Origin of the sequence: Actinomyces vulturis (assembly GCF_001687305.1) — a bacterium.
GTDB classification, from domain to species: Bacteria; Actinomycetota; Actinomycetes; order Actinomycetales; family Actinomycetaceae; genus Actinomyces; species Actinomyces vulturis.
Genome location: NZ_LZRK01000003.1, coordinates 403,701 through 489,560, shown reverse-complemented (window position 1 = coordinate 489,560; position 85,860 = coordinate 403,701). Strand labels below are relative to the sequence as shown.

Sequence of the window (85,860 nt, the reverse complement as noted above, 5' to 3'; positions counted from 1 at the left end):
GGGTGTGGGAGAGTAGGACGCCGCCGTACATATACTTGTGAGGGTTGAGCCCCGCTGCCATGTTTGTGTGGTTGGCGGGGCTCCCCCACACCCACCACCACTTGCGCCTACATTTGTGTGTGGCATTGTCGGATATTCTCAGTGCGCCGTCTCTTACGCCTCATGGCTCTTTTCGGCAAGTTGTTCTACTTGTCTTGCTTCGTCGTTGGGCTCCATATTTATGTGCCGATCAAGGTAGATCGTGTCTGTCATTTCTCCCATGAAGTAAACGATTCTCCGGCGCTCATGTGCCGATCAAAATAGATCGTGTTTCTCATAGCTTCTTTCCCTCCTTGGCAAAAGGAGACGTGATGGTTGCTAGTAGGTTTTTGTTTGAGCGAATGGTGTTGATTTGAGACAAAGGGCCTAAGTTCATGTTTATTTCGGTCATCTGCTGTGGTACAGCCCCTAAAGTCAGACTATTTTCAGCAAACTATCGGCTATCACACACTGTTTGTATTAGGCATTTAATGTGGTAGCGCATTAGTATTCTCGGCACGTGTATTTTTCTGTTACGTCTCGAGGAGCTCATTATGCTTGAGTCATATCCCTTTCTAGCGATTGCTCCACCTTTGGTGGCAATCATCCTGGCCATCATGACCCGTAGGGTCCTGCTGAGCCTGGGGCTAGGCATCGTTGCTGCAGCATTTCTGATCAACGATTTCTCCCCCCTTGGAACGATTAAAGACATTTGGGGCGCATTCTTCGGAATCGTCTACGCCGACGGAGAGTTGAATACTGGAAAGATTTATATCCTCCTATTCCTCCTCATGCTCGGCATCATTACCGCCCTCATCCTCATGTCCGGAGGATCGGCTGCCCTCTCGCAATGGGCAGCAGGCAAAATCAAGAGTCGCAAGAGTGCTCAGTACCTAGCTGCGTTCCTCGGCATTGCAATCTTCATCGACGATTACTTCAACGCGTTGGCCGTTGGGCAGATTGCTAAGCCCGTAACAGATAAATACAACGTTTCTCGCGCTAAGCTGGCCTACATCATCGACTCCACTTCGGCACCTGTGGCAGTGTTGGCACCGTTTTCATCATGGGGTGCATCCATCATTGGTCTTTTGGCGCCGGTCGTTGCGATGTCCTCCATACAGCACAGTGAAGTAGGGGCTTTCCTCGGAGCAGCGGGAACCAATTTTTACGCAATCAGCGCTATCCTCATGGTTCTGCTGATGATTGCACTTCAGGTGGACCTCGGTCCTATGCGTACCGAAGAGCGTCGCGCTATTCGTGAAGGTGAAACTTACCAAAGCGGTGAAGACATTCCTGGTGAACTTTCTGATGACCTTCCCGTTCACAGCGAAGGTAAAGTTCGCAGTCTCATCGTGCCGTTTATCGCTCTGATTGTTGGTGTGATTGGCTCGATGTTCATCACCGGTGGCCTGTCTGGCGGATCGTGGACCATGCTTGACATGCTCGCTAATACGATGGTGAATGAATCCCTCATCATTGGTGGCGCTTGCGGTCTGGTGGCAGCTCTCGTCTTCTATTTCATTGAAACGCGCGACAACAATACTTTTGACTCCAAGGTTCTTGGGCAGGGCGTGGGACAAGGCGCTCGCTCTATGCTGCCCGCCATTGCAATTCTTCTGATGGCGTGGGCACTTGGCTCCCTCATTTCGGAACTGGGAACCGGTACTTACCTTGGTCATCTCGTTGAGACTGCTAATGTGGCACCTCAGTGGCTCATCCCTATGATGTTCTTGGTCGCCTGCCTCATGTCTTTCTCAACTGGTACTTCCTGGGGTTCCTTCGGTCTGCTTATTCCGATCGCAGGTGACATCATGAATCATCTTGACGCACCGGAATTCCTCATTCCTGCGCTTGGAGCCGTTCTCGCCGGTTCTGTCATGGGTGACCACTGTTCCCCAATCTCCGATACGACAATTTTGTCTGCTACCGGCGCGTCGTCGTCCATCATTACTCACGTGCGTACTCAGTTGCCTTATGCGGTGACCTGTATGATCGCCTCCTTGGTTGGCTATCTGGTCCTTGCTGCAACAGGTAACTCGTGGGCAGGCTTCGTTGCTCTTATCGTCACCTTGTTGGCCATGGTGCTCGTCTCTCAGCGCATGATCACTGCACTTGATGAAGAGATCCCCGACTCGGAGCGGGCTCCGATTCTCATTTGACATTCATGGTGCTGGCGCACGAGGGCTAGATCCATGAATCAAGCCACATGTGCCAGTACCACCAGTCATAACTAATGGTTCGGCCTGTCCAAAGTGGAAGCCACAGAATCGTAAAGATAACAACGCTGGCAACAACACCGCTACTGAGGATAAGTCCCCATTTGTTGAGCCCAGTATGATCAGCCTGTAGGCCGCCTTGGCGGCCTACAGGCTGATTGTCATCAGGGCACATAAGCGCAGTCTCGGTGTACCCGCCGTTGTGCTCATCGTCGAGAGCAACAGTGGTCTGGGTGGAAGCCTCCGAAGAAGAACCCATAGCAGAAGTAACGAGTGGGCGTTTGACGATCCCCATGGCCCAGCCCAGTGCCCAGGCCAAAGCCATTGCTACGAACGGCATGAAGGCCACAGTGTAGAAAGTAAAGATTGTGCGATCCATGTAGAACAGCCAGGGTACGTAGAAGCCCAGGTACCCAGACAAAATTACCCACGCGCGCCAGTCTTCCCAACGGATCGCAAGAACAATCACGACAACCAAAGCGACTAGAGCAGCCCACCACATAGGGATATTGCCAATGGAAGTGATGGCTTGAACGCAGCGATCCGCACCGCAAGCATGGGCTTGATTGCCCATCTCAGCTTCACTTGGCCAGAAGAATGACGTGGGACGAGACTGCACCAGCCATCCGAGGGGATTGGACGCATAAGGGTGTTCGGATTCCAGATTGACGTGGAAGGTGTACATCAACTCGTGGTAATGCAGGAGATCTCTCAATGAATCAGGCAGCCACCCCCAACTGACGGGTAAGCCCTGCTGACGCTGAGAAGCAGCCCAACCATGCCCATAAGCCAGTGGGTGGGTAAACCATGAGAACCATGAGGCCATATACACAACGAATGCCGTTGGAACGAGACGAACAAAGTCACCAATGCCACTAGCAACAACGCCCTCGATAAGCCAGGACTTCATTCCTGTGCGCTTAAGTGCCATCGTGTCCCAGACAACCACCATGATGCCAACAACAGCCAGCATATAAAGGGCTGACCATTTCACTGAGCAAGCCAACCCCAACATAACACCAGCACCAATGAGCCACCAGCGTGCACCCGCATGAGGAGCACGAGTCAGCGGTTGCCTTGAGGCTGTAGCAGCATTGTTAATGATGGCGGCATGTTCTTCACGATCACGCAGGAGCATGAGTAATGCCCCTAAAGCAAAGGGGGCTAAGAATACATCGAGCAAGGCAATACGGGATTCAGAGATACCCACTCCGTCAAGGGCAACAAAGAGCCCAGCCAAACCAGCAAGAAGTGGCGAGGAAATGAGGCGCCACATCAAGCGCACTACCAGAGTGATCGTGACGATACCTGCCAACGCAGGCATCAATCGCCAACCAAATGAACTGTTGGCACCAAAGAGCGTCATTCCCATACTGATAAGCCATTTACCCAGATGTGGGTGAACGATAAATGCGGGATCGCTGCTTAGCGCGCTCATATCGTTATGAACAAATAAGGGGTTCGCACCCTGCCCCCATGTCCCCTCATACCCTAGGTGGCTGAGTGCGTAAGCATCCTTGACGTAATACGTCTCGTCAAACATCAAGACATGTGGATGAGATAGGTCTGGAAGGCGCAACAGTGCGCCCAGCAAACTCATCACGCCAGCAACAATCCAACACTGTGCCGATGACGACGCTGCGTTCCATTTTTCACGCCATTTCATCAACCACGCCGGGCCTTGACAAGAGCGATGCTTCCCTCCTGCCCGAGACATGATGCGGCTACGGGTAAGACCTTGGGGATGACGCGTATGGCTACTGGCGGGGGAGAGAGGTGAAGGAACGGATAATGATGGCTGCGTCCCTGCGGCGTCGGCATGAAGGTGCTGCGCACGGTGAGATGGACTGGTAGACCGATGCGTTGTAGACGGCTCTGTGTGTGCGGCACTGGGAGCCGGTGGTGTGGGGAGGGTGAGAACATCACCAGTTTCGCATTCATCAGGGGTTGAGGCAGTTGGGGGAGTCGAGGCAGACGATGGCGTAGTCACACCGAGAGTCTACGTGGACTCACAGCATGCGAGATACTGATATCTATGACCAACGCACCAGAGGCAAACACTGACGCCGCATGGCCCCAACCCGCTGATGTCATTGCACCGGGAACCATTCTCTTGGCCGCTACCCCAATCGGTAATGTTCTTGATGCCTCTGCACGACTTGTCTTCGCCCTTGCTCAAGCAGACATTGTGGCCGCAGAAGATACCCGCCGTGCACTTAACCTCGCTGGTCGACTGGGGATACGTATCGCTGGCAAACTCGTGGCCTACCATGAACATAACGAAGCAGCCCAAACGCCCTGGCTCATTGAGCAAGCACAAGCAGGGCAGCGCATACTCATGATTTCCGATGCAGGAATGCCATGTGTCTCTGACCCTGGATATCGACTCATCGAAGCTGCACACCAGAGCGGAGTTCCAGCAAGTATCGCACCCGGCCCCTCAGCAGTTCTCACCGCACTAGCGCTCAGTGGTATGCCCACAGATCGATGGATCTTTGAGGGTTTTATGCCTCGCAAACGCGGAGAACAAGAGCGTTTCTTCTCAACATTGGCTACTCAAAGTGCCACCACCATCGTTTTCGACTCGCCACGCCGTCTTCAGGCGACTCTGTCCCATATGGCCGAAATCCTTCCGGAGCGTCAGGTAGCGGTGTGTCGAGAACTGACAAAAACCTACGAAGATGTGTGGGTCGGAACGCCTAGTCAATTGGCGGAACGTGCTGAAAATGCTCGCGGGGAAATTGTTATCGTCATTCGTGGTGCTGGAGAAATGATGGTTGATGATGACCAAGCCATTGTTGAAGTACTTGCTCTCGTTGATCAAGGCATGAAACTCAAAGCAGCAGCCCGACACGTAGCCCATCAGTATGGGTTACGTTCGCGGGCGCTGTATCAAGGCGCTCTTGACGCACGACAAGGCTGACAACTCGCTTTTGTCGGAAAACAGCGTGTTGAGAGTTTGTGGTACTTCTGTATCACGCTGAGGGTGAAGAGAATTATTAATCATGGCGTAGGACACACTAAAGTGACTCGTATGAAGTCTCTCGCGCATGGTGCTGTACGCGCACTACTCGTCGTTGATGTTCAGCCGACCTTCTGTGAGGGGGGTGCTCTTGCCGTTGATGGAGGCAATGCTTGCGCAGAAAAGATCGCCGACTATCTTCGTGAACACGGCGAAGATTACGACATAGTCATTACCAGCCAAGACTGGCATATCGACCCAGGTGAACATTTCAGCGATACCCCTGACTACGTGGATACCTGGCCGGTTCATGGAGTGGCTCATACTGATGAAGCGGCGCTTCACCCGGCTATTAAACCTGTTATTGACGATCTTATTCAGTCACCTAAACTCAGCGTTGTCCACATTAAAAAAGGCGAATATAGTGCGGCATACTCGGCATTCGATGGAACCGGTAATGTCGGAGAGAAACTTCAGGCAGTCCTGGGGCGTCACGGAGTCGAAAAAGTTGACGTCATAGGACTAGCTTTGTCGCACTGCGTCAAGCAGACTGCCCTCGACTCGGCAGCCAACGGTTTTACCACATGGTGCTTCACTGACCTCAGCGAACCGGTGAGTCCAGAACAAGGCAAACAGGCTGTTGAAGAAATGACTGCTGCAGGCATTATTGTCACCACCAGCGATCAAGCCTGGGCTGAATGTGAGAATTGAGCCGTCTTCACCTCACGATCCCGCCTTACTTCTTAGGAAAATGGTTTCGTGGTGCATTAATACAATGTGAGCGCTTGGTCATTGCGTGAAAGTTCTCATGAAACGCGCAAACCGATAGGCTAGAGCCATGACGCATATTCTTTCTGCTGTGGCCTGGCCTTACGCCAACGGTCCACGCCACATTGGTCACGTTGCCGGCTTCGGTGTTCCCTCTGACGTTTTCTCCCGCTACATGCGTATGGCGGGGCACGACGTTCTCATGGTCTCAGGCACTGATGAACACGGAACTCCCATCCTTGTGGCTGCAGACGAAGAAGGCATCAGCGCTCGCGAACTTGCCGACCGTAACAATCGACTCATCGTTGAAGATCTTGTTGCTCTTGGCTTGAGTTACGACCTGTTCACCCGTACTACAACTGGTAACCACTACGCCACAGTACGTGCAATGTTCGAAGCCGTTCGAGATAACGGTTACATGATCGAACAGGTCACCTCCGCAGCCATCTCCCCCTCTACCGGCCGTACCCTGCCTGACCGTTACATCGAAGGTACTTGCCCCATGTGCGGTGAAGGTGGTGCTCGTGGTGATCAGTGTGATTCCTGCGGTAATCAACTTGACCCCACAGACCTCATCAATCCCGTCAGCCGTATCAATGGCGAGACTCCCCAGTTCGTGGAATCCACGCACTGGTTCCTCGATCTGCCTGCGTTGGCCGAAGCGCTAGGTGAATGGCTTGATGAGCGTGAAGAATCCGGAACCTGGCGCCCCAACGTTATCAAGTTCAGTCAGAACATCCTCGCCGAAATTCGCCCTCGCGCCATGAGTCGTGACATTGACTGGGGTATCCCGATTCCCGGCTGGGATGATCAACCCTCCAAGCGTCTTTATGTATGGTTCGATGCTGTGATCGGTTACTTGTCCGCTTCGATCGAATGGGCACGTCGCATTGGCGAACCGGAAAAGTGGCGTGAATGGTGGAACAACCCTGAAGCCCTCACTTACTATTTCATGGGCAAAGACAATATTGTTTTCCACTCCCAGATCTGGCCTGCAGAAATGCTAGCCCACAACGGTCAAGGAAACCGGGGTGGCGAGCCTGGTCCGTTTGGCATCCTTAACCTGCCTACTGAAGTCGTCTCCAGTGAATTCCTCACCATGGAGGGGAAGAAGTTTTCTTCCTCCAAAGGAATCGTTATTTATGTGCGTGACATGCTTTCGCGTTACCAGGCAGACGCACTGCGCTACTTCATTTGTGCTGCAGGCCCCGAAAGTTCTGATGCCGATTTCACGTGGGCAGAATTCGTCCGCCGTACCAATTCTGAACTTGTTGCCGCTTGGGGCAACCTGGTTAACCGTACGGCATCCATGATTGCTAAGCGCTTTGGTTATATCCCTGCTCCCGCTTCTCTCGAGCCTATCGATGAAGAACTGCTTCGCTCCATTAAGGCAGGCTTCGATACTGTTGGCCCTCTCATTGCCTCGCACCGTCAGAAGGCTGCGCTGTCAGAAGCAATGCGTCTGGTGGGTGAAGCTAATAAGTATGTGGCTGATACCCAACCTTTCAAACTCAAGGGTGAAGATGAAGAAACTCGGCAGCGTCTAGCCACCATCCTCCATACTTTGGCTCAGGCCGTGGCTGACCTGAACCTTATGCTCTCCCCGTTCCTTCCTCACGCAGCAAACGATGTGGATCGTGTCATGGGTGGTGAAGGAAATATTGCACCCATGCCCGTTATTGAAGAAGTTGAAGAACTGGATCCTGAAGTTCTCACCGCCGACTTCGACGGACGCACCACTTATCCGATCATCACTGGTGACTACTCCAACGCTCCTACATGGGGACGTCACGAGGTGAAAGTGGGACGCGAAATTACAAAGCCAACACCCGTGTTCACCAAGCTTGATGAAGCCATCGTTGAAGAAGAACTCGCGCGCTACGCTGACGCAGTTCCCGATGACGTGACAGGCGCCTAAGCGCCTCGACTCAACGGACAAGGGCGCTTGTGGCTGATGAGGAAACACACTCATCACACAAGCGCCCTTTGACGATGACGACGCCCGAAGATGAAAGAAGAACCATGGGAAAAACAAAGAAGCAACGTAGTTGGCCTGACCTTGAGGTAGTCCAGCCGCTTCCTGTGCCCGTGATGGACAACCACACTCACTTGCCTATTGATGGAGAAGAATTCGCCTTCGCCTCCCAAGCGCCCAGCCGTGATGCGCTCACTCTTGTTGAACTTGCTCATGAGGTGGGGGTCAACCGCATTATTACCAGTGCATGCGAAGCCCCCTCCTGGCTGCCTACCCTCCAGATGGCTCGTGAATTAATGGGGGTGCGCGTAGCAGTTGCTATTCATCCCAACGAAGCAGCAATGCATGCTGGTGTGCGCGCTGTAGCAGCCGATGGACTCCAGCCACATGTCCTTCCGCATCACGAAGTAGAACTTGATGTCGCTATGGTGCGTATGACTGAACTCGTGCGTTCTCATAGCGATGTTGTGGTAGCCATTGGCGAAACAGGCATGGATCTATTCCGCACCAATGAGCAAGGCTTGGATGCCCAACGAGAAAGTATGCGCGCCCACATCGCCCTGGCGAAAGAATTGAATCTTCCTCTCCAGATTCATGATCGTGATGCTCACGAGCAGTGTATTGAGGTGTTAGAGAAAGACGGCGCACCTGAACGTACCATCTTCCACTGTTTTTCTGGTGATACGCAGATGGCTGATCACCTTACCTCGCGCGGGTGGTATGCCTCCGTGGCTGGTCCTGTGACCTATAAGGCGAATGGTTCGCTGAGGGAAGCTATTGCTCGTATACCTGGCAACCTTCTTTTATGTGAGACGGATGCTCCCTACCTTTCGCCAGTACCTTGGCGTGGGCGTCCTAACGGCTCATACATGATGCCTGCCACCGTTCGTTTTCTTGCAGAACAACGAGGTCTAAGTCTTGAAACTATGTGCGAGCAACTCGATGCCAATTCCACAGCAGTCTATGGCGCATGGTGAATGAGTTCATGCTCATTTTTTCGTTAAGGAAGCGAACAGACGGTCACTAAAATGTGAGATGGCGGACCTTGTCTTGCTCCATGGTTACGATTCGGTTACGGTGAGTGCAGACTTAACCGGTACGCACGTACTTTTCCAAGGAGAACAACCTCGTGGGTCGTCATTCTCAAGGTGACCGCAGTTTAGCTGCTTTCATCCCCACTCGAACTCTCACGCATCTGATGCGCTCTCACTCATCGGCAGATGCACCTCAGCATGATTCCAAGACTGTCGTGTGCCGTGCGGGTGCTGTAGCCGCAGGCGTGTCTTTGATTATCTCTGGTGGTGCCTACGCCGCGGTGCAGATGCAAGGGCCTGACGTTGCTCCTCTCGTTCACAATGCGGCACTGTTGAGTACACAAGGACTTGAAGCGGCTGCGCACTCCCATCCCACTGCTTCTGCAGATCCGTCCGCGTCTACTTCCTACATCCTCGTGGTGGACGGAGTGAAGCGTGATGCCCGCACTGATGCAGATACCTGGGCTCAGGCGCTCAATCAGGCCGGCGTGCACGTCGATACCACTGCCGGAGATCAGGTCTCCGTCAGCCTAACGGAAGAACCTAAGGCAGGTGTGACTGTCACTGTTAATCACGCAACCGTCACTCAGGATGTTGTCAACACTCCTCTCAAACACGAGCGTGTTGAGAAGAAAACTGACGAACTCTACGAAGGTGAGAGCAAGACCGAACAAGAGGGATCTGACGGCGTGAGCCGCGAGATCTACACCGTCACCACTGTTGATGGAAAGGAAATCTCTCGTACTCTCGTCTCCTCTATGGTTGTCACCCCTAAGGTAGATGAAGTAGTTCTCGTTGGCACTAAGCCCAAGCCTGCACCTGGAGCAGTTTCACCTGCCCTCGCCGCTGCCTCTACCCCCTCCGGTGGTACCAATGCCGGGGATGCCCAAGCCATTGCTCACTCGATGATGGGGGCCTATGGCTGGGGTGAGGGCGAATTTCAGTGCCTCGTTAGCCTTTGGAACCGCGAATCGGGTTGGAACTATGCCGCATCCAATTCCTCATCTGGTGCATACGGCATCCCCCAGGCACTTCCTGGCAGCAAGATGGCTAGCGCAGGTGCTGACTGGGCAACAAACCCCGCCACACAAATCTCATGGGGACTGGGCTATATTGCCGGACGCTATGGCTCCCCTTGTGGGGCTTGGAGTCACTCTGAGTCGGTGGGCTGGTACTAAATAAGTGTTCAGGGGAATCTGAATACTCAAATCGTCACCTTATGGGGGTGTTGCCGGATGGCAACGCCCCCACTTTGTGTTTTCTTTTCGATTATTTCGACGTTAGGCCTCTGAGGTGGGATGAGGGGCAAGGTGGCGTCATGAAGACAATAGGAATATGCAAGCGAAATAGATTGGACCTGAGCCTTAGGTCACATTATTCTGGGCCATAGGTTACGCAACGAGGCGTAACACACATTTATCTACGGAAAGAGGCAAAGGATGCCCAAGTACGTTTACCGTTTCTGTGAAGGCGACAAAGACCAGAAAGATCTACTTGGCGGCAAAGGTGCCAACTTGGCCGAAATGACCAAACTCGGTCTGCCTGTACCTCCGGGATTCACTGTTACCACCGACGCATGTCGTGCTTACCTGCGTGACGGTGAAGTCCCCGACGAACTCGCTGTTCAGGTCACCCGCGCCCTTCGCGAAGTTGAAGAAGAACTCGGACGGCAACTGGGAGATCCTGACGATCCCCTTCTTGTGTCCGTACGAAGCGGTGCCAAGTTCTCCATGCCTGGCATGATGGAAACTGTCCTGAATATTGGGCTTAATGACTCCAGCGTTGAGGGTCTGGCAAAGGTTTCCGGAGACTCACGTTTTGCCTGGGACTCCTATCGTCGTCTCATCCAGATGTTTGGTAAGACCGTGCTTGACGTAGATGGAGACCTCTTCTCCTCTGCGCTTGACACTAAAAAGTCTGACCGTGGCGTTACCATGGATTACGAACTATCCGTCGGCGCCTTGCAGGAACTGGTCAGCGAGTTCAAGGAGATCGTCCGCAAGGAAACCGGAACTGCTTTCCCTCAGGACCCCCGTGAACAACTCGACCTAGCCACTGAAGCAGTCTTCCGCTCATGGAACACAGAACGTGCACATATCTACCGTCGCCGTGAAAAAATTCCGCACGACTTGGGTACGGCTGTCAACGTATGCACCATGGTTTTTGGCAATATGGGCGAGACTTCAGGAACTGGTGTGTGCTTTACTCGTGACCCCTCCACTGGCCGTGCAGGTGTTTACGGTGACTACCTTGTCAACGCCCAGGGTGAAGATGTGGTGGCGGGTATCCGTAACACTCTGTCCCTGGCAGACCTTGAAGAACTCGATAAAGTTTCCTACGACGAACTTCGTGCTGCCATGCGTCGCCTTGAGACACACTACCGGGATCTGTGCGACATCGAATTTACTATCGAGCGTGGCAAGTTGTGGCTTTTGCAGACTCGCGTCGGCAAGCGCACTGCTGGTGCCGCATTTCGTGTAGCGACCCAACTCGTTGATGAGCGCATGATCACCATTGATGAAGCACTTACCCGCGTCACCGGTGAACAACTCACCCAGTTGATGTTCCCTCAGTTCGCCACTGGTGCAGAGCGTGACCTGCTTACTCGTGCTATGCCTGCTTCTCCTGGTGCAGCGGTTGGCAAGATTGCTTTCAATAACGAAGAAGCGCAAGCCATGGCCGAAGCAGGAATCAGTTGCATCTTGGTTCGTCGTGAGACCAACCCTGATGATTTGCCCGGTATGGTCGCTGCCGCCGGCGTGCTTACCGCACGCGGTGGCAAGACCTCCCACGCAGCTGTCGTGGCCCGTGGCATGGGAAAGACCTGCGTCTGTGGTGCCGAATCACTCGACGTTGATGCCGCTTCCAAGACTTTGCGTGTGCGCGGTCATGATGGAGTCTTTACTTCCCAAGACACCATCGCCATTGATGGCACTACCGGTGAAGTCTTCCTTGGAGACGTCGCAGTTGTTGACTCACCCGTTATGACCTACATTCACTCCGGCCTGGAGAAAGCTCTCGAAGCGGCCCCTGATGAGGACACCCGTGAACTTGTTCTTGCCGTGGACCGTCTCATGCAGCATGCCGACTCCGTTCGTAGACTGAGTGTGCGTGCCAATGCTGATACTCCTGAGGATGCACGTAATGCCGTAGCTCGTGGTGCTCAGGGAGTGGGGCTATGCCGTACCGAGCATATGTTCCTTGGCGAACGCCGTCAGTTCGTTCAGGACCTCATTTTGGCTAGTACCGATGAAGAACGCGTAGCCGCCCTGGCCGCACTTCTCCCCCTCCAGAAGGGTGACTTCATCGAGATGATGGAAACTATGGACTCCAAGCCCATGACTGTCCGTCTCATTGATCCGCCACTTCACGAATTCTTACCCGATCTTACTGAGCTCAGCGTCAAGGTCGCTGTGGATAAGGCCAACGGGGTCCTTGACCCTGCAGATGAGGAATTACTTCATGTGGTTCGTGCTCACCATGAAGCCAACCCCATGTTGGGTCTTCGCGGTGTGCGATTGTTACTTACTATGCCCGGCCTGATTGAGCTTCAGGTCCGTGCTATCGCTGAAGCGGCAGTGGAGCGCTTGCGCGTCGGTGGCAACCCGCGCCCAGAGATCATGATTCCGCTGGTCGGTAGTGTCCGTGAACTCCAGATTGCTCGAGATCGCGCACAAAAGGTGCTTGACGAGGTCAGTGAAGAGTCCGGTATGGATTTGTCTTTCCCCATTGGTGCCATGATCGAGTTGCCCCGTGCGGCCCTTACTAGCGAACACATCGCCAGCGAGGCAGACTTCTTCTCCTTCGGTACCAACGACCTGACCCAGACCACGTGGGGCTTCTCGCGTGACGACGTTGAAGGGTCTTTCTTCGGTCACTACACCGACGAAGGAATCTTTGGAGTCTCACCCTTCGAGACCCTCGACCGTGACGGCGTGGGCCAGATGGTTCGCATTGGCGCTGAGGGTGCTCGCGCTACTAAGCCGGGCATTAAACTCGGCGTGTGTGGCGAGCACGGCGGTGATCCTGATTCCATCCAATTTTTCCATTCTGTGGGGCTGAATTATGTCTCCTGTTCGCCTTATCGTGTACCTGTAGCACGTCTGGAAGCAGGGCGAGCAGTGATTCTCGATGAAGTACAGGATGAGGCTCAGGCAACGGCCTAATGCCATCTGATTGACCATCCGGTGGGGCGGATATGCGACCGGCGTATCCGCCCCACCGCTAGGTTTCAAGTGGATGCGGGCGGACCTTGTCTTTGACCAGGTGGTTGAGCCTTTTTGTCAATAGCGTGGGTGTTCGTGTGTGATGAAAGCAAGGAATATCTAAAGAACGTGAAACTGTATATCTCACAGGAGCAATGGGACGAAGAGGTCTGGAAATGTTTTCCAGACGTGAGAGGATTGCTTTGGCTTTACCCCCCGTCGGCTAGGAACACATCATGGCGCTCTACGAACTTGCTGAGGCACAACTAGTTCCGGCCCAGTTTGGCCGCCCAGCCGAAGCGTCTGCTATCCGCGATGCTCTAGAGGCTGTACGTACCCAAATTCTTGATGTGCTCTCTCTGCCCATTTTTCCTATTTCTTGGCAGCCTCTTGGCTATGGAGATGCGCTGACAGCCCTTAACCCGGCTGGCGATGTGGTTGTTGTGATGGTCAGTGAGCACATGGATGCCGCTACATTAATTGGTGGCTTGGCCCACGTCTCGGCCATGTCTGCCATGGGAGTGCGTGGCGTGGGCGCCGCATATCCTGGAGGAATGGAAGCTTTCCGTCATGATTGGCAAGACTTCCGTGACGCTGTTCCCCTTCGCGCTTCGGTGACTGATCGTCTCATTGTGCTTACCGCACACCTTGCTGACGACGTGCGCACTAGCCTTCCTCTCGTGGCACCCTCTGGTGTTCAGGTCCATACCGTTGACGTTCGACGCTTGGCTAATGGTCGCCATTTTGTTCATGTTGAACTTCTCTCCGCTCAGCCCATGGATCAGGTTGGTAACACCTTGTTGGTTGCACGGCCTCGTCGCCAAGAAGTAGAAGCCGCATCTCCTGCTCTGACAGAAAGAGACACTCAGCAGCATGTAGCCCATCGCGGTACTCATAGCGCTGACCTGGTTGAATCCTCCGAGAATAGTGCGCACAGTGATCGTGCAACTCATGAGTTTGTGGCACCTGGGGAGCAGAGTGTTGGGACAAATGCCGTGCTTTCTCCTACGCAGACGATGAGTGTGCTCGCGCCAATGAGCGAATCTGGTGATTTCACTCCGGCGGAATCAATTGACCAGGTTGACCATGTTGCCACTGATGACGGTGGTGCTGAAGAGGCAGAGTCATGCCCTGTTACTGTCCTGACTAAGCAGAACAGTGATGAGGGAAGAGGAAATGGTGAACTGCCTAGCGGAGAGGCGCTATGGCCTGATCCTTGGGACCCCTCGATGAGTGAAGAAGCATTGGCAAAGGTTGCCCATGCGTTGGGAACCGTGACTGAAGTGGTTTGGCAATCACTGCGTCGCGGTATCTTCCATGTTGCCACTATTGACACCTACGGTGTCATGACACTGAGTGATGGTCGCACCTTTACTGACCCCACCGAGGCTGCCTGCCATGCGCAGGGAGTTGATGATATTGATGGATGGCACGTGTGGCGTTTTGGGCCCCACGGGCCGACACTGCGCCAGGCATGGGAAGAAGTGCGCGACGTTGACCCGCAGATGCCTATGAAACCTTCTGGCCGCCGCGCTCGTTCCTGACTTTTTTACTGGCAAGAGAGTGTTTTCGCTGATTGGATGAGTTGCACGACAAGCCTATGTTCGCTGCTGTGTTGCTCAACTTCTCTCCCTGTTAAGCAGACTCCTGCGTTCCTGGGAGGTAACACCACTTAATAAGGATTGTTTACTCCTTCTGCCCCAGGACGTAACTGCTCACCCAGCGGCGCATGGCTGACATAGCCTGTTCACGGACTGGCGGTTCAGATAAAGTTACGTCATGAAGGGCGCCTTCGAAGCGTGCAATTGTCACAAGGTTGCCTAATTGCACGGCGCGTTTGGCTGTGGCTGGAGCATCAATCACTGTGTCGGTATGGCGTGCTTGATCGTTCCAGCCAAAACCAAAATGGCTGTGAGCAGACAGCATGACAAACACGGGGCATGTAATCGATAATCCCTGAGCCACGCGAGCGTGGCCAGCCATAATTGCCTGCATCCACCCCGGGCGAATTGGGGGAGTAGGGCGCTGCTTGAAAGGCCAATACACATTCCAGCCCGTGACGTACGGATCGTCCTTCCAATCATCATGAGTCATGGGGCCGTCACGATCTTCATTCCACCCTAGATGAATATCAAAGAAGGCATCCACGTCTTGGCGCCTGGGCATGATAGGCATGGTGGGATCGCGTCGAGCTAAGGTGTTAACCACGGGCTCACCAAGCATGCGTAACAACGAAGAACCCTGAAGTTCAAGCCAGGGGGAGTTTAGGATGAGCGCATCTAAAGCGCCGGGATGACGGTCAGCCCAAATGGAGGCAATCAAGCCGCCCGTGGAGTGTCCCATCATGATTAACGATGAGTCCCAGGGACGTTCTTCGCGTAGGACAGCGAAAGCGGCGCTAATGTCCTCGTCATAAATCGTCAGATCATCACACCACCCGCGCATCTGCCCTTTTCGCAGGCTGCGACCATAACGGCGCAAATCCAGTGCATAGAAGGCTCCGCCTAAGCGGGCAATTTGACGAGCAAGGTGGGTTTGGAAGAAATAGTCATTCCACCCGTGGAGATAGAGAAGGGTAAATGTCGGAGTGGAGGGAGTGCCGGCTAGCGCCTTTGGGTCGTTGTGTGGCAGGTAACGTACCAGTGTGGCAACTGGGTCGTCTTCTGCATCATTGATGAGTAGGGGGAGGGTTTGCGCCTCAAAACCTGGACCGAGAAAGTCGGGTCCCCATGATCCTGTGGGTGGTGGATCAGGGAATGTCCATAACTCGTCGTCGCTCAAGAACGATTGTGCTTGAGATGGTGAGTTTGCCATCGATGAGGCGCGAGGAGTTTTCACTCTTTCATTGTGCCTCACTTTGGGAAGGGGTGGAGCGTCGGAGTGCCATGAAAAGTGAGAAATGGATCAAAACTATGACAGAAAATTGCTGATATTCATCATTTTCATGATTGTTGTTAGTGTTGCTAATGTGAAAACTGTTACTGGCGTTCCCTATTGTGAAAAAAGAGACTATGGTTGCACTAGTTCGTATCGCGTGTGTTACGCGCGATAAACAATGCCATCACCATTTGCTGGAGTTTTTGTGAAGCCATCGCCCCTCTCATCCACTATGCGCCGCATCGTTGCGCTTGGCGTAGTGTTCATGATGAGCATGACGCCCCTTGCTCTTGCTGACGATGTCACTCAAGAGGATATTGATCGCGCTAAAGCGGCAGAATCTGGAACCAGTGCCTCTATCGCTGACAATGAAGCTCGTCTGGCTCAACTCTCAAGTGAATCCGATGCAGCCACCATGGAAGCGCAGATTGCCAGTGAGGACTATCTTCAAGCTCTCGATGAACTAGACAAAGCCACCAAAGAAGCGGACGAAGCACAAAAGCAAGCAGACGATGCTGCTGCCGCTACCGTGCGAGCACGACAAGATCTCTCTAGTGTCGTTGTCCAGACCTATCAAGATCAAGGCAGTCCCCTAGCCGTCCTCGCTCCTTACCTCACCAGCGAATCTCTCGGTGACTTGGCTGACCACGATGCCACTCTCGAACGTGCTGGTGAAAGCACAGACGAAAAGGTCCAAAGTGTCGAAGCGCTCGAAGCAGTCGCTCAGACAATGCAGGACATTGCGGATAATAAGAAAACTGCAAAAAGTGAAGCAGCTGATGCAGCAGCAACTGCGAAAGACAACGCTGATGCTGTAGCAGCAAGCGCCGCACGGAAGGTTGCAGACGCAACCACTGAACGCGATACCCTCATCGCTACACTTGCTACCCAGCGTAATACCACTGTTGAACTGGAACGTCAGCATCAGGATCAGCTTGAGGCAGCACGTAAAGCGGCTGAGGAAAAAGCCGCACGCGAAGCAGCGCTGGCCGCAGCAGAAGCAGAGCGTCAAGCACAAGCTGAACGCGACGCGCAGGCAGCGCGTAACGCTGAAGCCGCACGTGCAGCGGAGCAAGCAAGTCAAGAAGAGGAAGATGACGGATACTGGACCCCTGCCCCTGCCCCTGCGCCTGCTCCCGACCCTGAACCTGTATATAACTACGGCGGCGCCTCGACCGCAGTAAATGCTGCTTATGGATTCCTCGGAGTGCCATACGTGTGGGGTGGCGAATCGTGGGGCGGTTTGGACTGTTCCGGCCTGGTCATGCTTGCTTGGGCACAAGCCGGTGTTTATCTTCCCCACTCCTCGCGTGCTCAGTACTGGTCTGGAACCCATGTTCCGCTGTCAGCTGCACAGCCTGGCGACCTTCTATTCTGGTCATCTAACGGCAGCGCCGGAAGTATCTATCATGTTGCTATCTACCTAGGTGGGGACCAGATGATCGAAGCGCCTGCACCTGGTGACGTTGTTAAGGTGACAGGAGTGCGTTGGGGTGGAATCATGCCCTATGCCGTAAGGCTTTAAAACGTTACTCACAAGCAATCAACGATGCGTAACCATACATTGGGGGGCCGCTGACCATAAGTCAGCGGCCCCCCAATGACGTTGTTAAGAACAATCTCAGTGTTCTCCGCGTTCGATTGCAGCCTTTTCTCGCTCGAAGGAACGGCGGATTTCTTCTTCAGCCTCTTCACGGCCAACCCAGTGAGCACCTTCAACGCTCTTGCCGGGTTCCAAATCCTTGTAGACCTCGAAGAAGTGCTGGATTTCTAGGCGATGGAACTCGCTGACGTCTTCGATATCAGTACGCCAAGAAGCGCGTTGGTCAGCGGAAGGGACGCACAGGACTTTATCGTCGCCCCCCTTCTCATCACGCATGCGGAACATCCCCAGCGCGCGGCAGCGAATCAGACAGCCAGGGAATGTGGGTTCTTCGAGAAGAACTAGTGCATCCAGAGGGTCGCCGTCTTCGCCCAGGGTGCCATCGATGTAGCCGTAATCATCGGGGTAACGAGTGGAGGTGAAGAGCATTCGGTCGAGACGAATGCGGCCGGATTCATGGTCCACCTCGTACTTATTACGATTGCCTTTAGGGATCTCAATCGTGACGTCGAACTCCATGTTCGGCTCCTTTCCATGGCGCACGGATCGTGGCGATTGGCTGGGGTGTGGCGGGTGGGCCACAGTGACATGCCTCTAGTGTGGACCATGAGGACCAACAATGTGGACATCTGGCCAAGAAACTTACCATGAGTGCGGTGTAGCACACAGTATGCTGCACCATTACTCACGACGAATATGCTTAAGCCGTATTCTTAACATGTCTTGCTGAATATGTCCTGCCAACGGTCCCTGACAGGAGAAACCGACACGAAGGAAATCGCGTGCGTCGAACCACTCTTGTTGCTCTGAGTTGTGCCACCCTGCTTGTCTGCGGTGGCTACTATGCGGTGGCTGACACGCTTGACCTAGTTCCCGGACCCCTGACAGCTGCGCATGATGACGTCGTTTCCGCGCCACTGCCTACTATCCAACCTCCTGACAGTGAACCTCTCGTTCCTGCCGTTACTGGACTCAATCCTCAGGCTCCTGTTCCCACCCAATCAGCGCTTGCAGCTATCACCGCAGGTCTGAAAAGCCACAGCGGCTTAGAGGGTGCAACGGTGGGAGTCAGTGTCATTGATGTGCTCACCGGCAAAGAGATCTTTTCTGACGGTGGAGATACTCCGCTTACCCCTGCTTCGTCAAACAAATTGCTCACCGCATGGGCTGCTCTGACGCTGATGGGCCCTGAACACACTCTTCAAACTACTGCCACGCTTTCTGGTAGTACAGTCACCCTCGTGGGTGGGGGAGACGTCCTTCTAGCGCCTGATGCAGGAAACCCTTTCACTACTGAAGGACATGCGGGTCTGGGGGACTTAGCGAAGCAAACATCTGTAGCTCTCAAAGACCAGGGCATCACTACCGTCACGCTGGCACTTGATGACACCCTTTTTTCTGGTCCCTCATGGAACTCAGCATGGATTGAGGACTACCACGCTTGGGAAGCTCCCGTGCAACCCATCATGCTCAACGTGACCGACTACCATCACGCGGGTGGCTATCCAACTGATCCAGCCATGGATGCAGCACAAACTTTCGCTGAGCGTTTGAGGGAAAACGGCATCACAGTCACAGGAAGCCCGGTGCGGAAGCGATCCCCTCAGGATGCGCAGACTGTCGGCACCATCACCAGTGCTCCGTTAGGGGACATCCTGGCCATTTCGCTCAAAACTTCAGATAACACCATGACTGAGGTGGAGGGGCGTCTCGTTGCTTTGGCTTCTGGACTGCCGGGCTCATTTGCCGGAGCAACCGAAGCAGTTCTGGCTCAACTAAGTAAGCAAGGATTTACCACCACTAACGTTACTATGCTCGATTGTTCGGGTCTTGCTGAAGGGAACAAAGTGCCACCGGCGCTTATGGCGCAAATCGTCTCTACGGCCGCTGGAGCCCCTCAAGTCGAGGGGAAAACAGCAGATCCGGCAATCGCTGAAGCGGGACGAACCCTCATCACCGACCTTCCTATCTCTGCACTCGACGGCACACTCTCCCAGCGTTACAACGACTCTTCTGCAGCAGGAATGATCCGAGCGAAAACCGGTTCACTGGATCAGGTTGCCTCACTCACGGGACTCACTATTACTGCCGATGGTCGTCAACTCGCATTCTCTGTGGTCGCTAACGGTTTTCCAGAGGGGGGACTGTGGGGAGCGCGAACTGCCATTGACTACGCCTTTATGGAACCCCTGACCGAATGTGGATGCTCATGATTCCCCGTCTGCCTGTCCATTCCGAACGCATTAACTGGTCCCTAGCCCGACGTATCGCGCAGACTCTTACTCCTGCAGGTCCACGTGTTGCTGCACCACAACGTCAAGCAACCGTTGATCTGTTGCGTCGTTCAGCGCACCAAGCCCCTCAGTGGGTTGGAGAAATCACCGGACTTAATGAAGCAGCTCAGCGTGCCCAACGATGCCTCGATGTCAAAATCGTGGATCGTGCCGGATGGATTGATATCAATACCACCTTCATCCGTTCCCTTCTTCCTGACTCCATCGCCTTAAGCGCCCAAGATATTCCAGGTATGTTGCCTGACCTAGCGGGCGTAGAAGTTGCCGCTCTCATGGGTGTGCTCTCTACGCGGGTCTTGGGACAAGTCCATCCCATCATCGACGAGCCAGCCCACGATTTTTCTGCCTCGGGTACTGATATTGCTGGAGGAAAGGTGTCCGGTGACGCTGAGCAGAACATCGGAGGATGCGTCGTCGGACAACAGGAGAATCATGGGGTGCAGACGTGTCGCTCTCACGCTCGCATGATTCTCGTTGCGCCCAATGTTTTGGCTACCCGCGATGAACTGGACCTCGACATGATGGACTTTCCTTCTTGGGTAGCTCTTCATGAAGCTACGCACGCCGTGCAATTAGCCCAAGCCCCATGGTTGGCCCAGTATCTGACTGGCATGACCACACGTCTTATCGCCAGTCTTGGCCCGCAGCCGTCCAAAGCTCCTCATAGTTTTGTGCGCCGTATGAATAGCGTTACTGATGCGGTGCGGAGTTTGGCCAGCGGGGAAAGCGATGTACTCTCCTTGACTCTCAATGAAGAACAGTGGGAACTGCTCGATAGTCTTATGAGTGCCATGGCTTTCCTCGAAGGTCAAGCCGAAGCAGTTATGGACGGGATCCATCCTGCTACTATGCCCTCGGTTCATCGTATTCGCGCCTCCGTGGCAAGCGCACGTCACACCGGCATCCCCATGGGACACTCCGATATTGAAACCTATATCCGTAAGATCGTCGGAATCGACACTAAGTACTCTCAGTATTCCCAAGGCACCATCTTTGCGCGCACTGTCATTTCCCATGTTGGTCATGAGGGGTTGGCTGCTGCTCTGGCCAGCCCAGATCAGTTGCCAACGATGAGAGAAATCAGTCATCCCAACGAATGGATTGAGCGAATTCACGGATGAAACCCTCCTAGGAATGACGCCGTACTGCCTAGCGTTATTCCTCCCGCGCTTTCTAGTGGGAAGCGTGGCATAGGGCGAATATGGCAGGCTATAGGAATAGTGGGACCACTCAACCCACCCCATACACTAACGGGAGAGGAAAACAGCATGGATGTCGAGCAGATGGGCTCCGACCTGGGGCAGGTACTTCTGACCAAGGAACAGATCGATGAACGCCTGGCAGAAATGGCCAAGCAGATCGACGAAGATTACGCCGGAAAAAACCTTTTGCTCGTAGGTGTCCTTAAGGGCGCCATTTACGTCATGGCAGATCTCTCCCGTCTTTTGTCTCAATCCGTCCCCATGGATTGGATGGCCGTGTCTTCCTACGGATCAGGCACCAAGAGCAGCGGTGTGGTCCGTATCCTTAAAGATCTCGACTCCGACCTCACCGGCCGTCACGTCCTCATCGTTGAAGACATCATTGACTCCGGTCTCACCTTATCCTGGCTCGTGGGTAACCTCTCCTCACGTGGTGCCGCAAGCGTCGAAATCGCTACTCTCCTGCGTAAGCCCGAAGCAGCCAAGGTAGAAGTTGATGTCCGTTATGTGGGCTTTGATATTCCCAATGAGTTCGTCATTGGCTACGGCCTGGACTACGCCGAGAAGTACCGCAACCTGCCCTTCGTGGGGACCCTTGCGCCTCACGTCTACGGTGGCTGATTTTCTCTTAGATCACACCACAACGCTAGGCGTGCTGAAAACCGCTTTTCAGCACGCCTAGCGCGAACAAACCCCCACCAATAGCAGGCGAAGGCCTGCAATGGGTTAGCGTCATGACACGTTAACTGTGCGAAAGGGAATCGACGCGATGGACAACTCCGGGCGCCCCACCAAAAAAAATAAAGGCGTCAAGCCACTGCTGTGGCTTCTCCCCCTCATTGTGCTGGGTGTAATCATTGCTACCAGTCTCTTCTCCATGGGGGGATATCGCACCATCGACACCTCCGATGGTCTTGCTTTGCTCAAAGAAGGAGACACTCTCACCTCAGCGACCGTCATTGACGGCCACCAAGTGGTGGAGATGGACCTGAACAAGGATTACGTCGCCAAGCCTAAGAAGCCCGGACAACGCGAAGTTAACCTCGGCAAGAAGGTCAAGTTCACCTATACCAGTGCCCAAGCCGAACAAGTTGACAACCTCATTCAAGAAGCAAAACCAACGGCAGGATTCAACGCGGTGGTTCCCACCACTACTTGGTGGATGTCCATGCTCCAGTTGATTTTGCCTACATTCCTATTTCTTCTTCTGCTGTGGTGGCTCATTGGTCGAATGCAAGGTGGAGCAAGAGGCGCCATGGGCTTCGGCAAGTCCAAAGCCAAGGTTGGCCAGAAAGAAATGCCTGACGTTACCTTCGATGACGTCGCAGGTGAAGATGAAGCCGTTGAAGAACTCCAAGAAATCCGAGAATTCCTCTCCGAACCTGAGAAATTCCGTGCTGTGGGGGCCAAGATCCCCAAGGGTGTTCTCCTCTACGGTCCTCCCGGAACTGGTAAAACCCTCCTTGCTAAAGCGGTCGCAGGTGAGGCGGGCGTGCCCTTCTTCTCCATGAGTGGTTCCGAATTCGTCGAAATGTTCGTCGGCGTGGGTGCTTCCCGCGTCCGCGACCTCTTCGAGCAAGCCAAAGCCAACTCCCCGGCTATCATCTTCGTTGATGAGATTGACGCGGTAGGCCGCCATCGTGGCTCCGGCATGGGGGGCGGACATGATGAACGTGAGCAGACCCTTAACCAGTTGCTCGTCGAAATGGACGGCTTCGACGCCACCACCAACGTCATCCTCATCGCCGCCACCAACCGCCCCGATGTGCTCGATCAGGCACTTCTGCGCCCTGGCCGCTTCGATCGCCAGATTGCCGTTGAAGCCCCTGACATGGCTGGACGCTATGCCATTCTTCAGGTGCACGCGAAGGGCAAGCCGATGACTAAGGACGTTGATCTACGTCTGGTAGCTAAACGCACTCCTGGCTTTACTGGTGCAGACTTGGCCAACGTCCTCAATGAAGCAGCACTGCTCACGGCGCGCTCCAACGCTGACCTCATCGATACCCGCGCACTCGATGAAGCCATCGACCGTGTGGTTGCTGGCCCGCAAAAGCGTACTCGCGTGATGAGCGACCATGAAAAGAAGGTCACCGCTTACCACGAAGCAGGCCATGCCCTGTGTGCCGCTGCAGGTGCCTATTCCTCACCGGTTACTAAGGTCACTATTCTTCCCCGCGGTAAGGCTTTGGGATACACCATGGTGATGCCTGCTGATGACAAGTACTCCACTACACGCAACGAACTCCTTGACCAACTGGTCTACTCCATGGGTGGACGCGTCGCAGAAGAACTGGTCTTCCGAGATCCCACCACTGGCGCGTCTAATGACATTGAGAAGGCCACCGCAACAGCCCGTAAGATGGTGACCGACTTCGGTATGAGTGCCACTGTGGGTGCGGTGAAACTGGGAAGTTCTGAACAGGATTCCATGATGGGCATGGGCCAATCCTCCCGTGAATACTCCGAAGCAGTAGCCGCACAGGTCGATGCCGAGGTTCGTGAACTCATGGACACCGCTCACCGCGAAGCATGGGACATCCTCACTCGTAACCGCGCAGTGCTCGATGAACTCTCTCTCCAACTCCTTGAGCGTGAAACTCTGCTTGAGAAGGACCTGGAGAAGATTTTTGCTCCCGTTATCAAGCAGCCTGAACGGCCTGTATGGCACAGTGCTGATGACCTTATCGCTCCTGATATTCCACCGGTGTTGACTGCTGGCGAACGCCAGGCTAAGGAAGACGCGGAAGTTGAGTCTTCACAATCTCAGAGCGATGGTCCTAGCGAGCAGATTCATGATATTGACGCAGATGCGATGTCTCCGTCTCATGTTCAGCCCTGCCAGGATTCTGAGCCTCGCAAGGCCTCTCCGCACGATGAAGGCGGCCATCAGTCATGACCTACGATGCGCAAGGGGTTGAACGAGCAATCCGCGACCTGCTCACCGCCATTGGTGAGGATCCAGACCGTGATGGCCTTAAAGACACCCCTGAGCGTATGGCTCGTGCCTACGCCGAAATGTTCTCAGGATTAGGCACAGATCCCTCCGAACATCTCAGTAAGGTCTTTGATGTAGGGCACAATGAAATGGTTCTCGTGCGAGACATTGCCTTGTACTCGGTATGTGAACATCATCTTCTTCCTTTCCATGGAGTGGCTCACGTGGGTTACATTCCAGGAAAAGATGGAAAAGTTACTGGCCTGAGTAAACTCGCTCGCCTTGTTGACGGCTACGCTCGCCGTCCCCAAGTGCAAGAGCGTTTGACTGCGCAGGTAGCAGATGCGGTGGTCAGCGGTCTTAACCCCCGTGGAGTAATAGTGGTGGTGGAAGCTGAGCATTTGTGCATGTCCATGCGCGGTGTGCGAAAACCCGGCTCTAACACTGTGACCAGTGCCGTGCGAGGCATCATGCGTAATGCAGCAACCCGCAGCGAAGCCATGAGCCTCATCCTGGGTAAACGCGCATAATCTCCTGCTATTTCACCCTCAAAAACCATGAGGGGTGTTACGGCGCGTCAATACAATGAAAACTCGTCCTACTGTCTAGAACAGATATCCTGATTACTGTGTGCACATCTTCCGTACCTCAACTTGCTGTGTCTGTGGTGCCCTCAGGACGAACCGCAGTCATGGGTATCGTCAATGTGACACCCGATTCCTTCTCTGATGGCGGCAACTGGGATAACCATGAAGCAGCCATTGCTCACGGAGAAGAACTCCTTGCTCAAGGGGCGGATATCCTCGATATCGGCGGTGAATCTACTCGCCCGGGTTCTGCTCGTGTCACTGCCGAGCAAGAAGCGGAGCGCGTGATCCCCGTGATCCGTGAATTAGCTGCACGTGGTGCAGTGATCAGCATTGACACTATGCACGCTACTACCGCCAAGGCAGCCATCGATGCAGGTGCATGTATCGTTAATGACGTATCTGGTGGCTTAACAGACCCAGAGATTTACAAGGTCATCGCTGATCATCCCGTGCTTTACATTTGCCAACATTGGCGTGGCACCCCGGAGACTATGGATACACTCACGGATTACAACGGTGACGTTGTGTCGGGAGTATGCGCCGAACTCTCTGAGCGCCTTGAGTCGGCTTACGCTGCAGGAGTCAGCGAAAACCAAGTCATTGTTGATCCAGGCCTTGGTTTCGCTAAGACCCACCCCCAGTCATGGACACTGCTTGCCCAGTGTTCAATTATCGAGCAGCGTTTAGGCAGACCTGTTCTTATCGGTGCTTCTCGGAAACGCTTTCTTGCGTTAGCACTGGATCCCCAGCGTGCATCAAATCCCCTCGAGCGTGACATGGTTACCGCAACAACCAGTGCTCTTGCAGCGCAGGCTGGGGTGTGGGCCGTGCGCGTTCATCACGTGAGCCTCACGTGTGACGCTATCAATACCGTTGCGCTCTGGAAGGAGCACCAATGACCCTCTTTGATTCCTCCACAGTGAGTTTGCTGGGGTTATCTGCCCGTGGTTACCACGGAGTACTACCCGTAGAACGTGAAGAGGGTCAACTCTTTACTGCTGACGTCATCCTCTCTGTTGATTCCAAACGTTTAGCCCACGCTGCTTCAACCGATGACCTCGCGCAGACCGTCGATTACTCTCAGGTAGCACGCGCCGTGGTTGCTGTTATTGAAGGCGAGCCGGTTAACCTTATTGAGACTCTCGCCGAGCGTATTGCTCAGGCTGTTTTAGTGTTTGACGGCGTGCGTGCCGTCCGCGTTTGTATCCATAAGCCTCAGGCTCCCCTTGATGTGGCATTTGACGATGTGGTTATCACTATTGATCGCGACGCTTCTGATCGTGTTCGCGAGTTCAACGGTGATCCCAATGTCTCCATGGAGGTCGGCCAGAATTGGCCGTCGCTGCGTTCTGGTGAACTAGCGAAGTCTGCCGTTTTCGCTGGCTTGGCTGATGCCCCTGACGTGCGTCTTCCTGAACCTGCTGATGAATCAGACGATCTTATGGCTCCGTCCTGGCCGTCATTGCGTTCTGGTGACGTAGCCAAATCTGTGGTGACTACTGGACTGGCTGAAGCTCCCGGCGTTGGCGTGGACACTAGCTTACTGGCTGCTAGCGCTGCCGCTGCTGCAGGTGCTCTGGCCTCGCGCCCAGAACCTGATGCATCTTTCGAAGGTGCCCCTTGCTGGCCTTCAGCACAATCTGCTGACGTTACCGGAGCATCCATGGATGATGTGATGACTCAGTACACTGACGAAAATCAGGCAAATGAGGCTGTTGATGAACTGGCTCAGGAATCTGTGATCACTGCACCCACTCTCGTGGACGATAAGCCTGTCACTTCTTCTCAGATTTCCGATCCTGACCAAGAGGTACAGCCTGCTGAGGAACCTGCGCAGGACTACTACGAAATGGCTCCCCACTGGCCTTCGGTTCGCTCTGGCGAACTGGCCAAGTCTGCAGTGTCCGCTGCTATGGCTGAAGCTCCTGACGTGCGTCTGCCTGAGCCTGCTGATGAAGACGATCCCTACGGTCCGATGGCTCCGTCCTGGCCGTCACTTCGTGACGGAGCTTTAGCGCAATCTGCAGTCAACTCTTCCATGGCGCCCGCTCCCGACTTGGGGGTGAGCGTAGGTGCTGGAGTAATGGCTGCAGGCTTGGCTTTCCGCCCCCAACCTGACGAATCTGTTGAGGCGGCTCCCTGTTGGCCTAGCCTGTCATCGGCTGCTGATCCAGCAGCAGCGAGTCGCATCGCTCACGGGGAAAACACTGACGAGTCTTGTGAATTCCATTCTTCTCAGGAAAATGACCCTGCTGACCAGGAGGACTCTCCCTCCGGATCTGAGGCGCACCCTTTTGATGAACAGCCGCAGGAGGAACAGGTAGTTTTCCCTCCCGCGGTCTCTACCGCCGTTGATGAGGTGCCTGTTTCCGTACTCGATGAGCGTCCTGCTCGTCCTACGCACGTGGTGTTGGCGCTGGGGGGCAATATTGGAGACGTCTTGGCCACCCTGCGTCACGCTGTCGACGAATTGTCTGATACCACAGGCATTGAAGTATTGTCTGTTGCGCCACTGGCTCGTACTCAGGCAGTCACTGCTCCTGGATCGCCAGAACAACCCGATTTTCTCAATACGGTTGTCGTCGCGTTGACTGCGTTGTCTCCTCGTGAAGTTCTTGACGTCTGTCACCGTCTTGAAGACGCCGCAGGACGCACACGAGAGGAAAAATGGGGTCCTCGCACTCTCGACATTGATCTCGTCACCTATGACGGTGTGACAAGCCAGGATCCTGAACTTATTCTTCCCCACCCCCAGGCTCAGCAACGTGCCTTCGTGCTTCTTCCTTGGTCACACGTCGACCCCTTTGCAGAACTCAACGGAAGTAGCGTTGCTGATCTGGCTGAAGAAGCTCCAGACCGTGACGGTATCCGCTGGCTTGCCCTGGAATGGAAGAACTCCGATGCTCTTCCGGCTAAGCCCGCGGGTCACTACGAAATAGGACACGAATCTGTATGAACCGAATTCGGCCACTGCATGTGCTGCTCTGTGCGCTGATCCCCGGGATCATCATCTGGGCATCACTCACACTGGTCGTCAGGCATCAAGGCTGGGTGCCGCCCCTCCAGGCTTGGGGGGCGGCCACCGCCTTAGTGATTGCCGTGTGTGTACTCATCGCTGGATATGGCGTCAAACGCATGCGTGAGCACCAAAGCACATGGATGAATCCCCATTCCGCTGCATTGACCGCTGTAGCAGGACAATCATCTATCCTTGCCGGTGCTGTATTTAGTGGCGTGTATGCCGGTGAGTTTTTCGTTGCTCTCCAGATGGCCTCATCGCCTGCCCGCACTGATCTGCTCATCTCCTGCCTCGCGTGCCTGACTCCATGCATCGCATGGGTAGTAGTGGGCTACGTAGTCCAATCGTGGTGCAGCATCGATGAATCTGACGATGAACCAGGATCAGGACAAACTTCTGGTCCTAACGTTTCCCAGCCCACCGTTTAAGATTTAGAGACGTTTTTCTACGGCATTGGTGATCTTTCCTGTCACCGCTAACGCATTGTTACGTGACGTGACTGAGTTTGATAGCCCTGAGGAACTCTCGTTGAGAACAACAAAATTCATTCTCAAGGATGAGAACAAAATCTAACGACACACTTTTTCCCTTTGTTACTGTGGAACAACTGAATTCTTAATAGATATCACCCGAGGTGAGGAGTGGCAGTATGAGTGAAGAATCCATGATTGGAGATCCGTTCAATCCTCTCGGCGTGACGTTTAATCCTGTGAGCCCTGCCCTCATCAAGGTCCGCCTCATCGCCACGGCACTCACCATCCTTCCCATCGCAATTGCCTTCGGATTTTTCGCCCACCTCTTTTCCGTGCCGTGGCTGTATGCAGGAACAGCAGTGTCTGTACTCATCGGGGTATGGCTTGGATGGCTGATTCCACGACAGGTTCGGGCTATGGGATACGCAAGAACCAGTGAGGATCTTCTATGGCGAAAAGGCGTCATGTTCCGGTCCGTCACTGTTGTTCCTTATGGACGTATGCAATACGTGGACGTTAACGAAGGACCCATCGCCCGCCACTATGGAATTGCCACTGTCACTCTTCATACGGCAAGTGCTTCAACTGATGCCACGATCCATGGGCTTCCTAAAGAAGAAGCCGCGCAACTGCGAGAACAACTCTCAGCACTCGGTGAAGCACGATTGGCTGGTCTGTAATGGTTGAGCACACCAGTTATCACGGTGAGGTGCAACAAGAACCAGAACTGCGCCGTCTATCTCGCTGGACTCCCATCTTGAGTAGTTGGAAATCACTGACTGCTCTCTTCGGTGTACTCCTCATCAACAGTGGCTCCGCCCTGGCCGAGGTCAGCCAAGCAGCCACGAGTCGTTGGGGATTTGCGGGAGTCATTGGTATCTTCCTCGGGACGCTTGCCATCGTCATGCTGGTTTTAGTTGCCTACTCCTTCCTTGCATGGAAGTTCATGAGCTACGAACTGGGCGAAGAGACCGTGAGTGTCCGCTCCGGCATCCTTATGCGCACCCACCGCAGTGCCCGCTACACCCGCATCCAAGCCGTTGATATCACGCGTCCCCTCATTGCACGGTTCCTCGGCATCGGACGCCTTCGAGTCGAAACTGCTGGTGGCAGCGACTCCAACCTCATCATTCAGTACCTCAGTGAACAGGATCTGGCTGCAGTTCGCGCGGAAATCCTTCTCAAAGCCTCAGGTCGCCAACGAGCCCTCAATCATGCGAAGAACTCGGACTCCCTAAACGGTGCGCACGCGTCTGTCCTTCTTCCTGACGAGCACCGTGGGGGAGCAGATGAACACGACGATGTGCCGCAGGCTCTTCATGGCGCACTGGGCATTGATAGTGCCGGCGTAGATCACGGAGTTGAGCAACGCGCACTGACAACAGACACTGGCGAACTCGATTACAGCGACTTTATTGATACCGAACAAGGCACCCGCCTCTATTCGGTCAAACCCCAAACTCTCATCGGTGCGACCCTGCGAAGTAGCACTGTAGTAATCAGCTTGTTCATCATCATTGCCGCCTTGCTCTTCGTTGCGGGAGTCATGCTCGGAGTGGGACCAGCCGCGGAAAAGAGCCCTTCCACGCGCTGGACAATTGCCAGCACATTCTTCGTTGGCGCTGCTCCCTCCCTCCTCATCATTGTCTCCATCGTATGGAAGCGAATCGTTGGAGACTTCAACTTCACCGCACACGCCAGCATCGATGGCATCCGTCTCAACCACGGACTCTTCGAAACCAAGTGGCAGACCATTCCTCCGCGCCGCGTCATTGCCGTGGAAATGAAACAGTCCTTGTTCTGGCGCACAAAAGACTGGTGGCGCGTGACCATGTGCGTGGCTGGATACGAAGGCGACAAAGAAGACTCTCTCTCAGAGAATGTTCTTCTTCCCGTAGGAAACCGCGATGAGGCCTGGCGCGCACTCTGGCTGGTGATTCCCGAACTCGGAACCAACGATCCGGACACCCTTCTCAACACCATGATGACGGGAACCGGACCAAGCCAAGGGCTCATCACCACCCCCACGCGAGCACGGTGGCTCCACCCACTTGAACAACCCCGTATCGCTGCCGCGGTCACTGACTCTGTCATGATGATTCGCACCGGATTCTTTAAGCGCAAACTCATCGTGATGAACCACGAACGCAGCCAATCACTCCGCGTCACTCAAAACCCGTTACAGCAACTTCTGAAATTGGCAACGGTTCATCTCGACATTCCGCACTCATTCATGACTCCGAGCATCTATGCTCTTCATGCACCGCAAGCGGCAAATCTCGCTCACGATCAAGCCCAGCGTGCAGTGCAACGACGAAAAACTGAACCACCTGAGCAATGGCTAGCGCGTGTGGAAGGACAATCATGAACAATCAGCCCGCCCGAATGGGCGTTGGCGTGATTAGTGCTGGACGAGTCGGAACCGTCCTGGCAAGCGCATTGCGTTCAGTAGGCCATCACATTATTGGTGTGCACGCCGTGAGTGAAGCATCAAAAGAACGAGCAGACTCCATGCTACCCGGCGTGCCCATCCTGGAGCCCCAAGAAATCATCCGTCGCAGTGAACTGGTCATCCTAGCCATCCCCGATGATCAACTGCCTTCATTGATGAGTGGCCTAGAACAAGTGGGCGCTTGGCAAATGGGACAGGTTGTTCTCCATACGTCAGGACGTTACGGCCTCGATGTGCTTGCGCCCGCAGCCCGAGCCGGAGCAATCACCCTGGCCCTGCACCCCGCAATGACCTTCTCCGGAACATCGATGGATATCCCGCGACTCGTAGGTTGCCCTATGGCTGTTGCTGGACAAGGCCCCATGCTCCCCATCGCCCAGGCACTTGCCGTGGAACTGGGCGGCGAACCCTACGTCATCGACGATGATAAGCGCCCCCTCTACCATGCAGCCCTCAGTCATGGAGCCAATCACATGGTTACGTTGGTTTCTGGCGCTATGAAAGCCCTCGCATTGGCAGGCGTGGACGAACCAGGAACGATGCTCGCCCCCCTCCTTCACGCAGCCCTCGACAGGGCTCTCCATGAAGGACAAGCGGCACTTACCGGCCCCATCAGCCGGGGAGACGTAGGTACCGTTCGTGCACACTGCCAAGCGCTCGCGGCAGAAACCACTGACGATGCCTCTCTCGATGACGTTCTGCGTGCCTACCGAGCCATGGGGCTGCTGACTGCACAACAATGTGTGGAACGCGGAGCCATCAGCGCACAGACCTACGAGCAGATCCTCCACGAGTTGCAAACCAACCACCACCTTGAGGTGGACAACCCTCCGGAACCCGAGTAACGGTGAGGTTTTTGACACCCGAGCAATCAGCACGGGTGGCACCAAGAGGACTACCGTGGAGACATGAGTGATCAGCACACCTCCACCGTGACCCTCGCCCGCAGCATTCCTGAACTCCACGCCACCCTGGACAAGGCCCCCGGCGAGCGCAGCGTTGTGATGACGATGGGTGCACTCCACCAAGGGCACGCTGACCTGGTTCGAGCCGCAGCAGACAAAGCCGGTACCGAAGGAACCGTTGTTGTCACCATCTTCGTCAACCCCCTTCAGTTCGCCCCCAATGAGGACCTCGATGCCTACCCCCGAGACCTCGAGGGTGATGTTGATCTGCTCACCCAGACGCTGACCACCGAAAGCGGAGAACTCCGCGTGGGCGCACTCGTCGTGTTCGCCCCCACCCCTGAGGTGATCTACCCCCACGGAGAACCCCAGATCACCGTAAACCCCGGCCCCATGGCCACCGTTCTCGAAGGCGCCACCCGCCCCACCCACTTCGGCGGCGTGTGCCAGGTGGTTCTTAGCCTGATGAACCTCATTCAGCCCACCTACTCATTCTTTGGCCGCAAGGACGCTCAGCAACTAGCAATCGTCTCCGCCATGGTGCGTGATCTGCATGTGCCCACCACCATTTGCCCCGTCGATATTCGTCGTGATGACGATGGCCTGGCCCTCTCCTCGCGCAACGCCTATCTCTCAGACGAAGAACGCACCCAGGCACTCGCACTGTCTCAGAGCCTGACCATTGCTGAGGAAGCCGCCCGCGCAGGACAGACCCCCTCAGCCATCCGCCAAACCGCACTGGACTACCTGACCCAGGCACCCGGCGTCGATGTGGATTATGTCGCCATCGTGGACCCTGACACTTTTATCGAACTGTCCGACGCCGCACTGGCACTCCCACAACCAGAAGGCTTCCAGCGCCCCGAGTACGCACTCGTTGCCGTCGCTGCCCGCGTGGGTGCTACACGTCTCATTGATAATCGCCTCATGAAGTTGGCCTAAGACAGTAACAAGCCTAGGCTTACGCACGATGAGTGAGCAGAGTTCCGTGCGACTTCGCACCATGATGACCTCCAAAATCCACCGCGCCACCGTGACACAAGCGCGCCTGGATTACGTGGGGTCCATTACCGTTGACCAGACACTCCTCGAAGCCGCAGACATTCTCCCCGGTGAACGAGTCGACATCTGTGACTGCACCAACGGCAATCGCCTGAGCACCTACGTCATCCCCGGTGAACCAGGAAGCGGAGAAATCTGCATCAACGGCGCCGCCGCACACCTCGTCCAGCCCGGAGACATCGTCATCCTCATTGCCTACAGCACACTGAGCGACGACGTAGCCCGCACCTACGATCCCCACGTCGTATTCGTCAACGAACACAACCAAATCGTGGACCTCGGCGTAGAACCAGGACAGGTACCCTCCGCAGCCTCATCACAGCCTCACCACCAAGCAACCGATGAGACCACCACCAGTGGCTCTCACGGTGATGACCTCCACTCCAGTGGCATCACATTCACTCAAGCACGCCAAGCTTGAGCCCAGATAGGATTATCACGTGAACGATTCAGCGAACCCCACCCAGTCAGAATCCACTGCAGGCGAGCAGTTCCAGGTCCGCGCCTCCAAACGTGAGCGCCTCCGCGAAGAAGGCTGGGAACCCTACCCCGTATCCCTCCCCATCACCTCCACCATTGCTGAAGTCCGTGAAAACTTCGGCCACCTCGAAGCCGGCGAAATGGCCGAAGGTGACGGAAGTATCGTCGGTGTAGCAGGCCGCGTCATCTTCCTGCGCAATACCGGCAAACTCTGCTTCGTTACCCTCCAGGACGGCGCAGGTACCACCCTCCAGGCCATGCTCAGCGCCAAGGCCCTGCCCGCCGAAGGCCATAGCTCACTGGCCGCATTCAAAACCGACGTGGACCTCGGTGACCACCTCTTCGTCCACGGCCAGGTAGGCACTTCCCGTCGTGGTGAACTCTCCGTCTTTGCAGCCCCCGAACTACGTGAGGGCGTAGACGTTGCCGAAGCGGGTGACGATGACCTTCTCATCCCCGCATGGCGTATTGCCTCCAAAGCACTGCGTCCCCTTCCCAAGACCTGGACCAACGAAGCGGGCGAACAGGTGAGCCTGAGTGAAGAGGCACGGTCGTCGTGAACTCGACCTGATCATGCGCCCCGCAGCCCGTGACATGGTCCGCACCCGCGCCACCGTGGTTCGCTCCATCCGCGAAAACTTCTACAACCGTGACTACCTGGAACTCGAAACCCCCATGCTCCAGGTCATCCACGGCGGCGCAGCAGCGCGCCCGTTTATCACCCACATGAACGCCTTCGACATGGATCTCTACCTGCGTATCGCCACCGAGATCTACCTCAAGCGCGCAGTGGTTGGCGGCGTGGACCGTGTCTTTGAAATTAACCGCAACTTCCGTAACGAAGGTGTGGACTCCTCCCACTCACCTGAGTTCACCGCCCTGGAAGCCTACGAGGCATACTCTGACTACAACGGCATGGCTGACCTCACCCGCAACCTCATCCAGCAGGCTGCCCGTGACGCCTTCAACCTCGATGAAGGAAACGAAATCGTCACCCTCGCCGATGGCACAGAATACGACCTGTCCGGTGAATGGAAGAAGATCGACCTCTACACCTCCATCTCCGAAGCAGTTGGCGAAGAAATCACCGTGAACACTCCCCGCGAGCACCTGGTGAAGATCGCCGAAAAGCTCGACATTGACGTTGACGACTACGCTGTCCCCGGCAAGATCGCCGAAGATATCTTTGAGGAAACCGCAGGTAAAGACCTGTGGGAACCCACCTTCGTCTATGACTTCCCCGAGGACACCTCGCCCCTCACCCGCTACCACCGTTCCAAGCCCGGCTTGACTGAAAAGTGGGACCTCTACATTCGCGGCTTCGAAACCGCCACTGCCTACTCTGAACTGGCTGACCCTGTGGTTCAGCGTCAGCGCTTCGAAGCTCAGGCGCTAGCCGCAGCTAACGGGGATCCTGAAGCGATGGTGCTCGACGAAGACTTCCTTGTTGCCATGGAACAGGGCTTCCCTCCCTGTGGCGGCATGGGGATGGGTATTGATCGCCTGCTCATGGTCCTCACCGGCCAGGGCATCCGCGAAACCATCACCTTCCCGATCGTTAAGCGCGTCTGAGCACAAAGCGGCTAGTGAACGTTCAGCCTCACGCTCGCACCCGGGTGGTCCTGCTGACAGGGCCATCCGGGTGCGGCAAATCCTCACTGATTCGCCGAGTTGGCGCACTGCGCCTACCGCTCGATGATTTTTACCGCAACGGCAACGAAGCAGGGCTACCTCTTTTAGCCGGCGGATATAGCGATGGAACCCAGACCAACGAACAAGCTAGTTCCATCGTTGACTGGGACCACCCCGATTCCTGGGACGCTGACCGAGCGATGGACGCAATTCGCTCCCTGTGCCAAGGAAAGCGCATCACCATTCCGCTCTATTCCATCCCCCATAACGCTCCTATCGATGAGCAAGATGTGGACCCAACCGGCCACAAACTCGTGGTGGCCGAAGGCATTTTTGCCGCCCATCTGGTTCAGCGTTGCCGTGATGAAGGCCTTCTTGCTGATGCTCTGTGTTTGCGTCGCCCACGAATTCGCACCTGGTGGCTCCGCCTTCAACGCGATCTGAAAGAGCACCGCAAACCCGTCCATGTGCTGTTAGTACGAGGAATCCGCCTGGCCATGGACGAACCGGGCGAGATCCGCCGCTGGCTCGATTTAGGCTGCCGGCCACTCGGAAAGAAAGCCTGCGAAGAACGCTTGAAAGAACTTAGCCGGTAACAACATTCCTTGTGCGCCACTGCGGTGAATATATAGCGACAGTGAATATGTAGCGACGAAACGTGTGAACACCGTGAGGGGGCTGCCTGCGAATGCAGGCAGCCCCCTCACGGTTGACTAGGTAATCAGTGAGCGATCACAACGCCAAGATGGCGAGGGCCATGCACGCCTTGAACGCGGATCAACTCGATATCTGCGGTTGCTGAAGGACCGGCAATCCAGGTCAGAGGACGCAGTGGGTTATGGCCCATCACGTCAACAGCCTGAGGAACCGTGGGAACAATCGACTCGCGTTCCACAATGCATACGTGATGATCGGGGACCAAGGTGATGGCTCGGCGTCCTTGATCGCTTTCGCCATCAAGAACGATGGTTCCAGAGATTGAGATGCCTAGGCGAGAGCAAGTCAGCACGGCATCAGTGTGGTCGAGTTCCTCATGGCTCAGGGGGGCCTTGAGGGAATCTACACGGATTTCACGACCGCCGCGGCGAGCAGCATCAACCCACTGTTGGGGGAGCCCGTCGGGGACAACTACGGTGCGTGAATCACCAAGCAACTCGTCGATAGCATCAGCGATTGACTCGTCAGTTTCGGCTTCTTTGACGACTGCGTCGTAATCGACGAGCTTTTCCACCATGTCATCAACGACAGGCTTGCTGCCGGGGGCATCGCTTCCTACACGAATGTAATCGCGAGGAACGGCCGGTGCAGGGCCACGCTGAGAGCGGGAAATAGCATCACGGGTACGAGCCAGAATGGCTTCACGAGCATCCATTAGTTCTCCTCCTTATGGGTGCGCTTCCACCACTGTCGGAATGATTCTTTCGGTGCTACCGGCAAGTCGCGAACGCCTGTCCACATTGATGCGGGGTAGGGAAGGGCACCAATCTTGCCTTTTTTGCCGCCGAGTAAACGTGTGGCCTTAGTGCCGAAACTTGCAACTTCCCACAATTTGGAATTCGACATCGGCACGGCGGAAGCTTTCATACCCACATCCCAGAAGTCCGGAATACGGTTTCCCTTATTCTCAATAGCGCGAGCACGCATGTGAATAAGAACAGTAGGAATGTCGATCTTGACGGGGCATGCCTCACCGCAAGCTCCACACAAGGAAGAGGCGAATGGCAATGAGGAGTTCGGATCGTGATGATCTAATCCCTGAGTGAGCTGGGGGGTAAGGATAGCGCCAATCGGACCAGGATAGATCGAGCCGTAGGCGTGACCGCCAGTATGCTGGTAGACCGGGCAAATGTTCATACATGCACCGCAGCGAATACAGTGCAATGCCTGACGGCCAATTTCATCGGACAGTACCTTGGTACGACCGTTATCCATGAGAATGAGGTGGAACTCTTGTGGGCCATCACCCTCACGAACACCCGTCCACATGGAGGTGTAGGGGTTCATACGTTCGCCGGTTGCGCTACGGGGGAGTAACTGGCTGAAAACTTCAATGTCCTGGAAGCGAGGAACCAATTTCTCAATACCCATTAAGGTAATCAAGGTATCAGGGAGGGTTAGGCACATACGGCCGTTACCTTCAGATTCGAACACAGAGACAGTACCAGTCTCTGCTACACCCATATTGGTTCCAGAAACAGCAACCTTGGCTGACAGGAACTTCTTGCGCAGATGGTTTCGAGCTGCGGCCGTCAGATCTGTCGGATCGTCGGTTAAGTTCTCAGGCGCATCGCCCATGCGATCCATGAAGATGCCACGCACTTCAGAGCGGTTTCGGTGAATAGCCGGAACCACGATATGGCTGGGCATATCCTCAGATAACTGGACGATCAATTCAGCCAGGTCAGTCTCATAGGCGGAAATACCCTCATCGGCGAGGAACTCGTTGAGATTAGTTTCCTGGGTGGCCATGGACTTGATTTTGACAACTTCATCCACGCCTTTGGAATGGATAATGTCTGCCACAATGCGGTTGGCTTCAGCAGCGTCACGAGCCCAGTGGACGATGCCGCCACGCTTAGTGACGTTTGCTTCGAACTCCACAAGAAGCTCAGGCAGGTTGCTCATCGTCTCATGTTTGATGGCGCTGGCCGCGTCACGCAACTTCTCCCAGTCAGGCATTTCATCAACACGCTGACCACGCTTGGAGCGGATAGTGCGCGTGGCAAACCCGATGTTGCGTCGCATCTGGGTATTAGCCAAGGTTTTACGTGCGCCTTCGGGGAAGGTAGGGCCCCAACGTAACGTATCTTCAGGCTGTTGTACGTCAGTAATCCAGCCACCAGTGTGGGGCATTCCGAGGAATGTGCTGGTCATATTCAGTTCACCTCAGTTGCAGGAGCGAAGGAGACGTTGCCCTCGAAAGGAGCGTCTTCGGTGGAGGCAAGAATCTCGGCAATATGCATGATGCGAATACCGGAGTTTAAGCGAGACAAACCGCCGCCAATATGCATAAGGCAGGAGTAATCGCCTGCACAGAGCACTTCAGCTCGGGTTGACATAATGTTGCTCATTTTGTCTGCCAGCATGGCTGATGATGTATCAGCATTCTTCATAGCGAATGTGCCACCAAAACCGCAGCACACGGCAGAATCGGGAAGATCAATGAGTTCAAGGCCCTTAACGGCGCGCAGTAACTGGTAGGGCTTGTCACCCAACTTGGCTACGCGCAAAGAGTGGCAAGTCGAATGGTAAGTGACGCGGTGAGGGAAAGCGGCTCCCACATCGGTGACACCCAAAACGTCAACAAGTAATTCTGAGAGGTCATAGGTATGAGCGGCGATCTGCTCAGCCTTACGGGCGATCTCAGGCTTGCCAACATGTTCCATGACGAGTGCTTGTTCGTGACGGGTTGCGCCAGTGCAAGAACCAGAAGGAACTACAATCGCATCCCACTCGCCATCAAGAACAGGAGCGAAAGTGTTGACATGGTTTTCGATAATGGATGCGGCGTCATCGAAGTAGCCAGTGTTGGCATGCATTTGGCCGCAGCACACCTGACCTTCAGGGAAGACAACCTCATGACCAAGGCGTTCCAAAATAGTGACGGTAGCCTCGGGGGCTTGGGGGAACATGGAATCCCCAATGCACGTGGCGAATAGTGCGATTTTCAATGCGGACCTCCATGGCGTTGTTGGTGAAACCCACAGTAACGATGGGAGGCATGTGCTTTCTCGTTTAGAACTACTTTTGCGACAAACCCTTGGAATATTAGGGAAAAACTACTTCTCTCTTGAGGCTGTATTGGTGTGAACTGTTCCTCATTTGGTGACGCTGATGTGACGTAAGACTGTATTAATACATGAATTGTTATCGTTACTGTGGAGATGACCTTTCGGAGGGGTTCGGGGAGAAATCGTTTTCAGTAGCGGCTTTTGAGGGGAGGGAGGTAATGATTGCGCCTGTTCTATCTCTCCAAACGGTGAAAACGTATTGCCGTGTTCTTTCCCTTTTTCGGCTTGACCTACGGGCTCTGGCATGCTGATGGGAAAGTGCGCATTTCCCGTAATGGTGGCTCGATAGTTGCAGGATTGATCAATCCGTTCGACGACGTCTGGCGCGGTTCGTAATGGCTGGCTAAACTTTGGAGGACATTGGTGATACACCGACAATGGAATCATGTTCGCTGGCTGGCAGGTCGTCGGTACTGACTCGTACTTCGTCGATTCCTCCCCGTTTATGGCGACGGGATGGGGTATTTCCTCGCAACTGTTCGAGAATGGACGTTTTATTTGTGGTTGGTACTACTGTCGCGATTCGGGAAAGGCGTTCGCTGGAAATGGTGGGATCAACGATCGCGGTACGGGGTATTACGTAGAGTTTGCTGGTGGGGTTATTCCCCTTCGTGTTGGCTGGTACAAGATCGGCTGCTCTTGGTATTACTTGCTAGAGCAACGGTGTCACGGTGCAGAGTTCCTGAGTAGATGGTTATTACCTCATCAGTAGTGGTACATAGTCATTCTTTTCTGCTATTACTGTGATTATTCGTGAGAATAAACATACTCGCCACCACCCAAAGGAGCGTTTAATGTCTCGTCTCGGTAAAGGTCTAGTGGCTTCTCTAGCCACTATCTCTCTGGCAATATCTCTTGTTCCTGCTGTCGGAGCTGTTGAAAAGGGGATTATCTCGGATTCCGTTGTTGTTGACGGGGGCGCTGTTGTTCAGACAACGAATGATGACGATCCGACGGATTCCCAGCAACCATCGGAGCCTGGCAGTGACCCGAGTGTCTCAAATGAGGAAACAGGCAATATCAATGATGATTCTCAACCTTCTGAGCCATTGAACGGTTGGCATAAGAATGACGATGAGAATGAGCAGAAACTGTGCTACTTCGACAACGGTGTCAAGGTCGGAGCCTGGTTGCCTGGTGGTTACGTCTATATCGATAACAACTGTCAGCGGGTCAGTTCATGGCAGTACATTGACGGTCAGTGGTATTACTTCGATACCAATAATCTCGCAGTCACGGGATGGCAGAAAATCAATGGTACGTGGTACTACTTTGCACCAACGCACGCGATGACAAAAGGGTGGGTGTCGGATCAAGGTACGTGGTTCTATCTTTTGCCGACAGGTGCAATGGCAACTGGGTGGCAATTTCTGGATGGGGCCTGGTATCACTTCGGTCCTGGTGGATCTTTAGATACTGGTTGGATGCGTGATGGTTGGTATTGGTATTACTTTGGTGCCGGTGGCGTCATGCAGACAGGATGGACCGTCATTGATGGCTACTGGTATCAATTCAACTCCTCAGGGCAAATGCAAACTGGGTGGATTCAAAATAACGGCTACTGGTACTACTTCCATTCAGATGGTTGGATGTTTACTGGTTGGCACGCCATTGATGGATATTGGTATTACTTCAATGCTTCTGGGCAGATGCAGACTGGCTGGAAGAGAGTGGATGTATCCTGGTACTACTTCAACTCATCAGGGAAGATGCAAACGGGATGGCAGAACCTGAGTGGGTCTTGGTACTACTTCTATAGTGGTGGGCAGATGGCAACAAACACCTCGAAGGATGGCTATTACCTCGGAGCCGATGGTGTGGGCGTGCTTATCACCTCGTCAAGTTCCGGCTCATCATCATCTAGTGGTCGGGTTTACCCCTCGGGAGGTTCATGCCCGAGTAATGCTCCCATCAAGGGAAACGTTAATCGCAAGGGTGAGTACATCTATCACACTACGTCTAGCCGGAGTTATTGGCGGACGAATCCTGAAGTCTGTTTCCGTACCTCAAGTGAGGCGGAACAAGCCGGCTACCGTCGTGCGCGCGACTGAATCATGAACACATAAGGGTGGGGCTGGTCAGTAATGACCAGCCCCACCCTTCTCTTTTGCTGATGGATATTGTCAGCCGTGATGATGGATTTCTTATTCCGCTGGGAGAGCAGGAATGTAAGCGCCAAACCATCCCTGGGAAGCCGCAAACACTAGGGTACACAGCACCAGGAGTAGTACCAAGGAGTAGGGGACAGCCTTACGCAGAATCTCTGCTTCGCTTCCCTCAGCCTCCACTGAGGTGGCAACAATCGCCAGGTTCTGCGGGGAGACAATCTTGCCCAGGCCGCCGCCCACAGTGTTGGCAGCAAGAAGAACGCCCGGGTTTAAGCCGGCGCCTGCGGCGGCAGTAGCCTGGAGGTTAGCGAACAAGGCACCTGCGCTGGTTGCAGAACCAGCTACAGCCGTGCCGGTCCAACCAAGGATTGGAGCAAGGAATGCGAAGGCTGCCCCGGTCTGGGCGAGGGCTGCACCGATGGAGGTGGTCTGACCAGAGAAGTTCATGACATAGGCCAGAGCCATGACAGCGCCGATAGTGACGATTGCCCAGCGAAGGTTGTAAATCGTGGTAGGCAATGTCGCCAGGCCCTTGTTGAGGGGGAGTGCACGGTCATGATCCGTGGAGTACTTCGCGTACACCACAGTCACAATCAAACCGGTCACCAAAATCCACGTGCCTGGGTTAGATAGGGTAGACAGGGAGTAAATCGCAGCGGACGAGGGCTTGCCAGAATCCGTGAGCAAAGAACCGTACACGCCCGGCCATTGAATCTTGATATCGGTGGCCTTGAGTACGTCTTTCAGGTCCACGCCGATGGTCCACAACTTGGTGATGGCGATGATGACAACCACCAGGACGTAGGGGAGCAGTGCGAGAACCACGCGCTGGCGGGATAGCGACCGAGAATCGGCGTCATTCGTTGCAGCATTCATCTCCGGAGCGGTCTTGGGAGTCCACACCTGCAGGAAGGCGTAGGCAGCAGCGAAGGAGAGGAGTGCGGCGGCCACGTCAGTCAACTCGTAGGACAGCATAGAGGTGACGAACATGCCGATACTTGCGGCTCCACCTGCCACCAGAGCAAGGGGCCACACCTGACGGATGCCGCGGAAGCCGTCCATGATGAATAGCAACACAAATGGAATAAATAAGGTGATGAGGCTAGCCAGGTGGCCCATGACCGTAGCGACGTAGGTAGGTGCTACGCCACCAAGCTTACCTGCGGTAGTGATGGGAATACTCATCGCACCAAAGCCCACGAAGATTGCGTTACCCACGATAGCCAAAAGTGCTGCACGAATCTTGGGTACACCCAAGGTGATGAGCATGGCCGAACTGATTGCTACGGGAGCACCGAAACCGGCCAGCCCCTCAAGTAGCGCGCAGAAAGAGAAGGAGACCAGCAGGGCCTGGATGCGAATGTCGCCCTTACCGATCACATTGAAGATACTGCGCAGATCTTGGCTTCGGTGAGAGACCTCAGTGAGATTGTAGAGCCAGACAGCCGCAATGATGATGTAAATAATTGGCACGAAGCCCAGGGCAAGTCCCTGTGAGGCACTGGCGACTGTCATCACAGCAGGCATATTGAACGCCACGATGGCAAGTACGATACTGAGCGCCAGTGAGATGAGCGCGCACCAGTGTGTCTTGACCTTGAACGCCCCAAGAAGGATGAAGAAAGACAGGAGCGGAATCACGCCCACCAGAGCGGTAAGTGTGACGTTGCCACCCACAGATGTGGTGGAGGGAGTAAATGTTTCCATAGGAAGGGATGCGACAGTGCGTCCCACCAAGGCGCTGATGACCATGACGGTTCCTTACAGCAGACAGTGTGTTTAGACGAATGGAATCATGTCATACCCTCAGCCCAAAGTCCTAGGCGAAGGGTGTGAGGTCGATGATGACACTACGTGTGTGAACAGTAATTAGTCGACCCAATTCAAGGTTTTATTAACTGCCTTAGCCCATTGAGCGCGTTCGTTTTCGCGCCACGCATCCGTGCATTGTGGAGAGAAGCGTTCGTCTTCTTTCCAATGGGCTACGACGTCTTCAGGCCCTTTCCATAAACCTACAGCAATGCCTGCGGCGTACGCGGCACCTAGCGCCGTTGTCTCAGTAACTTGAGGACGCACCACATCAATCCCCGCTAAATCGGCTTGGATCTGCATGAGTAAAGCATCATGTGTCATGCCGCCGTCGACATGGAGTTCACTTAATCTCACCCCGCTATCCGCCTCCATAGCGGTAAGTACGTCGCAACTTTGATGGGCTGTTGCTTCTTCCACAGCACGAGCAATATGCCCGGCATTAACAAAACGCGTTAGCCCCACAATCGCCCCACGCGCATCAGGGCGCCAGTATGGGGCAAACAGACCGGAAAAAGCAGGAACACAATAGGCTCCGCCGTTATCGTCTACCGTACGAGCCAAGTCCTGGACCTCAGAAGATGAGGAAATGATCTTGAGGTTGTCCCGTAGCCACTGCACAAGTGAGCCGGCTACAGCCACGGAGCCTTCGAGCGCATAAACAGGATCTTCCCCCTCAATCTGGTAAGCCACTGTGGTGAGCAGGCCATGAGCAGAGGAGACGGGTTCAGTACCAGTGTTCATCAGCATAAAGCAACCGGTGCCGTAGGTATTCTTTGCTTGCCCCACCTCAAAGCATCCCTGACCGAAGGTAGCGGCTTGCTGGTCACCTATTACGCCAGCAATGGGGACTCCGGCCAGCAGCCCCTGGGAGCGACCATGTCCGATTACGCCGCTGGACGGCACGATTTTAGGCAGGCAGTCGGGAGTGATACCCATTTGTTCACAAATGTCGTTATCCCATTGGCAGGTGTGGATATTCATTAGCATGGTGCGCGACGCATTGGTGACATCCGTGATGTGCACACCGTTCTCAACGCCACCGGTTAGATTCCAGGTCACCCATGAATCAGTGGTGCCTATGAGAAGACGACCGTCTTGTGCGGCTTGGCGGACGGCATCGTAATTGCGCATCATCCACAGCATCTTCGGGCCGGAGAAATAGGTGGCAAGTGGTAGCCCTGTGCGCTCGCGGAATCGGTCCACTCCTAAGTCAGATTCTGCAGCTAATTCATCGCAAATCTCTTGGCTACGCGTATCTTGCCACACGATTGCTGGACATAGTGGCTCGCCGGTGGTTTTATCCCAAGCTACTACCGTCTCGCGCTGGTTGGTTACGCCCACAGCAGCGAGGTGACCAGAGTTCACTTCTGCTTGGGACAAGGCAGAGGCCACCACAGCACGAATCGTGCGCCAGATTTCCGCCGCATCGTGCTCAACCCAGCCAGCTTGAGGGAAGAATTGGGTGTGTTCTTTCTGAGCGATAGAGACGGGCATGCCGTCACAGTCAAAAACAATAGCTCGGCATGACGTGGTGCCCTGATCGATAGCCAACACATAGCGTTTCTCTTGCGACGCCATGGGCTGCTTCACGCTCATTATCGTCTCCTTCCTGCATTACTACCGCCATTGGTAGCATCTGGTTCCTCACGTGAGTTCTACACCTATTGACTCATTAATCAGACGATTTCGTGTCTCAACAGCATAAACATCGAGAAGATGTTCACGTGTGCGAACTAAGGCATTACGGGTGCACGTTCGCTCAGGACTCAGACACTGCGTCATCACAGTGGGCAAGATTGTTTGAGTACACAACGATGCCCGCCCCCATGCAGAGGAGGAGGAACTCCATGGAGCACTGGAGCGCTGATGTGGTGGTAGTTGGTGGAGGAGCTACCGGTGTGGGTGTGGCTCGTGACGCGGCCATGCGTGGACTAAGCGTCATTCTCCTCGAACGCGCAGACCTGGGCCAAGGAACCTCCGGCCGCTTCCACGGACTGCTCCATTCGGGCGGACGCTACGTGGTCTCGGATCCTGAATCAGCCAGAGAATGTGCAGAAGAAAACATCGTTGTGGGCAAAATCCACGCCAGCGCTGTGGAACGTACCGGTGGCTTATTCGTGGTAGGCCCCGATGACGATCCCGCTTACTCTGACGGATTTCTCAAAGCAGCCGCAGAAACCGGCGTGCGAGCTGAAGAAATAAGTGTCGGCGCTGCCTTAGCGATGGAACCGCGCCTGAACCCCCGCATTAAACGAGCCTTCGCCGTCGATGATGCATCAGTAGACGGCTGGACCATGATTTGGGGGGCGGCCCGCAGTGCCCGCGCTTACGGAGCCCGAATCGAGACTTACCACGAAGTGGTCGATGTGATTACCCGCGAGGATCACGGCCGCCAACGCGTGGTGGGTGTCAAAGCCCGCGGTCTCAAGAGTGGCCAAGACGTGCTTATTGACTGCGCATTCCTTGTCAACGCCTCTGGTGCATGGGCAGGGCAAATCGCCCGCATGGCAGGTGTACGAAGCGTCGAAATCGTTTCAGGGCGCGGCATCATGATTGCCATGAATCACCGACTGGTGAACCACGTCATCAACCGGTGCATCTACCCCGCCGACGGAGACATCCTGGTCCCTGACCACACCGTGTGCATTATCGGCACCACCGATGAACGCGCAGATGATCCAGATCACTTGGATATCCCAGCCCACGAAGTCCAACAGATGATGGACGCCGGTGAAGTCTTAGTTCCAGGATTCCGAAAAGCCCGCGCTGTTCACGCTTGGGCAGGAGCACGTCCACTCATTCGTGACATGTCCGTTGAAGGCAGCGATACCCGCCACATGAGCCGTGGAATGAGCGTGATTAACCACGGCGCTATGGATGACGTGGCTGGCATAGTGACCGTTGCGGGAGGCAAACTCACCACCTACCGCCTCATGGCAAAGAAAACCGTTGATGCCGTGTGCGAAGACATAGGAATTTACCGTGCATGCTCGACTGATCGTGAAGCTGTTCCGGGCAGTGAAGACAATAAGAACTACCTCATTACTCACCGACTGAAGAAAAACGAAGACGAACGCCTGGGAACTCAAACCTTGTGCGAATGTGAACTTGTTACCCGACGCGACCTGACCCATCTCATGGCTCAACAGCCCAACGCGTCTTTTGACGATCTGCGCCGTCAATTGCGCATTGGCATGGGCCCGTGTCAAGGCGGATTCTGCTCAGCACGCGTGGCTGGAGTTCATTCGTGCGAAGGACGGATGGATGCAGGAAGTGCCAGCGAACTCCTGAGAACCTTCCTCGCTCACCGGTGGATTGGCCTATGGCCCATCATGATGGGTGAGCAAGTGCGAGAAACCGCTCTTGATTTTTGGATGCTCCAAGGGACCCTCGATATTGAGGATCTCCCTCAAGCACCGTCGCCGCTGCACGCTGCTACGCCCGTTTCTTATTCTCGTGCCGATAACAACAAGGGACAGGCTGGAGCAGATATTCAGTCCCACGGCGTCGAAAAGACGGGAGACGGCCATGCGAAGTGACATTGTAATCATCGGATCCGGAATCAGCGGTTATCTCGCCGCCTACCTGGCACGTCGTAGTGGTGCGAGTGTCACCATAGTTACCTCAGGAATGGGAGGCTTGACCCTTTCTCAAGGAACCATCGATGTGATGGGTAGAATTGGCGGTAGTGCAGGACCAGCAGGGGGAAAGGCCCCTCTCGACAAGCGCAGCGAACGTCGCTTGATTGAGCATCCCCTTGCTTTCATTGCATCTTCTGAAGATACCCGGAATGTGGAATTGCCGGACGGGCACCCCTATCGCGTCATTGGAAGTGAACACGTCAGTGCCGGATTGGCTGCATGGGAACGCATGCTCGGTCCCGATTACGTGATATCTCGTATGAGTCTCGGCGATACGCCTACAGTGAGAGATGATCTGGCAAACTACCTCATTCCTACCGCCGTTGGCGCGATTCGACCAACCTTCCTCATCCCCCCATCAATGCGTGCCAGTATTCTTACTGCAGGCAAGCGCTACGTAGTAGCCGGACTAGCCCGGCATAAGGATTTCTTCTCCACCCTGGTAGCAGGAAATCTTGCACGTACTCTTCTGCCAGATGGCAGCACCCTTGACATTCGAGCCGTCACGGTAGATGCAGACCTTCGTGAAGGACAATGGGACGTTACTTCTGTCCAAGCAGCGCGAGCATTTGACGATCAACAAACTCGCGAACGTCTTGCACGCTCCCTTGAACCGCACGTAAGCGCGGCGGATGTTCTTTTGCTGCCTGCCATCCTTGGCCTTCACACCACTGATGGTGCGCAGTGGCTCGCTGAGCGTTTAGGAATTGACGTCGGTGAAGTTCCACTCGTTCCCCCCAACCCTGCAGGCATACGGTGGGAAGAACGCTGCACTTCGATCATGCGTGAGATGGGAGTACGTATTCTCAGTGGCGCTCGCGTCGTTGGTGTTCGCGACCGCCAAGGAGAAGCGTGTCAATGGTTAATGGGTCGGCACAGCGTTAAACAACACGTTCAGGAGGTGGTCGTTGATATGGCGGGACGTGAACGGACGATCGGCTGTGACCATCTCATTGACGCTTCCGGAGGATTCGAATCTGGAGCCCTGGCATGCGACAGTTACTCCACCATCACCGACACAGTCCTCGGCCTACCTGTCTGCCATGATGACAAACAGCTTGTGCACCGTGATTATTGGGGTAAACCCCAGCGTCTCTTTGCTAGCGGTATTGCTGTGGATGACGCCATGCGACCGCTAGGAACGAAAGGGCAGGTGCTCGCAAGTAACGTCCATGTGGTGGGCGGCAAGATTGCCGGGGCTATGAGATGGAGTGAAAAGAGCGGTGACGGTATCGCTTTAGGCTCAGTGGTGGCTGCTTTGGAGGCGATTGGTGTGAATGGAGATGAGACCCATGTTTGATATCGACCAATTCGCCCGCCGTTGGGACCTTCCACTGCATACGCCTGGAGGGCGAGACGTGAAATCTGGCCGTATGGCCATCGATCATGCAGGGCATTCCTTAGCGCGAGCCAGTCTGGATAACTGCATCAAATGCACTATCTGCGAAACAATGTGTCCCGTTGCAGCAGTTACCGATGCTTTCCCTGGGCCAAAGTATGTAGGACCCCAAGCTGAACGTTATCGTCACGGTTTGAGCGTAGATAATTCCATCGACTACTGCTCCTCATGTGGTACATGCACCCGCGTGTGCCCCCAAGGTGTGAAGGTGGCTGAACTCAATAATCAAACCCGCGCTGTGATGCGTCACCAACAAGGCCGTATCCCCATGCGTGACCGCATTATCACCAATACCACCCTCATGGGGCAGGTGATGACCCCCATCGCTCCCATCGCTAACGCGGCGCTTGCGAACAGCGCCGTGCGCTACGCCGTCGAAAAAACTGTCGGTATCCACCGTGACGCTCCCATGCCTCAGGCCACTACCCTGAGCCTGCGCAAATGGTTGGCCACACGTGAACCTGCAGGTCGTACTCTCGAACCGCCTGGAAGCCGCGGTCCCCTCGTGTTCTTTCATGGTTGCGCAGGGGGCTACTTCGAAGTCCAAACCTCGATACGAGCCATTGAGGTGCTCGAATACTTGGGTTATGAGGTCATCGTCCCCAAGCAAGGATGCTGTGGTTTGGCGGCTCAATCCAACGGTCTCTACGGTCAAGCAACTGCAAGCCTTCTAGCTCTTTGCGAACAATTGCGTAACGCTGGGAGTGGTCTCACCATTGTTTCTTCTTCGGGTTCCTGTGCAGGCATGCTCAAACATGAAGCCCACGAAATCATGGGTGTGGACGCTGAGGAGTTGCGTGACGTATCTGTGCGTACCATGGAACTTAGCGAATTCCTCCGTGATCTTCTCGACGCCGATCAGTTGCCAACCCCAACCACTCGCCTTGAGATGGAAGTTGCCTACCATGCCCCCTGCCAACTCAAAAACCAGGCTATGGGCCTGCCTGCCGTTGACGTGATGAAGGTGATTCCTGGCCTGCGTGTTGTGGAATCAGGTCTGGCTTGCTGTGGAATTGCCGGAACTTACGGATTAAAGAAAGAAAAGTTCGAGGTGGCCCAAGCCGTGGGAAAACCATTGTTTGAGATGGTTAACGCCGTAAACCCTTCATTGGCTGTCTGTGATACTGAAACCTGTCGTTGGCAGATTGAGCAATCCTCTGGGGTGCGCACTGTCCATCCGATTTGGATGCTTCACGCTGCATACGGGCTGTCTGAACTTTGATTTTTTATGTGCCTAAATGGCGTGGGTAAGGCTCGTCAACCCCGTAAGATGAAGTGATTGTGATATGCCACTCACCGATTTAGGGTGATTTGACGAAAGAGTATGAATGACCAGCTCGCGCGATGGTTTAGCGTTCCGTGCTGCCTCCATGTACTACCTTCAAGATGAAACTATGGAGGGTGTGGCACGCCACCTTGGGGTTTCACGCTCTACGGTTTCCCGATTGCTAGCCTATGCTCGCTCTACTGGACTTGTTCGTATTTCTCTCAATGAACCTGGTGGGGGAGACTCGAGTGCGCGCGCCCTTGAAAAAGTCTCTGGCGCCCATGTCCGCGTTGTCCCTGTTCGTAGTGGGGCCACTGAAATTCATCGCCTTGAACAAGTTGCCGCAGTTGCTGGAGACGTAGTGAGTGAATCCATGACTGCAGGAGCAACTCTTGGTTTAGCTTGGGGGACTACCGTGGCCGAAGTGGTTCGCAGCCTCTCTCCACGGGTTATCCCTGATTCCATCGTGGTTCAACTCAATGGTGCCGCTAATTCGGAACAGTCAGGCGTGCCCTACGTGGATTCTATTCTTCGCCGTGCAGCCAGCGCGTTTGATGCTCAAGTTGTCCACTTTCCTGTTCCTGCATTTTTTGACTATGCCGCCACGCGTCAAGCCTTATGGCGTGAGCGCTCCATCATGCGTGTTCTCGATGTTCAAGCTCGTACCGATATGGCTGTATTCGGCGTGGGGTCGATGAATGGTCCTGTGCCTAGTCAAGTTCACCAAGGTGGTTACCTTTCCGCAGCAGATAGGGCTGTTCTTGCGCGAGAAGGAGTGGTGGCGGATGTCTGCACGGTGTTCCTTCGATCAGATGGTTCCTATGGGGATATTGATATTAACCAGCGGGCTACCGGCCCCACACCGGCACAGTTGCGTACGTTGCCTCACCGTGTGCTCGTGGCCGCGGGCGTTGCTAAAGCTCAAGCTGTTGCGGCTGCCATTCGCGCCAAAGTGGCTACCGACATCATTCTTGATGATGCGTTAGCCCGCGAAACTGTTCGTATTCTCGCCTCGGTACCTACCACCCCCACTGCTCGTGCGTAAGGGGAGAGGGCGTTTTGTGAATGGGGGAGAGGAATTGGTCGTGGAGTATTCGCTAGGTGGGGCCGCTCCTAGTGAGAGGGGCGGGAGGCTTTGAGGCCTGTCGCTTGTGTTGGTAACTGTGCTGAGCGCTTCGGTGAGCGATGTGATGACGCAAACTCGTCAACATCACTCAGAGTATTGAAAACATGCGAAAAAATCGCGATGAACTGGGGGTTCTCCGTGGACAATTAATGATTGATGCTGCATGATTGGAGGTGGGAACAATCATTTTCAACCATAGGGGTCCCTCATGAACTACCCAGAGATCATCGCTGCTCACAAGGGTGGAGCCAACGTCGGCATCTACTCCATTTGTTCAGCAGATCCCACTGTTATCCGCGCCAGCCTTATCCAAGCTCGCGAAGACGAAACTAGCGTTCTCATCGAAGCTACCTCTAACCAGGTCGACCAATTCGGTGGATATACCGGCATGAAGCCTGCTGACTTCCGCGACATGGTGTACTCCATCGCCGATGAAGTCGGACTCGCTCACGATGACATCATCCTCGGTGGTGACCACCTGGGCCCCAACACCTGGCAGAAGGAAGAACCCGAATCCGCCATGGTCAAGGCCGTTGATCTGGTGCGTGCCTACGCAGAAGCTGGCTACACCAAGATCCACCTGGATTGTTCTTTCTCCTGCAAGGGCGATCCCTACCCCATCACTGATGAGATTGCCGCTGAGCGTGCTGCACGCATGCTCGTGGCCGCAGAAGAAGGCGCACAGAAGGCCGGCACCGCTGACCAGGTTCGCTACGTGATTGGTACTGAGGTTCCCGTTCCCGGCGGCCACCAGGAAGAACTTGGCGAAATCACCCCCACCTCACCCGATGCAGCCAAGGAAACCCTCGCCGCACATCGTGCAGCATTCGATGCGGTGGGTTTGACTGAGGTATGGCCCAAGATCAGCGCACTCGTGGTCCAGCCTGCGGTGGAATTTGATCATCTTAAGGTCGTTGACTACGTCTCTGAGGGCACGAAGGAATTACGCACTGTCCTCGATGACGAACCCACCCTGGTTTTCGAAGCGCACTCCACTGATTACCAGACACCCGCTAACCTTGCTCAACTTGTCCGCGACCACTGGGCAATCCTCAAGGTTGGTCCGGGACTGACTTTCAACCTTCGCGAAGGCCTATTTGCCTTGTCTCATATCGAAGACGAACTCATCGATGCAGATAAGCGCTCTAACCTCCGCCAGGTCATTGAAGATCGCATGGTGGCAGAACCTGCTAAATGGGAGGTCTACTACACCGGTGATGAAGATGAGCAGCGCATTGCACGCCGTTACTCCTACTCCGACCGCATGCGTTACTACTGGCCTGATGCTGAGATTAAGAAGGCTCGCCAGACGCTCATGGATAACCTCGCCGAAGTAGAAATCCCTGAGCCCCTCCTGAGCCAGTACATGCCTTTGCAGTATGAGCGTGTTCGCGAAGGGCTGCTTGCCAAGGATCCCGAGGCATTACTCATCGACCGAGTTCGTGATGCCATCCGCCCCTACGCAGACGCCTGCCACCGCAACAACTGACCACGCCTGATCTGCGTGACAAGACTTCACACAAGAAAGACTTTCAATGACTGACTACACCCAAGCAGTGACCTACCAAGAGGTATGCGGACAGATCGACAAATGGCGCGATCTAGCGACCATCCTGACCGACGGCCGCGACGAACATGAAACATTCCTCAAGCCCCTCTTTGCTAAGGACAATCTCCGCATCATCCTGACCGGTGCCGGCACGAGCGCATTCGTTGGCGAAATCGCTGCTCCTGCCATCGCCCGGGCAACCGGACGCCGCGTTGAAGCAGTCCCCACCACGGACATCGTCTCTAATCCCTATGAGTCCTTTGCTCAGGACGTACCCACCCTCCTGGTGAGTTTCGCACGTTCTGGTAACTCACCGGAATCTTTGGCTGCTACGGAACTGGCTGACCAGGTTCTCTCCGAGGTCTACCATCTCGTTCTTACCTGCGCCCCCGAGGGACAATTGGCCGTTGGCCGCAGCGGTAAGGAAGGCTCTCTCGTCGTTCTCATGCCTGATGGCTCCAACGACAAGGGATTCGCGATGACCAGTTCCTTCACATGCATGCTGCTTAGCTCACTGGTGCTGCTTGGCGCAGGTTCCGTGGATCTTATTGAGCCCCTTGCTGCTGCCGGTGATTACGTTGTCGCTGAGCGTCAGGATGACATCCGCGCACTGGCCACGAAGTTGCCCAAGCGTGTGGTCTACTTAGGCTCCGGCCCGCTGCGTGGTCTTGCTCATGAAGCAGGACTGAAGTTCCTCGAACTTACCGCTGGTGACCTGGTCTCCTTCTACGAATCCTCCATGGGCTTCCGTCACGGCCCCAAGGCCGTCATTGACGAAACCACCCAGGCGTTTGTTTTCATTTCCTCCGATCCCTACACCCGCCAGTACGATGTGGATATTCTTAACGAACTGCGTGGAAACCTCGGAACTGAAGCTGTCCTAGCTATTGCAGGTAAGGACCTTGAGGTAGATAACGCTTGGGTATGGCCCGGACTTGCTGAGGTGCCCGACGCATTCGTTGCAGTTGTCCATATTCTCGTCGCACAGTTCATGGGTGTGTTTACCTCTGCCGCACTCGACAAGAACGTTGACAACCCCTTCCCCGCCGGTGATGTGAACCGCGTGGTCCAGGGCGTTATTATTCACCCTCTGGCCGACTGAGGATGAGTGTGCTACCTGAGAAACGTTGAGGTAGCAAACAACCGTTGATAAGCAGTTGGGTGGGGGCGCCGCGAAGCGGCGCCCCCACCCAACTGCTTTAATCCTTTACTTTGTCACCGACGAACGATTATTCGCCCGCAGGGGCTGAACCCAACGCATAGTCCCCATTGGCTAGTTCATGAATTAACCCATCCTCGGTGAGAGTTCGCACAGCCCTGTTCGGCTGGGCATTATCACCTCCAGGAATGGTGGCCGCACGTAAACATGCCGCCAGCGTGGCTGAGTGATGCTCACGAAGAAGCGCGATGATCCGGCCTCGTGCCTGGCGATCCGTTCCATGCCAAGCCTGGGTACGGCGTCGAGAAGCAAACTCATCGGCAGGTTGCCCCTCGACAAACCACCGACAGCGCTCGCTGAGCGGGCACTGGTCACACAATGGAGAACGCGATTTACACAGCAGCGCACCCAACTCCATCACGGACACATTCCACAGCGCGGAATCCTCATCGTCCTCGGGAAGCAATTGCGCAGCTAAATGACGCTCACTGGCACGAGGAGAGGGTGGTGGTAATGCTGCGCCACCATAAAAACGCGCAAAAACACGACGAATATTCGTATCTAGCACTACCGCGCGGCGATGAAAAGCAAAAGATGCCACCGCAGCGGCCGTGTACGAACCAATTCCAGGTAACTGCTCCAGCAACTCTATGTCCGCAGGCAACTGACCACCGTAGATATCACGGATTGCTCGAGCGCATTCATGAAGACGCAAAGCTCGTCGTGGATAACCTAAACGTCCCCACGCAGCGAGAACATCGCTTGTTGAAGCTGCCGCCAAATCAGTTGGCGTGGGCCAACGCTCAATCCACTCCAGCCACATTGGTTCCACGCGAGAGACAGGAGTCTGCTGACTCATCACTTCACTGAGCAACACCCCCCACGGGCTGGTTCCCTTCGCACGCCACGCCAATGGACGCTCAGCAATATGAAACCACTGAGTTAGGCGCTCAAACATCCATAAGGAATCATCAGAGCAGGACATGAGGGAAAGCCTAAAACACTCAGAGTGCTACCGAGTACGCATCAGCCTGCGTGGGCTCAAACCAGCCCTTCGTGAATCCCGGTAAAGTGCCGACCATGGCAGGCAGGAAGAATCAGCACCCCCCGCGCTCGCGCGCCAGACGTCAAGGGGCCTCAAATCCCTCCTCTGCCATGCATCGCCGATCCTCCAGTGGAGATGCGCCCCAGCGCCAGCAACGTTCAACCCGCTCACGGATTCGCTCCGAAGGCCCTACCCACTTTGACGGTACTCGGGCTCAATCATCACGTGGCCGTTCACATGGATCGAGCCAGGATGGACAAACCAGGCAACGTGCCAGCGTTGGAGCGAATCCATCAGGGGTCTCGCAGGTACGCCCACAGCGAGGAAGTCAAGGTGCGGCAACGCAGCGGCAAAGCAAACCGGGACGTTCGTCACGCCAGCCACAGAGCAGCCATCAAGGTCGTGACTCCCGAGGCCCCCACCGCCCACAGCGTCCCGCACAACCCAATTACGTTCTGCGCCGCACCATTGCTGTCATCATCGTGGTAGCACTCATGGCTGCTGCCGTGTGGGCAGTGATGCAGGGAATGAAAGCCCTCAGTCACGAAATCCAGCGTCAAGACCAAGAAGCAGCCGCTAGCAGCGTCCAAACATTCTGGCCGGCGCCTAGTGCCTGCGTAGCCAGTGCCCTTGATGCGCAGATCGATGCACCAATCGAAGTCAAGGCAGGCGAACCGGTAACTGTTACCGTCACGATGACAAATAAAGGCACCGAAGCGTGTGTCCTCGATACGGGAAGCAAACACTTTAATCTCATCGTCACTAGCGGTGAAGCCACCCTGTGGGATGCCATGGAATGCGTGAGCGAAGAGCCAGACCATGAACTTCTCGTTTCCCCCGGTGAGGCTGCCAACCCCTTCACCATCACATGGCCCGGAACCGTCAAAGGCACCTCATGTGACGAGGGCGGCCCTAAAGCCAAAGCGGGAACTTACCGTCTCCAACTCACCATGGACGGAAAGCCCGTGGGTGATCCCAAGGTGCTCGTCCTCAAGTAAAGAAACTTCTGTAGACAGAAGCCTTGGCTATTCGCTCTTAATCACTAGTGTTGAGCGCGGCATCAATAGCATGAGCAAGATTATTGACTGTGATGACCTCAATGCCAGGAACTTTCTTGATTTCCGACTGCCCATGAGCAGGGATGATTGCCTGAGTAAAACCAAGACGTGACGCTTCAATTAAACGTCGTTCAATACCCGAGGTAGCACGGACCTCTCCGGTCAACCCCACCTCACCAAAAGCAACAAGATGAGGTGCAGTAGGCAGGTTACGAGCCGCGCTCACCACGGCAATCGCCACAGCAACATCCGTAGCCGGTTCCACTGCACGAGCACCGCCGACCGTCGAAACATACACATCGCTACTGCTCGTATCCACGCGGAGCCGCGCACCTAGCACGGCTAAGGTCATCGCTACGCGAGCATGGTCCATTCCAGAGGTAGTGCGGCGTGGTGACCCTGCATGCGTAGGAGCAACCAAGGCCTGAATCTCCACTGGCATGGGGCGGCGCCCCTCCAAGGTCACGGTGGCGCACGTGCCTGGCACCTGGCTGCGGGCCGCCGATAAAAACAACCCCGATGGATCTGCTAGGCCCTCGATGCCACGCTCATTGAGATCAAAACAGCCCACCTCATCGGTTGGGCCAAAACGGTTTTTTACCGCACGCAACAGGCGCAACCGGCCATGACGTTCACCCTCGCACTGGCACACCACATCAACTAGGTGCTCAAGTACGCGAGGCCCGGCAATAGCCCCATCCTTAGTCACATGCCCTACTAGGAGAACAGGGATGGCTCGTTCTTTCGCTACGGCGATAAGTGCGGCGGACACTGCTCGAACTTGAGTCACTCCACCGGCAGAGCCATCCACCTGCGAACTGGCTATTGTTTGCACAGAATCGACTACTAACAGTGAGGGGTTAACTGCTTCAACATGCCCTAGCAAAGCACCTAAATCAGTTTCTGCCGCAAGTAACAAGTCATCATCAAGTGCATTAATGCGCTCAGCACGAAGACGCACCTGCGAAGCAGATTCTTCGCCTGTCACGTATAGCACTGGTCCCCACCCGTGCTGACGAGCCTGACGAGCTGCCTGCGCCGCCACGTCAAGAAGTAGGGTGGACTTGCCAACGCCTGGCTCCCCAGCAAGAAGAACCACAGCACCAGGAACAATGCCTCCACCGAGAACCCGATCAAATTCTCCTACTCCGGTGGAACGTGCCTGAGCTTGTTCACGGTTAACCTCTGCGATGGGAAGTGCGGGTGTGATAGGGGATGTAACCGTGGTGGATCGCAGCACCATCGAAGGACTTTGCGTTTCTTCAACGCTGCCCCACGATTGGCAATGACGGCACTGTCCCACCCACTTCGGGTAGGCCTGTCCACACTCTGAGCAACGATAAGCAGGGCTCTTGTGCGTCGCCACGAAGGCCTCCTTAGGTCAACGAATCTCATCGAACAACCCAGCCCAAAGCGTCATGTAGTGCAGTAACGCGAATATTGCCAGGGTCATCTCCTGTTACCTCTACCAACCTTACGCGGAGCTACTCACATTTATATACGCACATAGCAGTCATAACCATTAGGCTTAGATCGTGAACATTCTGCTTCTTGGCTCCGGTGCCCGTGAACACGCTTTGGCCCGAGCCCTCGCTCATGCCCCCGAAACTACCCGCCTCGTTGTTGCCCCCGGAAATCCCGGAACTGCAAGTATTGCCACGAATATTGCTGTGGATCCCACATGTGCTACGTCGGTAGTAGAACTTGCGCGGTCGATGGAAGCGGATCTTGTCGTCGTCGGTCCAGAAGCCCCACTGGTCGCAGGCGTGGCTGACGCAGTGCGGGAAGCCGGATTCCCCTGTTTTGGGCCGGGAAAGGAAGCAGCACAACTCGAAGGATCTAAAGCCTTTGCTAAGGAAATCATGGAAGCTGCACAGGTGCCTACCGCTGGCGCATACGTGTGCACAACCATGGACCAAGTTGAACAAGCGCTTGAGGACTTCGGCGCCCCCTATGTTGTTAAAGATGATGGTTTGGCCGCAGGAAAAGGTGTGGTTGTTACCGAAGATCGCCAAGAAGCTCTCGACCACGCCAGCGCATGTTTGAGTAAAGAACATGGAGCGGTCCTCATCGAGGATTACCTTGATGGACCTGAGATCTCTCTGTTCTGCGTTTGTGATGGTACTCGGGTCTACCCCCTTGCTCCCGCGCAAGACTTCAAACGTCACGGCGAGAACAACACCGGTCCTAATACCGGAGGCATGGGCGCCTATAGCCCCCTCACCTGGGCACCTGAGGACATTGGCCAACAGGTCGTTGAGAAGGTCGCCCAGCCCGTTGTTGATGAAATGGCACGTCGTGGTACTCCTTTCATCGGCCTGCTTTATTGTGGTCTTGCCATGACCTCGCGTGGCATGAAGGTTGTGGAATTTAATGTCCGCTTTGGGGACCCCGAAACCCAAGCTGTTCTTGCGCGCCTTCAATCCTCCCTTCCCGAACTGCTTTTGGCGGCAGCCGAAGGGAAACTTGACGAGGTCGAGCCCCCGGCCTTCTCTCATCAGGCAGCAGTCGATGTGGTTTTGGCGGCACCTGGATACCCTGCCAACGCCATCACTGGCGGAATCATCACTGGTATTGAGGAAGCGGAAAAGGTTGAGGGTGTACACGTCCTCCATGCAGGAACCGTACGCGACGATGACGACAACCTCATCAGCGCAGGTGGACGCGTCCTAAGTATCGTGGCCCTCGGTGATTGCGTTACCCATGCGCGTGAGCGCGCCTACGAAGCACTTAACTGCATCGATCTTCCGGGTGGATACGCCCGTCGAGACATCGCAGCCGGACGCTGAAAAGAGAAGCCATGACTGTCACCGCTCCTACAGCCCTCGAAGTTCCCGGCTGGGACCACATCATCTCCGGCAAAGTCCGTGATGTCTACACTCCTGCCTCAGGAAGTGAATGGGATGGCAAAGACGTTTTACTTGTCGTTGCCTCAGACCGCATCAGTGCCTACGACTTCATCCTGCCCACCCCCATTCCAGACAAAGGGAAAATCCTTACCGCACTGAGCGTCTGGTGGTTTGAGAAAATGAGCGACATTGTTCCCACCCACCTCATTAGCCTTGAAGTGCCGGAGGTGGTTAAGGATCGCGCTATGATTTGCCAGCGTTTGGACATGTTCCCAGTGGAGTGTGTGGTCCGCGGCTACCTGACTGGCTCAGGCTTGCATGAGTATCGCGACTTAGGAAGTGTTTGCGGCATTACCCTTCCTCCAGGACTCACTGAAGCTAGCCGACTTGAAAAACCTATCTTCACCCCCGCCGCCAAGGCGCAGATGGGTGACCATGATGAGAACGTTTCCTTTGAGCGCATTGTGGACATGATTGGTGCTGACGACGCCGAACGGTTACGTGAGTTGAGCATTACCGTCTACCAGCGTGCTCGCGAAATCGCTGCGGAACGTGGGGTGATTGTTGCTGATACCAAATTTGAATTTGGTGCGCGTATTGATGACAACGGCGAACGCGTGATTGTCCTAGGAGATGAAGTCTTGACTCCGGACTCTTCTCGCTTTTGGCCCAGTGACGAATGGGTCGAAGGACATGTGACCCCTAGTTTTGATAAGCAGTTTGTTCGTGACTGGCTCACCAGTGATGCTTCCGGCTGGGACAAGAACAGCGGAGAACAACCGCCCCAGTTGCCTGATGATGTGGTTCAACGTACCCGCCAGCGCTATCTCCAGGCTTATGAACAACTCACGGGCACAGCATTGCCTCTCTAATGTTTCAGGGCGTGCCGCAGGCCAATTACTTTCAGTAACGCTGCAAGAATGACTTCATGCGCCCGACCTCACACCTCATTCAACCAGGCCCTAAACTGGTTCTCACCATCGTGACGGTGGTTGGCGTCCTTATCCTCGGAATTGCTGCCGCTGTCACTGGTGCTCTGGGAATGCAGGATCTCTCCCAAGTATTTGGCGCAATCGTCGTTCTCATCGTGGGAGTTGTTCTGGTCAACAGTGTGCGCGTTGGCGTGCGATGGTCAGTCATTAACTCTCCTCGCCTGCGCATTGCACGTATGCGAGCCGAGCAAAGCACCGAAGGCATTGATAGTCATTATCAGCCAACGGAGCGTTACCCTCACGCTACGTTGACGCTGCGTGCCGAAGCCGGACCTTTGGAACACCCTAGTGCTCGCGGTGTACTTGCGTGCGGTCAACGCGAGTTAACACTGTCAGATGTCACTAGTGGCGCCGTGACGACGTATGTCGCCTCCAGTGCCCCAGGTCAATGGGTTGATGATCATCTTGCTGGAACCACGACCGGCGAGACTTTGCTGAGAGTGGCTCACCTCTTCCTTGCCACCATCGGCTTCGTGTTCATCGGTGTGGGTATCGCAGGAATCGTTCAGGGGGCGCTATGAACCGGCAAGTCCCACGTTCGTCTCGTTGGCGAGGTGCTCAGCAACGGGCCCCGCGTTCCTCCGGGCATCCTCAGTCCACGCCATCAGAGGCCGCACACGAGACTGCTTCATCGTCGTCCTCTTCGCATGGATTTACTGACGATTCTTTCTCAACTGACTGGGGTATTGGCCGGCGTGCCCAGCGTACTGATCGGGCTTGGCGTCGGGGAAGTCCTTGGCCGCAAGGCACCCGTAAACTTCGTTTCGGGGGAGTAGCCGCTGCAATTCTTGGCGTGTTGATCGCGACCAACGCTGCGATGAATTTGGCTGAAGCCGCACGTGAAGGTCACCCCCTCATGCCTCCGTGGCTGGTAGCAGTTCTCGCTGGTGCTGGCCTGGTTGCTGGCGCGGGCTATGTGGCCTGGGCAGGTGCTTCACGGCTGCGCGACGAGGATCAGCGTTGGGCCCCCACGGTGTTGGATGGTGCTGCAGGCTTAACTGAGGGGGAGATCATTGCCCACGACCCCTACGGAGCCTATGGCCAGCAAGGTTCTGAGGTGTCTATGGATAGCCAAGCGCATCCCATCATGGGAACATCTACCGTGGATACCACGTCATTTGCTCCTGCTGGCGTTGCTGGAGCAGTTGGCGGCTTTTTCTTATGTGCCAGTTTGGTGTGCGCAATTCTTGCCATGGTTTTGCCCACTGCATTGTGGTTGAGTTGTTCAACTTTATGCGGCGTCGTGGGAATCACATGTATTGCAGTTGCTCATTCCTGGCTCACTCGCGTGCATTAATCGTGCACTCGGGCGGGAAACGGGTAGGCTGAGCATGCACAACTCCTCCCCCTTTTGATCAGGAGCACCGATGGGACGCATCGTCGTTGAGGTCATGCCCAAGCCAGAGATTCTTGACCCCCAAGGAAAAGCAGTAGTGGGCAGCCTCCCACGCCTCGGATTCGATCAGTTCACCGCAGTCCGCCAAGGACGTCGCTTCGAACTGACCGTTGACGGTCCAGTCACTCAGGAACATCTCGACGCTGCCGCTGAGGCTGCCGAGAAGTTACTGTCCAACCCCATCATTGAAGACGTGGTGGCCGTTCACGCCGTGCAGGAGGACTAACAGTGAGCCAGTCCTCTCACGAATCTACTACCCCTGATGTGAGCGGAGTTCGCGTCGGTGTAGTCACCTTCCCGGGTACTCTCGATGAAGTTGACGCTGCTCGTGCAGTGCGTCTTGCGGGCGGTCAGGCAGTAAGCCTCTGGCACAAAGATGCTGACCTACACAATGTTGACGCAGTGGTTATCCCCGGTGGCTTCTCCTACGGCGATTATCTTCGCTGCGGTGCCATTGCTCGATTCTCACCGGTGATGGATGAAGTGATCGAAGCGGCCAAGAATGGTATGCCGGTGCTTGGTATCTGCAACGGCTTCCAGATTCTTACTGAAGCGCATCTGCTTCCTGGCGCATTGATTCGTAATGATCACCAGAAGTTCATCTGCCGTGATCAGCCGTTGAGCGTAGAAAACATTTTGACACCTTTTACTCATCAGTTCATTCAGGGGCAGACCATCGTGGTTCCCATGAAGAATGGTGAAGGTAACTTCATCGCATCTCCTGAGGAACTTGATCGTCTTGAGGGTGAAGGACAGGTTGTTTTCCGTTACGTAGGCGAAAGCCCCAACGGATCAGCACGAAACATCGCCGGTGTCTGCAACGCTCAAGGAAATGTTGTGGGCTTGATGCCTCACCCTGAGCATGCGGTAGAGAAGGGCTTCGGTCCGGATACTGATGATGCGTTGCGTAGCGGAACTGATGGCCTGGGCCTGTTTACCTCACTGCTTACTAGTCTTGTGACTGCTTGAGGCTGATTAACATTCGCTGAGTCATACACAGGAGCCTATGTCAAGCCTGAATAGATGTGGATAACCTGTGGATAACAATTGAATACTTTCTTTCCGGTGGGGTTGATGATCGTTAACGGTTGTCAACCCCGCCGGTTTTCTGTGGAGTAAAAACTGGTTGACAGATGGACCTTGTAATGCTGTCTAGCAATCATGCGGAAAAGTGTTGATGGGGGAGGAAGTGGCGGAAATCCGCCACTTCCTCCCCCATAACAGACTGGTGAGGTTAAGGTCAAAACGGGAGTGTGGGCGATCGCGTCATCTCTATGACGCAAATTTTTTTTGGTCTCCACGAGCCTAACCACAGGTGAATTCGCTTGATTTCAGGATTCCACATTTTTATCCACAAGGATGTGGGAAAAACCTGTGGAAAACTTCTGTCATGAATCGCTCATCACCCTCATTACCTTTCATCAAACAAGGAACTGAGTACGTCAACCACATCACATAAATGGCGGTCAGGGAGATAGTTCTCTCGGACGTATTCGTGAGCCGCTAGCCCCATGTCGTCAGCGCGCTGGGGGAGTGTTAATACTTCGGCAACAGATTCAGCCCACACACGCCCATCCTCAGGGGGACTCACCAATACGCCTGTTACTCCATCCTCAATCTGATCTAAAATGCCGCCTACCGCACTGGCGACGACAGGGCGCTTTTTCCACATGGCCTCAGCTACGGTTAAGCCGAAGCCTTCCACCAGCGACTTCTGCGTAATAACCGTGGAAATGCGCTGAACAGCATTGACAATTAATGCATTGACTTCACGATCGCTCATTGGTACGCCGGCCACATGGATTCGATCGGCCACATTTTTGGGCAGATTTTCAACGAATTCAATGACTTCGCGAGCAACAGTATCGCTATGACGATCCCCTTCTTCCTCATTCAGGGCAGGGCCAATGAGTAGAAGATGAACGTCGTTCGGGAAGAGCGTCAGATGCTCTGAGAAAGCCTTAGCTACTCCCAACATGTCTTTGAGTTCATCCCATCGAGACACTTGCGTGACTAGACGAGAACCCTCGGGAAGTGGGCCTCCCGCTAACATGACACTTTTCATGGTGCGAATTGCATCGGCTCGGCCATCGCTACGTACGAAGGCCACAGCGTCGAAAGGAGGCTTGCCTTGGACAACTCCAGCCAAGCGGACCACTGAATGGCACTCATCTAAATCGAGCACTCTGTTCTTGGGGCTTTCGGGATAAATCGAGGGAGCGACGAAGCGGCAGCGTTCCTCCTCGATGAATGAAGGGCGATAGGAGGGGCGAGAGAATACGAGAGCATCGGCGTCCTCGAGATAGTGTTCAAGGAAGGCCCAGGCCATTTGGCTGTACTCGTTGGGGTCATCCGTTCCGCCGTGAAAACGCCATACCACATAGGCGCCAGCGCGTTTCATTGCTTGAGTGAGTCCGGCACATGCGGGTTCATGAAGGATGACAATGTCACCTTCGTGTACCTGGTCGATGATGTTCTCAGCGTTCGACGCCAAGACATGTTCATATAGGTCGCGATCCTTGTCCTTGAGATTCTTACGGTCACCGCGACTTCCATGAAGAAAAGCGGTCAAGCGCGTGCTCAAGGCGCGGAAGTCTTCCGGGGCATCAATGACGTAGCGCAGAACAGGAGCGCCAGCACCAAGGGCATAACCTACAAGGGGACCAATGGCTTCGCTAACGCCGGGAGCATCGGCGCGTGAGGGACTAATTGTGAAGATTTGTCGTGATGCTGCTCGAGTGCAGCCCTCCTTGAGAGTGGCCACTACTCGCGCATAAGCCTCATCGCTAATGCGTTCAGAAAGATCGGATAGGGGGAGGGGGGCTGTGTCGATGGTTCTCATGACATGATTCAACCCCCTTTTTATGTGATTCGCCACACTTTTGGAGGGGTGTTTTTGCTGGAAGGTGCCAAAACGTTAATGTGCACATCACCTTAGGCACGTCTTGCGCGAACGGTAGGCAATCGCAGGTAGAGTTTGAAAGAGAAGGGTTTTCTCCACACCTTCCCCCTCCATTGTCTTTCAGGAGCACCCATGGCGTTAGAGACCACCGCCCACCCCAACTCCACCAGCGTGGAACATCCAGACACTATCCAGGATGCAGCAGCAACTCCCGATGCGTCCATGCCCTACGCCGAGTTAGGTCTCAAGGACGATGAGTATGCATCCATCAAGGAACTTCTTGGTCGCCGTCCTACCAATGCAGAGTTAGCCATGTACTCCGTCATGTGGTCAGAACACTGCTCCTATAAGTCCTCCAAAATCCACCTGAAGAAATTCGGTGAAGCCACCACCGATGAGATGCGCCAGCACCTGCTCGTGGGCATGGGTGAAAATGCCGGCGTGGTCGATATTGGTGACGGTTGGGCTGTGACCTACAAGGTTGAAAGCCACAACCATCCCTCATTCGTGGAGCCCTACCAGGGTGCAGCAACCGGTGTGGGTGGCATTGTCCGCGACATTATGAGTATGGGTGCACGTCCCGTGGCTGTCATGGACCAACTTCGCTTTGGCGCAGTTGATCATGATGACACTGCCCGCGTGGTGCACGGTGTGGTAGCCGGTGTGGGTGGTTACGGTAACTGCCTCGGCCTGCCCAATATTGGCGGCGAAACCGAATTTGACTCCTCTTATCAGGAGAATCCTTTGGTCAATGCGCTATGTGTGGGCGTGCTGCGACACGATTCCATCCATCTGGCTAATGCCTCCGGCGCAGGTAATAAGGTCATCCTCTTCGGTGCACGTACCGGTGGAGATGGTATCGGAGGGGCCTCCATCCTTGCCTCTGAATCCTTTGAAGACGGCATGCCCGCCAAGCGTCCTAGTGTGCAGGTCGGTGATCCATTCATGGAGAAAGTCCTCATCGAATGTTGTCTTGACCTGTTTGATGCTGACCTTGTCCTCGGTATCCAAGATCTTGGTGCTGCTGGTATTTCGTGTGCAACCAGTGAACTTGCCTCTAATGGTGACGGTGGTATGCACGTGGACCTCGAAAACGTCCTCTTGCGTGACCCCACTCTTACCGCAGGCGAAATCCTCATGAGCGAATCTCAAGAACGCATGATGGCAGTTGTCAGCCCAGACAAACTTGACGACTTCATGGCTGTCATGGACAAGTGGGATGTGGAAGCTGCCGTGATCGGCGAAGTGAACGGCTCCGGTCGCCTGACCATCGACCACTTTGGTCAGCGTATCGTGGACGTGGACCCCAAGACCGTCGCTCATGAAGGCCCCACCTATCATCGCCCCTACGCACGCCCCGCATGGCAGGACGAACTCAACGCTGATACCAGCGATCGTCTTGAGCATCCCGCAACGGGCAAGGAACTGGCCGAGCAGGTCCGCACTGTTCTTACCTGCCCCAACCAGGCAGCAAAGACATGGGTGACCAACCAGTATGACCGTTACGTCCGCGGTGGCACAGCACTGTGCCAGCCCGACGACGCCGGAGTGGTTCGTGTCGATGAAGAGACTCACCGCGGCGTGGCCATCTCCACTGATGCCAATGGTTGGTTCACTAAGTTGGATCCGGCCACCGGTGCTAAGCAGGCTCTGGCTGAGTCCTACCGGAACGTTGCTACCGTCGGTGCACGTCCTTTGGCCGTAACTGACTGTCTTAACTTCGGTTCTCCGGAAGACACTGATGCCATGTGGCAACTGGTCGAGGCTATCGAGTCACTTGCTGACGGCTGTAAGACTCTAGGCATTCCCGTCACCGGTGGTAACGTCTCCCTCTATAACTCCCACGGCAAGCAAAAGAATCAGATCGACTCCTCCATCAACCCCACCCCTGTCGTGGGCGTGCTTGGTGTGATGGATGACGTGCGCCGCGCCAACCCCTCCGGGTGGAGTGAAGAGGGCCTGAGCATCATCATGCTTGGCCGTACTGACGACGAACTCGACGGCTCCGCATGGGCCCGCGAAGTTCACGATCACCTCGGCGGTATGCCTCCCGTTGTTGACCTTGATGCTGAAATTGGCCTGGCTAACGTGCTGATTGCCCTCAGTGAGGCTGACGGCCCCGATGGTAAGCCGATCATCCGCGCAGCACACGATTGCTCTACCGGTGGTCTTATTCAGACTTTGGCTGACTGCGTACTCCGCCACGGAGTGGGCGCCAACATTGATCTGGTGGGCCTGGAACGTCGCGATCACATCGACGATTTCACTGCACTTTTCTCCGAGTCTGGTGCCCGTGCCGTGATCGCTGTTCCTCCGGGTGCTCAGAAGGCTGTTTATGCTGCAGCAGGTGCTGAAGATATTCGTGTGGTCAACCTTGGTACTACCGGTGGTGAACTGCTCACCATTACCGGCGGCGATATTCTCGCTGAAGGTGGAGATGGCCAGATGCTTATTCTTGACGTAGCCGAATTGCGAACTAGCGTTGAAGCTACCCTTCCCGAACTCTTCTGAGATGCGGGAGCGTTAAGTATGACAATGCTCTAGTTCTTAGAACCGGGATAACTTGGGGGGCGGGCCGCAAAGCGGCCCGCCCCCCCAAGTATGAGACTTTTAGTCTCGTTTTAATGTCGAGGTATTGATGTGCTCGGCTTTAGGGTCAAATCGGCGTAGGGTCATTGCGGTGGCATGCCCAGGATGTGGGTCCCTCTTGTGACCTTCCCGTGGGGGGGGGGGGGGGAGGGATAACTGTGTCACAGGAGCAAGTTGAGATTTGTGCTGTTGTACTAACGTGCCATAGTGTTATCACACCATCCAGAGCGGCCGAGAGACCTGGTTCAATGACGCCGCAGCAACCCGATCAGGCGGGTGCTTCAGCCAGGACCGATGGAGCGAAGACATGACACAGCAGCCCGGCACACCATCCCTTGGCCACCGTGCAACCACGGATGAGCATTTTAACGTCCCTACTGCATCACGCCCCACGTTAAGTTTCGAACTTTTCCCTCCGCGTCTCGGCCCCGACCTTTCTCAGACCTGGGGGCGCATCGATCGCCTTCTCTTAACTGAACCGGATTTCGTCTCCGTAACCTATCGCCCTCGATTCATCCAAGAGGAAGATCGTGTGTGGGCGCATCGTGAACGCAATGATGCTCAGGTCATGGCTGATTATGTGGCTAGCAAGTCCCAGGTACCTCTCATGGCCCACCTCACCTGCATCGGCTACACCCGCGACGACCTCATCACCATCATTACTGACTTCCTTAATCAGGGCGTCCGTCGCTTCCTTGCCTTGCGTGGAGACGCCCCTGCAGGCGTTAATCCCGTGGACGTAGTCAGTGAAGTACCTTTTGCCAGTGATCTCGTGGCACTTATTCGGGAAGTCGAACGCGACTACTTCGCTGACGGCAAGAAGCACCTGACTATTGCTGTGGCTGCCTACCCCGCCAACATTAGCCACTTGGAGGACCTTGATGTTCTTGCCTCCAAGCAAGAAGCCGGTGCAGACTTCGCCATTACCCAGGTGTTCTACCGTCAAGAGGACTATTGCTCACTTATGCGAGCCAGCCAATATGTGGGCCTATCTTTACCGATTCTCCCCGGAGTCATGCCATTGACTGACATTGGTCGCTTGACCCGACTGGAATCCCTCACAGGAGTGGCTGTTCCGGACGAACTGCGTTCACGTCTGACTGAAGTACGTGGAGCAGAACGTCTCAATCGAGGAATTGACGCAACACTAAACCTTGCCAGCGCCCTCCTCGAAGCGGGAGCACCCGGCGTGCACCTCTACACCTTCAACCGGCCCCGGCCAGCCCTCGACGTGGTCTCCCACCTCAGGCTCGGACGAATCCTGTCTGGTTCTGCTCCTGACCGAGATACCCAGTCGTGGGTCGGACACGGTTACCTCAACGCTATGCCAGGTGGAGAAACCTCTATCCGCCGTTCAGCAGGAAGATTCTCCTCTGCTTAGGTCAGTACCTTGTGAGCGCAAACTAACCATCCCGCTACATCCTCCGGCGCCACGCTGGAACCTACACGTGAACAATACAAGCCGCGCCACTCGGCGTCGGCGAATCCCCCTCACAACAAGGAGAGAACGATGACGCAGCAGAGTGCAGCGTTGCCCACCGCGACGATCGCCGGTTACCCCCGAATTGGGCGCGACCGTGAACTCAAAAAAGCCCTTGAGGCTTACTGGAAGGGCGCAAGCAGCCAGGAAGATCTCATCCAGGCAGGCGCCGATGTCCGTCGAGCAACCCGTGAACGCTTGAGCGAATTGGGACTGAGTGAAGCCAACGCTCAACCCAGCGACTTCACCTACTACGACCAAGTTCTGGCCGTTACCACCACCATCGGCGCACTGCCCGAACGTTTTGAGTCTCTGCGCACCTCCACCGGTGGTGTGAACCTCGATGGTTACTTCACCCTGGCGCGTGGCGAGGGGGATCGCGCCGCCATGGAAATGACCAAGTGGATGGACTCCAACTACCACTACCTGGTACCCGAACTCGATGAAAACACCACCATCGACTACGTAGACTCCGCAATCGTGGACCAGGTCCGTGAAGCCCAGGAAGCTGGCATAGCGCAGCGACCTGTCGTGGTTGGCCCTGTGACCTACCTGCTCCTTGCCAAGCCCTCTGATCATGCTGGTGAGAACTTCCACCCCCTCGATCGTCTCCAGGACACCCTCCATGCCTACGGACATCTCCTGATGGCTCTCCATGAGGCAGGGGTTGAATGGGTCCAACTTGATGAGCCTGCACTTGTCAGTGACGCCTGGGACGTCGAACGTCAGCAGGTCCTCAAGGCTGTCCGCGACGCTTATACCTGGCTCAGCGCCATTATTGAGCGCCCCCAACTGTTCGTGAACGGCTCCTATGGCTCCCTTGGAGACGCCTTGCCCGTTCTCGCAGCCACTGACGTGGAAGCCATTGGTCTAGACCTTGTTGCAGGTCCAGTCCCCGCCAACGCGGACCTATCCCTCCTCGAAGGTAAGACCGTCGTGGCCGGCGTGGTCAGCGGCCGTAACATCTGGCGAACCAACCTTGAGGCAGCCCTGACTACCCTTGAACAGTTGCGCGATGCCCTGCCCGCCAGCGCTCGCGTCACCGTCTCCACCTCCACTTCTCTGCAACACGTTCCCCACGATGTGGAACGTGAAACCGGTATCGCCCCCGAGATCCGTTCGTGGCTGGCCTTTGCTGATCAGAAGGTTGGTGAAGTTCTTACTCTGGCCCGTGGCTTGCATGAAGGTCGTGCCGCAATCAAGGCAGAACTTGATGCTGACGCCGCTGCTCACCAGGCACGTGCCGCTCACCCCGGCGTGAACATTAGTGCTGTCCGTGAGGCTGTAGCTGCAGTAACTCAGGACGACCGCACCCGTGCTCCCTATGCTGAGCGTCTTGCCGCCCAGAATGAGCGTCTTGGCCTACCTGTCCTGCCTACGACAACCATCGGCTCCTTCCCCCAGACCCGCGAAATCCGTGCCGCACGCGCCTCCTGGCGCAAGGGCGACATTGATGACACCGCCTACACCCAGGCCATGAAGGACGAAATCGCGCACGTCGTCTCCCTCCAGGAGAACATCGGTCTCGACGTGTTGGTTCACGGCGAAGCTGAGCGCAATGACATGGTTCAGTATTTTGCCGAACTGCTTAATGGCTTCGTCACCACTCAGCACGGTTGGGTGCAGTCTTACGGCTCTCGCTGTACCCGTCCCTCTATCCTCTGGGGTGATGTCACCCGTACCGCACCGATGACCGTGGAATGGTCCTCCTACGCACAGTCCCTGACTGAGAAGCCTATGAAGGGCATGCTTACCGGCCCCGTGACCATCATGGCCTGGTCCTTCGTCCGTGATGATGTGGACAAAGCGCAGGTTGCTGACCAACTCGCTCTGGCCCTGCGTGATGAAGTCAGTGATCTCGAAGCCGCAGGCATCGGCGTGATTCAGGTTGACGAGCCTGCCATCCGTGAGACTCTCCCGCTGCGTGTAGCAGACCGCGAGGCTTACCTCGAATGGTCTGTCGGATCCTTCCGCCTGGCCACCGGAAGTGCTGCGCCCCAAACTCAGATTCACACTCACCTGTGCTACTCCGAGTTTGACGTGGTGATCGACGCCGTGGATCACCTTGATGCTGACGTTACCTCTATTGAGGCTTCCCGCTCTCGTATGGACATTCTCCCCGCTGTTGCAGAGCATGGCTTTGAGCGTCAGTTGGGTCCTGGTGTGTGGGATATTCACTCTCCTCGTGTTCCCAGCGAAGAAGAGTGCACCACCCTGCTTCGTGCAGCCGTCGATGCTCTGGGTGCTGAAAAGGTCTGGGTGAACCCCGACTGTGGTCTGAAGACCCGCGCTTACGAAGAGACAGAAGCAAGTTTGCGCAACCTCGTTGCAGCAGCACGCACTGTCCGTGCTGAAGCCTGATCCTTGACGAGGTGGGGGTGGGGCGAGACTTTCAGTCTCGCCCCACCCCCACCTCGCGTATTTCCTGCAATCTTCGTCACGTCTCACAGGAGGACGGATGTGCCGGCCTCAGTGCTTCTATGGTGAGTATGGTCGTGACGAAGCGTAGTAATGGCAGGGAAAAACCGGCATTCTCGAGGCCTGCCCGCACCGGACCTGACGGCGTCGATTAATAAGATGTTTCAGGCATGTCATCAGCAGGGTGCAAGAATAGATCTGCGCCACAGGTGGGCTTTTTCACTAGGCCATGACCTGAACGGTGGCGCCCACACCATGAAGGACAACCATGACGAACGTTGTTGAAAAAGTCTACGAGCAGGTTGTTGAACGCAACCGAGGCGAAGCGGAATTCCATCAGGCAGTGCGCGAGGTTCTTGAATCCCTTGAGCCCGTTATTTCCAAGCACCCCCATTATGCCGAAGCCGGTCTTCTTGAACGTATCGTCGAACCCGAGCGTCAGATTATGTTCCGTGTTCCTTGGGTTGACGATAATGGCCAGGTACAGGTTAACCGTGGTTTCCGCGTTGAATTCAATTCTGCGCTTGGCCCCTACAAGGGTGGCCTGCGTTTCCATCCTTCCGTGAATGTTGGCATCATCAAGTTCCTTGGTTTTGAGCAGATCTTCAAGAATGCCTTGACCAACCAGGCTATTGGTGGCGGCAAGGGCGGTAGTGACTTTGACCCTCACGGAAAGTCTGACCTCGAAGTCATGCGTTTCTGTCAGTCCTTTATGACTGAACTTTCCCGACACATTGGCCCTTCTACTGACGTTCCCGCTGGTGATATCGGCGTCGGTGGACGCGAAATCGGCTATATGTTTGGCCAGTACAAGCGTCTGAAGAACTCCTATGATGCAGGTGTCCTTACTGGTAAGGGGCTAGCCTGGGGCGGTTCCCTCGTTCGTACTGAAGCCACCGGTTACGGCACAGTGCTCTTTGCCCAGTCCATGCTCGCCACCAAGGGTCAGAGCCTTGAAGGCAAGCGCGTCACCGTCTCCGGCGCAGGAAACGTCGCGATCTACGCTATCGAAAAGGCCCAGGCGCTGGGCGCTACCTGCATCACTTTCTCTGATTCTTCTGGTTACGTCGTTGACGAAGCGGGTGTGGATCTTGAACTGCTCAAGCAGGTCAAGGAAGTTGAGCGTGGCCGTGTGGCTGATTACGTTGAGCGCCGCCCCGGTGCCCGCCTGGTGACTGAAGGTCGCGTCTGGGATGTTCCCTGTGACGTTGCATTACCTTGTGCAACTCAGAACGAACTAGATGGCAACAACGCTGCCACCCTGTTGCGTCAGGGATGTGGTGTGGTTGCCGAAGGCGCTAACATGCCTTCTACTCCGGAGGCTATCGAAGCATTCCAGCAGGCTGGAATTCTTTACGCCCCCGGCAAGGCATCCAATGCTGGTGGCGTGGCAACTTCGGCCCTGGAGATGGAACAGAACGCCAGCCGCACTCGCTGGGACTTTGAGACTGCAGAAGCCAAACTTACTGACATCATGACCGACATTCATGATTCTTGTGTGGTCACCGCCGAAGAATATGGGCGCCCTGGCGACTATGTTCTTGGCGCCAACGCAGCCGGATTTACTCGCGTTGCTGACGTGATGCTTGCCCATGGAATCGTCTGATCCCACCACTTTTCTTGCCTATTGAGGCTGGAAGAATACTCACTGACCAATCGGCGCTGACTTCTATGTAGTCAGCGCCGATTGTTGTCCTTACTGCTTTCATCTGCACATTCATCTTGACGTGCTACTGGAAGCGTAAGTAAGACAAAACCGAGAAGAACTCAACACCAGAGACTCTCGTAGGGGAGCGTGGGTATTTACCGGCGTCCCCTACCAGATTCCAAGAAACTTTTAGCTCGCTCAAGGAGTCTCTACACAAGCAGTGTTCAACGTGGGATCAGGTAAGCCTCAAGAGCATGACGGAGAACGGACACCTCATCAGTGCCTTCTTGTTTAGCCCTATCTTTGAGCATGTTTGACAGATATGCCGGGAGAAGAGTCCCCGCAGCAGGGCCAAGCCGCGTGTGAGCAGTTGCAATTTTCTCGTCACTCCACCCAGCCCCGAACTCGGCAGCGATATTTTTTTCTTCTTCGCTCATCTCCATACGAACATCGATGTTCACTTCACACCACTATTACCGGTTGATATAACGCCGTCTCGCCTTCATCGCATGAAATAGAGTGATTCGCTCACCGTAATCCATGAAACCAATTTCAAGAAGCCCCTGTCTTTTAGTTCTCATGATACTGCTCAAGATAACAATGGCATCACGTTCGAAACTTACAAGAATATTGAGCGCTTTAGGGTCATCGTGAACATGAAATAAACAAATACTCATTATGAAAAACTCTGGACATAATACACTTCTCACAGTAAGGTGTGTTATACATCACACCTAATAAGGAGGTCGCTATGTCACTCAAGAAGAAGGCTGCAACACTCGCTGCTCTAGCAATGATCGCTGTTGCACCAGTCGCCTCTGCTTCATCGCCTTCCTGGCCCTGCGTCACAATGGAGCGCTAATCCCTCCCGTTGCGTCCTTGTCCACCCTTGGGAATTGTCAAAGGTTGTTGTAGGGCACAACGTTTACCATAAAGTTGAAAATGGCGTTGATTACATTTGCTACGTATGTATCCGCGTAGGGACTCAGTGGGCTTGTCCTGACAATGTAGAAGAGCCGAAATCAGATTTTTAGGAAATATCATGAAAAATACCCCCATAAAATCAGTATTTTCCATTCTCTGCGCCACGAGCCTTTCTTTTACTTTGGTAGGTTGCAGTTCTGCTTCTGCAAATGAGTATGTGAAGAACGGCGAACCTGGAACTTGCTGGACTGTTGATAAAGACGGAAATCCTGACCAGAAAGTAGATTGCACTTCACCACACAGTGAAGAAGTCACACAGAGGTTGGATGTCTTTGATTACGAAGATTATCCAGGTGAAGAGTTTTTGTCCCAACAAGGTGGCCAAAAATGCCTGGAATGGCTCTACAATACCTACCCTCAGTTAGGTGAGAATGACTTGCTTGACAAGGTCAATCGCGGAGTGCGTATTCCCACATCGGAGGAATGGAAAGACAAGGAGCAGCGCGTGTTTATTTGTAGCGTTGTCTCTGACAAGCCTGTCAGTTCTACATTCGACACCTGGTGGGAAGATCTGAAATCTCAATAGTTCTTGTGCTCCCTTGAGCGAGATGTGAGTGGGGTTGAAACATACAAATTTGTATGTTTCAACCCCACTCACATCTCTAGCCCAGAACCCTCACGTCCCAAAGGTTTACGGCTTTGTCTCCTGACCGATTGATGGGGTGCTTTATTTAAGGCTTCACCCGGTGAAACTGGAAAAGAGATGCTTAACATTTCACGTACATGTCTAACTTGTTCTACTTGAAGGCTATTTCCCTTAGTAACAATGGAGTCAAACATTTTTCTCAATGGCTCTAAATCATGCTGCTCACTAGCAACACGGCTAGCGTGATCATTGATGACACCATGAACTATCTCCTAGTTGATTGTCCAACCGGCATCACGTGCTACACGGCTCGAGAAGAAACGTTGTGTTCGGCAGATTCCTTCACGGAATGGGGGGGGTTATTTATCACTACACTCATGGTGGATAAGGAGAACACATCATGGCAGCCAAAAAAATTGATCCTCTACAAGGGCGTGCAGCACTCGTGAGTTGTTTGAACGTCGACGATGCGCAGTCTGTTGACCGTCGCACGTGGGGAACTGCTGTTCGATATGGTCTTCAAGAACTTGCTGCTTGCGCTCCCGGACGAAGTGTTGAGGTGCGGGTTCCTCCTTTTGGCGCGGTGCAAATGATTGAAGGAACCACTCATCGACGTGGTACGCCACCGTCTGTTGTGGAAATGCCTCCTGCGGTCTTTCTTGCCTTACTCTCTGGACGCAGCAATTGGGAGAGTGCGATAAGCTCCGGACAAGTCCAGGCATCAGGGCAACGATGCGATCTTTCACCCTACCTTCCGCTTATTTGAGGTGAAAGCGAGAAAAGGTTTCTAAGCAAGAGTAATGTGACAAGAGTAATACAACAGTATCGACTCATGCTGAGGAACAATGAGTATCCGCCAATGGCTCCTGGCAGAACACACCATCACTGATCAAGCCCCCCATGGTGTGCCGGCAGAGCACGCCGAAGGTCACCCGTGGTGGAAAGTTATGTGCCTTACCGGTGTGGACTACTTTTCTACCCTTGGATATCAGCCTGCTATTGCCCTTCTTGCTGCCGGGGCAGTTGCGCCCATCGCCACACTTGTTCTTGTTATCGTTACGCTTTGCGGCGCACTTCCTGTCTATGCAATTGTGGCCAAACGAAGTCATGACGGTGCAGGTTCGATCCGCATGCTCGAACGGCTCATAAAAGGTTGGCCGTCGAAAGTTATGGTGCTGTTTCTTCTCGGCTTCGCTTGTACGGATTACCTTGTCACCATCACGCTGTCCTCATCAGACGCTGCTGCCCACATCGTGGGAAATTCATTAGCCCCGTCCTGGTTGCAGGGACAAAACCTTATTCTTACCCTCATCATTATCAGCCTGCTGGCATTGCTTTTTCTCAAGGGATTCACTGAAGCCATTGGACTTGCTGTTGCAGTAGTGGTGCCATTTATCGGTCTTAACGTCTTTCTCATCGCTCGTTGCTGGATGTATCTTCTTGCGAATCCGCACTACATCACCGAATGGCAGGGAAGGCTGTCAAACGCCAGCGATAGCCCTTTAGGTATTTTTCTGATTGCTGTTATCGTTTTCCCACGCCTTGCTCTGGGAATGAGTGGGTTTGAAACTGGTGTGGCTGTGATGCCGCAAATATCCGCTCCTCATCCCAAAGGTGAACTTGCTGGCCGAATTGTTGGGACACGTAAACTTCTTGCCACCGCCGCCGTCATTATGAGCATGTTGCTGGTGACCTCCTCCATTGTGGTGACGACCCTCATCCCTGAAAAGGAAGTTAAGCCTGGCGGCGAAGCTGATGGACGTGCATTGGCCTACCTCGCTCACCATTTGCTCGGCTCCGGGTTCGGCACGGTCTATGACCTGGCCACCATCCTTATTTTGGCTCTCGCGGGAGCATCAGCCATGGCTGGCATCCTTAATGTCATCCCACGGTATCTTCCGCGTTACGGAATGGCTCCCGCCTGGCTCGAAGCAACCCGTCCGTTGGTTCTTGTGGTACTCACTGTCGCTGTGGTTATTACCATCATTTTTGATGCAGATGTGGATGCTCAAGGTGCTGCATACGCGACCGGTGTTTTAGTCCTTATGACGAGTGCAGCGTTTGCTGTTTTCGTCATGTATCTCCATCAGCACAACGTACGTGGATGGGTGTATTTTGGCCTTATTACAGCGATCTTCATCTACACCACCCTGACGAACATGGTGGAGCGCCCCAGCGGCCTAAAAATTGCTCTGATCCTTACTGCCCTACTTGTTGTGGCATCCGTTGTTTCCCGCGCTCATCGCAGTTACGAATTACGTACAGTTCATGTGGATTTCGATCAGGCTAGTAGAGAGTATCTTGCCCAAACGCCTCAGCCCATTCGGTTAATCGCCCACAAGGTACGTCATATGTGGACACCCCAAGGGCATGACCATATTCATCAACCTGATGAGTGGGGTGCACGCGATTATGACCACAAGATTGCGCTAATTCGCCGTAAACAACCTCTAGTGGGTGGAAAAAGTCTCGTCTTCATCGAAGTCGATGTGCAGGACACATCAGCATTTACTCAAGATCTTCACGTCACGGGACGCATGGTGGGTAATCACTTCGTCATGACTGTTCAAGGCGTAGGTATTCCGAATGCTTTGGCTGCAGTCTGCCTAGCTGTTCGTGATATGTCCGCTGTTCCACCGCGTCTTTACGTGGACTGGTCAGAAGGAACACCTGTGGCTAATGTGCTGCGATTCCTCCTTTTTGGTCAAGGGCAAGTGGGCTCATCCACTCATGAGATTCTTCGTCGTGCAGAAAAAGATCCGAAGAAGCGCCCCGTCGTCATTATTTGTTGAATTGTGTAAAACTATAGGTGTGTGTACCGGTGAAACCCCGAACCACTCCTTCCCGCTGAAATCCCAGTTGGGTGCGGAGTCTCAAATGTGCAAACCCGTCCAGTCCTTTCATCTTGATGATGACGAACCAAAGCCTCGCGAAGAGTGCGGTGTTTTTGGTGTGTGGGCACCGGCAGAAGATGTATCACGACTGACCTATTTTGGTTTGTACGCTCTGCAGCATCGTGGCCAAGAAGCAGCTGGCATCGCAACGTCGGACGGTAAGAAAATCCTTATCTATAAAGATTTGGGGCTCGTTTCCCAAGTCTTCGACGATCAGATCCTCGGCGGTTTGCCTGGACATATTGCTGTCGGTCACGTCCGTTACTCCACCACCGGTGCCACCACCTGGGAAAATGCCCAACCAATGCTTGGCCCTGTCGCCACCGGCACTGTTGCTTTGGCACACAACGGTAACCTCACCAATACACGTGAACTTATCGAAAGCGTGCGTGCAGCTAGCGGTGAAGACCTTACTGGTGAACTTGGGCGTGGCTCATCTACAGATACAGCCGTTATTACTGCGATGATGCACCTCGTGTCTGAACGAGGAACTCTCGCTCCGGACTTGCCCACATCAAAGGATGAAGACGAGCTCCAGGCGCCGTTGAGTGTGGCTGACACTGCCTTGCGCGTGATGCCGATGCTTAACGGCGCCTTCTCACTCGTCCTTATGGATGAGAACACTCTCTATGCCGCACGTGACCCCCAGGGCATCCGCCCTTTGGTTCTCGGGCGTCTTGAACGTGGCTGGGTAGTTGCCTCAGAAACTGCAGCCCTGGATATTGTCGGTGCTGTTTACGTCCGAGAGATCGAACCAGGCGAATTCATCGAAATTAATGAGCACGGTGTGCGTTCTACGCGATTTGCTTCAGCACAACGTGCAGGTTGTGTCTTTGAGTATGTGTACCTTGCTCGCCCTGATACTCAGATTGCCGGTCGCAATATTAATGCTGCCCGCAATGCGATGGGTGCAGCCTTGGCTCGTGAACATCCCGTAGCAGCCGATTTGGTTATCGCAACCCCTGAATCGGGAACCCCCGCCGCCATTGGCTACGCCCAAGAATCAGGGATCCCCTATGGCCAGGGCCTGGTTAAGAATGCTTATGTGGGACGTACCTTCATTCAACCCACACAGACTCTTCGCCAACTGGGTATTCGCCTGAAACTTAACCCCCTGCGCGAGGTGATTGAAGGCAAACGCCTAGTTGTGGTTGACGATTCCATTGTTCGTGGAAACACTCAGCGAGCTTTGGTGCGTATGCTTCGTGAAGCCGGTGCGAAGGAAGTACACGTGAGGATCTCCTCCCCGCCAGTCACATGGCCTTGTTTCTACGGCATTGACTTCGCCACCCGTGCAGAACTCATCGCTAACGGCATGACAACACAGGAAATCTGCCAGTCCATGGGCGCAGATTCTTTGGGCTACCTGTCCGTCGCCGGAATGGTAAAAGCCACGGGGCAGCCATCTGATGAACTGTGCATGGCTTGTTTCACCGGCGAGTATCCCGTTGCTCCCCCTGAAGAAGGAGCCGTCCTCGGTACGCTCCCCATCAGCCGAGTACCCCGTGTTTACCGACGCCGCAAAGAATCCGGCGTCCCTGAGGTGCCCACTCAGGCGCCAACCACCCTGTAAATCTCAACAACGTTCTGAGAGGCATCGCCTGATGACCACGCCCACCCCCTACCCCGTCGAGAACACTGGTGTCACCTACGCACAGGCAGGCGTCGATACGGAAGCTGGCGACCGCGCCGTCGAACTGATGAAGGCAAGCGTTGCTGCCACCATGACCCCCGCAGTTGTTGGGGGAGTGGGCGGATTTGCTGGCATGGTTGATGTCAGCGATCTGCGCGAGTACAGCCGCCCTCTGTTGGCTACCTCCACTGATGGTGTGGGTACCAAAGTTGCTATCGCGCAGGCCCTTGATATTCATGACACGATCGGCCAAGACCTTGTGGGGATGGTCGTCGATGACATCGTCGTGGTAGGAGCTAAGCCTCTTCTTATGACGGACTACATTGCTTGCGGGCATGTGGTTCCCGAACGTATTGCGGACATTGTTCGCGGTGTAGCCCAAGCCTGTGCCGCTGTGCGTACCCCGTTACTTGGTGGAGAAACGGCAGAACATCCCGGCCTCATGGCAGCTGACGAATACGACGTTGCAGGTGCCGCCACCGGTGTAGTGGAAGCCAGCCGCATGCTTGGGGCGGAACGTGTTCGGCCCGGAGATGTTCTCATCGCAATAGCATCCTCAGGGCTGCACTCCAATGGCTACTCCCTGGTGCGCCGTGTTGCCGAGGTAGCCGGCTGGAAACTTGATGACTACCGTGCTGACCTTGGACACACTATTGGTGAAGAACTCTTGGTCCCCACTGCACTGTACGCCTCGCTATGCCTTGACTTGATCGAGGCTGTGGGGCAGGGAGAAGAAAGCACGAAGAACTGTCCTGAAGGGCTTGAACCGCTGGGAGTTCATGCACTGAGCCACGTTACCGGCGGTGGTCTAGCGGCTAACGTTTCTCGTGTTTTGCCACAAGGATTGATTGCTCGCATTAGTCGAGACTCCTGGGAGATTCCCCCGATTTTCTCAATGGTTCAGACAGATGGCGGCGTTCCCTTCGATGATCTCGAATCCACTCTTAACCTTGGTGTGGGCATGGTCGCCATCGTTGATAGAACATGTGCGGATTCTGCTTTGACATGCCTCAACGCTGCTGGAGCATCTGCCTGGATTCTTGGTGATGTCCATGCTGAGAGCGAATACACTACTCGGGGCCGTGTGGTTCGCGGAACCAAGGGTGTAGATGGCGGTGGTGTTGACATGCTTGGAAACTACCGGGTTGCTTGATCGCTGCTGTTAACCCACGAGTGAGAATGGCGGTTACTGCTTATGCAGTAACCGCCATTGACTTATTGGCGAACGATAAGTCTGAACCGGAAAAAGACGCGAGAAAACCCGGTTCGGGGCTCTGCCCCGAACCGGGAACACTCGCTCAATCAATGGATTGCGCTAGTAACCGCTCAATCTTCGGCTTCGAACCAATCGTCCTCAGCGTACTTAGCGGCGTATTCGGCGTAATCCACGTCATCCATATCAACAGACTCGGCAGACGAATTCGCGGAAGCGAGCTCACGCTCAAGTGCCGCGTAGTCAGTCTCCGGGCTGAAATATTTCAACTTGCGGGCAACCTTAGTTGCCTTGGCCTTCTGACGGCCGCGCCCCATAGGCTCGACCCCCTCCAACGTTGTGACGGCAAATCCCGAAGGGCTTGCCGTGTCATGGTCATATGTGTCGTGTGCTAACCGTACAACGCTTGGAGTGTTCAACTCCATTCGACGCGTCGACAACAGCAGAAAGAGGTAACCATAACAAGGTTATGGCTGCCTTTATGAGTGGCGAATAATGCGCGTTACCAAACGGCCTAATGCGAACGCTCCTAGTGCAGCACCCGCGACAACACCACGAGCGGCAATGTCACCTTCTTTTGCTGCGGTGAACGTTGAGCCAGCCGCATTCATCACTTGAGAAAGCGGCGATGAACCTGATGGTCCGCCTGAAATGGTCTCTGAGAAATGATCTGTGACCTGTTTTTTTAAGGCCTTGGCTTGTTCGCGAGGATCGATCTTCGCAGCTAACTCATCAACGTTTAAAGCGAGAGCTTCGCGCTGACGCGCTAAGCGCTGTTCGATTTCTTCGACGCTTTCCTTGGTAGAGGCGTGCTGTGATTCGCTCATGAACGAAGTGCCTTTACTAGTGCTGTGATGCTGACGCCAGCCAAAACGAGGGCTGCAGCGGTCATAATTCCAAGAGAATGTGGATCGCCATCGCGGGCATCGTTAATTAATCGAGTGGCCTGCTTCTGAGCAGTGTTAACTGTTTTGCGAATTGGGCAGTCTTCGCCGTCGGTCATACAGGTGGGAAGCATGGCCTTGATTTTCTCTTGGAGAGGAAAAGTCTCGTCGGCAACTGCCTGCATTTTTTCTTGCGCCTGGGGAGATGGCGCCCATGGATCGTTAGGGTTGCAAGGTGATGCCTGAATACCATCAACTTCAGAGGGGGCAACTCCAGCAACACCGTAGGATACGGCGGTCGGTTCCTCAGAAGCCTCCGCTGCGGCGCGCTTAGCGGCAGTCAGAATGGACGGTGAGTGGTCAGCTTCTTCGTAGTCGTCGTCATCGTTACTGCGAAACTTAAAAGACGACACGGAATCGCTTAGTACTGAGGCCTTGTCGCTGAGAACAGATACTTTTTCTTGAGCCTTAGCTTTAAACCCGCCCAAGAGTGACTCCTTCATGGACGCGGGGCTTAGGCGGTGAGCGAGTGCCTCTACGTCGGCGGCGAGAATTGCGCGACGGTTCTCAAGATCAGCAGTTAACTGCTCAACGCTCATTGAATCCTGACTCATTTGGCCTCACCGCTTTTCAGGCCGGCCTGGAGAGAAGACTTCATTACTTCAACGTCAGCCTTGAACCCCGCCTGAGGGGTAGGGGTGGATTGCTTGCCCTTGTCGATCTGAGACTTGCCGACCAAAGCGAGAATAATAACGACGATGAAAATCGCGGCGGTGACAATACCGTAGGAGGCTGCGGGATGGAGCCAAATCTCTAACACCTTTGCGAAGGTGGAAAAAAGAAAGCCGAGCCCATAGAGGGCAAGAATGCCGGCGCCGGCCAGTAGTCCAATACCCAGACCCATCTTGGAGCCCATCTGCTTGGCCTTCGCTTTGGCAAGTTCAATTTCTCCGGAGATCAGAGCAGAAACGTTTTCAGAAATGCGAGCCACTAACTCGCCCACAGTCGAAGAAGGCTTTGCGGAGGTCTCCGCAGGAGCCTGAGGGGGGAGTGATTGAGTCACGGTGTGGCCTTCCTATGAGGGGAACTATCTGTTCGAGTCGCCCGGCACGGCATTCCTCCGCAATGGAAGCAGGACATATGTTCCGTTATAGAGCGGATGGAACTTGGCTAGCGCGGGGCAGAGTGCTGGGCATATAGAGACAGATCCAAGAATCTCACGATTGTGTGCTTCTTGCGCGCTTCTTTGCGGAATTCTCGTTTCCGACACAGAACACATATTTCTAGAAGTTGAGAAAAACGTTGATATAGCAACGAAAAACCTCTATGTGGCGAGGGTCACGCTCTCGCGATTTGCATGGCGGGTGGAGAACCCCATAAAGTTCTTCTCGGTTCGAGGCGCGAAAACGCCGAGGGTCATGGCCCCCATCGTCTAGCGGCCTAGGACACCGCCCTTTCACGGCGGCGGCACGGGTTCGAATCCCGTTGGGGGTACGGATTCGCGTGAGTGATTATGGCTCATGTAGAGTCTGGCTTAGGCCAAAAACAAGGCCTCGTGGCGCAGTTGGTTAGCGCGCCGCCCTGTCACGGCGGAGGTCGCGGGTTCAAGTCCCGTCGAGGTCGCGGATAGCGTGGGCCCGGTCAGTATTGACCGGGCCTTCGTTCCCAAGGCTCTGTAGCTCAGTTGGTAGAGCGTTCGACTGAAAATCGAAAGGTCACCGGATCGACGCCGGTCGGAGCCACCATCATCCCCCAGGTTTAGCCTGGGGGATTTTGTTTTATCTCCTGCCATCTTGTCCGTTACTCACCGTAGGCTTACTCACATGATGACTCACCTTGTCAGGCACATTCTCATCCAAAAGGTGGGAGGAAGTGTCGATAATGCCACTGATGCGGCGGTAGAAACCACTAAAGACATCGTGGATCTCGCTGGTCACATGGCGGTAGGAATTCTTCTCAGCCTCATTGTGGCCACTGTGGTGGTCTTCGTCATGAAAGCCATGGGGAAGCGCCGAGTGATATGGCTCGAGGCTGCCCGTTATTGCCGTGTGCCGTTGTATGCGCTGTCGATTAGCGCAGGTGGATGGCTTGGAGTGCAAGCGGCAATTTTTCGACGCGTTGGTCCCTCTTGGGCGGCGGCCGTCCTTCATCTGTGGCTGATTGCCATCATTATCACTTTGACGTGTCTGGTAGTTGCTATAGCAAAGACAGCAGAAGCGACGATCCTTGATTATGTTCGCCTTTCAGGTGATGAGGGCCGAGTGAATCGTGTGACCACCCAAGCGCAGGTTATTCGTCGTGTGGCTCAAGTTGTGATTGTTCTGTGTGGCTTGGTGGGCGTCATCATGACCTATCCCAGTGCGCGCGTGGCAATGGGGTCGTTGCTCGCCAGTGCAGGTTTGATTTCGGTGATTGCTGGTTTAGCGGCTCAGTCCACACTTGGAAACGTCTTTGCAGGCCTTCAACTAGCTGTTACTGATGCGATTCGGGTTGACGACGTGGTCGTCGTTCAAGGCGAATACGGCACTATTGAGGAAATCACACTGACTTACGTCGTGGTTCATATTTGGGATGATCGTCGGCTCATTTTGCCTTCTCGGTACTTCACTGAAAATCCTTTCGTGAATTGGTCGCGGCGAGGCAGTGAGGTTACTGGCGCCATCTTGATGTGCGTGGATTGGCGATGTGATGTGGATGCGATGCGTGCCGAAGTTCAGCGTATTGTCTCTGCATCGGATGCATGGGATGAACGTGATGCTCGGGTGCTTGTTACTGATGCGTCAGGGCCTACGGTTACTGCTCGAATTACTGTCACCGGTGCTACACCTGGCGATGTGTGGGACCTGCAGTGCGAGGTTCGAGAAAAGATCATGGTGTGGCTTCAGCGTGAATGTCCTGAAGGTCTTCCGCGCACTCGTGTGGACCTTGCTCCGCCACTGAATGAATTGCACTGAGTGAACATCTCGGAATAATTCACCTCCGGTGCGTGTTAGTGTTCTATGCCCTTGAAAAAAGTAACGAAAGGACATTTTCATGGGAGGATTCTTCTCCACTCTTTTCTCCGGCTTGATCGTTGGTGCGCTGGCACGTCTGTTCTTGCGCGGTAAACAGGATATTTCCCTGCTGTGGACGATTGTGCTGGGTGTAGTGGGCTCATTCCTCGGATGGGTGATCACTTCACCGTTCCCCTCGTTGCAGAACACTGAAGGCGTTGATTGGATTCGCCTGATCATTTCCGTGATCGCGGCCATGGTTCTCATCAGTGGATTCATTGGATGGCGTAGCCGTAAGTAATTGCTGTGGCACTGTAGACGTGTGCGGCGGGGCTCTGACAGGATTCAGACCCCGCCGCTTTGTATCGGTCTTATCGGTAATGATTGGTGCGCTTCCGTGCTGGAAAATCCCAGAATTTCGATCCGCGATGAGTGCAAAGCATATGCATTCGTGAGGGGCGTGAGATCTGCTTGAGGTGCGGCGTAGATGTGGCATAAGAGACAAAAAGCGTCTAGGAATTCGTTTCAGGTTCAACCTCAGGTAGACTCTCGCTCGTGCGTTACTTTGTAACCACGCCCCTCTAGCTCAATGGTAGAGCTCCGGACTTTTAATCCGTAGGTTGTGGGTTCGAGTCCCACGGGGGGTACTGTATAAAGGTCCCATCACAGTCGTGGTGGGACCTTTCGTTATTATTGCAGTGATATCTCTGGTTACTAGGGCATGTATAAAGAAGTGGTCAGTTCTGTAAGAAGGTACTTAACTGATCGCAGCGAACAAGATCAGCCCACGTGCCACGATGATCAGAGACGCAGAAATGCTCTACCCCCCACTGCTTGGCCACCAAAGGTGCGGCAACAGAGTGAGAAGAGGATACGGCGTCGTTCCGCGATGAATCAGACGAGTTTTTTTCACAAGACCCAGCCATAATCCCCTCAGGGGATAGCGGCAGGGGATCAAGGACAATGTGGTCGATGCGTTGACGCGGGTCTTCACTGGGGAATGTTGCCCCCTCACCCACAGGGCGACCAATTCCAGTTTTTTGCAAGTCCTCAGCATTGATGTTGAAATCACCAACCAGCACATGAGCAGTCGAAGTACTTTTCCTCGTCTCATGAGCAGGGGGGAGGCTTTCAGTAGAGGGGGCAACATCCTGTAGGGCTGCCCAGGAATCCACTAACTGCCGCCGAGCTTCATCACCCCGAGTAGCCAGATGCGCCGACCCCACCACTACGGGACCCACAGGGGTATCAATATGAGCAGCTAGAAGCACGCGCATTGATGAAGTAAATACCTTATGTCCCAAAAATGCACCCTTACGGCGAACAATAGTCGCAGGCCCACGGCCCAAGCGTGCCATATGCCACGAGGTCACCGGATACTTACTTAGCAAACCAATCCCATAGCCGCGCAGCGGTTTACCGGTTAGGGCAAGGAAGGGGCCAAGATAGTCATCAGCCGACGATTGCAGTGCCATCTGTGCTGGGCGGCGCCGTAACCCATTCACCGCACCTGCATAGGCGGCGCAGAACTGTCCTGATGGCCAACCCAACGCTTCGCGCAAGGCCCCAACCTGATCGATAGTGCCACTACGTTTCTGGCGGTAATCCACCTCTTGAAGAGCCACCACATCGGCATCACAAGCGCGAATCTGCTTCGCCAATTCCTCAATGACACGCCTGGCCTCCCCAGGGTCGGCAATAGACTCCACAGATAAGCCTCGACGATGAGAGGAATTCGGAGCGCAATGTTGAAGATTCACGGTCAGCACACGAAGTGCACGAGGACTCTTCGCAGCAGACATTAGCGGGACTCTTCCCCGGAATCTGGAGTGAATGACAGGCTGATGGAATTCATACAGTAGCGCTGACCCGTCGGAGTCTGGGGCGCATCATCAAAGACATGCCCTAGATGACAATCGCAGGTAGCACAGCGTACCTCGGTCCGTTCTAAGCCATGCGAATGATCCGTAGTTAACCGCACAGCATCGCTATGCGTAGGATCGTAGAACGATGGCCAGCCGCAGCCCGCATCAAACTTCGTGGAGGAACGGAACAACTCCGCCCCGCAGCCACGGCAGGAATAAATGCCCTCTCGACTCTCGCTGACATATTGGCCAGTAAAGGGTCGTTCCGTTCCAGCCTCGCGAAGCACGTGATACTCCATAGGAGTCAGTTCACGCCTCCACTGGGCATCAGTGCGGGCAATGGCTGCTGGATCGAGAGAAGAAGTCATGCTTCTATCTTCCCAAAGTGCCTGCCAAAACTCTGACGGTATTTCTCTCAGTGAAGAAGTCATAGTGTTTACCAACTCTTCACGTAAAACTCTTCTCACTAGCATCCCTAGCCGTGTGACAATACAAGTAGTCACAACCGTCTGCTACGCCAGGAGGCAACCATGGCCCGAGCATTTCATCGACCAGCCCACCTTGACCCAGCAGATGCAGAACGCATTGAAGGAACCCAGGACACGGCCTCTGTCAGCGCACTCGCCCATGCCAGCGCACAAGCACTCATCGGAGGCTTCCCCGAAGAGGCAACCGCTCCTATCACTCATGATATTGCTGTGCACGCAGTAGCCAAACAGGGCGTGGATGCTTTCGCTGAACTCTGGGCAGACTCTCCGGCCACCACCCTTCCAGGCACGCTCTGGCGCCTCATGCTGCTTGCCGCATGGATCGACCGTGACCCCCAAGCCATCGAACAACGCTACGCCGTCACTGTGAACACTATGGATGACCCGGACCTATCCGAGCGTGCTGAACAAGCACTCATTGACTCACGCCCCGCTCCATCAATGAATGAAGTCCGTCAAGCACTTGCCGTGGCACTCGGAGGAGAAACCCACGGAGATCTCAAAAAACTTGCCGGAATCTGTGCCATGGCCGCGTCATTCATGCGTGCCCTAGCGGCTAGCAGTGATGCGTCGTGGATTACCGACGACGATGATCCACTTGCCCATCACGTCACCCGCCGCCGTAGCGCTCTCGATATTAGTGCTGATGAACTCAGTGAATCCGCACGCCGTGCCTACACAGGAGTACTCGACTAATGACCACTCCCACCCCCTCAGAACCTGAACGCATCATCGAAGTGGCAGATCCCGCAGACTTCCATGACGATGAAGGCCACACCTGGGCCGACGAAGATTTTGACGAACTCAACGGAAAAAGCGGTAAGTGGCAAACTTTTCACCCTAATAGTCTGACCACCACCCTGCCTCCAGCGCCACGGCCAGAACGTGATCGGGCAACTTATCCTCAGCCAGAAAATATCGAGGAGTTTGAACCCCGTATCGTAGACCGCGAACTGACCTGGCTGGACTTTAACCAACGTGTCCTGGAGCAGGCAGAAGACCCCGACCTTCCCCTGCTCGAACGCGCCTGGTTTACTGCCATCTTCTCTTCGAACCTCGATGAGTTCTACATGGTGCGTGTGGCAGGCTTGAAACGCCGTATTAATGCAGGAATTACCCCCAAGCGCCCCTCAGGGTTGCGTGCTGGCCAGGTGCTTGCTCAGGTGACGAAACGCGCCCAAGAACTGACCGCTCGCCAGGCCGCATTGTTTGAAGGGGATATCCGTCCCGCCTTGGCCAACGAAGGTATCACTATCAAAACGTGGGAAGAACTTACCGATGAAGACCACGAACAACTAGGACGTTACTTCCGTCACCAAATATTCCCTGTTCTTACTCCACTTGCTGTAGACCCCTCGCACCCATTCCCCTACATTTCGGCGCTCT

Annotated in this window: 68 protein-coding genes, 4 tRNA genes, 2 pseudogenes and 1 riboswitch (1 of these 75 cut by a window edge); of the genes and pseudogenes, 56 read left to right on the top strand and 18 right to left on the bottom strand. The window is 54.8% G+C overall.

Annotation, left to right across the window (positions count from 1 at the left end; all coding sequences use genetic code 11):
• Nucleotides 1-572: 572 nt before the first annotated feature.
• Nucleotides 573-2,177, top strand: coding sequence for a Na+/H+ antiporter NhaC family protein (locus A9753_RS06845; RefSeq protein ID WP_067782212.1), 1,605 nt, complete (start codon nucleotides 573-575; stop codon nucleotides 2,175-2,177).
• 25 nt (nucleotides 2,178-2,202) lie between these two features.
• Here A9753_RS06845 and A9753_RS06840 read toward each other — a convergent pair whose 3' ends face one another.
• Nucleotides 2,203-4,224 carry a dolichyl-phosphate-mannose--protein mannosyltransferase gene (locus tag A9753_RS06840; protein ID WP_141673345.1) on the bottom strand — a complete coding sequence of 674 codons (2,022 nt, stop codon included), beginning with the start codon at nucleotides 4,222-4,224 and terminating at the stop codon, nucleotides 2,203-2,205.
• Nucleotides 4,225-4,269: 45 nt separating this feature from the next.
• On the opposite strand from A9753_RS06840, the gene rsmI reads away from it, so the two are divergent.
• From rsmI to A9753_RS09535, 7 genes are all read left to right on the top strand, one after another.
• The gene (gene rsmI / locus A9753_RS06835; RefSeq protein ID WP_067782206.1) at nucleotides 4,270-5,157 is read left to right on the top strand and encodes a 16S rRNA (cytidine(1402)-2'-O)-methyltransferase; all 888 of its coding nucleotides are present in this window, start codon (nucleotides 4,270-4,272) and stop codon (nucleotides 5,155-5,157) included.
• A 111-nt stretch (nucleotides 5,158-5,268) separates the two neighbouring features.
• Nucleotides 5,269-5,907, top strand: coding sequence for an isochorismatase family protein (locus tag A9753_RS06830; protein WP_067782204.1), 639 nt, complete (start codon nucleotides 5,269-5,271; stop codon nucleotides 5,905-5,907).
• A 127-nt stretch (nucleotides 5,908-6,034) separates the two neighbouring features.
• Complete coding sequence (gene metG / locus A9753_RS06825; RefSeq protein WP_067782202.1) at nucleotides 6,035-7,882, top strand: methionine--tRNA ligase; 1,848 nt, start codon at nucleotides 6,035-6,037, stop codon at nucleotides 7,880-7,882.
• Nucleotides 7,883-7,986: 104 nt separating this feature from the next.
• The gene (locus A9753_RS06820; RefSeq protein WP_067782199.1) at nucleotides 7,987-8,916 is read left to right on the top strand and encodes a TatD family hydrolase; all 930 of its coding nucleotides are present in this window, start codon (nucleotides 7,987-7,989) and stop codon (nucleotides 8,914-8,916) included.
• Between the two features lie 152 nt (nucleotides 8,917-9,068).
• Entirely contained in the window at nucleotides 9,069-10,151 is a 1,083-nt protein-coding gene (locus A9753_RS06815; protein WP_067782196.1) for an aggregation-promoting factor C-terminal-like domain-containing protein, read from the top strand.
• A 261-nt stretch (nucleotides 10,152-10,412) separates the two neighbouring features.
• The gene (gene ppdK, locus A9753_RS06810) at nucleotides 10,413-13,139 is read left to right on the top strand and encodes a pyruvate, phosphate dikinase (RefSeq protein WP_067782193.1); all 2,727 of its coding nucleotides are present in this window, start codon (nucleotides 10,413-10,415) and stop codon (nucleotides 13,137-13,139) included.
• Nucleotides 13,140-13,414: 275 nt separating this feature from the next.
• Nucleotides 13,415-14,722 carry a hypothetical protein gene (locus A9753_RS09535; RefSeq protein WP_067782191.1) on the top strand — a complete coding sequence of 436 codons (1,308 nt, stop codon included), beginning with the start codon at nucleotides 13,415-13,417 and terminating at the stop codon, nucleotides 14,720-14,722.
• A 142-nt stretch (nucleotides 14,723-14,864) separates the two neighbouring features.
• Here the strand turns inward: A9753_RS09535 and A9753_RS06800 are convergent, their stop codons facing one another.
• Nucleotides 14,865-16,016 (bottom strand): alpha/beta hydrolase, encoded by a 1,152-nt coding sequence (locus A9753_RS06800; RefSeq protein WP_245637395.1) that lies wholly within the window; start codon nucleotides 16,014-16,016, stop codon nucleotides 14,865-14,867.
• A gap of 244 nt (nucleotides 16,017-16,260) precedes the next feature.
• On the opposite strand from A9753_RS06800, the gene A9753_RS06795 reads away from it, so the two are divergent.
• The gene (locus tag A9753_RS06795; RefSeq protein ID WP_245637394.1) at nucleotides 16,261-17,580 is read left to right on the top strand and encodes a C40 family peptidase; all 1,320 of its coding nucleotides are present in this window, start codon (nucleotides 16,261-16,263) and stop codon (nucleotides 17,578-17,580) included.
• Between the two features lie 96 nt (nucleotides 17,581-17,676).
• On the opposite strand, the gene A9753_RS06790 is transcribed toward A9753_RS06795, so the two are convergent.
• Nucleotides 17,677-18,177 (bottom strand): inorganic diphosphatase, encoded by a 501-nt coding sequence (locus tag A9753_RS06790; protein ID WP_067782186.1) that lies wholly within the window; start codon nucleotides 18,175-18,177, stop codon nucleotides 17,677-17,679.
• Nucleotides 18,178-18,440: 263 nt separating this feature from the next.
• Here A9753_RS06790 and dacB point away from each other — a divergent pair, with 263 nt between their 5' ends.
• From dacB to A9753_RS06715, 15 genes and pseudogenes are all read left to right on the top strand, one after another.
• Nucleotides 18,441-19,871: a D-alanyl-D-alanine carboxypeptidase/D-alanyl-D-alanine endopeptidase gene (gene dacB, locus A9753_RS06785; RefSeq protein ID WP_067782184.1), complete on the top strand. Its 1,431-nt coding sequence runs from the start codon at nucleotides 18,441-18,443 to the stop codon at nucleotides 19,869-19,871.
• The gene (locus A9753_RS06780; protein ID WP_176702756.1) at nucleotides 19,868-21,073 is read left to right on the top strand and encodes a zinc-dependent metalloprotease; all 1,206 of its coding nucleotides are present in this window, start codon (nucleotides 19,868-19,870) and stop codon (nucleotides 21,071-21,073) included. The genes dacB and A9753_RS06780 overlap by 4 nt, the downstream gene beginning before the upstream one ends.
• Before the next feature lie 147 nt (nucleotides 21,074-21,220).
• On the top strand, nucleotides 21,221-21,775 hold the full coding sequence (hpt, locus tag A9753_RS06775) for a hypoxanthine phosphoribosyltransferase (protein ID WP_067782179.1): 555 nt from the start codon (nucleotides 21,221-21,223) through the stop codon (nucleotides 21,773-21,775).
• Nucleotides 21,776-21,923: 148 nt separating this feature from the next.
• On the top strand, nucleotides 21,924-24,053 hold the full coding sequence (gene ftsH, locus A9753_RS06770) for an ATP-dependent zinc metalloprotease FtsH (RefSeq protein ID WP_083090381.1): 2,130 nt from the start codon (nucleotides 21,924-21,926) through the stop codon (nucleotides 24,051-24,053).
• Entirely contained in the window at nucleotides 24,050-24,622 is a 573-nt protein-coding gene (gene folE, locus A9753_RS06765) for a GTP cyclohydrolase I FolE (protein ID WP_067782176.1), read from the top strand. The genes ftsH and folE overlap by 4 nt, the downstream gene beginning before the upstream one ends.
• A 98-nt stretch (nucleotides 24,623-24,720) precedes the next feature.
• A complete protein-coding gene (folP, locus tag A9753_RS06760; protein WP_425394247.1) occupies nucleotides 24,721-25,581 on the top strand; it encodes a dihydropteroate synthase in 861 nt (286 codons plus the stop codon).
• On the top strand, nucleotides 25,578-27,638 hold the full coding sequence (folK, locus tag A9753_RS10040) for a 2-amino-4-hydroxy-6-hydroxymethyldihydropteridine diphosphokinase (RefSeq protein ID WP_067782170.1): 2,061 nt from the start codon (nucleotides 25,578-25,580) through the stop codon (nucleotides 27,636-27,638). Before folP ends, folK begins: the two co-directional genes overlap by 4 nt.
• Nucleotides 27,635-28,129, top strand: a complete 495-nt coding sequence (locus tag A9753_RS06750; protein ID WP_067782166.1) for a DUF3180 domain-containing protein — start codon at nucleotides 27,635-27,637, stop codon at nucleotides 28,127-28,129. The genes folK and A9753_RS06750 overlap by 4 nt, the downstream gene beginning before the upstream one ends.
• A gap of 221 nt (nucleotides 28,130-28,350) precedes the next feature.
• Nucleotides 28,351-28,854: a PH domain-containing protein gene (locus tag A9753_RS06745; RefSeq protein ID WP_067782163.1), complete on the top strand. Its 504-nt coding sequence runs from the start codon at nucleotides 28,351-28,353 to the stop codon at nucleotides 28,852-28,854.
• Nucleotides 28,854-30,542, top strand: coding sequence for a PH domain-containing protein (locus A9753_RS06740; RefSeq protein WP_067782149.1), 1,689 nt, complete (start codon nucleotides 28,854-28,856; stop codon nucleotides 30,540-30,542). Before A9753_RS06745 ends, A9753_RS06740 begins: the two co-directional genes overlap by 1 nt.
• Complete coding sequence (locus tag A9753_RS06735) at nucleotides 30,539-31,471, top strand: Rossmann-like and DUF2520 domain-containing protein (RefSeq protein ID WP_067782147.1); 933 nt, start codon at nucleotides 30,539-30,541, stop codon at nucleotides 31,469-31,471. The genes A9753_RS06740 and A9753_RS06735 overlap by 4 nt, the downstream gene beginning before the upstream one ends.
• A gap of 63 nt (nucleotides 31,472-31,534) precedes the next feature.
• A complete protein-coding gene (gene panC / locus A9753_RS06730; RefSeq protein ID WP_067782144.1) occupies nucleotides 31,535-32,473 on the top strand; it encodes a pantoate--beta-alanine ligase in 939 nt (312 codons plus the stop codon).
• A gap of 28 nt (nucleotides 32,474-32,501) precedes the next feature.
• On the top strand, nucleotides 32,502-33,014 hold the full coding sequence (gene panD / locus A9753_RS06725; protein ID WP_245637392.1) for an aspartate 1-decarboxylase: 513 nt from the start codon (nucleotides 32,502-32,504) through the stop codon (nucleotides 33,012-33,014).
• A 19-nt stretch (nucleotides 33,015-33,033) separates the two neighbouring features.
• Nucleotides 33,034-34,645, top strand: a pseudogene (locus A9753_RS06720) (lysine--tRNA ligase).
• A gap of 14 nt (nucleotides 34,646-34,659) precedes the next feature.
• A complete protein-coding gene (locus A9753_RS06715; protein WP_089024744.1) occupies nucleotides 34,660-35,301 on the top strand; it encodes a uridine kinase family protein in 642 nt (213 codons plus the stop codon).
• Nucleotides 35,302-35,426: 125 nt separating this feature from the next.
• Here A9753_RS06715 and A9753_RS06710 read toward each other — a convergent pair whose 3' ends face one another.
• The 3 genes and pseudogenes from A9753_RS06710 to A9753_RS06700 all read right to left on the bottom strand — a co-directional run bounded on the left by A9753_RS06710 (nucleotide 35,427) and on the right by A9753_RS06700 (nucleotide 38,376).
• On the bottom strand, nucleotides 35,427-36,077 hold the full coding sequence (locus A9753_RS06710) for a LutC/YkgG family protein (RefSeq protein ID WP_067782139.1): 651 nt from the start codon (nucleotides 36,075-36,077) through the stop codon (nucleotides 35,427-35,429).
• 2 nt (nucleotides 36,078-36,079) lie between these two features.
• Nucleotides 36,080-37,579 (bottom strand): annotated as a pseudogene (locus A9753_RS06705) (LutB/LldF family L-lactate oxidation iron-sulfur protein); the annotation flags it as partial.
• A 2-nt stretch (nucleotides 37,580-37,581) separates the two neighbouring features.
• Nucleotides 37,582-38,376, bottom strand: coding sequence for a (Fe-S)-binding protein (locus tag A9753_RS06700; RefSeq protein ID WP_067782137.1), 795 nt, complete (start codon nucleotides 38,374-38,376; stop codon nucleotides 37,582-37,584).
• Between the two features lie 505 nt (nucleotides 38,377-38,881).
• On the opposite strand from A9753_RS06700, the gene A9753_RS06695 reads away from it, so the two are divergent.
• Both A9753_RS06695 and A9753_RS06690 read left to right on the top strand, forming a co-directional pair.
• On the top strand, nucleotides 38,882-39,208 hold the full coding sequence (locus A9753_RS06695) for a hypothetical protein (RefSeq protein WP_067782135.1): 327 nt from the start codon (nucleotides 38,882-38,884) through the stop codon (nucleotides 39,206-39,208).
• Between the two features lie 82 nt (nucleotides 39,209-39,290).
• Nucleotides 39,291-40,547 carry a sunset domain-containing protein gene (locus A9753_RS06690; RefSeq protein WP_067782132.1) on the top strand — a complete coding sequence of 419 codons (1,257 nt, stop codon included), beginning with the start codon at nucleotides 39,291-39,293 and terminating at the stop codon, nucleotides 40,545-40,547.
• 93 nt (nucleotides 40,548-40,640) lie between these two features.
• Here the strand turns inward: A9753_RS06690 and A9753_RS06685 are convergent, their stop codons facing one another.
• Together A9753_RS06685 and glpK are read right to left on the bottom strand one after the other, a co-directional pair.
• On the bottom strand, nucleotides 40,641-42,356 hold the full coding sequence (locus tag A9753_RS06685; RefSeq protein WP_067782129.1) for an L-lactate permease: 1,716 nt from the start codon (nucleotides 42,354-42,356) through the stop codon (nucleotides 40,641-40,643).
• A gap of 117 nt (nucleotides 42,357-42,473) precedes the next feature.
• Complete coding sequence (gene glpK, locus A9753_RS06680) at nucleotides 42,474-44,012, bottom strand: glycerol kinase GlpK (RefSeq protein ID WP_083090378.1); 1,539 nt, start codon at nucleotides 44,010-44,012, stop codon at nucleotides 42,474-42,476.
• 251 nt (nucleotides 44,013-44,263) lie between these two features.
• Here glpK and glpA point away from each other — a divergent pair, with 251 nt between their 5' ends.
• From glpA to A9753_RS06650, 6 genes are all read left to right on the top strand, one after another.
• Nucleotides 44,264-45,955 (top strand): anaerobic glycerol-3-phosphate dehydrogenase subunit GlpA, encoded by a 1,692-nt coding sequence (gene glpA, locus A9753_RS06675; RefSeq protein WP_067782126.1) that lies wholly within the window; start codon nucleotides 44,264-44,266, stop codon nucleotides 45,953-45,955.
• Complete coding sequence (gene glpB / locus A9753_RS06670; protein ID WP_067782124.1) at nucleotides 45,945-47,357, top strand: glycerol-3-phosphate dehydrogenase subunit GlpB; 1,413 nt, start codon at nucleotides 45,945-45,947, stop codon at nucleotides 47,355-47,357. The genes glpA and glpB overlap by 11 nt, the downstream gene beginning before the upstream one ends.
• Nucleotides 47,358-47,430: 73 nt before the next feature.
• Complete coding sequence (locus A9753_RS06665) at nucleotides 47,431-48,678, top strand: anaerobic glycerol-3-phosphate dehydrogenase subunit C (RefSeq protein WP_067782391.1); 1,248 nt, start codon at nucleotides 47,431-47,433, stop codon at nucleotides 48,676-48,678.
• Nucleotides 48,679-48,784: 106 nt separating this feature from the next.
• Nucleotides 48,785-49,768 (top strand): sugar-binding transcriptional regulator, encoded by a 984-nt coding sequence (locus tag A9753_RS06660; RefSeq protein ID WP_067782122.1) that lies wholly within the window; start codon nucleotides 48,785-48,787, stop codon nucleotides 49,766-49,768.
• A 289-nt stretch (nucleotides 49,769-50,057) separates the two neighbouring features.
• Nucleotides 50,058-51,338 (top strand): D-tagatose-bisphosphate aldolase, class II, non-catalytic subunit, encoded by a 1,281-nt coding sequence (locus A9753_RS06655; RefSeq protein WP_067782120.1) that lies wholly within the window; start codon nucleotides 50,058-50,060, stop codon nucleotides 51,336-51,338.
• A 46-nt stretch (nucleotides 51,339-51,384) separates the two neighbouring features.
• A complete protein-coding gene (locus A9753_RS06650; RefSeq protein ID WP_067782117.1) occupies nucleotides 51,385-52,500 on the top strand; it encodes an SIS domain-containing protein in 1,116 nt (371 codons plus the stop codon).
• Nucleotides 52,501-52,627: 127 nt separating this feature from the next.
• Here A9753_RS06650 and A9753_RS06645 read toward each other — a convergent pair whose 3' ends face one another.
• On the bottom strand, nucleotides 52,628-53,542 hold the full coding sequence (locus A9753_RS06645; protein ID WP_067782115.1) for an HhH-GPD family protein: 915 nt from the start codon (nucleotides 53,540-53,542) through the stop codon (nucleotides 52,628-52,630).
• Nucleotides 53,543-53,712: 170 nt separating this feature from the next.
• Between A9753_RS06645 and A9753_RS06640 the strand changes: the two genes are divergently transcribed.
• Nucleotides 53,713-54,600 (top strand): hypothetical protein, encoded by an 888-nt coding sequence (locus tag A9753_RS06640; RefSeq protein WP_067782112.1) that lies wholly within the window; start codon nucleotides 53,713-53,715, stop codon nucleotides 54,598-54,600.
• Between the two features lie 37 nt (nucleotides 54,601-54,637).
• Here A9753_RS06640 and radA read toward each other — a convergent pair whose 3' ends face one another.
• Nucleotides 54,638-56,026 carry a DNA repair protein RadA gene (gene radA, locus A9753_RS06635; protein ID WP_067782109.1) on the bottom strand — a complete coding sequence of 463 codons (1,389 nt, stop codon included), beginning with the start codon at nucleotides 56,024-56,026 and terminating at the stop codon, nucleotides 54,638-54,640.
• A gap of 169 nt (nucleotides 56,027-56,195) precedes the next feature.
• Here radA and purD point away from each other — a divergent pair, with 169 nt between their 5' ends.
• From purD to purQ, 6 genes are all read left to right on the top strand, one after another.
• Nucleotides 56,196-57,449 carry a phosphoribosylamine--glycine ligase gene (gene purD, locus A9753_RS06630; protein ID WP_067782104.1) on the top strand — a complete coding sequence of 418 codons (1,254 nt, stop codon included), beginning with the start codon at nucleotides 56,196-56,198 and terminating at the stop codon, nucleotides 57,447-57,449.
• 11 nt (nucleotides 57,450-57,460) lie between these two features.
• Nucleotides 57,461-58,381 carry a phosphoribosylaminoimidazolesuccinocarboxamide synthase gene (locus A9753_RS06625; RefSeq protein WP_067782101.1) on the top strand — a complete coding sequence of 307 codons (921 nt, stop codon included), beginning with the start codon at nucleotides 57,461-57,463 and terminating at the stop codon, nucleotides 58,379-58,381.
• A gap of 56 nt (nucleotides 58,382-58,437) precedes the next feature.
• Nucleotides 58,438-59,022, top strand: a complete 585-nt coding sequence (locus A9753_RS06620) for a hypothetical protein (protein WP_067782100.1) — start codon at nucleotides 58,438-58,440, stop codon at nucleotides 59,020-59,022.
• Entirely contained in the window at nucleotides 59,019-59,798 is a 780-nt protein-coding gene (locus A9753_RS10035) for a PsbA protein (protein ID WP_245637391.1), read from the top strand. Before A9753_RS06620 ends, A9753_RS10035 begins: the two co-directional genes overlap by 4 nt.
• 70 nt (nucleotides 59,799-59,868) lie before the next feature.
• Nucleotides 59,869-60,123, top strand: a complete 255-nt coding sequence (gene purS / locus A9753_RS06610) for a phosphoribosylformylglycinamidine synthase subunit PurS (RefSeq protein WP_067782097.1) — start codon at nucleotides 59,869-59,871, stop codon at nucleotides 60,121-60,123.
• A gap of 2 nt (nucleotides 60,124-60,125) precedes the next feature.
• Complete coding sequence (gene purQ / locus A9753_RS06605; RefSeq protein ID WP_245637390.1) at nucleotides 60,126-60,866, top strand: phosphoribosylformylglycinamidine synthase subunit PurQ; 741 nt, start codon at nucleotides 60,126-60,128, stop codon at nucleotides 60,864-60,866.
• 442 nt (nucleotides 60,867-61,308) lie between these two features.
• On the opposite strand, the gene A9753_RS06600 is transcribed toward purQ, so the two are convergent.
• The gene (locus A9753_RS06600) at nucleotides 61,309-62,739 is read right to left on the bottom strand and encodes a glycosyltransferase (RefSeq protein WP_067782095.1); all 1,431 of its coding nucleotides are present in this window, start codon (nucleotides 62,737-62,739) and stop codon (nucleotides 61,309-61,311) included.
• Nucleotides 62,740-62,931: 192 nt separating this feature from the next.
• On the opposite strand from A9753_RS06600, the gene purL reads away from it, so the two are divergent.
• From purL to gdhA, 4 genes are all read left to right on the top strand, one after another.
• A complete protein-coding gene (gene purL, locus A9753_RS06595; protein ID WP_067782093.1) occupies nucleotides 62,932-65,310 on the top strand; it encodes a phosphoribosylformylglycinamidine synthase subunit PurL in 2,379 nt (792 codons plus the stop codon).
• A gap of 293 nt (nucleotides 65,311-65,603) precedes the next feature.
• A riboswitch (SAM riboswitch) is annotated at nucleotides 65,604-65,689 on the top strand.
• Nucleotides 65,690-65,695: 6 nt separating this feature from the next.
• Nucleotides 65,696-66,769, top strand: a complete 1,074-nt coding sequence (locus tag A9753_RS06590) for a methylenetetrahydrofolate reductase (protein ID WP_083090377.1) — start codon at nucleotides 65,696-65,698, stop codon at nucleotides 66,767-66,769.
• A 129-nt stretch (nucleotides 66,770-66,898) separates the two neighbouring features.
• Nucleotides 66,899-69,229 carry a 5-methyltetrahydropteroyltriglutamate--homocysteine S-methyltransferase gene (gene metE / locus A9753_RS06585; RefSeq protein WP_067782090.1) on the top strand — a complete coding sequence of 777 codons (2,331 nt, stop codon included), beginning with the start codon at nucleotides 66,899-66,901 and terminating at the stop codon, nucleotides 69,227-69,229.
• Between the two features lie 325 nt (nucleotides 69,230-69,554).
• A complete protein-coding gene (gene gdhA, locus A9753_RS06580) occupies nucleotides 69,555-70,892 on the top strand; it encodes an NADP-specific glutamate dehydrogenase (protein WP_067782087.1) in 1,338 nt (445 codons plus the stop codon).
• A gap of 266 nt (nucleotides 70,893-71,158) precedes the next feature.
• Here the strand turns inward: gdhA and A9753_RS06575 are convergent, their stop codons facing one another.
• Nucleotides 71,159-71,395 carry a hypothetical protein gene (locus A9753_RS06575; protein WP_067782084.1) on the bottom strand — a complete coding sequence of 79 codons (237 nt, stop codon included), beginning with the start codon at nucleotides 71,393-71,395 and terminating at the stop codon, nucleotides 71,159-71,161.
• 581 nt (nucleotides 71,396-71,976) lie between these two features.
• Here A9753_RS06575 and A9753_RS06570 point away from each other — a divergent pair.
• The 5 genes from A9753_RS06570 to purM all read left to right on the top strand — a co-directional run bounded on the left by A9753_RS06570 (nucleotide 71,977) and on the right by purM (nucleotide 78,184).
• Complete coding sequence (locus tag A9753_RS06570) at nucleotides 71,977-72,444, top strand: septum formation family protein (RefSeq protein ID WP_141673343.1); 468 nt, start codon at nucleotides 71,977-71,979, stop codon at nucleotides 72,442-72,444.
• A 460-nt stretch (nucleotides 72,445-72,904) separates the two neighbouring features.
• Nucleotides 72,905-73,270, top strand: a complete 366-nt coding sequence (locus tag A9753_RS06565; protein ID WP_067782077.1) for a sterol carrier family protein — start codon at nucleotides 72,905-72,907, stop codon at nucleotides 73,268-73,270.
• A 79-nt stretch (nucleotides 73,271-73,349) separates the two neighbouring features.
• Complete coding sequence (locus A9753_RS06560) at nucleotides 73,350-75,296, top strand: APC family permease (protein ID WP_067782073.1); 1,947 nt, start codon at nucleotides 73,350-73,352, stop codon at nucleotides 75,294-75,296.
• Nucleotides 75,297-75,381: 85 nt separating this feature from the next.
• Nucleotides 75,382-76,971, top strand: a complete 1,590-nt coding sequence (gene purF / locus A9753_RS06555; protein ID WP_067782071.1) for an amidophosphoribosyltransferase — start codon at nucleotides 75,382-75,384, stop codon at nucleotides 76,969-76,971.
• Nucleotides 76,972-77,002: 31 nt separating this feature from the next.
• Entirely contained in the window at nucleotides 77,003-78,184 is a 1,182-nt protein-coding gene (gene purM / locus A9753_RS06550; RefSeq protein ID WP_067782068.1) for a phosphoribosylformylglycinamidine cyclo-ligase, read from the top strand.
• Between the two features lie 173 nt (nucleotides 78,185-78,357).
• Here the strand turns inward: purM and A9753_RS06545 are convergent, their stop codons facing one another.
• From A9753_RS06545 to A9753_RS06530, 4 genes are all read right to left on the bottom strand, one after another.
• The gene (locus A9753_RS06545) at nucleotides 78,358-78,561 is read right to left on the bottom strand and encodes a DUF3073 domain-containing protein (RefSeq protein ID WP_067782064.1); all 204 of its coding nucleotides are present in this window, start codon (nucleotides 78,559-78,561) and stop codon (nucleotides 78,358-78,360) included.
• Between the two features lie 162 nt (nucleotides 78,562-78,723).
• A complete protein-coding gene (locus tag A9753_RS06540) occupies nucleotides 78,724-79,071 on the bottom strand; it encodes a DUF3618 domain-containing protein (RefSeq protein ID WP_067782062.1) in 348 nt (115 codons plus the stop codon).
• A complete protein-coding gene (locus A9753_RS06535; RefSeq protein ID WP_083090375.1) occupies nucleotides 79,068-79,742 on the bottom strand; it encodes a DUF3618 domain-containing protein in 675 nt (224 codons plus the stop codon). Before A9753_RS06535 ends, A9753_RS06540 begins: the two co-directional genes overlap by 4 nt.
• Complete coding sequence (locus tag A9753_RS06530) at nucleotides 79,739-80,191, bottom strand: phage holin family protein (RefSeq protein ID WP_067782054.1); 453 nt, start codon at nucleotides 80,189-80,191, stop codon at nucleotides 79,739-79,741. The genes A9753_RS06535 and A9753_RS06530 overlap by 4 nt, the downstream gene beginning before the upstream one ends.
• A gap of 358 nt (nucleotides 80,192-80,549) precedes the next feature.
• On the opposite strand from A9753_RS06530, the gene A9753_RS06525 reads away from it, so the two are divergent.
• From A9753_RS06525 to A9753_RS06500, 6 genes are all read left to right on the top strand, one after another.
• Nucleotides 80,550-80,622: transfer RNA gene (locus tag A9753_RS06525), tRNA-Glu, on the top strand.
• A gap of 55 nt (nucleotides 80,623-80,677) precedes the next feature.
• A tRNA-Asp gene (locus A9753_RS06520) sits at nucleotides 80,678-80,751 on the top strand.
• A gap of 46 nt (nucleotides 80,752-80,797) precedes the next feature.
• Nucleotides 80,798-80,873, top strand: a tRNA-Phe gene (locus tag A9753_RS06515).
• Between the two features lie 78 nt (nucleotides 80,874-80,951).
• Nucleotides 80,952-82,082: a mechanosensitive ion channel family protein gene (locus tag A9753_RS06510; protein ID WP_067782051.1), complete on the top strand. Its 1,131-nt coding sequence runs from the start codon at nucleotides 80,952-80,954 to the stop codon at nucleotides 82,080-82,082.
• A 79-nt stretch (nucleotides 82,083-82,161) separates the two neighbouring features.
• A complete protein-coding gene (locus tag A9753_RS06505; RefSeq protein WP_067782048.1) occupies nucleotides 82,162-82,422 on the top strand; it encodes a GlsB/YeaQ/YmgE family stress response membrane protein in 261 nt (86 codons plus the stop codon).
• A 274-nt stretch (nucleotides 82,423-82,696) separates the two neighbouring features.
• Nucleotides 82,697-82,768, top strand: a tRNA-Lys gene (locus tag A9753_RS06500).
• A 90-nt stretch (nucleotides 82,769-82,858) separates the two neighbouring features.
• Here the strand turns inward: A9753_RS06500 and A9753_RS06495 are convergent.
• Both A9753_RS06495 and msrB read right to left on the bottom strand, forming a co-directional pair.
• On the bottom strand, nucleotides 82,859-83,923 hold the full coding sequence (locus A9753_RS06495; RefSeq protein WP_067782046.1) for an endonuclease/exonuclease/phosphatase family protein: 1,065 nt from the start codon (nucleotides 83,921-83,923) through the stop codon (nucleotides 82,859-82,861).
• Nucleotides 83,923-84,354, bottom strand: coding sequence for a peptide-methionine (R)-S-oxide reductase MsrB (gene msrB, locus A9753_RS09450; protein ID WP_245637389.1), 432 nt, complete (start codon nucleotides 84,352-84,354; stop codon nucleotides 83,923-83,925). Before msrB ends, A9753_RS06495 begins: the two co-directional genes overlap by 1 nt.
• Nucleotides 84,355-84,516: 162 nt before the next feature.
• Here msrB and A9753_RS06490 point away from each other — a divergent pair, with 162 nt between their 5' ends.
• Nucleotides 84,517-85,170, top strand: coding sequence for a hypothetical protein (locus A9753_RS06490; protein ID WP_067782043.1), 654 nt, complete (start codon nucleotides 84,517-84,519; stop codon nucleotides 85,168-85,170).
• Nucleotides 85,170-85,860, top strand: the beginning of a protein-coding gene (locus A9753_RS06485) for an RNA degradosome polyphosphate kinase (protein WP_083090373.1). The gene runs 1,616 nt beyond the window's last position; the window shows 691 of its 2,307 coding nt (coding positions 1-691); its start codon is at nucleotides 85,170-85,172; the stop codon falls past the right edge of the window. The genes A9753_RS06490 and A9753_RS06485 overlap by 1 nt, the downstream gene beginning before the upstream one ends.

Excerpts from the sequence above, each read along its gene's own strand:
- A9753_RS06845 (WP_067782212.1), top strand. The coding sequence starts at position 573 with ATGCTTGAGTCATATCCCTTTCTAGCGATTGCTCCACCTTTGGTGGCA.
- rsmI (WP_067782206.1), top strand. The coding sequence starts at position 4,270 with ATGACCAACGCACCAGAGGCAAACACTGACGCCGCATGGCCCCAACCC.
- A9753_RS06830 (WP_067782204.1), top strand. The coding sequence starts at position 5,269 with ATGAAGTCTCTCGCGCATGGTGCTGTACGCGCACTACTCGTCGTTGAT.
- metG (WP_067782202.1), top strand. The coding sequence starts at position 6,035 with ATGACGCATATTCTTTCTGCTGTGGCCTGGCCTTACGCCAACGGTCCA.
- A9753_RS06820 (WP_067782199.1), top strand. The coding sequence starts at position 7,987 with ATGGGAAAAACAAAGAAGCAACGTAGTTGGCCTGACCTTGAGGTAGTC.
- ppdK (WP_067782193.1), top strand. The coding sequence starts at position 10,413 with ATGCCCAAGTACGTTTACCGTTTCTGTGAAGGCGACAAAGACCAGAAA.
- A9753_RS09535 (WP_067782191.1), top strand. The coding sequence starts at position 13,415 with ATGGCGCTCTACGAACTTGCTGAGGCACAACTAGTTCCGGCCCAGTTT.
- A9753_RS06790 (WP_067782186.1), bottom strand. The coding sequence starts at position 18,177 with ATGGAGTTCGACGTCACGATTGAGATCCCTAAAGGCAATCGTAATAAG.
- A9753_RS06780 (WP_176702756.1), top strand. The coding sequence starts at position 19,868 with ATGATTCCCCGTCTGCCTGTCCATTCCGAACGCATTAACTGGTCCCTA.
- hpt (WP_067782179.1), top strand. The coding sequence starts at position 21,221 with ATGGATGTCGAGCAGATGGGCTCCGACCTGGGGCAGGTACTTCTGACC.
- ftsH (WP_083090381.1), top strand. The coding sequence starts at position 21,924 with ATGGACAACTCCGGGCGCCCCACCAAAAAAAATAAAGGCGTCAAGCCA.
- folE (WP_067782176.1), top strand. The coding sequence starts at position 24,050 with ATGACCTACGATGCGCAAGGGGTTGAACGAGCAATCCGCGACCTGCTC.
- folK (WP_067782170.1), top strand. The coding sequence starts at position 25,578 with ATGACCCTCTTTGATTCCTCCACAGTGAGTTTGCTGGGGTTATCTGCC.
- A9753_RS06750 (WP_067782166.1), top strand. The coding sequence starts at position 27,635 with ATGAACCGAATTCGGCCACTGCATGTGCTGCTCTGTGCGCTGATCCCC.
- A9753_RS06745 (WP_067782163.1), top strand. The coding sequence starts at position 28,351 with ATGAGTGAAGAATCCATGATTGGAGATCCGTTCAATCCTCTCGGCGTG.
- A9753_RS06740 (WP_067782149.1), top strand. The coding sequence starts at position 28,854 with ATGGTTGAGCACACCAGTTATCACGGTGAGGTGCAACAAGAACCAGAA.
- A9753_RS06735 (WP_067782147.1), top strand. The coding sequence starts at position 30,539 with ATGAACAATCAGCCCGCCCGAATGGGCGTTGGCGTGATTAGTGCTGGA.
- panC (WP_067782144.1), top strand. The coding sequence starts at position 31,535 with ATGAGTGATCAGCACACCTCCACCGTGACCCTCGCCCGCAGCATTCCT.
- panD (WP_245637392.1), top strand. The coding sequence starts at position 32,502 with ATGAGTGAGCAGAGTTCCGTGCGACTTCGCACCATGATGACCTCCAAA.
- A9753_RS06710 (WP_067782139.1), bottom strand. The coding sequence starts at position 36,077 with ATGGATGCTCGTGAAGCCATTCTGGCTCGTACCCGTGATGCTATTTCC.
- A9753_RS06695 (WP_067782135.1), top strand. The coding sequence starts at position 38,882 with ATGTTCGCTGGCTGGCAGGTCGTCGGTACTGACTCGTACTTCGTCGAT.
- A9753_RS06690 (WP_067782132.1), top strand. The coding sequence starts at position 39,291 with ATGTCTCGTCTCGGTAAAGGTCTAGTGGCTTCTCTAGCCACTATCTCT.
- A9753_RS06685 (WP_067782129.1), bottom strand. The coding sequence starts at position 42,356 with ATGGTCATCAGCGCCTTGGTGGGACGCACTGTCGCATCCCTTCCTATG.
- glpK (WP_083090378.1), bottom strand. The coding sequence starts at position 44,012 with ATGAGCGTGAAGCAGCCCATGGCGTCGCAAGAGAAACGCTATGTGTTG.
- glpA (WP_067782126.1), top strand. The coding sequence starts at position 44,264 with ATGGAGCACTGGAGCGCTGATGTGGTGGTAGTTGGTGGAGGAGCTACC.
- glpB (WP_067782124.1), top strand. The coding sequence starts at position 45,945 with ATGCGAAGTGACATTGTAATCATCGGATCCGGAATCAGCGGTTATCTC.
- A9753_RS06665 (WP_067782391.1), top strand. The coding sequence starts at position 47,431 with ATGGCCATCGATCATGCAGGGCATTCCTTAGCGCGAGCCAGTCTGGAT.
- A9753_RS06660 (WP_067782122.1), top strand. The coding sequence starts at position 48,785 with ATGACCAGCTCGCGCGATGGTTTAGCGTTCCGTGCTGCCTCCATGTAC.
- A9753_RS06655 (WP_067782120.1), top strand. The coding sequence starts at position 50,058 with ATGAACTACCCAGAGATCATCGCTGCTCACAAGGGTGGAGCCAACGTC.
- A9753_RS06650 (WP_067782117.1), top strand. The coding sequence starts at position 51,385 with ATGACTGACTACACCCAAGCAGTGACCTACCAAGAGGTATGCGGACAG.
- A9753_RS06645 (WP_067782115.1), bottom strand. The coding sequence starts at position 53,542 with ATGTCCTGCTCTGATGATTCCTTATGGATGTTTGAGCGCCTAACTCAG.
- A9753_RS06640 (WP_067782112.1), top strand. The coding sequence starts at position 53,713 with ATGCATCGCCGATCCTCCAGTGGAGATGCGCCCCAGCGCCAGCAACGT.
- A9753_RS06625 (WP_067782101.1), top strand. The coding sequence starts at position 57,461 with ATGACTGTCACCGCTCCTACAGCCCTCGAAGTTCCCGGCTGGGACCAC.
- A9753_RS06620 (WP_067782100.1), top strand. The coding sequence starts at position 58,438 with ATGCGCCCGACCTCACACCTCATTCAACCAGGCCCTAAACTGGTTCTC.
- A9753_RS10035 (WP_245637391.1), top strand. The coding sequence starts at position 59,019 with ATGAACCGGCAAGTCCCACGTTCGTCTCGTTGGCGAGGTGCTCAGCAA.
- purS (WP_067782097.1), top strand. The coding sequence starts at position 59,869 with ATGGGACGCATCGTCGTTGAGGTCATGCCCAAGCCAGAGATTCTTGAC.
- A9753_RS06600 (WP_067782095.1), bottom strand. The coding sequence starts at position 62,739 with ATGAGAACCATCGACACAGCCCCCCTCCCCCTATCCGATCTTTCTGAA.
- purL (WP_067782093.1), top strand. The coding sequence starts at position 62,932 with ATGGCGTTAGAGACCACCGCCCACCCCAACTCCACCAGCGTGGAACAT.
- A9753_RS06590 (WP_083090377.1), top strand. The coding sequence starts at position 65,696 with ATGACACAGCAGCCCGGCACACCATCCCTTGGCCACCGTGCAACCACG.
- metE (WP_067782090.1), top strand. The coding sequence starts at position 66,899 with ATGACGCAGCAGAGTGCAGCGTTGCCCACCGCGACGATCGCCGGTTAC.
- gdhA (WP_067782087.1), top strand. The coding sequence starts at position 69,555 with ATGACGAACGTTGTTGAAAAAGTCTACGAGCAGGTTGTTGAACGCAAC.
- A9753_RS06570 (WP_141673343.1), top strand. The coding sequence starts at position 71,977 with ATGAAAAATACCCCCATAAAATCAGTATTTTCCATTCTCTGCGCCACG.
- A9753_RS06565 (WP_067782077.1), top strand. The coding sequence starts at position 72,905 with ATGGCAGCCAAAAAAATTGATCCTCTACAAGGGCGTGCAGCACTCGTG.
- A9753_RS06560 (WP_067782073.1), top strand. The coding sequence starts at position 73,350 with ATGAGTATCCGCCAATGGCTCCTGGCAGAACACACCATCACTGATCAA.
- purF (WP_067782071.1), top strand. The coding sequence starts at position 75,382 with ATGTGCAAACCCGTCCAGTCCTTTCATCTTGATGATGACGAACCAAAG.
- purM (WP_067782068.1), top strand. The coding sequence starts at position 77,003 with ATGACCACGCCCACCCCCTACCCCGTCGAGAACACTGGTGTCACCTAC.
- A9753_RS06545 (WP_067782064.1), bottom strand. The coding sequence starts at position 78,561 with ATGGGGCGCGGCCGTCAGAAGGCCAAGGCAACTAAGGTTGCCCGCAAG.
- A9753_RS06540 (WP_067782062.1), bottom strand. The coding sequence starts at position 79,071 with ATGAGCGAATCACAGCACGCCTCTACCAAGGAAAGCGTCGAAGAAATC.
- A9753_RS06535 (WP_083090375.1), bottom strand. The coding sequence starts at position 79,742 with ATGAGTCAGGATTCAATGAGCGTTGAGCAGTTAACTGCTGATCTTGAG.
- A9753_RS06510 (WP_067782051.1), top strand. The coding sequence starts at position 80,952 with ATGATGACTCACCTTGTCAGGCACATTCTCATCCAAAAGGTGGGAGGA.
- A9753_RS06505 (WP_067782048.1), top strand. The coding sequence starts at position 82,162 with ATGGGAGGATTCTTCTCCACTCTTTTCTCCGGCTTGATCGTTGGTGCG.
- A9753_RS06495 (WP_067782046.1), bottom strand. The coding sequence starts at position 83,923 with ATGTCTGCTGCGAAGAGTCCTCGTGCACTTCGTGTGCTGACCGTGAAT.
- msrB (WP_245637389.1), bottom strand. The coding sequence starts at position 84,354 with ATGACTTCTTCTCTCGATCCAGCAGCCATTGCCCGCACTGATGCCCAG.
- A9753_RS06490 (WP_067782043.1), top strand. The coding sequence starts at position 84,517 with ATGGCCCGAGCATTTCATCGACCAGCCCACCTTGACCCAGCAGATGCA.